The organism is uncultured Aquimarina sp. (assembly GCF_947492965.1).
GTDB lineage: Bacteria > Bacteroidota > Bacteroidia > Flavobacteriales > Flavobacteriaceae > Aquimarina.
The window spans coordinates 403,700-519,042 of the sequence record NZ_CANLOZ010000004.1; the positions used below are offsets into that span (position 1 = coordinate 403,700).

87 protein-coding genes (2 of these 87 running past the window's edge) are annotated in these 115,343 nt (G+C 33.4%); 47 read left to right on the forward strand and 40 right to left on the reverse strand.

Features of this window, described 5'->3' with window-relative positions; all coding sequences use genetic code 11:
- The 7 genes from Q1B37_RS12970 to Q1B37_RS13000 form a co-directional block, all read right to left on the reverse strand.
- Positions 1–1,259 carry the 5' portion of a DUF6734 family protein gene (locus Q1B37_RS12970; protein ID WP_299899157.1) on the reverse strand. The gene continues 40 nt to the left of window position 1, outside the view, so only the first 1,259 of its 1,299 coding nucleotides appear in the window; the start codon lies at positions 1,257–1,259; the stop codon falls past the left edge of the window.
- Between the two features lie 67 nt (positions 1,260–1,326).
- A complete protein-coding gene (locus Q1B37_RS12975) occupies positions 1,327–1,530 on the reverse strand; it encodes a hypothetical protein (RefSeq protein WP_299899158.1) in 204 nt (67 codons plus the stop codon).
- 365 nt (positions 1,531–1,895) lie between these two features.
- Positions 1,896–2,537, reverse strand: coding sequence for an acyltransferase (locus Q1B37_RS12980; RefSeq protein ID WP_299899160.1), 642 nt, complete (start codon positions 2,535–2,537; stop codon positions 1,896–1,898).
- A 92-nt stretch (positions 2,538–2,629) separates the two neighbouring features.
- Positions 2,630–5,446: an alpha-amylase family glycosyl hydrolase gene (locus tag Q1B37_RS12985; protein ID WP_299899162.1), complete on the reverse strand. Its 2,817-nt coding sequence runs from the start codon at positions 5,444–5,446 to the stop codon at positions 2,630–2,632.
- A 66-nt stretch (positions 5,447–5,512) separates the two neighbouring features.
- Positions 5,513–6,604 carry a SusE domain-containing protein gene (locus tag Q1B37_RS12990; RefSeq protein WP_299899165.1) on the reverse strand — a complete coding sequence of 364 codons (1,092 nt, stop codon included), beginning with the start codon at positions 6,602–6,604 and terminating at the stop codon, positions 5,513–5,515.
- A 15-nt stretch (positions 6,605–6,619) separates the two neighbouring features.
- Positions 6,620–8,467 (reverse strand): RagB/SusD family nutrient uptake outer membrane protein, encoded by a 1,848-nt coding sequence (locus tag Q1B37_RS12995; protein ID WP_299899167.1) that lies wholly within the window; start codon positions 8,465–8,467, stop codon positions 6,620–6,622.
- A gap of 12 nt (positions 8,468–8,479) precedes the next feature.
- Positions 8,480–11,446 carry a TonB-dependent receptor gene (locus Q1B37_RS13000; RefSeq protein ID WP_299899169.1) on the reverse strand — a complete coding sequence of 989 codons (2,967 nt, stop codon included), beginning with the start codon at positions 11,444–11,446 and terminating at the stop codon, positions 8,480–8,482.
- Positions 11,447–11,671: 225 nt separating this feature from the next.
- On the opposite strand from Q1B37_RS13000, the gene Q1B37_RS13005 reads away from it, so the two are divergent.
- The 10 genes from Q1B37_RS13005 to Q1B37_RS13050 all read left to right on the forward strand — a co-directional run bounded on the left by Q1B37_RS13005 (position 11,672) and on the right by Q1B37_RS13050 (position 24,925).
- Entirely contained in the window at positions 11,672–12,694 is a 1,023-nt protein-coding gene (locus Q1B37_RS13005) for a LacI family DNA-binding transcriptional regulator (protein WP_299607048.1), read from the forward strand.
- Between the two features lie 132 nt (positions 12,695–12,826).
- The gene (locus tag Q1B37_RS13010; RefSeq protein ID WP_299899171.1) at positions 12,827–14,176 is read left to right on the forward strand and encodes an MFS transporter; all 1,350 of its coding nucleotides are present in this window, start codon (positions 12,827–12,829) and stop codon (positions 14,174–14,176) included.
- Between the two features lie 5 nt (positions 14,177–14,181).
- On the forward strand, positions 14,182–14,844 hold the full coding sequence (pgmB, locus tag Q1B37_RS13015; protein WP_299607050.1) for a beta-phosphoglucomutase: 663 nt from the start codon (positions 14,182–14,184) through the stop codon (positions 14,842–14,844).
- Between the two features lie 82 nt (positions 14,845–14,926).
- Positions 14,927–17,233 carry a glycoside hydrolase family 65 protein gene (locus Q1B37_RS13020; protein ID WP_299899172.1) on the forward strand — a complete coding sequence of 769 codons (2,307 nt, stop codon included), beginning with the start codon at positions 14,927–14,929 and terminating at the stop codon, positions 17,231–17,233.
- Positions 17,234–17,351: 118 nt separating this feature from the next.
- Positions 17,352–19,214 (forward strand): glycoside hydrolase family 13 protein, encoded by a 1,863-nt coding sequence (locus Q1B37_RS13025; RefSeq protein ID WP_299899173.1) that lies wholly within the window; start codon positions 17,352–17,354, stop codon positions 19,212–19,214.
- Positions 19,215–19,238: 24 nt separating this feature from the next.
- A complete protein-coding gene (locus Q1B37_RS13030) occupies positions 19,239–20,624 on the forward strand; it encodes an alpha-amylase family glycosyl hydrolase (RefSeq protein WP_299899176.1) in 1,386 nt (461 codons plus the stop codon).
- Positions 20,625–20,923: 299 nt separating this feature from the next.
- Positions 20,924–21,670, forward strand: coding sequence for a T9SS type A sorting domain-containing protein (locus tag Q1B37_RS13035; RefSeq protein ID WP_299899178.1), 747 nt, complete (start codon positions 20,924–20,926; stop codon positions 21,668–21,670).
- Between the two features lie 266 nt (positions 21,671–21,936).
- Positions 21,937–22,923 carry a 6-phosphofructokinase gene (gene pfkA, locus Q1B37_RS13040; RefSeq protein WP_299607055.1) on the forward strand — a complete coding sequence of 329 codons (987 nt, stop codon included), beginning with the start codon at positions 21,937–21,939 and terminating at the stop codon, positions 22,921–22,923.
- A 42-nt stretch (positions 22,924–22,965) separates the two neighbouring features.
- The gene (gap, locus tag Q1B37_RS13045) at positions 22,966–23,967 is read left to right on the forward strand and encodes a type I glyceraldehyde-3-phosphate dehydrogenase (protein ID WP_299607056.1); all 1,002 of its coding nucleotides are present in this window, start codon (positions 22,966–22,968) and stop codon (positions 23,965–23,967) included.
- 88 nt (positions 23,968–24,055) lie between these two features.
- Positions 24,056–24,925 (forward strand): BadF/BadG/BcrA/BcrD ATPase family protein, encoded by an 870-nt coding sequence (locus tag Q1B37_RS13050; RefSeq protein ID WP_299607057.1) that lies wholly within the window; start codon positions 24,056–24,058, stop codon positions 24,923–24,925.
- A 42-nt stretch (positions 24,926–24,967) separates the two neighbouring features.
- Here Q1B37_RS13050 and Q1B37_RS13055 read toward each other — a convergent pair whose 3' ends face one another.
- From Q1B37_RS13055 to Q1B37_RS13080, 6 genes are all read right to left on the reverse strand, one after another.
- A complete protein-coding gene (locus tag Q1B37_RS13055; protein ID WP_299899180.1) occupies positions 24,968–25,342 on the reverse strand; it encodes a hypothetical protein in 375 nt (124 codons plus the stop codon).
- A gap of 41 nt (positions 25,343–25,383) precedes the next feature.
- Positions 25,384–27,201: an ATP-binding protein gene (locus tag Q1B37_RS13060; protein WP_299899182.1), complete on the reverse strand. Its 1,818-nt coding sequence runs from the start codon at positions 27,199–27,201 to the stop codon at positions 25,384–25,386.
- A gap of 10 nt (positions 27,202–27,211) precedes the next feature.
- Positions 27,212–27,796: a DUF4202 domain-containing protein gene (locus Q1B37_RS13065; protein ID WP_299899183.1), complete on the reverse strand. Its 585-nt coding sequence runs from the start codon at positions 27,794–27,796 to the stop codon at positions 27,212–27,214.
- 62 nt (positions 27,797–27,858) lie between these two features.
- Positions 27,859–28,236, reverse strand: coding sequence for a nitrite reductase small subunit NirD (nirD, locus tag Q1B37_RS13070; RefSeq protein WP_299607061.1), 378 nt, complete (start codon positions 28,234–28,236; stop codon positions 27,859–27,861).
- Positions 28,237–28,281: 45 nt separating this feature from the next.
- Entirely contained in the window at positions 28,282–30,798 is a 2,517-nt protein-coding gene (gene nirB / locus Q1B37_RS13075; protein ID WP_299899185.1) for a nitrite reductase large subunit NirB, read from the reverse strand.
- Between the two features lie 160 nt (positions 30,799–30,958).
- On the reverse strand, positions 30,959–32,266 hold the full coding sequence (locus Q1B37_RS13080) for a hypothetical protein (RefSeq protein WP_299899187.1): 1,308 nt from the start codon (positions 32,264–32,266) through the stop codon (positions 30,959–30,961).
- A gap of 270 nt (positions 32,267–32,536) precedes the next feature.
- Here Q1B37_RS13080 and Q1B37_RS13085 point away from each other — a divergent pair, with 270 nt between their 5' ends.
- Complete coding sequence (locus Q1B37_RS13085) at positions 32,537–33,223, forward strand: response regulator transcription factor (protein WP_299899189.1); 687 nt, start codon at positions 32,537–32,539, stop codon at positions 33,221–33,223.
- An 18-nt stretch (positions 33,224–33,241) separates the two neighbouring features.
- Here Q1B37_RS13085 and Q1B37_RS13090 read toward each other — a convergent pair whose 3' ends face one another.
- A complete protein-coding gene (locus Q1B37_RS13090; protein WP_299607065.1) occupies positions 33,242–34,075 on the reverse strand; it encodes a type IV pili methyl-accepting chemotaxis transducer N-terminal domain-containing protein in 834 nt (277 codons plus the stop codon).
- Between the two features lie 453 nt (positions 34,076–34,528).
- Between Q1B37_RS13090 and Q1B37_RS13095 the strand changes: the two genes are divergently transcribed.
- The 6 genes from Q1B37_RS13095 to Q1B37_RS13120 all read left to right on the forward strand — a co-directional run bounded on the left by Q1B37_RS13095 (position 34,529) and on the right by Q1B37_RS13120 (position 39,973).
- Complete coding sequence (locus tag Q1B37_RS13095; protein ID WP_299899191.1) at positions 34,529–35,935, forward strand: CmpA/NrtA family ABC transporter substrate-binding protein; 1,407 nt, start codon at positions 34,529–34,531, stop codon at positions 35,933–35,935.
- 128 nt (positions 35,936–36,063) lie between these two features.
- Positions 36,064–37,158 carry an ABC transporter permease gene (locus Q1B37_RS13100; protein ID WP_299899193.1) on the forward strand — a complete coding sequence of 365 codons (1,095 nt, stop codon included), beginning with the start codon at positions 36,064–36,066 and terminating at the stop codon, positions 37,156–37,158.
- Positions 37,159–37,168: 10 nt separating this feature from the next.
- Positions 37,169–38,032: an ABC transporter ATP-binding protein gene (locus Q1B37_RS13105; RefSeq protein ID WP_299899195.1), complete on the forward strand. Its 864-nt coding sequence runs from the start codon at positions 37,169–37,171 to the stop codon at positions 38,030–38,032.
- Positions 38,033–38,048: 16 nt separating this feature from the next.
- Positions 38,049–38,870: an ABC transporter ATP-binding protein gene (locus tag Q1B37_RS13110; protein WP_299607069.1), complete on the forward strand. Its 822-nt coding sequence runs from the start codon at positions 38,049–38,051 to the stop codon at positions 38,868–38,870.
- 373 nt (positions 38,871–39,243) lie between these two features.
- On the forward strand, positions 39,244–39,573 hold the full coding sequence (locus Q1B37_RS13115; protein WP_299607070.1) for a hypothetical protein: 330 nt from the start codon (positions 39,244–39,246) through the stop codon (positions 39,571–39,573).
- A 73-nt stretch (positions 39,574–39,646) separates the two neighbouring features.
- On the forward strand, positions 39,647–39,973 hold the full coding sequence (locus Q1B37_RS13120) for a hypothetical protein (RefSeq protein ID WP_299607071.1): 327 nt from the start codon (positions 39,647–39,649) through the stop codon (positions 39,971–39,973).
- 300 nt (positions 39,974–40,273) lie between these two features.
- On the opposite strand, the gene ccsA is transcribed toward Q1B37_RS13120, so the two are convergent.
- From ccsA to Q1B37_RS13160, 8 genes are all read right to left on the reverse strand, one after another.
- The gene (ccsA, locus tag Q1B37_RS13125; RefSeq protein WP_299899197.1) at positions 40,274–42,028 is read right to left on the reverse strand and encodes a cytochrome c biogenesis protein CcsA; all 1,755 of its coding nucleotides are present in this window, start codon (positions 42,026–42,028) and stop codon (positions 40,274–40,276) included.
- Positions 42,018–43,337 carry a cytochrome c biogenesis protein ResB gene (locus tag Q1B37_RS13130; RefSeq protein ID WP_299899199.1) on the reverse strand — a complete coding sequence of 440 codons (1,320 nt, stop codon included), beginning with the start codon at positions 43,335–43,337 and terminating at the stop codon, positions 42,018–42,020. The genes ccsA and Q1B37_RS13130 overlap by 11 nt, the downstream gene beginning before the upstream one ends.
- Before the next feature lie 137 nt (positions 43,338–43,474).
- The gene (locus Q1B37_RS13135) at positions 43,475–43,843 is read right to left on the reverse strand and encodes a hypothetical protein (protein ID WP_299899201.1); all 369 of its coding nucleotides are present in this window, start codon (positions 43,841–43,843) and stop codon (positions 43,475–43,477) included.
- 36 nt (positions 43,844–43,879) lie between these two features.
- Positions 43,880–44,599, reverse strand: a complete 720-nt coding sequence (locus tag Q1B37_RS13140; RefSeq protein ID WP_299899202.1) for a cytochrome c3 family protein — start codon at positions 44,597–44,599, stop codon at positions 43,880–43,882.
- Positions 44,600–44,606: 7 nt separating this feature from the next.
- Positions 44,607–45,647: a ferredoxin--NADP reductase gene (locus Q1B37_RS13145; protein ID WP_299607076.1), complete on the reverse strand. Its 1,041-nt coding sequence runs from the start codon at positions 45,645–45,647 to the stop codon at positions 44,607–44,609.
- 14 nt (positions 45,648–45,661) lie between these two features.
- Positions 45,662–46,141: a hypothetical protein gene (locus Q1B37_RS13150; protein ID WP_299607077.1), complete on the reverse strand. Its 480-nt coding sequence runs from the start codon at positions 46,139–46,141 to the stop codon at positions 45,662–45,664.
- 17 nt (positions 46,142–46,158) lie between these two features.
- Positions 46,159–47,028, reverse strand: coding sequence for a DUF3365 domain-containing protein (locus Q1B37_RS13155; RefSeq protein WP_299899204.1), 870 nt, complete (start codon positions 47,026–47,028; stop codon positions 46,159–46,161).
- 38 nt (positions 47,029–47,066) lie between these two features.
- Positions 47,067–47,495 (reverse strand): globin family protein, encoded by a 429-nt coding sequence (locus tag Q1B37_RS13160; RefSeq protein WP_299899206.1) that lies wholly within the window; start codon positions 47,493–47,495, stop codon positions 47,067–47,069.
- Between the two features lie 576 nt (positions 47,496–48,071).
- On the opposite strand from Q1B37_RS13160, the gene Q1B37_RS13165 reads away from it, so the two are divergent.
- Positions 48,072–51,590: a nitrate reductase gene (locus Q1B37_RS13165; protein ID WP_299899208.1), complete on the forward strand. Its 3,519-nt coding sequence runs from the start codon at positions 48,072–48,074 to the stop codon at positions 51,588–51,590.
- Position 51,591: 1 nt separating this feature from the next.
- The gene (locus Q1B37_RS13170; protein ID WP_299899210.1) at positions 51,592–53,028 is read left to right on the forward strand and encodes a rubredoxin; all 1,437 of its coding nucleotides are present in this window, start codon (positions 51,592–51,594) and stop codon (positions 53,026–53,028) included.
- Positions 53,029–53,045: 17 nt separating this feature from the next.
- Here Q1B37_RS13170 and Q1B37_RS13175 read toward each other — a convergent pair whose 3' ends face one another.
- Complete coding sequence (locus tag Q1B37_RS13175; protein ID WP_299899211.1) at positions 53,046–53,564, reverse strand: lipocalin family protein; 519 nt, start codon at positions 53,562–53,564, stop codon at positions 53,046–53,048.
- A gap of 142 nt (positions 53,565–53,706) precedes the next feature.
- Between Q1B37_RS13175 and Q1B37_RS13180 the strand changes: the two genes are divergently transcribed.
- Positions 53,707–54,189: a hypothetical protein gene (locus Q1B37_RS13180; protein ID WP_299607084.1), complete on the forward strand. Its 483-nt coding sequence runs from the start codon at positions 53,707–53,709 to the stop codon at positions 54,187–54,189.
- Positions 54,190–54,196: 7 nt separating this feature from the next.
- On the opposite strand, the gene Q1B37_RS13185 is transcribed toward Q1B37_RS13180, so the two are convergent.
- The 11 genes from Q1B37_RS13185 to Q1B37_RS13235 form a co-directional block, all read right to left on the reverse strand.
- Entirely contained in the window at positions 54,197–55,648 is a 1,452-nt protein-coding gene (locus Q1B37_RS13185; protein ID WP_299899213.1) for a S41 family peptidase, read from the reverse strand.
- Between the two features lie 172 nt (positions 55,649–55,820).
- A complete protein-coding gene (locus tag Q1B37_RS13190) occupies positions 55,821–57,128 on the reverse strand; it encodes a carboxypeptidase-like regulatory domain-containing protein (RefSeq protein ID WP_299899214.1) in 1,308 nt (435 codons plus the stop codon).
- 229 nt (positions 57,129–57,357) lie between these two features.
- Positions 57,358–58,761 (reverse strand): ATP-binding protein, encoded by a 1,404-nt coding sequence (locus Q1B37_RS13195; RefSeq protein WP_299899216.1) that lies wholly within the window; start codon positions 58,759–58,761, stop codon positions 57,358–57,360.
- Positions 58,762–58,890: 129 nt separating this feature from the next.
- Positions 58,891–59,919 carry a GTP 3',8-cyclase MoaA gene (gene moaA, locus Q1B37_RS13200; protein WP_299899218.1) on the reverse strand — a complete coding sequence of 343 codons (1,029 nt, stop codon included), beginning with the start codon at positions 59,917–59,919 and terminating at the stop codon, positions 58,891–58,893.
- Positions 59,909–60,823 carry a bifunctional molybdenum cofactor biosynthesis protein MoaC/MoaB gene (gene moaCB / locus Q1B37_RS13205; protein WP_299899220.1) on the reverse strand — a complete coding sequence of 305 codons (915 nt, stop codon included), beginning with the start codon at positions 60,821–60,823 and terminating at the stop codon, positions 59,909–59,911. The genes moaA and moaCB overlap by 11 nt, the downstream gene beginning before the upstream one ends.
- A 2-nt stretch (positions 60,824–60,825) precedes the next feature.
- Positions 60,826–61,263, reverse strand: coding sequence for a molybdenum cofactor biosynthesis protein MoaE (locus tag Q1B37_RS13210; RefSeq protein WP_299899222.1), 438 nt, complete (start codon positions 61,261–61,263; stop codon positions 60,826–60,828).
- Positions 61,264–61,333: 70 nt separating this feature from the next.
- Positions 61,334–61,573, reverse strand: a complete 240-nt coding sequence (locus Q1B37_RS13215; protein ID WP_299899223.1) for a MoaD/ThiS family protein — start codon at positions 61,571–61,573, stop codon at positions 61,334–61,336.
- Entirely contained in the window at positions 61,564–62,136 is a 573-nt protein-coding gene (locus Q1B37_RS13220) for a molybdenum cofactor guanylyltransferase (protein ID WP_299899225.1), read from the reverse strand. The genes Q1B37_RS13215 and Q1B37_RS13220 overlap by 10 nt, the downstream gene beginning before the upstream one ends.
- Positions 62,133–62,465, reverse strand: coding sequence for a LysR family transcriptional regulator (locus Q1B37_RS13225; protein ID WP_299607104.1), 333 nt, complete (start codon positions 62,463–62,465; stop codon positions 62,133–62,135). The genes Q1B37_RS13220 and Q1B37_RS13225 overlap by 4 nt, the downstream gene beginning before the upstream one ends.
- 144 nt (positions 62,466–62,609) lie before the next feature.
- Positions 62,610–63,785: a gephyrin-like molybdotransferase Glp gene (gene glp / locus Q1B37_RS13230; protein ID WP_299899227.1), complete on the reverse strand. Its 1,176-nt coding sequence runs from the start codon at positions 63,783–63,785 to the stop codon at positions 62,610–62,612.
- A gap of 130 nt (positions 63,786–63,915) precedes the next feature.
- Positions 63,916–64,449, reverse strand: coding sequence for a hypothetical protein (locus Q1B37_RS13235; protein ID WP_299607108.1), 534 nt, complete (start codon positions 64,447–64,449; stop codon positions 63,916–63,918).
- Between the two features lie 358 nt (positions 64,450–64,807).
- Between Q1B37_RS13235 and Q1B37_RS13240 the strand changes: the two genes are divergently transcribed.
- From Q1B37_RS13240 to Q1B37_RS13255, 4 genes are all read left to right on the forward strand, one after another.
- Complete coding sequence (locus tag Q1B37_RS13240) at positions 64,808–67,129, forward strand: hypothetical protein (RefSeq protein ID WP_299899229.1); 2,322 nt, start codon at positions 64,808–64,810, stop codon at positions 67,127–67,129.
- Positions 67,130–67,182: 53 nt separating this feature from the next.
- A complete protein-coding gene (locus tag Q1B37_RS13245) occupies positions 67,183–67,635 on the forward strand; it encodes an antitoxin Xre-like helix-turn-helix domain-containing protein (protein ID WP_299607110.1) in 453 nt (150 codons plus the stop codon).
- The gene (locus Q1B37_RS13250; protein ID WP_299607111.1) at positions 67,635–68,099 is read left to right on the forward strand and encodes an RES family NAD+ phosphorylase; all 465 of its coding nucleotides are present in this window, start codon (positions 67,635–67,637) and stop codon (positions 68,097–68,099) included. Before Q1B37_RS13245 ends, Q1B37_RS13250 begins: the two co-directional genes overlap by 1 nt.
- Positions 68,100–68,366: 267 nt before the next feature.
- On the forward strand, positions 68,367–70,439 hold the full coding sequence (locus Q1B37_RS13255; protein WP_299899231.1) for a M13 family metallopeptidase: 2,073 nt from the start codon (positions 68,367–68,369) through the stop codon (positions 70,437–70,439).
- A 76-nt stretch (positions 70,440–70,515) separates the two neighbouring features.
- On the opposite strand, the gene Q1B37_RS13260 is transcribed toward Q1B37_RS13255, so the two are convergent.
- From Q1B37_RS13260 to Q1B37_RS13275, 4 genes are all read right to left on the reverse strand, one after another.
- Complete coding sequence (locus tag Q1B37_RS13260) at positions 70,516–71,253, reverse strand: hypothetical protein (RefSeq protein WP_299607113.1); 738 nt, start codon at positions 71,251–71,253, stop codon at positions 70,516–70,518.
- A gap of 162 nt (positions 71,254–71,415) precedes the next feature.
- Entirely contained in the window at positions 71,416–72,585 is a 1,170-nt protein-coding gene (locus tag Q1B37_RS13265; protein ID WP_299899233.1) for a T9SS type A sorting domain-containing protein, read from the reverse strand.
- A 63-nt stretch (positions 72,586–72,648) separates the two neighbouring features.
- The gene (locus Q1B37_RS13270; RefSeq protein WP_299899235.1) at positions 72,649–74,478 is read right to left on the reverse strand and encodes a helix-turn-helix domain-containing protein; all 1,830 of its coding nucleotides are present in this window, start codon (positions 74,476–74,478) and stop codon (positions 72,649–72,651) included.
- A gap of 166 nt (positions 74,479–74,644) precedes the next feature.
- Positions 74,645–75,289 carry a hypothetical protein gene (locus Q1B37_RS13275; protein WP_299607118.1) on the reverse strand — a complete coding sequence of 215 codons (645 nt, stop codon included), beginning with the start codon at positions 75,287–75,289 and terminating at the stop codon, positions 74,645–74,647.
- A gap of 102 nt (positions 75,290–75,391) precedes the next feature.
- Between Q1B37_RS13275 and Q1B37_RS13280 the strand changes: the two genes are divergently transcribed.
- From Q1B37_RS13280 to Q1B37_RS13295, 4 genes are all read left to right on the forward strand, one after another.
- Positions 75,392–76,726 carry an aspartate kinase gene (locus tag Q1B37_RS13280; protein ID WP_299899236.1) on the forward strand — a complete coding sequence of 445 codons (1,335 nt, stop codon included), beginning with the start codon at positions 75,392–75,394 and terminating at the stop codon, positions 76,724–76,726.
- A 570-nt stretch (positions 76,727–77,296) separates the two neighbouring features.
- A complete protein-coding gene (locus Q1B37_RS13285; RefSeq protein WP_299899238.1) occupies positions 77,297–78,835 on the forward strand; it encodes a YifB family Mg chelatase-like AAA ATPase in 1,539 nt (512 codons plus the stop codon).
- 143 nt (positions 78,836–78,978) lie between these two features.
- Complete coding sequence (locus tag Q1B37_RS13290; RefSeq protein WP_299899240.1) at positions 78,979–82,749, forward strand: T9SS type A sorting domain-containing protein; 3,771 nt, start codon at positions 78,979–78,981, stop codon at positions 82,747–82,749.
- 269 nt (positions 82,750–83,018) lie between these two features.
- Positions 83,019–85,895, forward strand: coding sequence for a pitrilysin family protein (locus tag Q1B37_RS13295; RefSeq protein WP_299899242.1), 2,877 nt, complete (start codon positions 83,019–83,021; stop codon positions 85,893–85,895).
- A gap of 60 nt (positions 85,896–85,955) precedes the next feature.
- Here the strand turns inward: Q1B37_RS13295 and Q1B37_RS13300 are convergent, their stop codons facing one another.
- Positions 85,956–86,306, reverse strand: coding sequence for a hypothetical protein (locus Q1B37_RS13300; RefSeq protein ID WP_299607127.1), 351 nt, complete (start codon positions 86,304–86,306; stop codon positions 85,956–85,958).
- Positions 86,307–86,329: 23 nt separating this feature from the next.
- On the reverse strand, positions 86,330–86,899 hold the full coding sequence (locus tag Q1B37_RS13305) for a toxin-antitoxin system YwqK family antitoxin (protein ID WP_299899244.1): 570 nt from the start codon (positions 86,897–86,899) through the stop codon (positions 86,330–86,332).
- Between the two features lie 448 nt (positions 86,900–87,347).
- On the opposite strand from Q1B37_RS13305, the gene Q1B37_RS13310 reads away from it, so the two are divergent.
- The 19 genes from Q1B37_RS13310 to Q1B37_RS13400 all read left to right on the forward strand — a co-directional run.
- The gene (locus Q1B37_RS13310) at positions 87,348–87,938 is read left to right on the forward strand and encodes a DUF4255 domain-containing protein (protein WP_299899246.1); all 591 of its coding nucleotides are present in this window, start codon (positions 87,348–87,350) and stop codon (positions 87,936–87,938) included.
- Positions 87,939–88,949, forward strand: coding sequence for a hypothetical protein (locus tag Q1B37_RS13315; RefSeq protein WP_299899248.1), 1,011 nt, complete (start codon positions 87,939–87,941; stop codon positions 88,947–88,949).
- Between the two features lie 15 nt (positions 88,950–88,964).
- Positions 88,965–90,923: a phage tail sheath C-terminal domain-containing protein gene (locus Q1B37_RS13320; RefSeq protein WP_299899250.1), complete on the forward strand. Its 1,959-nt coding sequence runs from the start codon at positions 88,965–88,967 to the stop codon at positions 90,921–90,923.
- A gap of 39 nt (positions 90,924–90,962) precedes the next feature.
- Positions 90,963–91,409: a phage tail protein gene (locus Q1B37_RS13325; RefSeq protein WP_299607134.1), complete on the forward strand. Its 447-nt coding sequence runs from the start codon at positions 90,963–90,965 to the stop codon at positions 91,407–91,409.
- On the forward strand, positions 91,409–91,852 hold the full coding sequence (locus Q1B37_RS13330; RefSeq protein ID WP_299607136.1) for a phage tail protein: 444 nt from the start codon (positions 91,409–91,411) through the stop codon (positions 91,850–91,852). Before Q1B37_RS13325 ends, Q1B37_RS13330 begins: the two co-directional genes overlap by 1 nt.
- Before the next feature lie 6 nt (positions 91,853–91,858).
- Positions 91,859–92,026: a DUF5908 family protein gene (locus Q1B37_RS13335; protein ID WP_299899252.1), complete on the forward strand. Its 168-nt coding sequence runs from the start codon at positions 91,859–91,861 to the stop codon at positions 92,024–92,026.
- Positions 92,027–92,028: 2 nt separating this feature from the next.
- On the forward strand, positions 92,029–92,754 hold the full coding sequence (locus Q1B37_RS13340) for a LysM peptidoglycan-binding domain-containing protein (protein ID WP_299607140.1): 726 nt from the start codon (positions 92,029–92,031) through the stop codon (positions 92,752–92,754).
- Between the two features lie 2 nt (positions 92,755–92,756).
- A complete protein-coding gene (gene vgrG / locus Q1B37_RS13345) occupies positions 92,757–94,502 on the forward strand; it encodes a type VI secretion system tip protein VgrG (RefSeq protein WP_299899253.1) in 1,746 nt (581 codons plus the stop codon).
- A gap of 101 nt (positions 94,503–94,603) precedes the next feature.
- Complete coding sequence (locus tag Q1B37_RS13350) at positions 94,604–94,894, forward strand: PAAR domain-containing protein (protein ID WP_299607142.1); 291 nt, start codon at positions 94,604–94,606, stop codon at positions 94,892–94,894.
- 2 nt (positions 94,895–94,896) lie between these two features.
- The gene (locus tag Q1B37_RS13355; RefSeq protein ID WP_299607144.1) at positions 94,897–95,316 is read left to right on the forward strand and encodes a GPW/gp25 family protein; all 420 of its coding nucleotides are present in this window, start codon (positions 94,897–94,899) and stop codon (positions 95,314–95,316) included.
- A gap of 22 nt (positions 95,317–95,338) precedes the next feature.
- On the forward strand, positions 95,339–98,563 hold the full coding sequence (locus Q1B37_RS13360) for a baseplate J/gp47 family protein (protein ID WP_299899254.1): 3,225 nt from the start codon (positions 95,339–95,341) through the stop codon (positions 98,561–98,563).
- Between the two features lie 64 nt (positions 98,564–98,627).
- Entirely contained in the window at positions 98,628–101,441 is a 2,814-nt protein-coding gene (locus Q1B37_RS13365) for a hypothetical protein (RefSeq protein ID WP_299899255.1), read from the forward strand.
- A 15-nt stretch (positions 101,442–101,456) separates the two neighbouring features.
- Complete coding sequence (locus Q1B37_RS13370; RefSeq protein ID WP_299899256.1) at positions 101,457–105,260, forward strand: PKD domain-containing protein; 3,804 nt, start codon at positions 101,457–101,459, stop codon at positions 105,258–105,260.
- A 3-nt stretch (positions 105,261–105,263) separates the two neighbouring features.
- The gene (locus Q1B37_RS13375; RefSeq protein WP_299899257.1) at positions 105,264–106,913 is read left to right on the forward strand and encodes a contractile injection system tape measure protein; all 1,650 of its coding nucleotides are present in this window, start codon (positions 105,264–105,266) and stop codon (positions 106,911–106,913) included.
- Between the two features lie 147 nt (positions 106,914–107,060).
- A complete protein-coding gene (locus tag Q1B37_RS13380) occupies positions 107,061–108,797 on the forward strand; it encodes a DUF4157 domain-containing protein (protein ID WP_299899258.1) in 1,737 nt (578 codons plus the stop codon).
- Positions 108,798–108,827: 30 nt separating this feature from the next.
- On the forward strand, positions 108,828–109,505 hold the full coding sequence (locus Q1B37_RS13385; protein WP_299899259.1) for a hypothetical protein: 678 nt from the start codon (positions 108,828–108,830) through the stop codon (positions 109,503–109,505).
- Between the two features lie 37 nt (positions 109,506–109,542).
- Positions 109,543–113,403 (forward strand): DUF4157 domain-containing protein, encoded by a 3,861-nt coding sequence (locus Q1B37_RS13390; protein ID WP_299899260.1) that lies wholly within the window; start codon positions 109,543–109,545, stop codon positions 113,401–113,403.
- 283 nt (positions 113,404–113,686) lie between these two features.
- Positions 113,687–114,505: a peptidoglycan-binding protein gene (locus tag Q1B37_RS13395; protein WP_299899261.1), complete on the forward strand. Its 819-nt coding sequence runs from the start codon at positions 113,687–113,689 to the stop codon at positions 114,503–114,505.
- Between the two features lie 5 nt (positions 114,506–114,510).
- Positions 114,511–115,343: the 5' portion of an ATP-binding protein gene (locus Q1B37_RS13400; protein ID WP_299899262.1), read on the forward strand. Its footprint extends 511 nt past the window's final position; only the first 833 of its 1,344 coding nucleotides appear in the window; it begins with the start codon at positions 114,511–114,513; its stop codon lies off the right edge, out of view.

A 115,343-nucleotide genomic window follows, 5' to 3' on the forward strand; every position in this document is an offset into this window, starting at 1 on the left:
ATTTCAAGTAACAATGTTTTTTCTAGTACAAAAGAGAGCATTTTTGTCTTAAAGTCAACAAACCCTTCTCCAAATTGCTTAATAAAATCTTGGTCTTTATGCAGCTCATCATACAATTCCTGAACGGAAACGGGTTCCAGGAAATATAGTAAAATGCTATGCCAGCCCTCAAGATACTTTTTGTCTTTTTTCCCACTATACGGAATAGTAAATTCTATAGTCATAGGATCGGCATTAAAATCTATGATACAATCTTTGTTTAATGAAAACTTGGTATTTAGTAGTTCTTCTGGAGTTGTATTTTCTACAAAATCATAGAAATCAAAGATTTTTTGTAATCGTGATGCTTCGATTTCATTGTCAAAACCTTCATTTGGAAAAAGTTTATGAAGTTTATTTTTTAGATGCTTATAATATTCAGGGAAATGATATTGAAGTCTAGCTTCTATTTGTTCACAGGCAAAAACAGATTTTTTTGCAAAGCCAATACAATGAATAAATTTAGAGATCAATGGGATGGTACTAAAATCTATAATCTCTACAAAATTCGGTTGAACATCTTCAAATAAATATTGTACTTTTAAGTTATTCTTCTCAGCAATAGCGTAACCTAGTTGTTGCTCAAAAATAGTATTAAAAATTCCAACATCTATATTATTGAAATGGTGCTGATTACTTTCTATTAAAACTTTAGCTTTTTCATATAATTCTTTAAAGAACTGAAAGTTTTTACCACCGATAACGCCGGCATTATGAGCTAAGATCTTACCATTTTTATAGTATGTTTTAATTAGTTCATCAGGAATAGTCTCAAAATTAGAAAGCATATATCTGAATGTCTTTCCATATCCTGGGAAATTAGCTTCGACATTTTGAGTGATGATATCATATTGATCGTTATCATATGGAATTTTGTCCCAAATAAAAATATCATTGTCTAGATGAATAAAAGGTTCGTTTTGATCTGCACAAGTAACAAGTTTACCAAAAGCCCATAATTTTGGATGATGATGGTTGATTTTTTCTAGATTGGTATGAATGTCCGAGTAGGGAAGTTCTAACAGACCATTAAACAATTCTTTTCCTCTATTATCAGTAAACAGTTCATTTTTGTTATAAAACCTGTTGATGGTTAATGCACTCAGTGCAAAACTGTAAAAGGCATATTTTTGATTTGGCCAACCTCCATTAAATCTTGCATTGGCATCATCAGAGTTATGATAAGTGGGTTTGGTCCAGAAACTTTGAATTATTTTCATGATAGGTGTAAGTTTAAAAGGAGGGTGTTCTAGACACCCTCCATGAATAAAGTAAGATGATTAGATCTTAATAGTTAGGTTTACACCAGCTATTTAAATCAGAATCATAGTACAGATACTGTCCATTAATCCAAGATCCGTGAGGAGGATACATTTTACCAGATGGACAACTAGGTACAGACCAGTTATCGTAACCACCAGTAATCTGCTTAGCCTCTTTTCGACCTAGGATCTCACCTTTAATTTTCTTTAAAATTTCCGATTTTTTCATTTTTAAATGATTTTAAAATTAATAATGATTTGATAGTATACTATACCTATATAATACGTGTAAACTGAAAAATGTTACGGGGAGAAAATTTACTTAAACGTTGTAGTGTTAATAAGTTGTGAGATATGTTTGTTTTTTAACATAATTCCGATAAAAATCCTTGTTGTTAGGGTAGTATTTTGTGATTTTTAAATTATTAGAGTCACTATGTTGAATATATGTTCTTCTAATTAGAATTCAGTTTTTTAAATTAAAAATAGATAGCAGAAGGTGGGCATTAGAATATAGTAGCTGGATATAAGAGTATTGGTTTGTAAAATCTTTTAAGAGTTTTATATTGTAAAATTGTGGTTTTTTTACGTTCATTAGGTACTTTCCAGTTCTCTATTCCAATAAATATTTTCTTTAATCACTTTTGCAGGTATGCCAGCAGCGACACAATTTTTAGGAATGTCCTTGGTTACAATTGCACCTAAGCTAACTATACTATCATCCCCAATGGTTACTCCCTTAAGTATGGTAGCTTTGGCACCAACCCAAACATGATTACCGATAAAAATACTTTTAGCGTGATTTACTCTATTATTAGTTTGTAGATCAAATATGCCATGAGAATCACTAGTACGAATCGAAATGTTGTCAGAAAACATACATTCTTTTCCAATAATAACTTTTTGATTTGGTTCAGTAACTGCTATATGAGCTTGCTCTATTGTTGTGAAATTACCAATATTCAATATACAATCAGAGTGTTCCATCCATAATATAGCACTATTTATCCTGCAGTTTGCTCCAATTTCCAAGAAGTGATTATCTCCCTGAATTTTAATAAAAACGTTATAAATGATACTATTTTCTTTGATTACAATCGTATTGTTATTTCCGTTAATATTTATGTTATAGTTAAGAAGCTGACCTTTATTTTCAATTTTATTGTTTTCACCCTTAATAGCTCGTATAGTATGACTATTGTTTTTTTTACGACGTTTATTTAAAAAATGTAGCATTGTTTTGTTTTTTGTCTAAACTTCTAATCTTTTATCAAAAAAGGAGTACTCATAAAGCACTCCTTTTTAAAATACATGCGCGTTTTCACTAATTAGCGCAAACTCAACTTGGTGGTGGCAATTCCTTTTTCATTCTGGATTTGTACCAAATATAATCCTCTTGCTAGTTCTCCTATTTCAAAATTAGTTCCAGCCTCAAAGTCACCTTCAAACTTTTTAGCAAGTGCTCCGGTGATATTATATACAAATACTTTTTGTACAGATTCATTGATGCTAAAAGCTGTTTTTGCAGGATTCGGATATGCATTAAAACTAAGAATGTTGTCAATATCAGGAGTACTTAAACTTTTTTGTTCGTTAGCATATACTTTAAATTCTCCTGGTTGTAAACTGATGACTGCATTTACATCGGTAACTTCGATAGAGGCTCCGGTATCATCTAATAAATCATACCAAGTACCAGTTTCCTGAAAGCTCGGATTGATAGAAAGCGTATTTACTCCAAAGTTTCCAATAATCGTTACATATTTTATCTCATCACCCGTGGCCGTATCATCTGTTAAATGAATTTTCTTATCTGCAGTTGATGATCCCGATAAGGTAAAGTTATCGGTTTTAAATATTTTCTCATTCAGTTTTAGGTTAATTAACTTAGCGTATATGTCATATACGTCCGTTCTGTCTGTAACATTTAAGTAATCCCAACGAATAGGCTTAGGATTTGTTCTACATCCATTGTCGATGGATCCGTCCTCGCATCGATTGATACTAAACCCATATCCTAGTTCTCCAAATTGCCATATCATTTTTGGGCCGGGAACCGTAAAGTAAAATGCTCCTGCAAGCTCTACTCTGTCTAATGCAGTAGATAAGTCTGTAACATCATATGTAGGAGCATTGGTGTTATTACCAAATTGAACATTTTTATACATTAATCGCTCTTCATCATGGCTTTCCATATATGAAATTGCAGAAGGACCGTCGAACCCTTTTACCGCATAGGATACTCCTGAAAAATTGGATTTACCATTATCATGGTAACCCATTGTAGACTCGTTGTAAGGGTCGGTTTGTTTGTTCCAAAGTAATATACCCTTACCTTCATTAGCCCGATAATCAGCCCATTCCTTTTCCTCGGCAATACCTCCTAAATGTTCGAAAATTACATAAAAATCAGGATCAACAGCCCATTGATAATCGGCATATTCTTTTAGAATATCAACTCTATCTTGCTGAAAGGAATTAGTACAAGCATCGTTAGAAGCTGTACAGTTTTGAGTAAATCCTTTGGTAAGGTCCCATCTAAAACCATCTACATTATATTCTTCAATCCAATACTCAACAGTTCTTTTTACATAATCTTGTGTAGCTTGTTTACTATGATCAAAATCATTAAACACACTAAAAGAATGTGTTGCTGTCTGGTTGAAGAAAGGGCTATCTGCACTGGCTTGTCCTCCATAACCGCCACCAGATGTATTCCACATTCTATAATATGGATTTTGACCTGTAGCATGGTTATATACTACATCTAAAATTACAGCAATTCCTCTAGCGTGACACTCATCTACAAATTGTTTAAACGCTGTAGGAGTACCATAGTATTTATCCAAAGCCATATGAAAAGAAGGGTTATATCCCCAACTAATGTTTCCGTCAAATTCTGAAATAGGCATTAATTCTATGGCGTTGATACCTAAGTCTTGTAAATAGTCTAGTCTATTTTTTACGGCATCAAAAGTATGTAAATTGTCGAAGTCACGGATTAATAGTTCATAAATAACTAAATCTGTTACTTCTGGTTTTTGGAAATTTGTATTTTGCCATACATATTCAGCTTCACCCGTTTTAAACCATGAAACAGCGTCGTTTGTTTTTCCTGTTGGATATCCTGGTAAATCAGGGAAAGTAGCGTTGTCGATAAAAGCATCGTTAAATTCTGACAGTATCAGAGTAGAGTAGGGGTCTGCAACTGAAATGGATGCATCTACAACATACTGATAAAGTATATCCGAATTATCTGGCATATCTATCGTGATCCAAAATCTATCCTGCGCACTGTCTTTATTTAATAAATAGGTGTTGTCTAAACTCCAGTCATTACCATTAAAGTTACCTTTGATATGGACATAATCTTTTCCTGGTGCAAAAAATACAAACGTAGCAGAGGTACCATCTAAGTTTAATCCGTCCTCCATTCCGGCAGGAACTGCGGCTTCTGTAACTACAGGCGTTGTAATTGCTGAGAATGTTTCCGATAGTGAATTAGACGTTCCAGTTTCTGTAGCTACAAGTTCAAAATCAACACCTTCTGTGATTGTATAATTGTTTGTGTAATTTGTAATACCTGTTTGTGTATCTACAGATATTCCATTAGCAAATAGTTCAAAATCTGCATTTACAGTAGTAGTAGCAGAAATAGCCAAATTATTACCGCTATCAATAATACTAACAGCATCTGTTGGTGTATTTAAAGTAAGTTGAAAAATCCCAACTTCGACAAGATTATCCTGAGTTTTATTGTCTCCGGTTCCGTCCTGAGCTTTCGCTAACATTCCAATTCTTCCTATTCCTGTAGCTCCGTAAAACGTAGTAGGAGTTAAGGTGATAGAGTAGGTTCCGTCTCCATTAGCTGTAAATACTTGTGGAGTTGCAGTGTTTGATGAATCTGTCCAATCTCCATTGTTAGGAGCATTGCCAACAAAATTATCATTAAGATCAAAATACCATGCCCATAAGTAAAGATTGGTAGTTCCCCAAAGGCTAAGATCAATTCCGGAAACTGTAATAGTAATCTCATCATCTTCATTAAACGCTGCAGGATTTACAGTAAATGTGGCATTCTGTTGTTGCGCTTGAGTTGTTATCAGTCCCAGAAAGAAAATAAATAATAAAGTAAATTTTTTCATGACGTTATGTTTTTAAAGTAAAAAGGCTGTTATACAGATAACAGCCTTTTTATATTATTTGTTAAACTACTGCGGAGTTAACGTATATGTATAATTGTTAGGATTGCTTAGATCTAAAGTAACTAAATATGTTCCTGCAGTATCTACACTAAGATTTCCACCGTTAAACCCTAATTGACCATCTTCTGCTCCAGTACCAAAATTATCTTGTGGATCATCCCAGTTATCATTAGCTCTAAACTTAAATTCATCTGCGGTAAGATCGATAATAATACTCCAGGTTCTAGACGCAGCATCATAAGTTAAATCAGTATCACTTCCCCATCCAGTTGGAGTAGCAGCACCAATGATACCCCATACTTGTCTTCTTGCAGACCAAGTAATATTTTCAGGATCAGTAAAATCAGCATCTATTTTGTAATAACCAGCTTCAGCAGCTCTCATATTCGATTCTCCATCTTGTACTAAAATTCCAGAAGTACCACTTCCATCAGCATCTCCATAATCGCCATCAAAACTTGTATTTGTTGGCAAGATTTTAAACTCTGGACTAGGGTTGTTTAAGAAAACATATCCTTGAAATGCTGTAGCTCCAAATTCTGCAGCTTCGATCGTTGGTAAGGTTGCAGCTGGAGTCCAGTCATCTCCATAACCACCAGCGTTAAGAAAGTTACCGATTACAAAAAGCTTAGGAGCTTCCGTAGTAAATGGAGTTACTACCACAATTCTAGATTCAGAAACTTGAGATTCTCCAGCACCTACAGCAGCAACTACTCTTACTTCTACACTTGAAGGTTCCTGTGGAGGTAATCCTAGTGCTAATGCTGCGTTGTTAAAAGAATCAACAGATACAGGGATTTGTAAAGAGTTACCACTACCTAATTCTTGTGCATTGGCAAACTGATTTCCTTCCACATCTACTTCAATTGTATAGTTGGTTGCAGAATCAAAGTTGAAATCTGCATCTGTAAATGTGAACCTTTCTGCTAGCAGGTCTTTAGTTTCAAAAGTAAATACGTAAGAAGCACCAGCTTCTGGCGCTGTTATTACAGGCGCCTCGGCTAGTTCAAAAATTGGTCTATCTTCTATGTTATCGTCACTTGTACATCCTATAAATAGAGTACTTATTACAGCTAATGTTAAAAATATTTTTTTCATTTTTATTTAATTTTTTTAGTAACCAGGGTTTTGAGTTATGTTTGGATTTGCTACCAATTCTGTAGAAGGAATCGGGAAAAGACTAACGTGTGGAGGTAATGGAGAACCGTTATTAGCTCCATTTTTAAATGGCCATAAGAAAGTACCTCCAGTAAATTTATTAAAACGTATTAGGTCGGTTCTTCTTTGACCTTCCCAGTACAATTCTCTACCTCTTTCATCAAGAATAAAATCTAGAGTAAGGTCTCCTGTACTTACATTTCCAGCAGTACTACCGTAAGCTCTTTCCCTTAATTGATTAATGTATCCAACAGCTTCTGTAGGAGTACCTCCAGCTCCACCTCTAGTTACAGCTTCAGCATAATTTAAATATACTTCACCAAGTCTAAACATATGGAAGTCAGCGTCTACATGAGTTCCAGAGAGATCAGATCCAGGTTGTAAATCTACTCCTACGTTTCTCCATTTTTGGATAGCATATCCATCCGCATAACTGGAAAGTGTTGCAATATCAAGAGTTTGACCATTCGTGTAGAATTTACCTCTAGAATCGTTCCAAACTGGTTGTGTAGCGATTGATATCGCCATTGCAGGAGCAGGAACTACAGTTCCATTATTGGTGATAACACCAGTAAGGAAATCATATCTATATACTTCATTGGCATTAAAAGCTGGGTTTGTATTATTTTCATCAGATCCCAAATATTCAAAATCCCCATCGGCATCAAATGCTTTTAGCGTACCAGCATCGTCTGCTAATAGCCTAAGATCATTGTCATATTCGTAGATTTCGAAGGAACCACTGCTACTACCAAAAAGATCTACAAATACTGAAGTCGTTCTGATTCCAAACCATCCACCATCGATTCCGAAAGCTCTAGGAACAATATTTCCTCCAATCGGTGCATGAGTTAAAAATGTAGTTCCACCGAAGGATTGAGTGTTGATACCGTCAAACGCAACACTAAAAATGCTTTCACTTTGCGATCCGTTGGTATTATTATCCGCTAAGAATAATTTTTGATAATCGTCTACAAGACTGTAGCCGGCAGCTAGAATTCTATTCGTATATGTTAAGCTTTCTGTATATCTTTCTGTTCCAGTATATACTTCTGCGTTAAGATATAGTTTAGATAACAACATCCATACCGCTGCTTGATCGGCTCTTGGATACGAATTAGTCCCAGGAGCAGGCATTTCGGATTCGATAGCTAATAGTTCTGATTCTACAAAATCAAAAGCCTCTTGTCTCGTAATTTGTGGTGGAATATATCCAACAACAGGATCTGCCTCTGTAAAGAAAGCAATGTTTCCAAACATATCGATCAAATGATAATGACTTAAAGCTCTTAAAAATCTGGCTTCAGCTCTGAATTGTTGGATTTCAGCTCTTAATGAAGCGGAAACTCCTCTGGCATTTAGTTTGTCATCTGTAGTTTGTCTTAAAAATTCATTTACAGAAGAGACCTGAAAATTCGCTCTGTCATAAAATGCTCTAACAAAAGCATTACTAGAAGTCCACTGACCAAAGTTTAAAACTGGTAAATCTGGATCTCCCCACGCAATAACAGCCTCGTCAGTTGGTAATTCTTGTAATTGCCAGAACCCTCTTAAGTATTGACCAAAACCAGCGTCTATACCTTGGATATCACTATTTCCAGGTCCTAACTGACCACTAACAGCTAATCCTGAGTAAAGTTTTCCAAGTACTTGCAAATATGCTTCATCAGAACTAAAGAACTCATCAGTAGTTTGGTTCTGATCATCATTAACTTCTACATCTAGGTCATCGGTACAAGATCCCATAGACAACAGGAACGCGCAAATACCAATGTGTACTAAGTTTTTAAATTTTATCTTCATTGCATTCATTTTTTAAAAGTCTAAATTAACTCCGAATTGGTAAGTTCTAGGTCTTGGATAGATAGTACTGTCAAAACCACTACTGATTTCTGGATCAATACCTGTATAATCTGTAATGATAAGTACATTATTAACAGTTCCAAATAGCTTCATATCTATATTCTCGTAGTTCAAGAAATTTTTAAAAGTATATCCTAAAGAAATGTTATCTAATTTTAGGAAAGAAGCATCTTGAATATAATAATCAGAAGAAAATCTATCAACACCACCGTCAAAGAAGTTTGTCTGTAATAGATCTGTGGTGGTATTAGATAATGTATTTTGGAAATTCAATATTCTTCTACCATTACTTCCCGCATCTACAAAGTTGTAGTTGTAGTTACCAACACTTCCTCTCCAAAACATACTGAAATTCCAGTTTTTGTAATCCAGGATCGTATTAAACCCATAGAAGAAATCAGCCGCAGGTTTTCTGTAGATATACTTGTCTTTTTCATTAATGATATTATCATTATTTCTATCTACATAAGCTCCTTCTACTGGTACTCCGTTTGCATCATACACTTGTTCAAAAACCCAGTAGGAGTTAGGAGCAAAACCAACAGTCTGAATATTAATATTACTTCCTACAAAACCTGAACCTGTAAAACCTTCAAAATTTGGATTATCTACAGCAAATAATTCTGTGATCTCTCCTTGTTGGAAAGTAATGTTACCACCAATTTGCCATCTTAAGTTATCATTTTGTATTGGAACTAAGTTTAAAGAGAGCTCTAACCCTTCATTGGTTAGGTTTCCTAAATTCACATCATCCTGATTAGATAAACTACCACTAGGAAGTGCGGCTACGAATAAAAGATCATCAGTTTCTTTTCTATATAAATCAACTGATCCAGAAATTCTACCATCATATAATCCATAGTCTAAACCAACGTTATATTGTGTAGTAGTTTCCCATGTTAAATCAGGGTTGTACGGTAATGCTAACCCAGTAGATACAAAAATTGGAGTTCCATCAGCTTCTTGGCCAATTTGATATTGTGATTGTGGATCACTAGTTAAAATTCTTGCAAGAGAAGGTGTTGCATCACCAATACTCTGCTGTGGTGTTACCCCATAACTCACTCTAAATTTTAATTGAGATATTAAATTAGAGTCTTTTAAGAAATTTTCGTTATGTGCATTCCAAGAAAATGCTCCAGATGGGCTGTTGGTCCATTGATTTTGTAATCCAGAGAATCTAGAAGTAGCATCTCGTCTAAAACTTCCAGTAAATATATATTTGTCAGCTATAGAAATGGTTGCTCTACCAAAAAAACCAAGTAAAACTTCTCTTGGATTGTTAAACGGATTGTCGATTTCGATTAGATCAAAACCTCTGCTGAAATTACTACCGCTATCTAAAAATTTTTGGTAAGAATAACCAGCTGTTACATCAAAAATAGTATTTAAAGCTTCAGAGTCTTTACGGTAATTTAGATAGAAATCAAATAATAAATTTTCTCTTTTCTGTGAAGATCTGCTATAACTATCGTTATTCAATCCAGTAGTATTGCCAACTGATTGAGAAGAAATAATATTTTCAGTTTTTGCTGTGGCTATTTCGTAACCAACATTCATGTTAGCTCTTAGCTCTGGCAAAAAGTGAAATTTATAATCTAGTTCTAAATTTCCTAAACTTCTAAAAATAATACCTGTTAAATCACTTTGCTCCAGTAGGGCAACAGGATTTTGTCCTGCCAAAGCGATTGGATTTCCACTCCCATCTAACCATTGAAAATAATTTCCGAAGTCGTTGTCCTGGAAAACTGGTTGGGTAGGATCAAATCCAAGTGCGGCACCAATACTAGTTCCAGCTCCATCACGACCTGCATATGTATAGTCTTCTACTGCAGTCTTAATATTAGTATTAATTTTTAGATGGTTGTCAAAAAATTTGGTGCGAATATTAGCAGATAAAGATGTTCGATCTAATTGATCCTTTTTAATTAGCCCTTCTTCATTCAATAATCCTAAAGATATTCTATAATTGATCCAGTCATAACCACTTGACAGACTAATATTATGATTCGTAGATACCGCATTTTGAAGAATTTCGTCTTGCCAATCTGTATTTTCTGTTCCTAATAAGTCAATTTGTGCTTGTGATCCATTTGCAGTTACATACTCTCTGAATTGATCTCCATCTAACGCTTCAATTTTATCTACGATTTGGGAAAAAGTAACGTTACCGTTATAATTAAATTTTAATTTCCCATCTGTATTTGTTCCCTTCTTTGTAGTAATGATAATCACACCATTAGAAGCTCTAAATCCATAAATCGCTGTAGCCGAAGCATCTTTAAGTACCGTAAACGATTCAATATCATTAGGGTTAATAGAGTTTAAGTTGTTTCTTGTTCCACCTGGTCCAGGGTCTAAAGGAATACCATCAACAATGATTAGTGGATTATTAGAAGCATTTAAAGAGGAACCACCTCTAATTCTAATAGTAGATCCTTCTCCAGGGGCTCCACCATTATCAATCACAGTAACCCCTGCAGTACGACCCTTAATCAATTGATCAGGTGAAGCATTTACACCCTGATTAAAGTCATCTGCTGTTACTGTACTTACGGAACCAGTTAGATCTTTTTTACGTACCGAACCATAACCAATAACTACTACTTGTTCTAGTTCAGCAGCGTCTTCTTGTAAAACAACATCAATTCTATTGTTTCCAGAATATGTAAATTCTTGTGCAATGAAACCAACGTAAGAGAATTCAATAATATCTCCATTGTTTACACCTTTAAGGGAATAGTTACCATCAAAATCGGATGATGTCCCATTTGTTGTCCCCTTAATTATGATATTCACACCGGGAATCGGTTGACCATTTCCAGCATCAGTTACAGTACCGGTGACTGTCGACTGTGCAAAAAAGCTCATTGGTATCAACCACAATAAAAACAATGCGCTTTTAGTAAATGTTTTCATATAATATTAAATTAGTTTTTAATTGTTTTTAGCCTTATATTTTCACTTTCTGAGAACCAATGTATGTAAAATCTGTGTTAAATTTCAGGTACGGTGTAGCCGTAACCTTACGAAAACGTTTGCGTGTGGATAACTTTTAAAATTCTGTTAAAATTTTAAGGGTAATTGTGATCATATCGCATATTTTCGCATTAAAATTTAGCTTTTAATAAAAATTCAAGGGAAATGAAGCAAAAAGTTACGTTGAAACAAATAGCAAAAGAGCTCGATGTATCCATCTCTACAGTGTCAAAAGCATTAAAAGATAGCGTAGAAATTAGTCTCGATACTCGACAAAAGGTAAAAGCTTTCGCTAAGTTGTATAATTATAAACCTAACAACATTGCGCTGAGTCTTAAAAACCGAAAAACCAAGACTATAGGAGTGATTATTCCAGAGATTGTTCACCATTTTTTTACCACTGTTATTGGAGGAGTAGAAAAGGTTGCAAATGAAAAAGGGTATAATGTAATCATTTGTTCGTCTAATAATTCCTTTGACAAAGAGGTGATCAATTTAGAAATGCTAGCCAGTGGTAGTGCAGATGGATTTATCTTATCTGTGGCAAAGGAAACACAACAAAAGAAGGATTATCATCACATCGAGGAGACCATGAGTCAAGGAATGCCGGTGGTACTTTTTGATAGAATTATAGACGAACTCGTTTGTGATAAGGTGATTATTGATGATGGTAAGGGAGCACAAACGGCTACAAATCATCTACTTTCTTTGGGATGTAAAAAAATTGCAATTATTACAACGGTGGATTATATCAGTGTTGGAAAACTTAGAACTAACGGATATTTAAGAGCGCTTCGAGCATACGATATTACTGCTAGAGAGGATTATATCTTAAAGATAGAAGATATCGATAACTGCGAATCTGAAATATCTAGCTTTTTGAAAGATAAAGAGGTAGATGCTATTTTTGCTGTGAATGAATTATTTGCGGTTACAGCTGCAAGAGTTTTACACGAACAAGGTAAAAAAGTCCCGGATGACGTTTCTATAGTTGGATTCACCGATGGCATCTTGTCTAAACATTTTATTCCAAGTTTAACGACTATCAGTCAGCATGGAGAAGAGATGGGGATTAGAGCTGCGAAGTTGCTTATTGATAAGCTAGAAGGAGAAGAAGACGTTCCTGAAGAATATAAAACCGTTATTATAGATACTAGCTTAATCCAAAGACAATCAACAAAAAAATAACACACTAAAATTATTTTATTTAAAATAATATAATATATTTGACACCTATCAGAACTTATATTTTCACTTTCTACTAACATAAGTTTTGATAAGTGTACGCGCTTATCATAGTAATTATTAAAGATTTACTTAATGAACAAGCGTAAGCTAAGTTTCTGGGAAATATGGAACATGAGTTTCGGTTTCTTAGGAATACAAATGGGTTTTGCTTTACAAAATGCAAATGCCAGTAGGATACTTCAGATTTTCGGAGCTGATGTTCATGAATTATCATGGTTTTGGGTTGTAGCACCTTTAACAGGGTTGATCGTGCAACCTATCATCGGATATTACAGTGATAAAACATGGACGCGTTTAGGTCGAAGAAGGCCCTTTTTCCTTACAGGAGCAATTCTTGCGTCTATAGGGTTGCTGCTAATGCCTAATGCAGATATGTTCACCGCGTTCTTACCTTCATTATGGGTTGGTGCCGGGATGTTAATGGTCATGGATGCTTCTTTTAATGTTGCTATGGAGCCTTTCCGGGCTCTTGTTGCCGATAATCTTCCATCCGATCAGCGAACTCTTGGTTTTAGTGTTCAAACTATTTTAATTGGTATTGGCGCAGTTATAGGATCTTGGTTACCATATGTAATGGCAAACTGGTTAGGTATTTCCAATGAAGCACAAATCGGAGAAGTTCCTTTTCATCTACTTTTATCTTTTATTATTGGGGCAGCAGTATTAATAGGAAGTATACTATTAACTGTTTTTACTACAAAAGAATATTCTCCAGAAGAATTAGCAGCATTTGAAAATGATGAAGAAGGTTTAGAGGAAGAACAATCTTCCTTAATGAACATTTTTTCGGATTTTAGAAAAATGCCATTGACTATGAAACAATTGAGCGGTGTTCAGTTTTTTTCTTGGTTTGGTCTTTTTGGAATGTGGGTTTTTTCAACACCTGCTATAGCACATCATATCTATGATTTACCACTTAGTGATCATAGCAGTGAGCCTTATCAAAATGCTGGAGATTGGGTTGGAGTATTATTTGGGGTTTATAATGCTGTTTCCGCAGTGTTCGCATTCTTTTTACCATACATAGCGTTAAAAATAGGTAGAAAACTAACTCATGCTGTATCTTTGATAATCGGTGGCTTAGGTCTTATTTCCATTTATCTAGCACCAAACGAAGATTGGTTGATACTTTCTATGGTTGGTATTGGAATTGCTTGGGCAAGTATTCTGGCAATGCCTTATGCAATACTAGCGGGTTCTATTCCTGCGAAAAAAATGGGAGTTTATATGGGGATATTTAACTTCTTTATTGTACTGCCTCAGATTATAAACGCAATTATAGGAGGACCTGTAGTTAAATATTTTTATGGAGGAAATCCAATTTATGCTTTAGTAATTAGTGGTGTGTCTTTTATCATTGCAGCACTATTAGTTATCAGAGTAAAAGATGTTGACGATACTTTAATTAATACAAAAAGTTAAAAAGAATGACGAAAAAAGCATTCATATTTGATCTAGATGGTGTCATTGTAGACACTGCAAAATACCATTTTCTGGCATGGCAAAATTTAGCCAATACACTAGGTATATCTTTTTCTGAAGAACAGAATGAACAATTGAAAGGAGTTAGCCGAATAAAATCCTTAGAGAAAATTTTAGAATGGGGAAATAAAACAATTTCAGAAGAAGAGTTTACGACCTTAATGGCCAAAAAGAATGAGGAGTATCTAAATTATATCGAAACGATGGATACCTCTGAAATTCTGCCTGATGTTCCTAGAGTTTTAGAATATCTTTTAACCGAAGAACAAGCTATAGCTCTGGGTTCTGCCAGTAAAAATGCAAGAGTGATTCTTGATAAGGTATTATTAAAAGAGAAATTTCATGCTATTGTGGATGGTACCGATGTAACCAAAGCAAAGCCAGATCCTGAAGTATTTTTGATTGGGGCACAAAAGTTAGGAGTAGCACCTAAAAATTGTGTTGTTTTCGAAGATTCAGTTGCGGGTATTCAGGCGGCTAATATTGCCAATATGATAAGTATTGGTATTGGAGATCCAAAGGTGTTACACGAAGCAGATTATGTGTTTAAAGATTTTACTGAAATAAAAGAAGAATTCATTAACCAATTAGTTACAACCGAAAAATAATGAGAATAATTTGAGAAATTTCCTTGGGATCATAAATACTTGGGTAGTTTTTCAAACAACTAAAAATTAAAAAAGAGAACCGATGAATCAGGATTATATTAAACCAGATAACTGGTCGATAATTGAAGAAGGATTTGATGTAGAAAGAGTTAAATCCTCAGAAAGTCTTTTTAGTATTGGTAACGGAGCCATGGGGCAACGTGCAAATTTTGAAGAGACGTATACAGGCCCTACTTTTCAGGGAAGTTACATTGCAGGAGTATATTATCCTGATAAAACCCGAGTTGGTTGGTGGAAAAACGGATATCCAGAGTATTTTGCTAAAGTTTTAAATGCTCCGAATTGGATTGGAATTGATGTAGAAATCAATGGAGAGAAACTGGATCTTCATAGGTGTAAAGTAGTATCGGATTTCCGCAGAGAGTTAAATATGAAAGAAGGTTGGTACCAACGTTCTTTTAAAGCCATTCTTAGAAATAATACAGAAGTATCGGTAAAATCAACTCGTTTCCTTAGTCTTGATTTGGATGAAGTAGGAGCGATCAAGTATGAAGTTACACCGTTAAATGAGGAAGCTGTTGTAAGTTTTAAGCCCTATATAGATGCTGGAATTACTAATGAAGATAGTAACTGGGATGATAAGTTTTGGGATACTTATGAAGTATCACATAAAGGGAATGCTGCTTTTATTTCGTCTAAAACAATGAAAACTGAATTTCATGTGTGTACGGGAATGTTAAATCAGTTGTTTTTAGATGGAGAGTTACAGGATGTTTACCCAGTTGTAGAAACTAATAAAACCCTAGCTAGTTTAGGGTATGCAGTGACCGCTAAACAAGGAAAAACTGCTGTTTTATGTAAGTTTGGTGGGTATACGGTATCTCTGAATCATAAGAAAGAAGATATTGCTTCTGCTAGTGCAGCAGTACTTAAGCAAGCTTCAGAATCAGGGTTTGATGCACTTTTGGATTTACAAAAGAAAGCTTGGTCTCGTATATGGGAAATGGCAGATATTGTCATAGATGGAGATGTAAAAGCTCAGCAAGGAATACGTTTTAATATTTTTCAATTAAATCAAACGTATCTTGGAAAAGATGCTCGTTTAAATATTGGTCCAAAAGGATTTACTGGAGAGAAGTATGGAGGAAGTACCTACTGGGATACTGAAGCATACTGTATTCCGTTTTACATGGCTACAAAAAATCAGCAAGTTGCCCGTAGCTTACTAAAGTACAGATATAATCACCTAGAAAAAGCTATAGAAAATGCAGAAAAGTTAGGTTTCACTAATGGAGCTGCTTTGTATCCAATGGTTACTATGAATGGAGAAGAGTGCCATAACGAATGGGAGATCACTTTCGAAGAGATTCATAGAAATGGAGCGATGACATTTGCAATCTATAACTATCTTCGTTATACAGGTGATTACAGTTATATTCCCGAAATGGGACTGGAAGTGATGATCGGGGTAGCAAGATTTTGGCATCAGAGAGCAACATTTTCTACAGATAAAGAAAAATATGTCATTCTTGGAGTAACAGGACCAAATGAATATGAAAATAATATCAATAACAATTGGTATACGAATTACTTAGCGAAATGGTGTATTGAGTATTGTGTTGAAAATATCGAAAAGGTAAAGTCAGATTTTAAAGCTGATTACGATAGAATTATTGCCAAAACTAAGCTTGATCAAAAAGAAATTGATCAAATGCTAGAAGTGGCAGAAAAAATGTATTTCCCATATTCAGAAAAACATCAAGTATATCTTCAGCAAGATGGTTTCTTGGATAAAGAGTTAATTACCGTTGAAAATCTAGATAACTCTCAACGTCCTATTAACCAAAAATGGAGTTGGGATAGAATCTTAAGATCTCCTTATATCAAGCAGGCAGATACATTGCAAGGTTTTTATATGTTTGAAGATCATTTTACCAAAGAGGAGTTAGAACGTCATTTTGATTTCTACGAACCTTTTACAGTGCATGAATCTTCACTTTCACCTTGTGTTCATAGTATACAAGCAGCAGCTTTAGATAGAATGGATCAAGCTTATACATTTTATCTTAGAACATCAAGATTAGATCTTGATGACTACAATAAAGAAGTAGAAGAAGGATTACATATTACCAGTATGGCTGGTACCTGGATGAGTATCGTTGAAGGTTTTGGTGGTCTAAGAGTTAAAAATGATACATTATCTTTTGCGCCTAAAATTCCGAAAGAATGGAAAGGATATACTTTTAATGTTAATTTTAGAGGAAGCATCTTAAAAGTAAACGTTTCTCAAGACGGTACTACCTTTAATCTTGAAGGAGAAAAAGATCTGTTAATATATGTGGATGGTAAGGAGTTTACCATTTCTCCAAATAGTTTAATGAGTGTTTAACTCATTTTTTAAATGAATTAGTGATACCCCAAAAGCGAAAGTTTTTGGGGTATTTAATTCAATTCTTTATTAAGATTAGGATAAACCTAATTAAATATTACAAATCAAAATTTAAACCATGAAGAACATACTAACCATGCTCTTTGGGTTAATCGTTTCATTAACCTTCGGGCAAATAGAAAAAATAGAACCTCCATTTTGGTGGAGCGATATGAAATCTAGTCAATTACAGCTAATGTGCTATGGTAAAAATATAGCGGAGCATGATGTTGAGAGCAAAACAGTAACTATTACCGATGTTACCAAAACTGAGAATTCTAATTATCTTTTTGTTACCATAGAGACTAAAGGAGTCGAGCCAGGTGAAGTAATTTTAGATTTTACAAAAAACAAGAAGATTGTTTTCTCACAGCCGTATGAATTAAAACAAAGAAGAGAAGGTTCTGCTGACCGAAAAGGATTTGATAGTAGTGATGTTATGTATTTGATCATGCCAGATCGATTTGCAAATGGAAACCCGTCTAATGATTCACATAAAGATACCGTAGAAAAGGCAGATCGGTCTAAACCAGGTGGAAGACATGGAGGAGACATCCAAGGTATTATTGATCATTTGGATTACCTCAATGAGCTTGGTGCCACAGCGATTTGGAGTACACCTTTATTAGAAGATAATGAGCCTGTATATTCATATCACACCTATGCACAGAGTGATCTTTATAAAATTGACCCTAGATATGGTATAAATGAAGACTATAAAAGATTAGCAACCGAAATGCATAAATTAGATATGAAGCTAATTATGGATTATGTTACGAATCATTGGGGTTCAAAACATTGGATGATCAAAGATTTACCTACAAAAGATTGGATTCACCAGTGGCCAGAAGGGTTTAGAAGAAGTAACTATAGAATGACTACTCAATTCGATACAAATGCGTCTAAAGTAGATGCTAAAGGATGCATGGATGGATGGTTCGATACCACTATGCCAGATATGAATCAGAGTAATCCATTACTTCTTCAGTATATTACACAGAATGCCATTTGGTGGATAGAATATGCAGATTTAGATGGATTTAGAGTAGATACATATTCTTATAACGATAAAGAAGGAATTGCTAAATGGACGAAAGCAATTATGGATGAATATCCAAATTTTAATATTGTTGGTGAGGTATGGATGCATGATCAGGCACAAATGGCGTATTGGCAAAAGGATAGTAAAATAGGAGCTATCGACAACTTCAATTCTCACCTTCCATCAGTAATGGATTTTACTTTGCATGATGCCATTATGGTTATGTTTCACGAAGAAGGAAATTCTTGGGATAAAGGGATGATACGAGCATATGAAAATTTCACAAATGACTTTTTGTATCCCGATATTCATAACATTCTACTTTTTGCAGGTAATCATGATACGAATAGAATCAATGAAATATATCAGAGCGATATTAGCAAGTATAAGATGGCCATGAGTCTTATTTTTACTACCAGAGGTATCCCTCAGATCTATTATGGAGATGAGATAGGTATGTTGGGAAACCGAGATAAAAAAGGAGATGGTGATATTCGTAGAGACTTTCCTGGAGGTTGGCCAGATGATAAAAGAAGTGCTTTTGTGTCTGAAGGAGAAAAACAGAAGACGGCTGGTAGAACTAAGGATGAAGAAGCCTTTCATGCCTTCACAAAAAAGGTGTTGAATTGGAGAAAAAATAGCGAAGCTATACATAAAGGGGAACTCTTACAATATATCCCTTTTGACAACGTGTATGTTTATTTTAGGTATACCGAAAAGGAACGTGTTATGGTGATTATTAATAATAATTCTGAAGATCAAAAGCTAGATGTTACAAGATTTAAAGAAGGTTTAGAAAATCACAAAGTAGGGAAAGATATTATTACGGATAATACTATTGATTTGACGGAAACTATAGAGATACCTTCTAGAACATCCATGATACTTACATTACAATAATAAATCAAAATCAAACTAGAACAAATGAAAAGAATAATCTTAGGTCTTTTATTAGCGGGTATTGTAACTTCTTGCGGAAAGACAAAAAAGGAAGAAACCGTCGCAGAGGTCACGGAAACTATTACTGAGGAAGCAAAAGAGGAACTAGCACCAATAAGTAATGCAATGATGGAAAATGCTGTTATATATGAAGCTAACATACGACAGTATTCAGAAGAAGGATCTTTTAAAGCTTTTACTAAAGACATTCCAACATTAAAAAATCTTGGAGTAAAAGTATTATGGGTTATGCCAATATATCCAATATCAACAACTAAAAGTAAAGGTCCATTAGGAAGCTATTATGCTATTTCGGATTACACAAAAGTAAATCCTGAATTTGGAACTTTAGAAGATTTTAGAGATTTAGTAAAGACTGCTCATGATAATGGTATCTATGTAATATTGGATTGGGTTGCTAATCATACTGGTTGGGATCATGTTTGGTTAAAAGAACATCCAGAATTTTATACTAAAGATGATAAAGGTGAAATAACACATACGGTAGGAACCGATTGGACAGATGTAGCAGATCTTAATTATGATAATCAGGAGATGAGAGCAGAAATGTTAAAAGCTATGCAATATTGGTTAAAAGAAGAAGGAGTAGATGGTTTTCGTTGTGACGTAGCCGGAATGGTGCCTGTTGATTTTTGGGATGCTACTGTGGCTGAACTAAAGAAAATAAAACCAGTATTTATGTTAGCCGAAGGATGGGAACCAGAATTGATGGAGAACGCATTCGATATGGGATATGGATGGGATACACATCATGTAATGAATCATATCGCAAAGGGAGAGAATACTGTAGCGGCTTGGGATAAGAGAATGAAACAAGTAGATTCTATGTATGCTGTAGATGATATATTAATGAATTTTACTTCTAATCATGATGAAAACTCGTGGAATGGTACCGTACAGGAAAGAATGGGAGATGCTAAAGAACTATTTGCAGTATTATCCTATGTAGCACCGGGAATGCCATTAATATATTCTGGACAAGAATATGATATGGATAAACGTTTGTTATTCTTTGAAAAGGATACCATTATTAAAAAGAAAGGAGTGTTTTATCCATTATACGAAAAACTAGGTAAGCTAAAAAATGAGAATATAGCATTACACGGAGGAAAAAGTGCTGCTTCTTATGAAAGAATAAAAACTTCTGCTGATGATAAAGTTTTAGCGTTTAAACGTGAAAAGGAAAATAATAAAGTGATTTTTGTGGCGAACATGACAAAAGAACCTGTGAAATTTACCGCAGAATATGAAGGAGAGTTTAAAGAATATCTTTCTGGTGAATCTATAATGGGTACCAAAGGACAAGAATATGACTTAGATCCATGGCAATACTTAATTTTAATTGAGTAGTTAAGCTAGATAAAAGGAATTGTAAAAGCAGTGTTTCTAAAACACTGCTTTTTTGTTTTTTAAATTATGATGGCGTTAAAGTTTCTAAATTGTAATCTAGGATAGTTTGGAAAGATGAATTTGAAATAAAGATTATAAATTGATCTTTTTTATTGAGTTATGTTATTTTATAATTAATTAAGGGAATTTTCCCTTAATTAAAAGGTGTTTCCACAATAAAATGAAGCAGTATTTCCATAATTTAGAGATTCAGATTTAGCTAAATCAATTATTTCTAACCATTAAACTTCATTTTAATTATGAAAACTCTTAAAACACTTTTATTCATTTGCTTTTTCGCTTTTAATTTTTCGGTGATCAATGCGCAAATTAAAATTGGTCAAGGGGTAACATCTCCAAATGATTGGGTTGATTACAACACGACGGGAATCTATGTAGATGTAGATACGAAATCTTGTGGTTTTACTACGACACCTCATTATTTAGTAACCTTGGAATCCATAAGTAACAAAGGGTTTCATTGGTATATTTCTGGGGTTCCTTCAATTTATAATACAACACCAACTGGTTTTAGAGTATATCTGCGATGGACAGATGCTCCATCTGATTTGCCTACTGTCGGATCTCTTAATTTTCCTAATCCTTTAAGAGCAAGTACGGCTCAGGATAGAGATTGGGTGATTCGTTGGACTGCTATAGAAATGCAAGATTGCTCACCATCTAGATTAGATAGTAGTGCAGTAAATACTATTTTTTCTGGTGCTTTTGGAAAAGATGGTGATATCTTACCTAAAGATAATAATGGAGTTGCGGTAGATACTACTCCAGAGAATAACCTTAAAATATTTCCAAATCCTAGTAATAATATTCTTAATGTAGAATATAAAGGAAGAATTGAAAAACATGAAATTTATAATTTAAACTTTCAATTATTAGGAACATATCATTCTAATACAATTGATATTAAGAAGTTTCCAAAAGGGAATTACTTATTAAAAACCTATACCTCTCAAGATGGAATAGTTACTAAACAATTTGTGAAGTAAAAATTTTATAAAGTTTATAATTTTAAGTTTAAAATTTTAAGGAACGGTTTATGAATGTAAGCCGTTTTTTGATTTTGTATGAATTATAAAGGAAATATACTCATGTTTATACAATTTTGAAATTTTACTTATTCCTTAACATTTTAGATATAAATATGTTAAAACCGTACCTTTTTTGTCAGCAATTACTGAATTTATTAACCGAAAACGTTTTAGATTTTAGGCAAATTAGGTTATTGTGATCAATAACAATAGATTTGGCTTCAATGATGGAAAAAGTGAAAAATATTGCGGTTCTAACTTCTGGAGGAGATGCTCCAGGTATGAACGCTGCTATTAGAGCAGTTGTTCGTGCATGTAGTTATTATGAGGTTGAATGTTTTGGTGTGTATAAAGGTTATGAAGGTCTTATACATAACGAAATGGAAAAACTAAATGCGCGTTCAGTAAGAAATATTATAAATAAAGGAGGAACTTTTCTAAAATCAGCACGTTCCAATGACTTCAGGACAGAAGAAGGTAGAAAAAAAGCCCATGATAATCTTATCAAAAACAATATAGATGCTCTTATAGTAATAGGAGGTGATGGAAGTTTTACCGGAGCTTTAAAATTATCAGAAGAATTCAATTTTCCGGTAGTAGGTATTCCAGGTACTATAGATAATGATATTAATGGAACAGATTATACCATTGGATATGATACTGCACTAAATACGGTTGTAGAAGCAATTGATAAAATACGAGATACGGCAAGTTCGCATAACAGATTATTTTTGATCGAAGTTATGGGAAGAGATGCAGGAGATATTGCTCTAAATGCAGGAATTGGAGCAGGAGCAGAGGAAATACTAATTCCTGAAGAAGATATGGGGATTGATAGACTTATAGAGTCCCTTAGAAAAAGTAAAAAAACAGGAAAGACATCTAGTATCATAGTAGTTGCTGAAGGAGATAAGTCCGGAAAGAATATTTTCGAATTAGGAGAATATGTAGAAGAAAATTTGGAAGATTATGAAGTTAGAGTTTCAGTACTAGGTCATATACAAAGGGGTGGTGCACCAAGCTGTTATGATCGAGTTTTGGCAAGCAAATTAGGAGTAGGCGCCGTAGAAACTTTATTAGAGGGAAAAAGCCAGGTAATGATCGGAATTGTGCACAAACAGGTTACAATCGTACCGCTTACCACAGCTTTAGGGAAAAGAACACATAAACACGATAGATTAATAAAAGTAGCTGATATAACTTCAGTTTAAATATAACCACGTTTTAAATCAAAAACAACTAAATTATTAAGTATGAGTACGTTAAAAATTGGAATTAACGGTTTCGGTAGAATTGGAAGAATTGCCTTTAGAATTGCTTCTAAACGCGAGAATGTAGAAATAGTAGCTATTAACGATTTGTTAGATGTAAACCACCTGGCTTATTTGTTAGAGTACGATTCCGTTCACGGAAAGTATGATGGAACTATAGCAGTAGAAGATGGGAAGTTAGTGGTAGATGGCAAAGCAATTCGTGTTACTGCAGAAAGAAACCCTGAAGATTTAAAGTGGGACGAAGCTGGAGTAGAAGTAGTAATGGATTGTACAGGTATTTTCACCACTTTAGATAAAGCGGATGCTCATTTAAAAGCAGGAGCTAAAAAGGTAGTGATTTCTGCACCTTCTGCTGATGCACCAATGTTTGTAATGGGGGTAAATCATAAAGATGTTAAGCCAACAGATACTATTGTTTCTAATGCATCTTGTACAACAAATTGTTTAGCTCCTTTAGCTAAAGTAATCAATGATAATTTTGGTATAGAAGAAGGATTAATGACTACAGTGCATGCAGCTACAGCTACACAGGCGGTGGTAGATGCTCCATCTAAAAAGAACTTTAGATTAGGAAGATCTTCCCTAAATAACATTATTCCTTCATCAACAGGAGCTGCAAAAGCGGTAGGTAAAGTTATTCCAGAGTTAAATGGAAAGCTTACAGGAATGGCATTCAGAGTTCCAACGGCTGATGTTTCTGTGGTAGATCTTACTGTAAGAACTAAGAAATCTGTATCTTATGATGAACTTAAGGCAGTTGTGAAAAAGGCTTCAGAAAACGAATTGAAAGGTGTACTAGCATATACAGATGAAGATGTAGTATCACAAGATTTTGTTGGAGAAGATCATACTTCTACTTTCGATGCGGGAGCAGGAATTGCTTTAAACGACAATTTCTTTAAGTTGGTATCTTGGTATGATAATGAATATGGATACTCATCTAAATTAGTTGATCTTTCATCCTACGTAGGAAATCTATAAGGAGTAATATATGATATTGCCCTGATTTCGGAATGTTATTAGGGCTTTTTTCTTAGATATACATACACACACAACAAATTTTTTTTAAATGATTTTAATAGCTGACGGTGGTTCTACTAAGTGCGATTGGATTCTCCTTGATGATGTAGGGGAAATCGTGTTTAAAACGCGTACAGAAGGATTAAATCCTGCTGTATTTGAAAAGTCTTTGTTAGAAAAGCGAGTTCGAGCTAATGCCGAGTTAACCGAACATAGTACAACAATTGAGGCAGTTCACTTTTATGGAGCAGGATGTGGTACGGAGAAACCAGCTGCGATGCTAAAAAAAGTGTTTGAAAACTTTTTTGTCAATGCAGATGTTATTGTAAGAGAAGATATGGTAGCAGCAGTGTATGCTGCAACTACAGAACCTGGTATTGTGTGTATTTTAGGAACAGGTTCTAACAGCTGCTATTTCGATGGTGATAATATACACATGGCCGTAGATTCATTAGGGTATATTTTAATGGATGAAGCTAGTGGGAACTATTTTGGAAAACGGCTGATAAGAGATTATTATTATAAAAGGATGCCTCCAGAGGTGGCAGGAGAGTTTGAAAAACGTTTCGACCTTTCCTCTGATACTATAAAAGAAAATTTATATAAAAAGGAAAATCCTAATACCTATCTAGCATCATTTGCAGAGTTTATTTTTACAAGTGAACGTAACGGATACTTTTATAAAATTATTACAGAAGGAATTCAGGAATTTGTAGAAACTAGGGTTTTATGTTTCCCTGAAGCACAAAATGTACCAGTACACTTCATTGGATCTATTGCACATTTCAGTGAGGATATTATCCGAGCAGCGGTATGGCCTTATCATTTAACGGTTGGTAATATCGTAAGAAGACCAATTGACGGTATTATAGATTATTACCGCAATGATGTGATTCAGAAAAATCCAAATAACGTCTAGGTAAGATAAGGTTACCTTGAAGAAAATTAAAAGAAGGAGAAATTAATGGTAATGTTCTAAAATTATCAGATTTTCTCCTTTTTCCATTTTCCATAAGCTGGCTACAAAAAAATAAGACCCTTCAAAATCCTCGTAATCACAACCTACAAAATAATCATCATCATCTTTGATTATTTTTTCGCAGATATGTTTTTTCATTTCATTGTGCCAAAAACTGTCATTTTCTTCTTGATCAATCCAATCTATTACATCCCTTTCAGAAATAATTCCTAGTTGTGTTTTGTTGTCCGAAATTAGTTTTTCAACCTCTTTTTCCTTAAGATATTTAACAAACTTTTTGCTAATGGTCTCTTCCTTCCAAATTCTTTTGGAATCCCAGTTCATTAAATACTTTATGTTTTCCTTTGTTGTTTTCACTCTTCTTTTTTGGGGAATAATTCTGGGTAAAAGTATATATTTTATTTATTAAAATTGTAATTTAAGGTAATTCTTGTTCCTTTTTCGGGTGTACTACTTATAAATATTCGGCCATTTATATAGTTCATTCGCTCTTTCATAAAAAATAGCCCCATTCCACCTTCGGCATTGTTTTTTGGCTTATCCGGAATTTTACTTAGATCAAAACCTTTACCATTATCTTCAATACTAATACTTAAAACGGATTCTGAGCTATTTATTTTAATGAGTATGTACTCAGAATTAGCATATTTAATAGCATTATTTACGGCTTCTTGTGTAACCCTATATAAATTGGTTTCGACTAACGAATCAAAACGAATATCTGTGTCAGATGTGTCTTGGAGAATGATGTTTTTGCTGGTTAGTTTGGTTAATTCTTTTGCCATTTTCTGAAGGGCAATACTAATACCATAATCTTTTAATTCTGGAGGTGTAAGATTAAAGGTGGCAGTTCTAATCCCAAGAATCAAATCTTTGGATAATTTTTTTAATCCTTCAATTTTTTGATTTGTTTTCTCTACATTCTCCGTGTTAATCGATTCTATATTAAATTTTAATGCAGTAAGCATTTGGCCAATACTATCATGAATTTCTTTGGCAATTCGTTTTCTTTCCTCTTCTTGCGCTTCTACTATCTGACTGGCATTTGATTTTTGTAATTCCTCTTTTTGGCGATATTCTAAATCTGTTAACCTTTTAATTTCTAATTGAGCTTCTTTTCTTTTAGAAATATCAGAACAAAGAACCAACCTTTCACTATTACCAGATTCCTTAAATACATTAAGGATAGAAATGTCCAACCACATTTTTTGACCTTCACTTGTAGTAAATTCAAATTCTTCATTAAAAACACCACCTTTGTTTTGTGCAATAAGAAGCAAAAGTCTATTGGTTTGTAATTCGCTTAATTTCATAAGTTCAACAAGGTTTTTTTGATCTACTTTTTGATCTACATTTAGAACTTTTCGAAATCGTTCACCTAAATTTTTAATAAATCCTTGTTCATTTACTCTAGCGTAAAGCAATGTTTGATCTAATGCTTTGGTTAAAGAAATAAGTTCTTGTACATTTTCATTTTGAATTTTCCTCAGTTTCTCAGCATTTTTTGCCATATCAGTTGCATCTTTCTGTGAGATCAGAAGATCAAATATGGTCTTTTTAATACTTAGTGCTACAGGTCTAAATAATAGGAAAAACTCAAAGACTAAGATTAAAATAATCAATCCAAAGAGTAAATATTCTATCTGTTTAAGGCTTGAAATTTTTTCTTGTGCATCTTTTTCATACCTAAATACAATAGCATCCATTTGTTTCAGGAAAAGAGGTTCGTTGAAGATAACACTATTTAGATATGGGGTTAATATTTCATTGTTAATGGAATCATTTCGGGCTAATGAAACTATTTGCAAACTATTTTCATAAATAGTTTCGAAATAGGGTTGTAAAACCAGGAACATCCGCTTGATTTCGGTACTATCATTTTTACCTTTAGGAATCGAATCATTATAGCGTCTTAATCTCTCGTGGGATGTTTTCCAAAGACTAATGGTTGCTTCTAAGTCATTCAAATATCTTTTTTTGGATATAGAATTAGTAGCATTGCTAAGTAGTAATAGTTCCTTAGTAAGCTTTTGGCTTAACATTCTTTGTCTACCAGAAATATTTATGATTTTAGAATCATCAATCTGAGAATTAAGATATCGTTGAATAAAGAACTGACCTCCGATAGTGAAAATAGCAATAGCGCCTAGCGCAATAATATAAATTTTACTAAGGCGATTAAACGTTTGAAGATCTAGTGACTCTAATTTATTCAATTTAACAAAATTAACCGATCGCTTTTTGTATCAATTCCAGTCCTTTTTCAGTATACGATAATTGCAATGCCGCTTCCTGTCCTCGTTCAGACATTTTTCTCCATGTTTTTTGCAATATATCTATGACTTTTTCGTCAGAATGCTTTTCGAAAAAGTCGGTATAGTAGAACTCTAAAAAAACCAAACAAATTACATCTTCTAAGATTTGGGTTCCCTCATCTTTTTTAAGTTTCTTTTTCTGTATTAAAAATGAAACTCTATCTATCATTTCCTGATCATACCCAACTTCTGACATGATTTCAGAAGTCTTAGCTGCATGAAACTTTTTCAGTTCTTCTCTCCATTTTAAATAGCCAACACGGTCCATTGGATACTGGTTTCGTGGTATTTCCCAGCGACATATATGTTGAGCTCTAGCTGCTATTTCTAATGCTTCAGAAGGGGTCTTTTCGAACTTAGAAAGTGTAGCGCTCATTCTTTGTCCATAAATTAACTCTTTTGCTACATGTTCCTTATTAACATTTTCCGTATTCGGATCTTGAGCATTTAATTTATCGATAAGCGAAAAAACTTGGTCTAATTTTGTGGTTGGCATAAAAGTAAACTATGATTAGAATACTTGCTAATGTAAGGCTTTTATAAGGAATATAATATTGATTATTCTTCAAAACCGATAAATACGGTTCCGTCTTCTACCTTAACAGGGTATGTAGCAATAGCAGCTAAATCCCCATTTAAATTTTCACCACTTTCTAAAGAAAACGTTTTTTTATGCATCGGGCAAGCAACTTTCGGTATTCCTGAGTGATCTCCAATCATTCCTCTACTTAGAACCATTTCCATTTTGTGAGGACACACATTTTGACACGCGTACCATGCATTTTTTCTTTCAAAATTAAAGACAGCAATCTGTTTTCCTTTGTATTTAACGCAAGCACCTCCATTTTTTGGAAAATCTTCTACTTTAGCTGCTTCAAACCAAACTTTTACACTCTCTAAACTAGTAGTCTTGTATATTTCTAAAATTTCTTCCATACTCTTACTATTTTACATACTTGTTAGACTCATTTCCTGGATAGTCTACTTCCAATGTTGTGGCATTTTTTGATCTCTTAATGGAACGAACACCAAGTTATCATCGGTATCGTCACTATTTACAAAATGATTGAAACGTTTCATGATTTCTTCATCCTGTATGGCTTGAGTCCATTCACATTGGAAAGAATCAACAAGCTTTGCCATTTCATTTTCAAGCTCTTCCGCTAATTGTAGTTTATCGTTTACAACAACTTCTTTTAAATAATCAATCCCACCTTCTAAATTATCTAACCACTTTGCTGTTCTTTCAAGCGGAGCTGCAGTTCTGATGTAATACATCAAAAATCTGTCGATGTATTTGATTACAGTTTCATTATCTATTTGCTCTGCTAATAATTCTGCGTGTCTAGGATTCGCTCCACCGTTTCCACAAACGTATAAATTCCATCCTCCTTCTACTGCGATGACACCAAAATCTTTACATCTTGCTTCAGCACATTCTCTAATGCATCCAGATACACCTCCTTTTATTTTGTGAGGAGATCGTAATCCTTTATAACGTTCTTCTAATTCTATAGCGAAGCTCACACTTTCATCCATTCCATATCTGCACCATGTAGATCCAACACAACTTTTTACAGTTCGAAGAGATTTACCGTATGCATGCCCACTTTCAAAACCGTGGTCTATTAGATCTTTCCAAATTAACGGTAATTGATCCAATCTAGCCCCAAAAAAGTCCACTCGTTGACCACCCGTTATTTTTGTATACAAATCGTATTTTTTTCCTACTTCTCCAAGAACAATAAGTTTTTCTGGAGTAATTTCTCCTCCAGGAATTCTAGGTACTACAGAATATGTTCCATTTCGTTGAATATTTGCTAGAAAACGATCATTAGAGTCTTGAATTACTGTTTCTTCATTAGCTGTGTCGGCGTATAAACTCGCCATGATAGAGGCAATTACAGGTTTACATACTTCACATCCATCACCTTTACCATAGGTATCTAGTACTTCATCATAAGTTCTATAACCTTTTACTTTAATAATATCATAAAGTTCTTGTCTGTTATAATCAAAATGCTCGCAGATGTTGTCTTTTACTTCTTTTCCTAATGAAGTTAAAGTAGCATTTACTAAATCTTTTACCATTGGTTTACATCCACCACATCCTGTTCCAGCTTTTGTACATGAAATTACTTCTCCAAGATCATTAGCTTCACCACTTTCTATGGCACCACATATTTGTCCTTTGGTAACACTCTCACAGGAACAAATCTGTGCATCATCTGGTAGATCCATTACATCCCCTAAAAGAGCACCTCCATCAGCACCTCTGCTTCCTAGGATAAGATCTTCCGGCTCTTCAGGGAGTTTTAAGCCATTAATATAAATTTGGAAAAGTGAGTTGTAATCTGAAGAATCTCCAACTAAAATACCACCTAATAGTTTAGTGCCATCTTTAGAGACGTTGATTTTCTTGTAAACTCCTTTGCGTTTATTTTCATAAGTAATCTCATCTACTTCTTTTTTTGCTTCATTTAGTGCGTCTCCGAAACTAGCAACCTCGGTACCAATCAATTTTAATTGAGTAGACATATCGATATACTCGGGCATTTCACGAGTGCCGCCAGTAATTTGATCAACAGCAATTTCTGCCATGTCATAACCAGGAGCTACCAATCCATAAATCATACTATTTAATAAGGCACATTCTCCTATGGCATAAATAGATTCATCCGAAGTCTGCATTTGCTGGTTTACTACGATGCCTCCTCTAGTTCCTACTTCTAATCCAGCTTCTTTTGCAACTTCATCACGAGGTCTTATACCAGCAGAAACGACTAACATATCTACTTTTAATTCTGTATCATCTATATATTGTAGTCCTTCAATCGCTTTTGCACCTTGTATAAACTTTGTTTGTTTCGATAGATGTACTTGTAACCCTAAGCTTTCTATTTTAGCTTGTAGCATATCACTTGCTCCTTTATCCAATTGTCTTGGCATTAATCTAGGAGCAAATTCTACCACATGTGCATTTAGTCCAAGGTTTTTTACTGCATTGGCAGCTTCTAAGCCTAATAATCCTCCACCAAGAACTGCAGCTTCTGTTTTGCCTTGAGCCTTTAATTTTTTTGCGTACGCTTCTGTAGCTTCTAAATCTTCAATTGTTCGATATACAAAAACACCTTCTTTATCAACACCTTCAATCGGAGGAACGAAAGCAGAAGATCCAGTAGCTAATACAAGATAGTCATAGGAATAAGTGTCACCACGATGATTGGCTACTGTTTTTTGTTCTCTATTAATCTCAGTAATCATTTCTGAAATATGAAGATCTATGTTATTTTCCTCATACCAACTAGCTGTTGACATACTTAGGTCTTCAGCAGTTTTACCATCGTAAAATTCACTTAAATGTACTCTGTCATAAGCTCGTCTTGGTTCTTCCCCAAATACGATTAACTTATAATCATTAAACTTTTCTGAGGCTACAAACTTTTCGCAAAACTTATAACCTACCATTCCGTTACCTATTACTACAACCTTCTTCATTAGTTACGTATTTAAAATTCAAAATTAAGTATTAATACGTATTTAATTAATAAGAATTACGTAATTATATATGTTTGTCATTGAGAAATTCGAAATAATGCATAAAAAAACCTGCAAAATATAATTGCAGGTTTTCATAAATAAACTAAAATCGGTTGATTTATTCTTTTGATTTATTCCATTTAAATAAGTTTGGGTTTACTGTTAGCATTACCCATCCCCAATTTTGTATACTATCAGCTTCTCCACCAGCTCTTGCATTGGCAAAATCTTCATCAAGAAAAGACTGTGAGTACCCAATGTTTAATTTAGCGTATGAAGTAATTTTTTGCGTAAACACTAAATCTACTGATGTACCATATGAGCCAGCTTCATATGAAGCTCCATTAAATGCAGCATCTTCTAAACCTGAAAAATAATGTGCTTTGGTTAGTAATGTTGATTTTTCACCTAGTTTAAATACAGCTTTAACATTAAGATCTAATAATCCACCATTGTTTGCATGACGACCTACGTAGAAGAAGTCTTGAAAACCGTTAAACTTGTGATTTGTTCCGAAAAGCGGAAAAAATGCTTCCGTTTTATCTGCAGTATCAGGATCGTTACCACTTAGAATTTCGGCTCCTATTCCAAATAAAGTTTTACCCGGTTTATAGGTTAAATTTAACATCGCTTGGTAAGCGCCAATACTCACTGTTTCTGTAAAGTCTCCAAACTGATAATAAAAACTACCGTCTAAACCAAATGCACCTTTTTTATACTTACTGTAAACCCCAGTGGTATGTCGGGAAATAAATCGGTCTATAGCAGCTCCGGTTCCGTCAAGAGCTTGAAACTGATTGTTTAAGAAGAGAAAACTTCCTGAAAATGATTCACTGAATTTATTGTTTAAGTGTAAAAACTGTAATGATTTATACTGAAACACAGGTTGTCCAGCACCTGAAGGTTGGAAAACATTACCGAAATTACTAATTCCGTTTTGGTTAAACGCAAAACCAACATCTAGTTTTAAGCCAGAGTTTTTGTAACGTATCAAAGCTGCATCGTGAGTTCTTTGTTGATCAGCCCATCCAAGAGCTCCTAAAATTCTCTGATCGTCATAGCTTAAGAATTGACGTCCTACTTTTGTGGACCATCCGCCGCCGAGAGAAAGTAATGCCCAGGCACGGTTTACTCTAAATCCACCATTTCCTTGGTCATCAGCAGTAGAAAGTTGAGGTCTATCACCCCATACACTTGTACCTTGTAAATCTAAAAAAGTTGTGATTTTGGAATCACTATATTTAACCAATAAAGCAGAACGTTGTGATACGAAGGCAGATCCTTCCACATCTTCTGGTGCAACATCTTGAAAACCATGACGATATTCGAATCGAGGTCGAACCATAGCATCTACACTTAACTCTTGCGCTTCTCCCTTAAATACCATCACCGTGAATAGTATGGTAAAGAATAATTTGTTTTTCATCTCTTAAGTTTTTGTTTAATGTGTGTTATAAATTGTTCACACCATTGCTAAGTTTTTTCAATTAATCCTATTAGCTGATATATTAATTGAATTTTTCAAAACTAAGTATTAATACGTATATTCTTTGTGTTTTTTAGATAAAAATACTTATTTTTATTTCAAAGATTATCAATTTCTAGAAGCCTTTTTTGAATTATTCATATCTTTGACTCAGAGAAGGGCGTATTGATACGTAAATTATAGTAATCACAAATTAAGTATTGAGTTAAAATGGTAAGTATTGTATTAGTGGATGATCATTTTTTGGTTAGAGATGGAATTCGTTCTCTTTTAGAAGATGAAGAACAATATAAGGTTATCGGAGAGGCCTCTAATGGTAAGGATGCAATAGATTTGGTACAATCTCTAAATCCAGATATTGTAATTTGTGATATTAGAATGCCTGAAATGTCTGGGATAGAAACTGTAGAGAAGCTAACTGAATTATCTGTAGCTTCTAAATCCATTATGTTGTCTATGCATGACTCGGATGAGTATATTTTGCAATCGATCAATGCTGGTGCAGATGGTTATTTGCTAAAAGACGCAGGAAAAGAGGAGTTTTTGAAAGCCTTATCTACTGTTAGTAAAGGAAATAAGTATTTTAGCGGTGATGTTTCTTCTATATTAGTAAAGAACTTACTTAATAAAGGTAGTGCTAAAAAAGCAGATCAAATAGAGGAAAAGTCGGATGTAAAGGTGAAGCAAGTGAAGAACAACCCTTTTGATTTAACAAAAAGAGAAAATCAAATTTTGAAATTGGCTGTTTCTGGTATGACTAACAAGGATATCGCTTCGGAATTAGAAATTAGTAAACGAACAACAGAAGTTCATCGTTTTAATCTGATGAAAAAAATGGGGGTTAAAAATGTATTGGAACTTAGCAAAAAAGCCAGAGAATTTGATATGATTCCCTGACTTTAAGAAGCTAATCCACTAATTGTTTGCTATTCCTTCGTATAAACCTGTAATTTTATTAAAGGACTTTGTTAACTGGTTTGTGGTCGCAAACATTTCTTGTAAAGGGAATTCACCGTTAAGTAATCCTCTTTGATTTGTTTGAAACTTTTCCCAATACGACATTACAACTCCTAACTCTTCTTCGATCTCTGTGCTGTTATAGCTACTTATAAGTAATTCTCCAATGGTAGTATCGAATTTTTGGTAAGTTTCACTAAGTATTTTCTTAAATTCAGGACCTTCGCCTTTAAACATAGTTGCAGCAGTATAATAAAGACATAGTCTTTGTGATAACATACGTTGTCTTCCTGAAATATTGATAGTTTTTGCAAAATCCTTATTCTTATTTTGAAAAAACTGATTATTATAATTATAACTGTTTTCTATACTGATTACGACGTCATTACAGGCTTTTAGCAAAGCTGTGTTTGTTTTTACAATACGCAAAGAGTTTTGTACATCCGGCGGGCTCATAATAATAGCCTTAAAATCATTCCATAAAGTTTGTACTTTTTTTAGCGATAACTTTGTAGAGGAGCTTGTAGCATTTGTGGTAAGTATTTGAAGTTGTTTCTCAAATATAAATTTGCTCGAGTTTAATTCTTTTTTAATAGAAGGATCGCTAATTCCTTTGGCCATTAATAAGTATGCTTTCGAAATTTTCTGTGATAACATACGTTGTTTTCCTGATACATTAATCGCTTTGGCGTAAGTTATAGATCCAAAGCTATTAGATTGAGCATTTATTGTGACGCACGTTATTAAGAAAATAAAAATGACGGGCAAGGTTTTAATAGTTCTTTTTTTCATAAATAATTTTTTAAGAAATTATACTTTTTAGTGCTATAGTATGGTATGAACTTGGGTAAATTAATACTTACAAACTAAGAAGAAAATGTTTACGTTTTTGAAGTAATTTAGTACGAAAATACTTATTTTTTTTTGAGAATACCAAATATTTGGTACGTAGTTTTTTTTGTGTAAAACGGGATTCTTTCTAAATATGGATAAACCGTATTAAAAATACTGTAATACAGTTAATATATTGATATTCAAAACATTACAATTTTAATAGTTTTAAAGAGAGTTCATATTTCAATTTTTGACCTATTCAGATTATCAATTATTCAATCTACAACTACCTAATTTGAGAAATACGTAATTAACGCAATAAATACGTATTTTTTTTCCTTAAAACTTTTTTAGTAAGTATTAATACTTAATTTTGTTGTATTCTATTAGCTGAATTTCAAAAATCAAATTATGAAAACAATGAATTTTAAAATAGGGATCTTCTTAACTGCATTGGTTATGTTGTCCTGTGGAGGAGAAAAGAAGAAAGAAATCGCTTCAAGTGGGGAAGAGGCCAAAGAAGAATCATCTAAATTAACTATAGGGAAACCTCAATTAACTTTTGGTTTTATAAAGTTGACGGATATGGCGCCTTTAGCAATTGCAAAAGAAAAAGGTTTTTTCGAGGATGAAGGGCTTTTTGTATCAGTAGAGGCTCAGTCTAACTGGAAAAATGTATTAGATCGTGTGATCGACGGGCAATTAGATGGATCTCATATGTTAGCAGGTCAGCCAATTGCAGCTGGTGCTGGTTTTGGAAGACAAGCGGAGTTGGTGACACCTTTTTCCATGGATTTAAATGGAAATGGAATCACCGTTTCTAACGATGTTTGGTCTAAGATGAAACCAAATGTACCGAAGGGTGAAGATGGAAAACCAATACATCCTATTTCTGCGGAAGCTTTAAAACCTGTTATAGATTCTTATAAGAATGAAGGAAAAGCTTTTAAAATGGGGATGGTATTTCCAGTTTCTACTCATAATTATGAAATACGTTATTGGTTAGCTGCTGCTGGAATTAATCCAGGTATGTATTCGAAAGATAATATTCAGGGTCAGATAGATGCTGAAGTTCTTTTATCTGTAACACCACCACCACAAATGCCAGCTACTTTAGAGGCAGGTACAATATATGGGTATTGTGTAGGAGAGCCATGGAATCAGCAAGCGGTATTTAAAGGTATTGGAGTACCGGTAACTACAAATTACGATATCTGGAAAAATAATCCAGAAAAGGTGTTTGTAATGACTAAAAAATTCGTTGAACAGTATCCTAACACTGCGACAGCTGTAACAAAGGCTTTGATAAGAGCGGGTAAATGGTTAGATACTCCAGGTAATAGAAAAGAAGCGGTAAAAATATTGTCAATGCCAGAATATGTTGGTGCTGATGAGGCAGTTTTAGCAAATTCTATGACAGGAACATTTGAATTTGAAAAAGGTGATAAAAGAGAGATGCCAGATTTTAATGTGTTCTATAGATATGATGCAACGTATCCATTCTATTCTGATGGTATATGGTTTTTAACTCAAATGAGACGTTGGGGGCAAATTCCAGAAAGTAAGCCAGCAGAGTGGTATGATAAAACAATCAAAGATATTTATCGTCCTGACATTTGGACTAAAGCAGCTAATTTATTAGTAGCAGAAGGGCATTTAGAGGCTTCTGAATTACCAAAAACAGATGGGTATAAGCCAGCTACTACAGATTTTATAGATGGTAATAAGTTCGATGCGAAAGATCCTATTGGATACATTAATAGTTTCGGTATTGGAAATAAAGAAAATGTAGAAGGTGTTTCAAGCATAGAGAAATAAAAGAGTTTTCTCTTTTATTTCTCCTTCTCTCAGAAAAAGTAAGTTGAATAATAAGAAACAATCAAGTAATCTCTGACACAAAGCATAATCTGTGAAGATAGTGGTTGGGGAGCAATAAATTAAATGACATGAAAGATAGATCTATTCATATTCTGAATTTTGTAGGATTAGGGTTTTTTGAACCAGCTATTAGATTAGCGGCAGGAGAGGAGACCAAGAAGAATTTAATTGCTTTGTTAAAAAAAGTTTTCTTACCTGTTTTGTCGGTAGGATTGTTTTTGATTTTATGGCATGCCGGAGCTACTTATTTATATAATGTAGAAAAAGATTTTAAAATAGAAAGAGCTCAAGAAGCGTCTGGTGATGCTGGAGTTACTCTAGAGTTACAGAGAATTGAATCTGGAGAGTCTTCTATTAATTCCTTACCATCTCCAGGTGCGGTTTTGGATGCGTTTAAAACATTATTGGCAGATCATAGAAGTATAACAGCAAAGAAAGCAGCTTTTAAAGAAAAAGTAGCTGCTACGAACGCGAAGCGAGAAGAACAAGGATTAGATCCGATAAAATACACAGGAAGACCATCATTTGTAGATCAGATATTTACAAGTTTGAAAACAGTGTTTGCCGGATTCTTTTTAGCATTATTTTTAGCAGTTCCTGTAGGAATTATATTTGGGCTAAGTAGTACGTTAAGATCCTCGTTTAATTGGTTGATTCAGATATTTAAACCAGTTTCTCCGGTGGTTTGGTTCTTATTGGTGTATATGATCGTAAAAACTATGACTTTGAGTTATAATGGAGATGTATCTTTTATAATTTCTTTTATAGCGGTTGGCTTATGTGCCATGTGGGCAACATTAGTGAATACTACTTTAGGAGTTTCAACGGTGGATAAAGACTATATAAATGTTGCTAAGGTTTTAAACTTGGGAGTAGGGCAAAAAGTATTTAAAATTGTTTTGCCTTCATCTTTTCCTTTGATATTTACAGGTCTTAGAATAACTGTTTCTGTTGCGTGGATGGTATTAATTGCGATTGAATTACTTTCTCAAAGTCCTGGTTTAGGAACTTTTGTATGGGAAGAATTTCAGAACGGTGCAAATGATTCAAATGCTAAAATAATAGCAGCAATGTTTGTGATCGGAATCATTGGATTCTTATTAGATAGATTAATGTTTACAGTACAGAAATTTGTAACTTTTACAGAAGAAGCTGCTGCTTAAAAGATATAGTATGGCATACATAGAATTAAGAAATGTTTCTAAGTCATTTGGTACTGGAAAGGATCGTACAGAAGTATTGTCTAATATTAACTTAGAGATAGAAGAGGGTGAGTTTGTTGCTATTGTTGGTTTTACAGGCAGTGGAAAAACAACTTTAATAAATCTAATATCAGGTTTATTAATGCCGGATGAAGGAGAGGTGTTATTTAAAGGTAAGCCTGTGACAGGACCTAGTCATGAAAGAGGTGTTATTTTTCAGAATTATTCTTTATTACCTTGGTTGAACGTTAGAAATAATGTTGGGATGGCGGTAAAAGAGGCGTTTAAAAAAATGTCTAGAAAAGACCGAAATAAGCGTGTGGAAGATTATGTGGAAATGGTAAATCTTTCCCCAGCGATAGGCAAACTTCCAAAAGAACTTTCTGGGGGAATGCGACAAAGGGTTTCTGTTACTAGAGCGTTGTCCATGAGTCCAGAGGTAATACTAATGGATGAGCCATTGAGTGCTTTGGATGCTTTAACGAGAGGAAATCTTCAAAAAGAAATTTTGAATATCTGGAATAAGGACAAAAAAACAGCATTGTTAATTACTAATGATGTCGATGAAGGAATATTGATGGCAGATAGGATCATTCCCTTGAAACCTGGTCCAAAGGCAACGTTGGGGCCAGAATATAAAATAAATCTGGAGCGTCCAAGAGATAAAACGGCTCTTAATCATAATGAAGAGTACAAAAAGCTTCGTAATGGTATTATGGAATATTTGATTCAAATTGGAGAGCAAAGAGCTTCTAAGAAAAGTGCTGATTATGTGTTGCCAGATATAAAACCAGTAATCAAGCCAAAACCTTTTAGAAGATTAAGTTTTAGTTAATAAAAACAGATGAAGCATGGAGACAGTTGAAAAGTTAGGAATTAGAAGATCTGATAATGGGTTGTTTGAGGATAAGTATATGTTAGATATATCTCAATTAACTAAGATTTATCCTACTCCAAAAGGAGATTATGTTGTACTTGATGATCTGGATTTAAAAGTAAAACATGAAGAGTTTATTTCTATTATTGGTCATTCAGGTTGTGGAAAATCCACCTTATTGACAATGATAGCAGGTTTAAATCCTATTTCTAGAGGTACAATAATAGCTAATAATGAAACCGTAAGAGGGCCAGGTCCAGATAGAGGTGTTATTTTTCAATCGCCTAGTTTATTGCCATGGATGACAGCATATGATAATGTGATGCTAGGAGTTAAGCAGGTTTTTGCTCATGGCACTAAAAAGGATAGAGATGATATTGTAAAGTATTATCTGTCTAAGGTGGGATTAGAAGATGCTATGTACAAAAAGGCAAAAGAATTATCTCAGGGAATGCAACAGAGAGTCGGAATCGCTAGAGCTTTTGCTTTAAAGCCTAAGGTTTTACTATTAGATGAGCCCTTTGGAATGCTAGATTCTCTGACAAGAGGTGAGTTGCAGGATGTCCTTATAGAGGTTTGGAATCAAGAAAAAATAACTGCGATTATGATTACACATGATGTTGATGAATCTATATTTTTGGCGGATAGAGTAATTATGATGACCAGTGGGCCAAGAGCTAAAGTAGGAGATATCTTAGAAATTGATTTTGAACGTCCACGTTTAAGAAAAGATGTTTTAGAGCATCCAGATTATTATAAATATAGAGAGCATTTGATTGATTTCTTAGAGCATTAGAAGTTAGAAAATAGATACTATTTTTTAAACCTCGTACTATTCCTGATATATAGGAAATAGTACGAGGTTTTTTATTTTATGAGTATTTCGCAAACAATGAATAGGTTTTTTAGGATTATAATTAATACTATTCCATTAATTTTTTTGGATCTTAAATTATCAAAAAGATAATTTATCATGGTTTTTTTTTGTTAAAACATAATTATTTGTGTTTAACCCTATTTTTTTAGGGGTTAAATTGTTTTTATATATGTTTTATATATAGATTTGTATTGTTTTTAAGGGGGTATAAACATAAAAATATATTTAATTTTTAATTTAACCCTTAAAAAAAGGGGGCTAATTTAGATTTTTTTGAAAATAAAAGAAGAATATGAATATTGAAGAATTAATTACTGCGTCAATTACTGAATTTTTAGATGTAGAAGTGCATAGAGATACTGGGAATCTTGATTTTTCGTCTAAAATAGAAATAGTAAAGAAACGTATTACGAATAAGGTGAAAAATAGTCCAGATTCTTATGGTATGGTGAATGGATTGAAAGGATATGAGTATGAAATGTTTTTTAGTAGTAATCCTAATGATATGATTAAAATTGATGGATGGATTCCGATAGATACGGATAGAATTGAAAAAGCAGATAAAATAGAGGAGTATATAGAAATAGGTCTTCTTAGAAAGATAGGGAGTTCCTTAAGTTGATTCTGTTGTTATAAAGATATATTGCTGATTGGCTAGCTTTAAATAAATTATGAACCCAAAAACAAAATGAATTATGAATGTAAATGAATTAATCACAGAGGCTATTACAGAGTTTTTAGATGTGGAAGTAAATGGAGAAACAGAAAATTTGAATTTTGCGTCTAAGATCGAAATCGTTAAAAATAGAATTACCGATAAAGTAAAAAATAGTCCACATGTCTATGGTCTTGCAAAAGATGCAGAGGAGTATGAATATGAGATGTTTTTTAGTAGTAATCCTAATGATATGATTAAAATTGATGGTTGGATGCCAATTGATACTAAAAAGATAGAAATGGCAGACAAGATTACGGAATATATAGAAATCGGTTTGCTTAGAAGAATAGAAAAAGCTGCGTAAGCTTTAACGTTATAGTTCACAACTTTTTGTGAAAAAGTAGGATAAATAAACTTTGTTTAAGTAATATTGGGGTGTAAAACTAATGTTATTATAGGCAAAGTTTATTTTTTTAAGTATTTTTATAATACACTTTTAAAGCAGGGATACCATTATACATCTATATCAAAAAGATTACATTAAAAAATAATATTGATTGGACTTAATCCATAAAAATTTAGTGTTTGAAACCTTAAAGATCTAGTAGCTTTAAGTGTTTCTTGTGTTGCCGGTTATGAGGAGTCATGACCGGCTTTTTTTATTCTAATTAAATCGTTTCCTATAAATGGGTATTATGGAGATTAGCAATGCTATTGGGATGATAATATATATCCAATAAGGAATAGGGAATGGATCTCCTTTGGCGTAGGAATGAAGACCTGATAAATAATAATTTACCCCAAAGAATGTCATAATTAAGCTACTAAGTGCAAATAGGTTACAAACATTAAAAATGTAGATGTAATTTTTTTGGAAAATAATTCTAAGATGTAAGACGAAGGAGTAGATAATAATACTAATCAAAGCCCAAGTTTCTTTAGGGTCCCATCCCCAGTATCTTCCCCAGGATTCATTTGCCCAGATACCTCCTAAAAAAGTGCCTATAGTTAACATGTATAGACCAATTGTGCTAGTAAGTTGATTTGTGTTGGTGAGTCTGTGGATGGTTTTTTCTGCATTAGTGGTATTCCAAAAAACTTGAAAGCACATGATCAAAAGGGTGATTAATGAAAGTAATGATCCTAGTGCCAGAAAACCATAACTGGCGGTTATTACCGCAACGTGTATGAGTAGCCAATAAGATTTAAGTACAGGAACTAAGTTGGTGATTTCCGGGTTCATCAAGCTTCCGTGGGCTATTCCTATCAAACAAATCGCAAGGATAGAAGATGCTGCAGGTGCAAAAGAACTGTTTTTTTGAAAAATAAATCCAGCTAACATTCCAATCCATGCTATAAAAATAGTAGCTTCATAACCATTGCTCCAAGGAGCATGATTTGAGATGTACCATCTAATTATGATTCCCGAACCGTGTGTTATAAAAATTAAAAATATGGCAATCAATATAATTTTGATAAGTTTTTTAAGGAATTTGTTTTGATCTTTGAATATTTGCCAGAAACTTAAAATTATTAGTAGAGTCCCTAGTAAGGAATATCCTATAAGGCACCATAAAAATATTGGGTTGTTGTTAAACCAAATTTCAGTATTTATCTTGTTTTCTGACAGGATGATTGAATCTCCATTCTCTTTCTGAAATTTATTTATAAGTTCAATCGTTTCATCAGGTTTTGTCCAATCATTAGTTTTAATAGCATTAGAAAGATTTTCAAAGTAAGTAGGTATGATTTTATCAAAGAAAAGTTGATCTTCTTTTTGAAAGTTGCTATCTGTATCTATTGGGCAGAGCCATTTCTGATTTGAATCGTTTTTGTCTGGAAAAATTTTTAAGAATTGACCATTAAAAATTCCCCAGATGATGTTTACACGTTCGTCAATTTTGATAATGTCTTTATCAAAAGCAGAACGTTTTCCGGGTGCTTTGGAGTAAGCTTTGTTAACTAAATGTTTTAGTTTGTAGTTTCCTTGAAAATCAAAGAACTGAGAAACACTGCTGTGTCCCGAATTGTTGATTTCAATCAAATGGTTTAATTCATGTATCGCTTTTTTTTCAATTTTTATGAGTTCTAATAATTGCCATGAATCTGGTTTATATTGCATACCAATAAATACCTGAGTAGGGGAGAGCTTTTTTTTATTATGTTCCTTATCTAGATATGTAAACCTACTTTTGCCATAGATTTTTCTTAATAATTCTAGGGATAATGTGCTGATTGGCTTTATTCTGCCTTGGAAATCTTGGATTTGGATTTTGGCAATTTTTTCAGCGTGAATTTCATTGATAAGTTGTCTCTCAATCAGCTCGTATGTTGTTAGATTGTGCAGTTGCTGCCCAGATAGTGATGGTGTAGCGACAAATAAAAAAAGTATAATGCTATAGATAAACTTATTTTTCACGTAGTAGTTTTAATATAAATCCAAAGTATGATGTTCTCCAACATAAACTAAGTAGCATTCCTAATCCTAGTAGGCTATATCCGATATAGGTTATTAGTGTTCCCCAGTAGTCATGATTAACAGACAAAATGGTTCCGCTTTCATCAGGTAAGTAAGCAGATTGAAAAAATCTAAAACCTTTATGATTTAGAACATTATTCATGAAAATGGTATAGTCAAACATGTTATTTTTTTCTTGAATCTGTAGGTTGCTATAAAAGGCCGACGGGCTGTCTGATCCAGGATAGCGTTCCAAAATAAAATCTTTGAGGTATATAGAAAATGGAAGTTGTATGGGTTTGGATCCGTATCTAATATTTAGATGAATACCATTTATGAAAACAGTCTGGTGTGGATTCATATAGCCTGGACCGCCAAATATTGTAGTTTCTAGTTGTTTTTCATCTGATGTGATTAATAATTTAATAGCAGCTTCAGGATTTTTCTTGTCAGCAGTTCTTTCCTTGGACTCAACTGTTAGATATTTGTTTTCTATTACTTCGTTAAAGACTAAAGGAATTTTATTGATTTCGCTAAGTGCTTTAAATTGTAACGGGACTAAACTGTCTTTTGGATACGAACTTGCTTTGTTAAGTGTCATGGAGAAATAGTCAGTTTCTTTTGGGAAAGAAGCTTTCCAAATATCATTTTTCTTAGTAATAAAAATATCTTCAGGTTGTTTGTTCTCGTTTTCGAAAGAGATAGGGATCCCATAAATACTAGTACGATCACCTTTTTTTACATAAAAATCTTTCCGCTCTTCTTTGTCCGCAATTACGATATGCAAGTATGTTGCTCCTGAAGTACTGTCTTTAACTACATAATGCGCTCTGGGAATATATTCTTGAAGTTTTATATTCACTTTTTTATTATCAAAAACGTAATCATTATTAATGTTGTTGAAGCCAATTTCACTCATGTGTATTGGTTTGCTAATGTAGCTTTGATCAAAGGTATCGTTACTTGCTTTAATTTGTAAATGGCTATCAATCGAAATCATACGGTCGCTAGCGGTTTCTTCTTTAATTGTTATTAGAGCTTCGTAACCTCTATATCGAGTGACTCCTGCTCCTAAAATGATGATGATAAAAGCAATATGAAATATGAAAATTGGAGCTTTTTCTAGGCTAAAAAGATTGTATTTTGAAATATTTCCAATAAAGTTAATAGCAAGTAGTAAAACAAGAATTTCAAACCATTTTGCATTGTATACTAAGGCTTTAGCTGTTTCTGTACTGTAGTCATTTTCTATGAAGGTAGCTGTTGCCATCGAAATAGCAAATACAAGAAGTAGTAGCGCACTTGTGCGGTTCGAGAAAAGTATCTTTAAAAGATGGTTCAATATTTATTTTTCTTTAGATGTTTTTTAAGTGCTATTATTTGTTGGTAATAAAGGATAGTACTTTGTTATTCCTGCATTCCTAGGTTAACCCAAGCTTTGATAGTTTCTATAGTACAACTGTCGATTTTTGTTTCTTTTCTGTAGGGCATAGCGATATAACCTTGAGCATGAGTAATCGAACCAACAAGTTGTCCACTTTCTCCCATCTTTTTTAAACTTGGGTAATCAAAAATCTTCACTCTAGATGCTTTTTCTTTGTACACATCAGAGGCATGGCATTTAAAACATTGAATTTCGATTATGGAAGCGATATGTTCGTTATAGGTTAAATTTTCTGGAATATCGCATTCCTCTTTAGGTTCGCCTTTGCAAGAAATTAATGAAATTAATAATACTAAAATTGATACCTGTTTAATAAGATTGGAGAAGTTCATCTTCTGTGTTTTTATGGTTACTAGTACAATGTCAATTTATTTCGTTGTGTATTTCTTTTTCATTTTCAGCCATTCTTCTTCACTTAAAGGAAGATGTTTTTTCTTGTTAGAAAATGGATCTATTCCTCCTTTTAGGTAGGCTTGAATCTGATTTAGAGGTATGGTGTCTTTGATTTTTTCGGCAACCTTATAAATGTGATTTCCATGAAAGTCGTGGCATTGAAGACAAGTGCTCCATTCCTTATTAGCTATTAATTTGTCATGTGGTACATCAATAGGGTCGTTTTTTACTTCTAGGTCATAATGACAGTTTACGCAAAACGTAGCATCTGCAAGAACAACTCTTGTTTCGTTATGTTCTCTATGGCAGGTTTCACATTCAGTAGCATTAATATTTGCAATAGCTTCTTTAAATCGAGGTTCTAGAAATCTATGAGTTGGATGGCGATCATTTGGTCGATCATGACACTCCATGCATTTTTTGTTGTCTACATTTTCGGTGCCGAAGTCTGCCATGGTTTTGCGCATTCCAAAAGTGTAGGAGATGTTGGATTGTAACTGCTGTACTAGGTTTCCTTTTGCATCAGTATGACATGCATTACATGATAATCCTTCATGACCAGTATTCATAGGTCCTAAGCTCAGGTATTCTTCTGATTGTTTTAAGGGAAGAATAATGTAAATTATAATTCCGATTGCGATTCCTATTAAAGAGCCAATTCGTTGTCTTTTTCTTAATGGATTTTTTTTGAACATAAATTAATTAATCCTTTATGAAGCTGATGCTTACATTATTGCTTTTTGGAAAGCTTATGCAGGTTAGTATATCACCATTAGCGACTTCTTCATCTGATAACAAATGACCGTCGATCATCTTTACTTCTCCTTTGATACATTTTGCTTTACAGCTACTGCACATGCCTGATCTGCAGGAATAAGGGAGTAGTATGTTTTCTGATAAGGCTGCTTGTAATATGGTTTTGTCTCCAGCAACACTTATTTCGTGTTTCTTTTTTTCGTCATATATAATTACGTTGCTAATAAGGTCTTTTGCGTTACTCGATGTGATGAAATTGGCGTTAAAAGCTTCGAGTTTGATTTGATTTCTTTGGATTCCGTGTTGCGCTAATATTTCCTTGGCTTTATCCATAAAACCCTGAGGTCCACACATCATATATTTTCCTAAATTGTAAGTCAGGTCATGATTGTGAATAATTTCTGTAATTAGTTCTTCATTAAGAAGATCTTGATGGTAATTTGGTTGATCAGAAGTGCTTTTTTCTAGTATATGCTCAACCTTTAGACGTTTTGGATGATTCTCGCTAAGATCTTCTAATGCTTTTTTGAAAATGATAGACTCTTCATTTTTATTAGCGTAAATTAATAAGATATTCGATAAAGGTTCTTTTTCTATTACTGTTTTGATAATAGAGAAAATTGGAGTGATACCACTTCCTCCTGCAAAAAACACATAATGATGTTTTGCATTTTTGTCTGGTTCTATAAAAAAACTCCCAGCTGGTTTTTCGATCTCTATTTTTTGTCCTGCGGACAATTGTTCGCATATATAATTAGATACTAAACCCTTTTGAACTTTCTTAACAGTAATTCTCAGGAACTTGTCTGTAAATGGACTGCTACTAAAGGAATAGGCTCTTTTTTCAATTTTATTTTTAATGGGGATTTTGACAGTGAGAAATTGACCAGCTTTATATTTTATTTTATTGAAGAAACCTCCTTTGTTAAGGATCACACTTACTGCATCATCGGTTTCGTGAATTATTTCTTTTACGGTTAATTGCATAAGATCTTATTTTATTATTCATAATAGAATACAACGCCCACATGAAAAACTACTAAAAACGTAATAACGACGGATAAGAGAACATGTGTAACCATCCAGGATTTGAAAATCCACTCTTTTTGGCTTTTTATAATATCAAGGTTAATAGTGCCTAGTATCATATTTATGAAAAAAATATAAGAAAGTAAGGCAAGATATCCATAGCCAAATTCTAACGCGTGTATATAAAAGAATATCGGAGATAATACACCAATCCATTTATGTAATAAACTAAAACGGATGGAGTGTTTCATCAGTTTTTTTGATGTTCTGGTCAAGGTGAGTATCCATTGGAAAACTATAAAAGCTCCAACAAATACTCCGGACCAGCGTTTATATCGTTCATTTAGTTGAAGTTCATAAAGCCATTGCCACTTTATATCTAGCGCAAACTGAAGTATATAAAGAGCAAATAAAACAAACCCAATTAATACGAAGCTATATGATTTCTTCACTGTGTTTACGATATTTTTTAATTAGCAGCTAAACCTTTGGTTGTTTTATTTTTGTCTGTATCGGCTAATAATAGTTTTTCAAGACTATGATAAGAAGCTAATTTTCTTACACTATCGATGAAAACTTCTGCTGTAGGAAGGTAAAAACCTTTAGAAGGCCATTGGTTCCCAATTTGAGGTTTTGTGCTGTCAACTTTAAAGGCTGCTATTTCTTCTAAATATGCGTTATAAATCGCTTTTGTTCCATTTCTGTAAGCGTTAATAACTCCTATTGCTTCCTTGTAAGACAGAGAATCTGAAGGGTATTGCCAAGTCGTTGCTCCCATGACATCGCCTAATTTCCAATCCGTTTTTGTAGTACTTTTATGATCGTTATGACAGTTTACGCATGGTGCTGCTACCGCAAGATCAGCAAACATAGAAGTGTAAAGTTTTTGATCTTCTTCGTAAAAATGTTGTGGTTTTTGATTTGCTTTAATTTTTTTGAAAAGTTCTGCTTGTTTTCCCTGAAACTTATTAGATGCGTTGATCGGAAAATCAGAGCCTAGATATAACCCTAGAGGAACATCACTTTTTCTGATGTCTGAAGAGATTCCTCGTAAGAATAATGCAGGAAGAGGTCCAGCTTCAACTTCATCGTCTTGCCAATCCTCGTCAAATTTTAAACCTTGCTTTTTACCTGCACCTACAATTCCTTTAGTGTATAGTGTTCTGGTAATATCATTTTCTTCGGCAACCAGAGTAAGGATATCTGCGACTGCGAATACTTTATCTGAAGGTCCGTTTTCTGAAGAAGTCTCTTCAGGAACTCCACCGCATGATTGCGTTAAAAATATGATAGAGCTTATCATTGAGAAAAAGATTCCCTTTGTTTTTAGATGATTCATTGTGTTGTGTTTTAATGTTGGTAATTTCTATTGTAAGGCTACGCTACTTCTCCGTATGCTGCAGTTTTCATAACTGATGCCATAACTCCATATGTTTCTGCCCAAGCTGCTTCTACTTCTGGAGTAAAGTCATCTCCAAGACCAACAGATAGTGTGCTAAGTAGTGCTGCTCCTACAGTATCGTAATGAGAAGATTCTACTTTGTAGTCTACGTGTCTTTTTCCTAAATCTTGTAAAATAGGTATAAGTCTGTCTAAATTAGTTAATCCTGCTACAGCTGAAGATAGCATGGTCATGAGTTTGTTCCCTTGACCTTTCATCGCTTCTGTGTCATTCGCTGGGAATATCTTCTTTAGTTCAGGATCTAGTTCGAACAATTTATTGTAAAAAATTTCTGCAGCTGTCTCTGCTATTGGAGCGACTTTACTAAACGAGGTTTGTACCAATTCAATTGTGCTTTTTTCCATGATTACATTTTTTAAGTGAAATTTTAGACGATGTTATTAAGTATTAATACTTAATTATTTTTCAAATATATCTGAACTAAGGAATAAATGCAAATGAGTATAATTCAGTAAATTATATATTTAGGTATTTATTTTGTTTATAATTAGTTTAAAAGTAATTAATTATTAATATTTTAACTTATTTTATTAAGAATTATCTAATTTGTGTTTTGCAAAATGAGACTTGTATAAAAATAAGTGTTAATACGTATAAATCGTAGTTTTGTTATAATCGTAATATTCAGTGTTTTTTTTGTAAAATCGATAATTTATGATTTTAGAAATACAATATTTTTTCTTAGGTGATTTTTGTTTTTTTATGCTTTAACAACCTTTAAATGTTATGAAAACAAAGTTTTGTGTTGAAAATTGCTGAATCAATGAACCACTTTTTTTTAAATATCATTTTTTATCAGTCATCTTTTATGGATTCCATAATTAACAAGTGTATTCTTATATATAGATGTCAATTCTGATTTCAATTTAAGTAATTATACTTAATTTTGTGTTTCTATATAATTTTAACGAAAACTCTTTATGGCTTTTAAATCGTATAAAACTACTTGTTCGTATTGTGGTGTTGGTTGTGGAATAATAGCAAAGAAAGATGCGAAGGGTGTAATTACTGTAGAAGGAGATCCGGATCATCCGGTAAATAGAGGTATGTTATGCTCTAAAGGGATGAACCTACATCATGTAGTTCAGGATAAAAGCGACAGAATCTTATATCCTCAGATGCGATGGAGTAAAGGGCATGAACTTCAGCGAGTATCTTGGGATAAAGCTTTAGACAGAGCAGTGGCGGTTTTTAATACCATTATAGATAAATACGGGCCCGATAGTGTAGGCTTTTACGTTTCTGGACAATGTCTTACTGAAGAGTATTATTTGGTAAATAAACTGACCAAAGGGTTTATAGGAACCAATAATATTGATACGAATTCGAGGTTATGCATGAGCTCTGCAGTAGTTGGATATAAACAAGCACTTGGAGAAGATAGTGTACCTATTGCCTATGAAGATATAGAACTGGCAGATTGTTTTATGATAGCTGGAGCTAATCCCGCTTGGTGTCATCCAATTTTATTTAGAAGAATTGAAGCTCATAAAGAGAAGAATCCTAATACTAAAATTATAGTAGTAGATCCAAGAAAAACACAGTCTTGTGATATCGCTGATTTACACTTGCAAATTATCCCTGGTACCGATGTTGTCTTATATAATGCTATAGCTAAAAGATTAATCGATCGTAGAAAGATGGACAAAAGTTTTATAGCGAATCACACAGATAATTTTGATCAATTAAAAGAATCTTTGCAGTCAACTTCTTTAACGGAGGCTGCAAAAATATGCGGAGTAACGGTTGCCGATATTAAAAAAGCTGCTTCTTATATTAGTAATGCCAAGGGATTTATTACGCTATGGGCTATGGGATTAAATCAAAGCTCAATTGGTGTTAATAAGAATAACGCATTATTAAATCTGTCATTACTTACGGGGCATATCGGCAAACCAGGATCAGGGCCATTTTCACTAACTGGTCAACCTAATGCAATGGGTGGTAGAGAAGTAGGAGGTATGGCTAATTTACTTGCAGCACATAAGGATTTAGCTAATCAAGAACATAGAACAGAAGTTGCTAATTTTTGGGGAGGAAAAGAAATTTCTGGAAAACCTGGATTAACAGCTACAGAAATGTTTGATGCTTTAGAAAGCGGCAAATTGAAAGCAGTATGGGTAATCTGTACAAACCCATTGGTAAGTCTTCCTAATGTGAACAAAGTAGAAAAAGCACTAAAAAATGCAAAATTCGTCGTAGTTCAAGATATATCATATCGCTCTGAAACCTTAGAATATGCTGATCTTATTCTACCAGCAGCAGGTTGGGCAGAGAAAGAAGGTACCATGACTAATAGTGAACGTCGTATTACATATTTAAATAAAGTAGTAGATCCTCCTGGAGAAGCATTGCCTGATGCCGAAATTCTTTGGAAGTTTGCTCAACGAATGGGATATAGAGGGTTTGATTATACTTCTGCAGAAGAAGTGTTTAAAGAACACTGTCAGTTGACTAAGGGTACTAATATTGATATTACTGGGTTGAGCTATGAAAGATTAAAAAATGAAGGTAGTTTTCAATGGCCAGTACCAGAAAGTAATCACTCGGGAACTGCACGCCTTTTTGAAAATAAAAAGTTTTATACCGATACAGGAAATGCAAAATTTGTTGTACCAAGATTTACAAAACCGACTTCAGAATTGTTAACGGAAAGACATCCTTTAATATTAACAACAGGAAGAGTTCGTGATCAATGGCATACGAGGACTAAAACAGGAAAAGTAAATAGACTCTTAACGCATATTCCTCATCCTTTTTTAGAGATCAATCAGGTAGATGCTTTTCTTCGAAATATAAAGGATGGTGATATAGCAGTGGTTGAGAGCAAACGGGGTAAGGTTCAGGTAAAAGTAAAGGTAAGTGATACTATTGGAAAAGGAGTTGTATTTCTTCCTATGCATTGGGGGAAAGTATTAGGGAATGATTTTGGTAGAGCAAATAATTTGACTACCAGTATTATAGATCCCATCTCAAAGGAGCCAGATTTTAAATTTTCCGCAGTACAGGTGTCTAAATTTGTAAAGGAAAAGCAGAAAATTTGCATTATCGGAGCTGGTACTGCAGCATATCGTTTTATTCAAACATATAGAGAGCATAATAAAGAAGACGATATCATAGTTTTTTCCAAGGAACCATATCCTTTCTATAATCGTGTGTTACTTCCAGAATATGTAAGTGAAGAGTTGACATGGGAGCAATTACAAAAAATGAGAGAAGGGAGCATGGAATCTCTCAATGTAACCTTGTCTACAAGTAATCCAATTACCGAAATTAATAGAGAAGAGAAATACTTAATTGATAGTAAAGGTGATAAACACAATTATGATATCGTTTTGATGGCTACAGGAAGTAGAGCATTTGTACCTAAAGAAGTCCCAATTCACTTGCCGGGAAGGTTTACTATGAGGGATAGAGGAGATGCAGACAAATTAAAAAAATATCTAGATGATAGTGGATTGCCAGAAAATGAGCAACACGTTACCATTGTAGGAGGAGGTTTATTAGGACTTGAATTAGCTGCAGCCCTAAGAAAAAAGGATGTCAAAATTACAATTATACAGAGAGGTAGTAGATTAATGGAACGGCAGTTAGATATAATAGCCAGTCGTTTGCTAGCTGAAGATGTAAGAGAAAAAGGTATTCAAATTCATTTTGATAACGAAGTGGATACAGTCTTCAATCAGGATTCTGGAGCCTTATTGGTAAATCTGAAATCTGGTAAATCATTTAGTTGTAATGCAGTAGTATACTCTATAGGTACTATTCCGAATATAGATTTAGCCAAAGCTGTTGGAATAGATTGCAGACGCGGAATATTAGTAAATCAATATTTGCAATCAAATGATCCTAATATTTTTGCGGTTGGTGAGATTGCGGAATTCGAAGGGAATTTGTTCGGAATTACTGCGGCTGCGGAGCAGCAAGCAGATATTGTAGCTAAATACCTGTTAGGAGATTTTAGCGCAATTTACAGAGGATCCGTGTTTATGAATATTTTGAAGTTCGAAGATTTAGACTTGTGTAGTATTGGTAATATAGATATGCCAAAAGATGATCCATCGTATGAAGAAGTGATATTTATGGATGTTGGTAAAAGGTTTTATAAAAAATGTATTGTTAAAAATGACTGGTTAGTAGGAGCTATTTTGATGGGAGATAAAAGCGAGTTTGCTGATTTTAAAAGGCTCATCGAAGAAAAAATCGAACTCTCTGAAAAAAGAGAAGAGTTACTTCGATCTTCGCAACCAGATGAACCTGTACTAGGTAAATTGATCTGTTCTTGTAGTCAGGTTGGAGAAGGTAATTTAGAAGAGGCAATAAAAGGAGGATGTGAGGATTTTTCTGAATTATGTACGAAAACAGGAGCAGGATTAGGATGTGGTAGTTGTAAACCAGAAGTAAAAGAAGTATTGAATAATGTAATGCAATTAGCTTAGTATGGAAGATTTTATGCATAGAGTAAATATAAAAGGTGGAATTTTATCACCAAGTGAATTGCAACGAATTATCCTGTATGCAGAGGATTTAGGATTAGATACCTTTCATTTTGGATCTAGACAGGATATTATTTTCCCTTCCAAAGATCAAAATGGAAAATTAGTCGAGGAAAAAGAATCTTTTAAACCAGATTTTTTTGCACCAGAAGTAGAGCAAAATATAAGTTGCTCCTATGTGTCTATTGATATATTTAATTCTACCGTTTGGCTTCGAGGGACTACCTATCTCTATATTTTAGAGCAATTTAGATACAAACCAACACTAAAAATTAATATTTCGGATCCTCAGCAACAGATGGTTTCGTTGTTTTCTGGAGATCTTAACTTTATTGCTTCCACACATGAAGATTACTGGTATTTGTTTTTGAAATTACCAGGATGGGAAGAGGTTTATTATCCAGTATTGATCTATACCTGGGATATAGCGAAAGTAGCTGAAGAAATTGAAAAGATTTATAAAAAGGTCAATAATGTAGATGAGTTATTCCAGTTTTTAAATGAAAGTATTGATACTAATAATAGAACCATAGAAAAGCCTTTAGGTGTTGGTTTTAAGCCATTTCCTTATTATGAAGGGATGAATAAAATGGGGATCAATCAGTATTGGTTGGGATTGTATTGGAGAAACAATAAATATGATCTCAAGTTTTTGAAAGCGTTATGTGAATTTTGTATAGAATATCGCATCGGGAAAATATGTTTAACTCCGTGGAAGTCATTTATTATCAAAGGAATTCCAAAGGAATGTAAGTTGGCATTAGAAAAGCTTTTAGGACAATTTGGTATAAATGTAAGGCATTCTGCTCTAGAGTTAAATTGGCATTTACCAGTAGGAAGTCAGAAAGCATTAGATCTAAAGAAATTTTTGGTCATGAATTTTGATCAAAACGATATTAGTACCTACGGGATGACTTTTGCGATAAGTATACGTAGAAAACAAAAAAGATATTTTACTTCAGTTGTTATTGAAGAAAATAAAACTCCAGATGCTGTAAAAGATTTTGTGATTAGACCTACGTACAATGTTTTATATGCTAAGAACTTTGATCCTAATACCAGAAAGTATATTGTGTACGCACAAGATATAGATCAAATGGATCTACCAGGGATTTTATTAGAGCTAACCAAAACCTATTTTCAAAACTTAGGAGAAGGAGATGATGAAAGCTATACAGGAAGTCCTGCTAAAAAAGAAAAAACAGAAATAGAGGTTTATCAATGTAAGCATTGTCAGACTATATATGACCCATCTATCGGAGATATGGTATCAGGAATTTCGTCAGGTACGAATTTCTCAGAACTTCCTGAAACATATCAATGTCCGTTATGTGATGCTCCAAAAGAAGATTTTGAGAAAATGACCTTAGAGGTGGTTTAATAGTCTATTTCTTTTTCTTATTTATTATGGAAATCTCTATTAGGAACGTCAATATCTTCCTGAACATATAAATCTGTAATTGATCTTACCTGACCCGAAAATTGAGCATGTCTGTATTTAAGCTCTAAGCTGTCTTTAGAAAGGTATGTTATTTGAAAGAATTTATAATTTTTGTCTGTATTCAGGAGTTCTGGAAGTTGATCACTGGTTACCTTAATAAAGTAATGTCCTTTTTTATTTTGAATGATCTCCCAATCTGCCTTTAACGAAGGTCCACAGTCTTTTTGAGTGTCGTTATTATCTTTAACGGTCATATTAGGGAAATAAGTATTCCTGTAGGTTAGAAAACAACCAGCCATATTCATTCGAGTTCCATCATTATATCGTTTAGCAATTTTCCATGTTTTACCAGAGGTTCCGGAAACTAATTCTATGGCATTTTTTGGTATTTGATAAGGTGTTTTAGGTTCGTCAGCGCAAGAATTCAAGATCACTCCAAAAGAAAGTAATAGTACTATTAAGAAAAATTTATTCATGTTCTGTTGTTAAAGATTTTATAGTGATTTCATAGGTATGCTTTCATCAAATACTATTCCTGTTTTTTATAAATATCTATGCACCATTTATAAATATATCTAATTTTTATAACTAAGTTCGCAAATACCTTTTTTGTTACCCATGAAAGCAGCTACTGTAAGAGAACTTAAAATAGAATTAGAGAATTCTTCTCCACAAGAACTAGTAGCACTATGTTTACGTTTGTCCAAATTTAAAAAGGAAAACAAAGAACTATTGACTTATTTACTTTATGAAGCTTCAGATGAAAGAAATTACATTTTAGAAGTACAAAAAGAAATATCCAATGAATTCGATCTTATTAATACTAAGAATTATTATTACATTAAAAAAAGTGTACGTAAGATATTAAGGAACAGTAAGAAATATATAAGATATTCCGGTAAGAAAGATACAGAAGTTGAGATAATGATTCATTTCTGTACCGAGCTAAAACAAATTCAACCTTCTATTTTTAACAATAAAGTTCTTTCAGGTATTTTTAGTAGACAAATAGCAAGTATACGAAAGGTTATAACTACACTACATGAGGATTTACAATACGATTATAATCAATTATTAGATTCTTTACTTGATGAAGAATAGTGGTTCTCTAGCCTTTTATCAATCTCAAAATATAATCTAACTGAGCATCTTTCCCTTTTATTAAGTCATCTACAGAAATTGATATCGCTCTATCAGGTATTACTCCAGAACCATTAGGAACATTTTTATCTTTTACGTAATGTTTTATTTTTTCCATAGACATTATCATCATTATTTTGGAATTAGGTAGTTCATAATAAACTGGGAATTGACCAATATGGGAATAATAACCACCTCCTGTTTCTTCTCCAACCAAAAGTATATCGGGATCATTTTTAGCTAAAAGAGCTAACGCAGAACCAGCAGAAAAGGTAGTACCGCTTGCAAGAACATAGGTTTTACCTTTAAATCTATTTTTATCTGGTACCATTATAGTTTCTAGATCATCAAAATCTAATTTCCAACCATCTGAAGTAGGGTGATGATAAAACTTGTCTTTTAAGAATTCTTTTTCACCAAATGTTCTGGTAGCATAAGATTTTTCAGGTATTTCTAAAGAGGAAACAAACGTACTAGTTCTTTGTTTGAATAGTTTATTGGTAACTAAAGAAAATAGATGCACTGAATTAGGTCGGAAACCTCCATCATTCTGGCGTATGTCAATAATTAAATGCTTTATTTTTTTCTTATTGATCTCTTTAAAGAGTTTTATTAAACGAGATTTGAAAGCACTAATGTCTACTCCAAAAGAATTGACAACGAGAACAGCAGTTTTTAAATCTTTTTTGTAATAAACAAAAGGTTCTTTATTATTAATATGTTTAGAGAAAAAAGCTACTTTATCCTTAGCATCATGATAGTTAGAGAAATAAGAGCTTCTGTTAATATTTCTATGTTTCACATTTACAAAAGATTCTGCAGGAAGCGTGATAACTTTTTCAGTACCACTTGGTTCTATATATTTGATGGTATACTCTTTCTGTAATCCATATTCATAGATATAGAATAAGCCAAATTTTAATTCAATATCCCTATATTTTCTAGTTAGATTATGACCGTCACTAGGAGCATATTTTTTTAAATCGTCTAAAATTTTAACAGTAGAGATATCATTAATATGGGTTATTTTGGAACCTATAGGAATTCCAAAATCATCTGTGTCTACGTAAAAATCTGACTGAATAATTTTTATAATCACAGGAAAATAATACTGAGTGCTTTTTACCGTATTTGGTGCAAATAGCATTAAATGACCATCTTTTACCTGATCTGTTATATACTGCATCTTCTTAAATAATTCGATATCTGTAATCTCTTCAGAGAATGAATCTTGTGTGTTATCTACTAAAGAATCAAATGTTACTTCATCGATATAATCATACAAACTTGGATGACCTTTTTTAAGAATATTTTGGAATATTTTAAAGTCCTCTTTTGCTTTGGTTAATGTTATTTTTTTTTGAGCAAAAAGCGAGGTAGATATTAGAATAAAAGATACCATGTACCCAATATGATTCATATGATAAATTTTGTGTATACTACGTTTAAAGACACTTCTTTAAAAAAGATGTGACATTTTGTTTTCCTATCGTGTAAAAATAATAAATCTGTTTTGTGAATATTTATAGTACAGCATAAAAAAAACAGGTACTTTATTAGCACCTGTTTTTATTATAACTTTAAAGCGAAATTTAATTTAGCTTTCGTAGCTGCTTTTTGATTTTTTTGATAGCAGATTCAATTGACTTTTCTGGTTCAATCACGTTGTACTCTCCCCAAAATTCTGGATCCGAAAATCCGGAGGCTTCATCACTAATAACAACAGAAGATTTTAAACGATCCTTAAATTTAAGGTTTTCATTATCTGGGTTCTTTTTCCAATCTGTAACAGCCATTTCTATATTTAACTTATAGGTAGAGTTAAATAATCTCTTTTTCCAGTTTACCTTAAATACTAAATCAATTTTTCCATAACCGTAGTACCATTTACCGTTTTTCTCTCTATAATTCATATTATAAGTAGCAACTGTTGGGTATACTTTGGCTCTCGATGGTTTTTTTCTAACAAAAAGTTTACTGGCCTCTTCTCTGTCTTCAAGATTCAAGCTAAATTCAGCTTTGGTTAATGCCAAGGTTTCAGAATCAATATATAGCTTTCCATAATAGTAAAGATCTTTTATATAAGGCTTTTGTTTAAAGTCTAATACATAAATATAGCGATCATTGATATTGGTAGAATTTCCAAAAGTAAAATCATATATATTTAATATATCCTCTGTAAAAAGAAGATCAGGGTTTTTCATTACATCAATAAATAAAGTACTAGATGGTCCTCCTTGAAGCTTAAGGGTAAGTGTATCTAACTTTTTGTAATCCGCACTTTTTCTTGCTTTGTATAGTTTAATTACATCATTTTTATCCGAGGAATAGGGTTTTTTATAGACATCTACTACGGCTTCGGAAAGGGATACATACTTTCTACGTTTTTTGATGGTTTCTCTATAAAATGCGGTCATAATGGTATTATCATTTTGATAATTTGTACCACGCTTTTTCATAACTGCTTTTATAAGAGCTTCAGGATCTCTAGGATCAATGTTTACTGCTGTTAATTCTGTTATGGTAGCAGTTAACTTAATTTTAGCGTTATTTCCTTGTAATGAAGAAAGAGAAACTATTTTGTCTTTATAACCTAAAAACGAAACAGTAATATTTGTACTCGAGCTGTTCTTTGGAACTTTCAATAAAAATTCACCTTCAGCATTTGTAATTGTAGATATGTTAGTTCCATTTAATGAAATGGTAGCTGATACCAAAACATCATTAGATTGTTGGTCTACTACAATTCCTTTATATTCATCATAAGTATTACCCGCTTGAATCCCTGTATCTTGAAAAAAACTAAACGCTTGAAGCTGATGGGTATGTCCTACTATTAAAAATAAACTAAGCAAATAGAAAAGATGCTTTTTGCTTAAAAAAGTATTTTTTTTATTCATAACAAATTTATTCAGTTAATAATTTCATTCTTTAGTATTGGAGGTAGAATGCTAATTATACAATATACTAAAATTACCAATGAGATTTTGACTATAATAGTTAAAAATGAGCCAATTATATATTTTTAAGATCTTTATGAGCTTTTCGAAAACATTGATATTTTCGGGTTAGACGGAAACAGTTGGTTTTCATTTCAAAAAAAAGAATTAAAAAAATAAAATAAGAATTCTAGTGATATCCACTATGATCTCCGAACCAATTTTTGAGTTTTATATTTAATATTTCTGTAGTAAACGGTTTTGTGATATAATCATCCAAACCTTTTGCTATAAAGCGTTCGGCGTCTCCTGGCAAGGCATTAGAAGTAATAGCGATCACTGGTGGTACTTTTTTATATCCTTGTCTTATTAATTTACAGGTTTCTACCCCATCCAATTCAGGTAGATTAATATCCATTAATATAAGATCATAGGTGTCTTCTTCAAACATCTCCAAGGCTTTTCTTCCCGTTTTAGCAACATCAGCAGTACAACCGAGATATTTAAGTATTTGTTTGGATACAAGTATATTAGTGTCAGAATCCTCTACTAATAAAATATGAAGATTAAATTTTTGATCTTTACTCTTGTCAAAAGCCTTTTCTACATCTGGAATAATAGCTTCTGATACTTTTGTTTTAAAGGTGAACCAAAAATTACTTCCTTTTCCTAATTCGCTACTTACTCCAAGTTTTCCATTAAGTAAGTCAACAAGTTTTTTACTGATAGTAAGCCCTAAACCAGTTCCTTCTCCGACAAGTAGTTCATTATTATGTACTTGACTGAATCTTTTAAAAAGGGATGCCTGATCACGTTTACTAATTCCAATTCCAGAATCTATAACTTCTATCTTTATGGTAAGATCATCATTCTTTTTGTTTACCAAAGAAGATTTTACTCTAATCGTTCCTTCATTGGTGAATTTTACTGCATTACCTATTAAGTTGGAGATAACTTGCGTAAGTCTTTTATCATCTGCATAAATTTGCTCGGGTAGTTCATCCGAATATTCTGATACTATATTGATTCCTTTAGCCTTACTATTGGCTAAAAACAAATCAACATTTTGATTAACTAATTTTTTAAAGTTAATGGCTTTCGGTGAAAGGGTAAACTTTCCTGCTTCCATTTTGGATAGATCAAGAATCTGATTTAATATATCCAGAAGATTTAGAGAAGACTGGTGTATGGTAGTCACATATTCCTTTTGTAAATCATTTAATGAAGTGTTTTTAAAAAGCAAATCGATCATTCCAATAACTCCGACCATAGGAGTTCTGATTTCATGACTCATGTTTGCTAAAAAATCTTGTTTGAATTTAGAGGCTTGTAGAATCTGTTTATTTTTTTCTTTTAATTTATCTAAATTACGACCACCGAACATCGCAAATAGTCCAAGAAAAAATGGAGCCGTATCTATAATATAGTGAATAGGGTAATTTTTCTGTACAAAAATGATAGCTTCCCAAGAAAATTCTTGCCCCAATTTTACAATATCAATAGAAGTTGCAAGTATCGGAAATACGCATCCAAACAATACTCCGTAAAGAGCATATTTAGCTGCTTCAGATTTTAACCACGATTTTTGATTCATAGATGGTTTATTAACGACAATCTTATGTTAGTTAATCATCCGATAAGGATAGTTTGGGGCCTTAATGGGATATGTGGTTAAATATAGTGGTTTTTTTGTAAATGGATGAAAATATTGATTGATAGGGACTTAACCGCCAATACTAATCATACTTCTATTTTGGGTGTGTAATGCAGGGTTTTCTAGTTTTTCTGAGGTGTCCATTCCACCTCGAGACTTAAATTTATGTTGTAAAGCATTTTGAATTATTGGAGCTAGAGGCTTTTTATCTCTTAGGGGCTGTAATAAGGAGAATTCATTTCCAGAAAACAAGCAATTTTTCAATTTCCCATCTGCCGTGAGGCGAATACGATTACAAGTATCACAAAAAGGATTAGTTACAGAACTAATGATAGCAAATTGACCTTGGTAATTATTGATCTTATAATTTTTGGAAGTATCATTTGGAAGATCTTCTAATCTAGAGAGTTGTAATGGAAAGGTGTAATGTATTCTATCTAAAATTTCCTGAAGAGACACTAATTTCTCCATGTTCCATTGATTCCCATCAAACGGCATAAACTCTATAAAGCGTACAGTAATATTTTGATCTTTTGTAAGATTAATGAAATCTATAATCTCATCGTCATTGAAATTCTTAATAAGAACAACGTTTAGTTTTATTGCAAAGCCTTCGTTATGAAACAACTGTATGGTATTCCAGACTTTGTCAAATTCATTTCGTCTTGTTATTTTCTCAAATTTATTCTTTTGCAAAGAATCGATACTAATAGTTATAGTTTTAATATTATTTTCTTTCAAAAGAGGAATAAAACGATCTGCTAATACGCCATTTGTGGTAATTCCAATTTCTACAGGTAAACTTGCTAGGCGTTCTAATATGAGCGGAAAATCCTTTCTAACCATGGGTTCACCACCAGTTAATCTTATTTTCGTAACACCAAAATCAACAAACCCTTTTGCAATTTCATAAATCTCATCTGAGGTCATTAAATGTTTTTGGGGTGTTAGCGGAATTCCATTGGCAGGCATACAATAAGTGCATCTTAGATTACACTTTTCTGTTAGTGAAATTCTGAGGTATGTATGCTTACGCCCAAAATTATCTGTTAATATGTTCTTATTATTTGTATTCAAATCTTCTTTGTTAATTTCCATAGTGTTTAGCGCCTTTCAATACACGGAAAGTATGCAAAAGGGCAGGAAATATAGCTTCCATTGATTCTTTTGCTCCATTAGTAGAGCCTGGTAATGCTAGCACAATCGCTTCTCCAATAACTCCAGCAACACTTCTAGAAAGCATAGCGTAAGGCATACGATTTTGACCGTAGTTTCTAATCGCTTCTTCGATTCCTGGAATTCTTCTTTCTATTAACGGGCTGATAGCTTCAGGTGTAACATCTCTTGGAGATAATCCCGTGCCACCAGTAAAGATGATAAGGTCATTACCAGCATTGTGCAATTCTTTTACTTGTTTTTGTATTTCATCTTTTTCATCTGGGATGATAATATATTTTTCTACAGTCACTCCACATTCTTCTAGTTTCTGAATAATAGCTTTACCAGCTTTGTCTTCTTTTTCACCAGCAGAAATAGAATCCGAACATACTACAACTCCTGCAGTATAAGGTTCTCCATTATCCTTATAACTAGATTTTCCTCCTTTTTTACTAAGAAGCTTAATTTCTTTGATTTCTACGTTTTTATCTACCGGTTTAAGCATATCATACATAGTAAGAGCCACCACAGACGCACCATGCATTGTCTCAACTTCGACACCAGTTTTGTAGATAGTTTTAACTGTCATTTCAATAACAATCTCAAGGTTATTTACTTTGTAATCTACACCAGTATATTCAATAGGTAGTGGATGACAGTCAGGTATGATATCACTTGTTTTTTTTACCGCAAATAAACCAGCAGTTTTAGCCATTTCAAAAACATCTCCCTTAGGAATAGATTTGGATATAATCGCTTCTATTGTTTTTGTACTACCAACTTTTACAATAGCTTGGGCTGTTGCAATTCTTAGGGTGTTATTTTTATGTGTAATATCTACCATTTCTAATTATTAACTTTCCAGGTATGAGTTTCATCTTCAAAAATCTCTTTTCCAAATATTGGTACTTCTTTTTTTATAGTATCTACTAAGTATTCTAATGCTTGAAATGTTACTTTTCTATGTGGCGCCGAAACAAAAACGAAAAGACATATTTCTCCTGCTTTTACTTTTCCCAGACTATGGTAAATATGCATACAAGTAAGATCAAATTTATCAAAGGTAGCTTCTCTAATTTCGTGGAACTTGTTTTCTGCCATTTCTTGATAAGCAGTATAATCAATCGCTTGTACCACTTTACCTTCTATCTCATCGGCACGTACCTGACCCAGAAAAATATCGTGTGCACCAATAGTAGTTTTTGTTTGATGTTTTTCTATAGAATTAGCAATAAAACTGGGACTAATTGGTCCTTCTACAAATACAGTTTTTCTCTTTTTCATTAGTATTTTTGTTCTTTTTTTAATGGAATGTACCGTTAGTTTTAATCAATATTCTTATAATTTTATCAAATTAACCACCAGCAAAAGGAGGTAGTAATGCGATTTCGGAACTGGCATTAAGTAGTGTAGAATGATCTGAAATTTCTTTATCAATAGCTATATTGAAGGATAGATCCTTCAGCTTATCGTATTTGTTATTTAGCTTATGAATTAGTTGTTCCACAGTACTTCCCGATTGCAAAGAAATCTCTTCTTCATTACAATTCGTAGCTTCAGCGATCATTCCAAAATATAAAATTTTTAATTCCATTGTATAGCTTCTTGATATTGTTGTTGCGTATTTATATTTTCTAAAAATGGTCTTATATCATTCCTTATTGGTACGTTCTTAACCTTTAGTGCTGCCATGGTTCTAAACAGACTTAAACGGTTTTGCCGGATACTTTCTAAAAAAGTAGGTAATACGGTGGATTTATATAAGGACACCAAAGGTGTCTTTTCATAAGTAATGACATCATAATCCGAATCACTTTTTAAAACCAGCTCTTGTAAAACAGACGGAGTGATAAAAGGAATATCACAACTCAAAATGAGATTTTGAGAAGTTAAAGTATTCTTTAAACCTGTATAGATGCCTCCTACAGGTCCTAAATTAGGAAAGTCATCCGAAATACAAGGATATCCAAATACTTCATAATCCTCATTTTTAGTAATGATGAATATCTTATTGGTAATAGTTTCTAAGGCTTCGATGATGTAAGAAATGAAAGGTTTTCCTAAGTGAAGTTTCAAGCCTTTTTCTTCTCCCATTCGACTGCTTTTACCACCAGCTAATATAATTCCAGTGATATCTGTATCCTTGGACAAAGTCATAACTGTAATGATTTTAGTTGCTCATCTAGAAAATCCCAACAATTCTTATTAATGTTCTCAAAAGCAAGGATCATTTTTAATCCATACTCCGTAATTTCCGTTCCACCACCGCCACTACCGCCAGTATTGGTTTTGATAACTGGAGTTGAAGCATTTTTATTAATAGAATCTACTAAGTTCCAGGCCTTTTTATAAGACATGCCTAAAGATTTAGCAGCTTTAGAAACAGAACCTTCAGAAGCGATAGCTTTCAAGATTTTTATTCTTCCTTCTCCAAGGAAAACTCCTTCTTTACCTTCTATCCAGATTCTACTTTTTATTTGATACATCTCCACCGTTGTTTCCTGCAAGATATAACGAAAAAAATGAAGAAAAGATACTTTCAGAAATTTTTATGATTTTCTCAAAATAGATAGGATTTCAGTCAAACTATTGAATAATAACAGCTTTTTATCCCAAAAACGATAAGAATTCTATTTAGGTAAAATAATTGTTTCCACTAAATCACCTTTAGAAATTGTATTCATATTTTCAGGAATATAGACTAACGCATTGGCTATTGCATATGTTAATAGCATAGCGGAACTCTGCCCTTCAAGAATTTCGACAGCTTTACCAGAGACTTTGGCTTTTAGAAATTGTGCTCTGTCTCCTTTCTTACTAAAATCCTTTGTAATGGATTTGTTTGTTCTTTTTAATCCTTCAGATGCTATCCCCATTATTTTTCTAATTGTAGGGAGAACATATATGTAGAAGCAGGTTAGGGAAGAAGCAGGATTACCAGGTAGTGCATATACTAAAGTATCCGAATTACGACCAAAAAATAGAGGCTTACCAGGTTTTTGTTTAATCTTGTAAAATAATTCGTCTATTTGTAACTCGGCTAATACATCTTTTACAAAGTCATAATCCCCTACAGAAATTCCTCCACTTATTAGAACTATTTCATGATTTGTGATCGCCTCTTTTACGGTGTTTTTCGTACTATCATAATCATCCTGTACAGTGTAGTTCTGAATTTTTTTGACATTCAACCGTTTCAGTGCTACTTCTAATTGCACAGAATTACTTTCATAGATTTGACCTTCTTGTAAGGGAAGTCCAGGAGTGACTAATTCATTACCGGTTGTTATTATAGCGATACTTGGTGGATTAAAAACTTGTACTTCGGTGATACCTAATCCTGCTAGATAACCGATACCAGCAGGAGTTAATTGTGTCCCCTTTTTTAAAGCAACTTCTCCTTCTTTGATTTGTTCTCCGATAGGTCTTATATTGCTATTACTTGGCACCTGATCTTCGATCGAAATATGATTCTCGGATCTGTGTACTTTTTCCTGCATTATTACGGTTTCAGCATCATTAGGTACTCTGGCTCCAGTAAAAATCCGTACTCCTTGTCCAGGAGATAAAGAGTAATCAATACTACTGCCAGCGGGTACTTCACCTACTACTTCATATGAGTTGTTATCATGCAATGATAAGGCATATCCATCCATTGCTGATTGTCGAAAAGGAGGCATGTTTATAGGAGAAACAACATCATCACTAAGAACAAGACCATCAGCATCTTTTAAAAAAACAGTAGTTTTTTTTGGAGTATAACTTACATTAGAAACTATAGATAGTGCTTCAGTTACAGAAATCATGTGCAAATATTTTTTGTAAAAGTATTGCTTTGTGTGTAGTAAACCTAAATTTTAAATAATAGAGATAAAATAAAAAAAGCACGGCCCAAAGGACCGTGCTATCATAAAACCTTACTTTTTTATGATTGATTTAACCTTTAAAAACTATTTTTCTTAGTTTATATCCTTCCACCTTAATAAAATAGGTTTTTGGATCTCTATAGTTATGGATGTATTCATCTATTATTCCGTTATCCAATAGCCTTCCTGTTAAAGTGTAAAGACTGTAAGTAAGACCAAGAGGTACATCTTTAATATCTTTAAATGTTTCTAGACCTGTACTCTGCTGACAAGTAGAATCGGCTAGAAATCTATCTATGAAAGTGATTCTTCCTTTCTTTTCTCCTTCTAAGGTTACAGTTGCTGATTCATCAACATCTAATATTCCGTTTCCTGAAATGTCTCCTAATATAATTAAGCACGCATTTCTAATTTTAATTCGTACACCATTTTCAATATGTAAACTCTCTGTAATAAAGATTACACCTTCTTCTGTGTTTTCGTCTAATCCGTTGATAACGGTGTTCTCTGTAACTGACATTAATTTGTACGAAATGTCAATTTTTACATTTGCAAATGCCACACTTGCAAAAAGTAGGGTAACTAGGGGTAATATTCTTTTCATAAGGTTCAGTTTTTTGGGTTAAACTGCAATTAAAAAAGTAAGAATTATCTCACTTATTACGTGTTTTTATCGTTGTAAAACACTTATTTAACGACAAGATACAACTTTTTATGTGAAAACCGTAATTTTTATAACTAAAATATTGATTTCGGAAGCCTAGTTTTTATAAAAAATCTCATTTAGCCTGTAAACACAGGTGTTTTAACAAATGTTAAAATTTATATTTTTATTAACATATTGAGTGTTAGTTTATTACTTTTTTAGCTATTTAGGAAAGTGAAGAGGTGATTTTAAAATTTAAAGGTAATTTTTAAGATAAGGGGAAATTTCAGAATTTTTAGTTCTACATTTGAATAAGATGAAAAACCAACTTTTGTTATATTTCCAAGCTTTTAGTATCTGGTTTAAAAGCCTAATTAGAGAATCAGCAAATAATATCATTAGTATTATTTTTATAGGATTTCTATACCTTGCGTTATGGCATTTTCCTCAAACGGTAGATCTGTTGCTGATTTTAAACCAAACAGAAACCTTTTTGCTAGAAGTTCCTTTATATTTTAGTTTACTCTCAATTTCGGCATTTATTATATGGAATATTCCTAAATATTTTTACTACCATAATTATAAGGATATTTCTATCCGTAATCTTATAGGTTTTATTCCTAATCAGCATTATAAATTTCAGGATAGGAGTGAATCTGCTAGTTACTCTTATACTACAAGAATTCATATGAGAAAAACATTGCCTAGGATTCTTGGGATTTTATTATTGGCGATATCGGCATTAAGTATTCTTAATGCGATGGAATTATTTGGATTAGAAAATACATATACCAAGTTTTTGGATTCAACAAGTATGTTGCTATCAGTAATTTTCCTATTGTTATTATTATCAGAACCGAGGTTATATACTTTATTGAAGAATTTTCTCAATAAAATAGCAAATACGACAATTGTATTTTTTTGTATTTCTATTGGACTAATGATTTTAATTATTTCTTTAGGGACTCTAAATACTCAGGCAGAAAAGGATCTGGGGAAATTATTTCTTGCTAATTCTGCCTTGACTTTATTGTTTTTTTCTTTGTCTTTTAATAGTTATAAATTCCTTAAAAGTTTTCCAAAGAAGTTATTCTATGGAACTATCTTAGTAGGTGGCTTTTTGATATTAATCTCTTTCTTTATTTTCAATTTTTATCCAAAATGGGCTACCGGAGTAAATCCTTTATCGATAATGGTTTTATCGCTTTTGAGTCTTTTTATGATTTGTTTTATTTTAATTTTAGTTGGAAAAAAGATTAGATTACCTCTTTTATCTATTATTACTATTATCTGTATTTTTTCTTCAAGGTTTTTTACAGATAACTCGGATCATTATCAACTAGAAATAAAGAAAACCACTGTAGATAGGGTTTCGTTAGATACGTATATTTATCATTGGCTAGAAAGTAGGAAGGGTGATATTTTAAATACCGATAATAAGTTTCCTATTATCATGGTATCAGCAGAAGGAGGAGGTTCGAGAGCTGGACTTTGGTCATTTCTAACCCACAGTTATTTATACGAGAAATCAGAAGGTGCTTATTTTGATCGAAATTTACTTTCGTTAACTGGGGCTTCTGGAGGAAGTGTTGGGAATGCTATGTTTTTTGCTGAAGCTCGTAACGCTAGTATATCAAATCGTAAGGCGGATTTTAAAATTCAATCTGATATTGAGAATCCTAATTTGAATTATAAAGCAAGTGTGATATATAAGGATAATTACCTCTCTACCGCATTATTGTCATTATTAGGAAGAGATTTGTTTAAAGAGGTAACTAGCTTATTTAATTTTAAAAATAGAGGACAATTATTAGAAGATCAATGGATTCGAGCTCATGGGCAATTTTTTTCAGATGAAAAAGGGGACCTAATTCTTAACAAAGAATTTTTATCTTTTTATAAAGGTGTAATTTCTAAAAATAGGAAAATATCAGATCCTAAGATTCCACCTTTACTATTGATTAATACAACACATACGCAAACTGGAAATTATAATATAATTAGTCCAGTAACGTATGCTCATCTAAGATCATTAGAGGGGATGAATGATTTTATTAATACTGTACAATCTAGTTATCCAAATGGATCTATAGATCTTTCAACGGCTATGAGGATTAATGCAAGTTTTCCTTTTGTTACTCCAGTAGGTGAGGTAAGAAAAAAAGACCGAACGGATATAATAACATCTGATCAGTATGCAGATGCTGGATATTATGATAATATAGGTGGTAGAGTATCAAAAGGTATTGAAGAAGTGCTTGCCAAAGTCTTAAGAGATTCTTTTCCAGAGTTGATTGAAAAAGTAAAAATGAAGCATGTCTTAATTACTAATAGCGAAGAGCGTAAAATAGCAAAAACAAGTAGTCAGTTAACAGCACCTTTAACGACCTTACAGAATGTAAGATATGGTCATACGCGTGAAATAATGGAAAAATTAGGAGATGATCATATTGTAGAGTTGAAGCCAACGGAAATAATACCATCTACAAATTTGGAAGATTCTATTTCTAAACGTAAAAATGAAGAAAAGATAAAACCCGTGTTGCCTTTAGGAAGGTACTTATCCAAAATAGCAATTAGATCTATGGAGGCTAGATTAGATACAATTAAATCGGATTTGGATATAATTTTAAAATAAACAAGTCATTTGTCATTTTTTTTTGTACTTTTGTCATGTAAAAAATGTAATGTATGAGCGCGGTATCACCTTTAGATTATGATAGTCTAGAAAGTCAGGGGTTGTTAAGATATTTAAATATTAATATCCCTTTACGAAATGTATATGATTTTATAGAATTATCTCGAAACGGAATAGATAAAAGAGCATTGTTACATCTTGCTAAAACTATAGATTTTGATCTTAGTGAGCTTGCGCATGTCCTACATGTTTCTGAACGTACCATACAACGATACGAATTAAAAAAGAAACTTAGCACAGAAGCTAGTGCAAAAGCATTACAATTGGCAAAACTTTATGCAAGAGGAGAGAGTATCTTTGGAGATTTAGAACGTTTTAAAAGATGGATGGAACTCCCGAATGTTGCATTAGCTACTAAAAGACCAAAAGAATTGCTTGATACTACATTTGGATTTCAGTTATTAAACGAAGAATTAATTCGTATTGAGCATGGAATTTTTGCATAATGTTAGTATATAGAATTGCGAAACAAAAATACATTCGTGACCTTACCGGAATAGGAGCTAAAACAGTTGGAGGTAGATGGAATCCTAAAGGTGTTGCAGTTTTGTATACGAGTACAAGCTCTTCACTTTCTGTCTTAGAAGTATTGGCTCACCTTCCTGCTGCTTACTTTCCAGATAATATGTCTTTAGCCACTATAGAGGTACCTGACGAGTTGGTGTCTACTATCGATATAAAGGAGTTACCAAAGGATTGGAATAAAATACCGCCATCTACAGGTATTCAACATTTTGCTATGAATTGGATATCAGAGAATAAATATTTGGGCCTAAAAGTACCAAGTATCATTGTACCAAGAGAGCAAAATCTATTGATTAATCCATTACATCCAAACTTTGATCTAGTAAAATTAATAGAAATCGAACCTTTCGATTTTGATTCTAGATTATTAAAATCTGTTTTCTAACGGGAGATCAGTTAATTTGAGAATGAAAGATAAATTACTAAAATGTTAATATAAAGTTAATGCTTTGGTAATGTTTAATTGTTTTTTATTGTAAATCAGTGTCTTGTGTTTTTTGGTGTTTGTTATAGTTCGTTAAATTTTGTAAAGAATTTCCTTCATTTTTGCAATTTATCTAACTTGCCAGATTCAAAATAAGTAACAAATCCTCAATTTTTACGTCATATTTTGAATAACTAAACTTAATTCGCTAATAAAATGTATACAAAAATGAGAAAAGTGTATTTTTTGGTTGCACTCTCAATTGCTTTCGTCAGTTGCAAGAATGAATCCAAAAAAGAAGAAGAAGGGCAAAAAGAAACTACTGCAAAAGTAGAAAAGATTCCAGGGATTGTCTTAGATAACATGGATACTTCTGTGAGCCCAAAAGAAGATTTCTATAATTATGTAAATGGAAATTGGATGAAGAATACCGAAATCCCTGAAGATAGAACCAGATGGGGAGGTTTTGGAGTTTTAAGGAAAAAAACTGATTACGATGTATTGGATATTTTAGCTAAAGCGAAAGCTAGCGGAAAATATGCGGCAGGGACAGATCAATACAAAGCAATATTGATTTATGAATCTATTATGGATACAATTGCAAGAGATAAAGCTGGTATCACCCCATTGAAACCCACTTTAGATAAAATTGCAGCAATTAAGAATTTAAAAGATCTGCAAACAGTATTAGCTTCAGAAACTGCTGTTTCAGCGCCGTTCGCTGGTTTAGTGTCGTTTCCAAATTTGAGTAATAGTACCGTTAATGCTCCTTATATATCTACAGGAGGTTTAGGGCTTCCTGATCGCGATTATTATCTAGATCAAGATGAAAAATCTAAAGAAATAAGAGGACAATATTTAGATCATATCACCAGAATGTTACAATATATTGGTGAAACTGAAAAGCAAGCACGTAAAAATGCTGAAACGATATTATTAATTGAAACCAAATTGGCAGAACCTCGTTTGGATAAAGTGGAAAGTAGAGATACAAGAAACTTTAACAATCCTAGATCTATGGAGCAATTAACAGAAATGACTCCTGCTATCGATTGGAATAAATTAATGAAGGATTTAGAGGTAAAAAAAGACTTAGATTCTGTGATCGTTATGCAGCCTAAGTATATGGTAGCATTGCAAGATGTTCTTGCTAACACTAGCATCGAAGATCTTAAGACTGTGATGCGTTGGTCTACTTTTAATAACGCTACAGGTTCTCTTTCTACAGAGATTGAAAAGGCAAATTGGGACTTTTATAGTAAAACGTTAAATGGAGCAATAAAACAAAGACCATTAGAAGAAAGAGCTTTGGCCAGAGTAAATGGTTCAGTAGGGGAGGCTATAGGTCAATTATATGTAGATGAAAAGTTCCCGCCAGAGGCAAAAGCTAAGGCCGAAAAAATGATCACTAATGTTATTAAAGCGTATCAAAAAAGAATTGAAGTTCTAGACTGGATGAGTGACAGCACAAAAACAAAAGCTATTCAGAAATTGGATAAGTTTACAGTTAAAATAGGATATCCAGATGAGTGGGAAGACTACTCTACTTTAGATGTAAAAGATGGAAATTCTTATTTCGAAAATATGATTGCAGTTTCTAAATGGAGTTTCAAAAAGAATATTGAAGAAATTGGAGAGCCTGTAGATAAATCAGAATGGGGAATGTCTCCGCAAACAGTAAATGCTTATTTCAATCCATTGTTTAATGAAATTGTTTTCCCAGCAGCAATATTACAACCACCTTTTTATAATTATACAGCTGATGAAGCGGTAAATTATGGAGGGATCGGAGCTGTGATTGGTCATGAGATATCACATGCCTTTGACGATTCTGGTGCTCGCTTTGATGCCGAAGGAAACCTTTCAAATTGGTGGACAGACGGTGACCTTAAAAAGTTTACAGAGCGAGGATCTGCTCTAGCGGAACAATATAGCGCTATCGAAGTTTTAGATAGTGTTTTTATCAATGGTAAATTTACACTTGGTGAGAATATTGGTGATTTAGGAGGTGTTTTAGGTGCTTATGATGGTTTACAAATGCACTTAGAAGAAAATGGAAGACCCGAAGATATTGATGGGTTTACTCCAGAACAAAGATTCTTTATGTCTTGGGCTACTGTATGGAGAACAAAGATTAGAGAAGATGCTCTAAGAACTCAAATTAAAACAGACCCTCATTCACCAGGAACTACTAGAGCAATACAACCTTTATTAAATGTACAAGCGTTTTATGATGCTTTTGATATTAAAGAAGGAGATAGTATGTATTTAGCTCCAGAAAAAAGAGTGAGTATTTGGTAACATACCAAAAGAAAATATTAATAAAAGCCCTGAGAAATCAGGGCTTTTGTTTTTTGTAGAATGTTATGGATTTAGTTTATTGTTCTTCAAACCAACCAGCATAACCATTGTAACTGGAAGATGCAATAGCGAATTCATTATTGCTACCACCAGAAATGGCGAATCGACTTAGACGAATACTTCCTCCAGAGAAAGTACTATTTGGATTGGACGGTGGTGTAAAACGATATAATGCACTATGCTTTTCTATATTATTTTGTTTTATTCGTATCCACATCCATCCAAATTCATTTGCATGCACGGTTAACTGCATAGGACCATCTTCAGCATAAATATTTTGACTTGATACTACATTAGAATGAAATCTAGCGGAGGTAAAAGGAGTAACTTTTGTTTTACCAAAAATCCCTTGTTTACGATATAAAAGACTTAATCCTTGTCCAACGCCATCTAATCGAATATCAGATCTTCCCGTGGCAACAATATTAGAATTTCGTTCAGATCTGTCTAAACTTTCAATATTTACCGTTGTAGAAATTGTTAAATCAACCCATTGTGTGGTATGTGCAACGGTTCTGCTAGAAAAATCTAAGGTTCTTTGTAATCCATTACTAAAGAGTGTACCTGAATTAAATTCGAATCCCCGGAAGTTTTTCGATTGACTTTCTTCAGAATCTAACACTCCTTTTGTTGTAATCATAACATCGTGATCCAATTCAAGGAGTTGTAGATCCTCTGCGGTTTCGTTTTCCTCACAAGAAAATAAAAGACCAGCGACGATCACCATTAAAATTTTAATTTTTAATTTTTTCATATTGTAAAATGATTTAAGATGAATTAAAAAAGAATCGACGTCGTTTCGATTGCTAAACTATAAGGGTATTTACTAATTACGAAAGACAGTATACGCAGATTTATAAATTTACATCTCTTGTGTTATCATTTGTTCTTATGAAAATATTTCAAATAGTTTACTTTATTTTTTAACTAAAGTTTTGTGTATAACGTTCTTACCTATTTGAAAACGATAGTGATATAAACCTCTGGATAGATTAGGATTTTCTGACCTATAGATGTTTTTCTCTTTCTCAGAATGAAAAGGTAGTAAAGTAGAATTGTATATTAAAATTCCTTTGGTGTTATAAACTTCTAACGTAATTACCTCGTTTATATCTGTACTTTTGCTTTCTACATATACATAAGATTCTATCGGATTGGGATATACTAGTATTTGATTTCCATGATAGTCATCACTTTCAGAGCACAAATGAAAAGAATCGATATTGTTAGTTTCATCTTTTTCCAGTATTAAATTTTCAGGGTCTATAAAGGCTATGAGATAACAAAAATTATTAGGTATATCATCATAGTATGGAGGAATAAAAATTTGTTGCCCAATGCTTACTGTAATTTCTTGATTACCCTTCATTTCGGGAATTTGTCTTTTAGTAAGTAATATGTCGGAAGGATCAAAAACAGCATCTTTTGAAGCATAATAATTAATGATACTTGTTTCATTAGTAGAAACTTTACTAGTGTTTTTTATTAGGGTTGTAGCACTCAATTTTATATTATTACTGGATGCTCCCGAAGTGATATGAGCGTATTTTTGTGTTGCTTTTAGGTCGGGAGGGATCGGTAATACTTGGAACAATTCAATTTTCTGTGCTACTGTTATAAATTGTGATTTTCTTTGGTCGAAATAAGAAAGATTTAATTGTAAATCGTTAAAACCTAATTGTTTTAAGTTTAGAGTTTCTCCTCGAAAAAGGTGGTGATGATATGAATCGCATTCGTCATCTCCACTTAGAATAACTACTTCGTCACAAGGTTCTATGATAATCGGACGTAATGAGCCACCTCTTCTTTGATCGCATTCATAACAAGGTGCGTATTCAATCTTCAAACGAGGTCTTGGATATGAAGATAGATTGTAGATGTTTAAATCAAAGGTAACGATATCATCGGTAAAAAATGTTTCGGGAATTTCTTCTTCAAATGACAATTGGAAAATCTGTTTTTGAGAATCTAAAAGATCTGGATTATCTGAGATAGTAATTGCTATTGGAATATAATAATCAATTTCCTGAGAAATAATAGTTTTCGAAAAAAGTAAACATAATAGGAGGTAAAAGATTTTTTGCATGAGATAGTTTTAATGCAAAAATAGTTTATGAAAAGAGCTATTATATAGCTTAGCACCTCAAATTTATGAATTTGAGGTATCCATACCTTCCTCTTTATTAAATTGTTTAATATAATAGGAAGGTGTAAGATTGGTTTTTTTTCTAAAGGCTTTGGTAAATGTATTTGGACTTTTATATCCTATTTCTTCCGAAATAGCAGTAATCGTATAGGCTCTAAATTTAGAATCATTTTTTAGTCGTTTTAGCACGTAGTCAATCCGTAAATTATTTAAGTATTCTACAAAAGATTGTTTTTTGTATTCATTAAGAGCTTTCGATAGATAAGAAGTATTAGTACCAATTTTTTTTGCGGTACTATATAAATTGCAATCTTTTTGTATAAAAAAGTCAGAGTTTTCTAATTTCTCTAGTTTTTGCAATATTTCGATTACCTGATCATCTTTTATAGATAATTCTGGTTCTAGGACTTTAGATTTGGTTTTCTCTTCTTTTCGTATTTCAGTTTCATGAAGTTTCAATAAAATTTCTTCGAACCTTTTTTTATTTGAAATTGCATTTTTTCGATATAACAGAAAAGAAATAACTAAGATTATAACTAGAACAACACTAATGGAAATAAAGAAATTTTTTACAGTAGTGTTTTGTTTGTTTTTAGTTTTAAATGTATTTATCTGGTTCTTATGTGTTTGAAAATCGTTTTTTTGAATTATATCACGAGCTTTTAGTTGATCATTCGTCTTTATTTTCTGGATCTTATTTAGATTCTTTCTGAGCATTAATTGTTTTATGGTGTCGTTTGAGTTTTCCGCTATATGAATAGCAAGCTCATACATCTTATCTATATTATGAACATTAGAAATACCATTAACTTGTTCAAAATTACTCTCTAAAAGTTTTAATGCTTCTTTTTCTTTTTTTAGGTCGAAAAGACATTTAGCTAAATTGTAGTTTGCCATGAGGTAGTTAGAGAACTTTTTGCTCTCATAGGTATTGAAAATAGATAAGCCTTTTTCAAAATATTGCTTTGCCTTTTCTAATTCATCTTTCTTATAATATAAAAGACCTTTGTTGACATAGAAGTCTCCTATAAAACTTTTAAACTTATATTGTTTAGCTAAGTTTATGCCTTCTTCAATAGTTTTCTCGGAGGTGTCGAACTGATCTAATTCAAGTTCACAGAAACTTTTATTAAGTAACATAGACAAATGAGCGTTTTTATATTTTCCCATTTTTTCTTTACTTAATTTAGCCAATAAAACCTTAGCGTTTTCTATTTCAAATAAAGCTTCTTCATAACGCTTTAATCTGGTTTTTACATTAGCAATGTTTAAAACTAAAGTTAATTGTTTCTCTGTCTTTTTCGCCGGGCTATATAAAGTATCTGATTTTTTTATCAATTCTTTAGCGTTTGTATAAAAAATTGATGCATTATCAAGATCTCCTAAATCAAAAAATATACTACCTAATTGGCTGTTATTGTTGATGATGTTTTTTGTATGCCTTTGGTTTTTTGCAGTTTTAAGTGCTTGATAATAATAAGAAATCGATTGTTGATATTCTGATAGATTGTAATAAATAAAGCCAAGTCTTGAATGACAAGAATGCTGAATTTTTAGATTATTCTCGCTAATGCCACGTTTCAAGAAAAGTTGATATCCTTTTATTGCGCAAAGAGTGTCTTGGTTTATCTTATAAGTATTTCTTATAAACTTAGATACAAGTGCTAATGAATCTTCTTCCAGAATAAATTGTTGAATCTCTAAAGGTAATACAACATCGTTTTGCTGATTATAGATTGATGCTTCTGAAAAAGAATCAATTTGTTGTGCAATACTTCCAAAACAGCATAATAATACCCAGAAAACAATGTTTTTCTTAATTTTTCTTAACATCTAGCACCCCAAATTAAATAATATGTAAAAATCCGTTAAATATATTCAATTAACCAAATTTAGGATACGATTTAATATAATATTAAAAAAGAAAAATGCCCCAATGTTCGTATGTTAGGAGAGAATCAAATATGATTTTCTTTTATTCTTGAAGTCCATATAGAGATTACCTTTCTTTTATTTCATTCATTAATAAAAAGGCATCATTTACAAATTCTTTTTCGAGGAATAATGTAAAATAGTTTGAGGTAGATATGATTTCAAAAATTGGAATACCCTCATATGCTAAAAGCTTAAATATATAGAAATAAAGACCGATAGATTTGGAACTGTCATCCGGAAGAGCAATCGACATTGATGATAAATCATCTTTTACAGAAATGCAAGTTTCATCTTTAAAGTGATCTTCTACAATTTCTTTTAGAGAAGATGAAACTAAAATATTACTTTCTTGAAAATTGCTGGAATAGGTAAAATATGTTTTGGTCATATCTTTTACAGTATTCAAAAGATTTGATTGACTGGTAAGTATCGTATTGGAATTCAGAAAAGCATACTCAGTAATACCAGATCTTACAACAATATCACCTAGATTTCCAAGGTTTTCCGAGTTTTTAATTCTTTTGGGATGATATCTACGCAAGGCCATTACGATAGATCCTGCTTTTACTGGTTTTCTCATTTCTTTTTCTACTTGCGGTAGTAAGTCAGTAGCTAAAGAACTAAAATTAATAATATCTCTGGAGAGAGCATCTTCTAAAAAAGGTTGATGTCTAAGAATATTATGTACACAATCTGTTATTGTTTTCATTTTGTTAGATATTTAACACAATGTGTAAATATAGACTTTTTTTATTAAAATATTTATTCTGTATGAACTATTGTTTAATTATGCAATGAAAAATTATATGCAATGAAGATTTTAAAGTTTGGAGGAACATCTGTTGGATCTGTAGAGAACTTACATAGAGTAAAGCAAATTCTTTCTAGAGACAATGATAAGAAGATCGTAGTATGTTCAGCAATGTCTGGTGTAACGGATCAATTGGTGAATTTAGTTTCTTATATAAAATTAAAAGATGCTGAAGCAGTTACCCGAAACTTACACAGATTAGAAAACAAGCATTTAGATGTTATTGATGCATTAATTGAAGATGCTGGTTTAAGAAGTGAGATGAAGGATAGGATTTCTTTAATGATTACTGAAATGTTAGAGTTATCTAATCAGGAATATACAGAAGTTTTAAACGCAAAAGTTTTGACTTTTGGAGAAACTTTATTGACCTATATTTTTTCAAACTTTCTTTCTACAAAAGGAGTTGCAAATAGACTGATAGCAGCAAAGGAATTTATGTATGTGGATAACGTAGATAATCCTAATATTACTAAAGTTGCTCAAAAATTAGAACAAGTGTTAAGTTCCGAAGAGTCTCATGAAATTTATATTACACAAGGTTTTGTATGTAGAGATCATTTAGGGCAAATAGGTACACTAAAACGTGGAGGTAGTGATTACACGGCTACGATTATTGGAGCTGCACTAAATGCCGAAGAAGTTCAGATTTGGACAGACATAGACGGACTACATAATAATGATCCAAGGTACGTAGAAGGAACAAATCCAATTTCGCATCTTACTTATAATGAAGCGGCAGAATTGGCTTACTTCGGTGCTAAAATATTACATCCTCAAACTGTCTCACCTGTAGTAGATAAGAACATTCCTGTTTTACTTAAGAACACTTTTGATCCAGAAGCTTCAGGAACTGTAATATCCAATAAAACTTACAGAAAAGGCTTAAAAGCGATTTCTGCAAAAGATGGTATTACTGCGATTAAGATCAAATCCAACCGAATGTTAATGGCTCATGGATACTTAAGAAGAATATTCGAAGTATTTGACAATTACCATACTTCTATAGACATGATTACAACTTCGGAGATAGCAATTTCTTTAACTATTGATGATACTACATACATAGACGAGATTGTAAAAGAAATAGAAAACTATGCCGAAATAACAGTAGAACAAAATCACAGTATTATTTGTGTAGTTGGAGAGTCTGTTATAAATGATAAAAATTCTCACAAGCTTTTTGAAATATTAAATTATATACCCGTAAGAATGATTTCTTATGGTGGTAGTAATAATAATATTTCAATTCTTGTAGAAACCAAAGATAAAATACCAACCCTTAGGTTTTTAAATGAAAAATTGTTTCTGTCTCATCAGGAAGCAATGATTTAAATTGTTTGTTATGTTATTTGATGAGTATTAGTGAAAAGATAGTTGGATATATAAGAATATTGACTATTAATAATTTGCTACAATCAAAATTATTGTTTTTGATAAATCCCAATAACTAACCAAGATTGGGATTTTTTTGTTATTAATTTTAGGGTAATTGGTATGCTAACTGTTTTATATATGAACTTAACTAAGAATGTAAACCAAACCGAGATGCTAAAGAGAATAATAGAAAAATACCGCCTAGAAATAGTCCTATTTGTTTTTTATACAATCGTCACTTTTACTTTCGTGAAAGTATTTTTAATACGTTAATTAATCCTTGTCCAAATAAGATTTTGGTTTTAGAGAATTTTGCTATATCCTTTTCGTGTAGGAATCAAAAGTGTAATATTTTCTCTTTTGATAACTCTCCTAAAAGATGAATTAGATATATTAAATCTTTTTACTTTCCCAGAATATTTTTTTAAAAAAAATCATGTTCTAGGGTAACATTTATTACACTAAAGACACAAACTAATAAGAATTGTACTCTATGGGAGGCTATAACTCCCATTAAAATAAGAGAATATGCTTATTAAGGTTTTCGGAAGCGCTGTTTTTGGTGTAGAAGCAACAACTATTACAGTAGAAGTTAATATAGACAAAGGAATTGGTTATCATTTAGTAGGACTCCCAGATAATGCAATTAAAGAAAGTAGTTTTCGTATTGCAGCTGCACTTCAGAATAATCAATATAAACTCCCTGGGAAAAAAATTACGATTAATATGGCTCCTGCCGACTTACGAAAAGAAGGATCTGCATATGATCTAACATTAGCTATTGGGATTTTAGCTGCTAGTTCTCAAATTAAAGGGATTGATATATCCGAATATCTTATCATGGGAGAGCTTTCTTTGGATGGAAGTCTTCAACCCATAAAAGGAGCATTGCCTATCGCAATAAAAGCCAGAGAGGAAGGCTTTAAAGGGTTTATTTTACCCAAACAAAATGCTAAGGAAGCAGCTATTGTAGATAATCTACAGGTTTTTGGTGTAGAAAATATTAAAGAAGTTATTGATTTTTTTGATGGAGCTGGAACATTAGAGCAAACATTTGTAGATACCCGAACAGAATTTTATAAAGAATTGGATAACCCAGAGTACGATTTTGCAGATGTTAAAGGACAAGAAAGTATAAAAAGATGTATGGAAATTGCTGCTGCTGGTGGTCATAATATTATTTTGGTAGGACCTCCAGGAAGCGGAAAAACAATGCTTAGTAAAAGATTACCTAGTATTTTACCTCCGATGTCACTTCAGGAAGCGTTGGAAACCACAAAAATTCATAGCGTAGTCGGAAGAATAAAAGATAATGTTGGTTTAATGGCGCAAAGGCCTTTTCGTAGCCCGCATCATACGATATCCAATGTCGCTCTGGTAGGAGGAGGTAGTTATCCACAACCGGGAGAAATTTCATTATCCCATAATGGAGTTTTGTTTTTAGATGAACTCCCAGAATTTAAAAGAGAAGTTTTGGAAGTGATGCGTCAACCCTTAGAAGATAGAGAAGTGACCATTTCTAGAGCCAAATTTACAGTTACCTACCCATCAAGTTTTATGTTAGTGGCAAGCATGAATCCTAGTCCTGGTGGATATTTTAATGACCCTGACGCACCTGTAACCTCATCTCCTGCCGAGATGCAAAGATATCTCAGTAAGATATCTGGACCCTTATTAGATCGTATCGATATACATATAGAAGTTACTCCTGTACCTTTTGATAAGTTAAGTGAAGATAGAAAAGGTGAGAGTAGTGTGGAGATAAGAAAAAGAGTAATAAAAGCAAGAGATATTCAAACCAGACGCTTTAGAGACCAGAAAAACATTCATTATAATGCCCAGATGAATGTAAAACAATTACGATTGTATTGTCAATTAGATACTGCATCTAAAGAATTACTCAAAACAGCTATGGAACGATTGAATCTATCGGCAAGAGCCTATGATAGAATTCTTAAGGTCTCTAGAACCATAGCAGATTTAGAAGGTTCAGAATGTATTAAAGGGTCTCATATTTCTGAAGCGATCCAATATAGAAGTTTGGATAGAGAAGGATGGTTAGGATAAAAAACAAATATAGATGTATATGTTATTTATAACTTGTATGAGTAGGGTAATCATAAATATATCTGTTAATATAAAAGGAACTTTATTTTTTACACAATTATAATATGTATCATTTTAATCAATCACTAAAATTTTAATCAACAATGAAGTATTTTTATCTCCTTTTCGCGTTATTATCAGCAGGGGTTTTAACGGCACAATATAATGCAGATGCTCCCTGGATGAGTACTTTGAACCAAAGTAAAAAAAGTAAAGATGTTAAGCCAACTTTTCAAGAAATTCAACGATCTTTTAATGAGTATTGGAAAACTCACGACAAGAATAAAAAAGGAAGTGGTTATAAACCCTTCAAGAGATGGGAATATATATGGGAAGATATTGTAGACCAAGAAGGATATTTACCGACGGCAAAAGATAAATGGATTGCATGGGAGCATAGAAACGAAATAGAAAATAAGTTTGCTTCGGTAGACTTAAGTAATTGGGAAGCAATTGGGCCGTTTACTCATACAAATACAGGTTCTTGGTCATCTGGACAAGCAAGAACTAATGTAATCGTTGTGGATCCTAACGATACAAATACATGGTATGTAGGAACCCCAGCCGGTGGTTTATGGAAATCTACTAACTCAGGTGGAACGTGGGTTCCTTTAACTGATAACTTACCACAAATAGGAGTTTCTGGAATAGCAGTTGATTACTCTAATTCTGATATCATCTATATCGCAACAGGAGATGATGATGGTAATGATACTCAAAGTGCAGGGGTTTTTAAATCTACAGATGGAGGGCAAACATGGAACCCAACGGGTTTAGGGCCGGATAATACTCCAAGTTCTATGAATGAAATTTATATGCACCCGACAAATTCTTCTATTTTATGGGTAGCCACAAATCAAGGGGTTTACAAGACAAATGATTCAGGTGTTTCATGGAATAGAACACTTTCGGGAAACATAAAGGATGTAAAATTAAAACCGGGAGACCCTGATACTATCTATGCGGTAACGACAAATGAATATTACAAATCTACAGATGGGGGAAACTCTTTTAACCAGATAACAAGTGGAGTTCCAACATCGAATGGTAGATTAGTAATAGAAGTAACACCTGCAAATAATACTTATGTATATATTTTAAGTGTTAATGAAGATTTGACATTTAAAGGAGTTTACCGTTCTGAAGATAGTGGAGAATCATTTGTAGAAAGAAATACGACAACAGATGTTATCGAAAGTAGCCAAGCTTGGTTTGATTTGGCATTGGGAGTGTCTCAAACGAATGCTGAAGAAGTATTTGTTGGTTGTTTAAATGTTTGGAGATCGAATGATGGAGGCACCAATTTTTCAAAATTAAATGAATGGTTTCTTCCAGGTGATCCGTCATATACTCATGCAGATATTCATATGATTAGATCTTTTGGAGGAACGGTATTCGTATGTTCCGATGGAGGAATCTATTCATCGACAAATGGAGGTGATAATTTTACAGATCACACCGGAGGTATTCAAGCAAGTCAATTTTATAAGGTTGCAATCTCTCAAAATGACCCTAATAAAATGGTTGGAGGACTTCAAGATAATGGAGGACATGCATACAATAATGGGAATGGTAACTGGTTGAATTATTACGGAGCAGATGGAATGGATACTGCTATAGATCCAACCAATGATGATAAGTATTATGGTTTTATCCAAAACGGAGGTGGTCTTTATATGTCTAATAATGCAGGGAGTAGTAGTTCAGGAAGTGTAGCTCAACCTGACGGATCTAGTGGAAATTGGGTTACACCTTTGGCAATGAATAGTAATGGAGAGTTATTTGCAGGTTATGATAATCTATATAGATTAAATGCTACAGAGAACGGATGGGTGCAGCTAGCAAGTCTGGGAAGTTCTGCGGATCAAATGGAAATAGCACCTTCCGATAACACTATTATGTATATAGCAGTCGGAAGTACACTTAAAAAAACTGAAGATTCTGGAACAACTGTTACAGATGTGTTTACTTTTGGGAGTAATATCAGAGGAATTGCAATTCATAATACCAACCCTAATATCGTATGGATTACTACAGCTTCTGGAGTACAAAAATCAATAGATGGAGGTGTTAATTTTAGTAATATATCCTCTAATTTACCAGTTACTGATAGATATTTTTTCATAAATGATATTGTACATCAAGCCGGAGAATCTCAAGATGCTATTTATGTAGCTACTAGTATTGGGGTTTTTAGAAGTGTTACTAATGGTTCTTGGACACCTTTTATGAATAATCTTCCAACTACAATAGTTAATGATTTAGAAATAAATATTTCTGATAATTCTATTACTGCAGCAACTTACGGTCGAGGGATTTGGAGGTCTTCACTTCCTAGCTGTTTAACAATTACTGCAGAACAAGGGCTTTCTGTAGATAACGGAGCATTTGAACAAGGATCCACACAAGGATTATGCACCGGACAATCAGTCGCACTAAATTTAGAAGTATTAACAGGTGATAATCCTACATTTAGTTGGGTAGGACCAAATGGTTACTCAAGTACAGATTCTTCGATTACGTTTAACGATATTTCATTAAATCAAGCAGGAGAGTATATCGTAACAATTAACTCTACAAATACTTGTGGAGCTATTGATTATTCATTTACATTGGATATAGAGGAAGCATTAGAGCCAATTGCATCAGATGTGAATGTTTGTGCAGATGATACAGCAGTGCTCACTGCATCGGGAAGTTCAGATTTTAAATGGTATACTTCTGCCACAGGAGGAACTGAAATTGCTACAGGTAGTTCTTTTACTACTTCTCCAATTACAGCCACTACAACATATTATGTTTCTGGAGTTTCTGGTAAGATCGTAACCGAACAAACTACATCTCCAGGCGTAAATACAGCGACTGATTATACAAATTCTCCAGGAATTATTTTTAATACTTCGGATGATGTTATCATCGAGTCTTTTACGGTATCTGCAATGCAGGCAGGAGAAAGAACTATCCAGGTGGCGAATAGTTCTGGTGATTTGGTGGCATCGGCTACAGTTGATATACCAGAAGGCGAATCACTTGTAACTGTTAATCTAAATGTACCCAAAGGAGACAATAATGTGATATCTGTTTCTAGCGATTTGGTATTGCTTAGAAGAACTCCAACAGGAAACGGAGTTAACTATCCCTATACTTCTCCTTCTAATATTGTTTCGATAATAGGAAACTCATTTAATGCATTAGATTTTTATTACTTTTTTTACGAATGGAATTTTACCTCAAAAGGAGGAAGATGTGAATCTATAAGAACACCAGTGGCGGTAAATGTTACGTCCGAAGTACCAGATTTAACGGATGGTGATAGTCAGTATACTATTGATGGAGGAACTGTTACATCTTTTAGCGATGGAGACACGGTATCTGTTATCGAAACTTTAGACATAGAATTAACGATACCAGCGTCTAGTAATAATGCTTCTGTGATATGGACAGCTCCAGGAGGACAGACGTATAATACCGATACTATTAATTTTGCTAACATCGAGTTAGATGGAAATGAGGATGGTGATTGGACCGTAGAGGTTACTTTTGGTGCGAACTGTGGTACTCCAAATCAATTAATTAATTTTACTCTAGATGTGCAGCCTGCAACACTTAGTGTAGAAGATATAAATATTGATACCATCCAAATGTATCCGAATCCAGTAGATGGGAAATTGTTTATAGATAATTCTTTTGATTTCGTAAATCCAGTCATTAATATCGTTGATATTAGAGGAAGAAGATTAAATGACTATGTAAATATTCAAAATATAACATCAAAAAGAATCGAAATTACCACTTCTTCATTAGCTTCTGGAGCATACTTTGTTATGATTGAGAATAATCAGAAAAAAGTGATTAAGAAAATGATCAAAAGATAACCTTGATATACTAGTTATACCAGAACTTAAACTGGCAAAAGACCTCTTACTATTTTTAAATGGTTAGAGGTCTTTTTTTAAGATAAAGATGAGAACATCCTAAAGATTAAACCAATTTTTGGCTATATCTTGAAGAATTCATAAAAAACATCTCATTTAAGAGTTCTAATTATAAGGAATACAGCCTTTTTAACTTTTTTTTAATAATCCAACAAAGGGAATACTCACTTGCTTAAAGTACTTTTAAAGCTTAATCTAAATAATACATCATGAAAACTCGAATATCTAGGACTTTTATTGTGGTAATGTCCTTTTTATTTGTTTCCGTTATTTCTTGTAAAAAAGAAACAACTGAAACTCAATCAGAAAGCGAAGAAGTTGGTAAATTATCTATCGATTTCGAAAAGTACGAATTAGAAAACGGTCTTCAAATCGTTTTGCATCAGGATAAATCAGATCCTATTGTTTCCGTAGCCATTCAATATGGTGTAGGATCTAATCGTGAAAAGAAAGGAAGAACAGGTTTTGCTCACTTGTTTGAGCATATGTTATTCCAGGAATCAGAAAACGTTCCGCAAGATCAATTTTTTAAAAAAATCCAAGATGTAGGAGGAACCCTTAATGGTGGTACTTGGCAAGATGGTACAATTTATTACGAAGTCGTACCAAAAAATGCTATGGAAACAGTAATGTGGTTAGAGTCTGATAGAATGGGGTTCTTAATTAATACAGTTACCGAAAGTGCTTTTAATAATCAGCAGGAAGTAGTACAGAACGAGAAAAGACAACGTGTAGATAACAATCCTTATGGACATACAAACTGGGTAATTGACAAGAATATTTTTCCAGAAGGCCATCCTTACAACTGGCAGGTAATTGGTGAATTGGTAGATCTTCAAAATGCAACTGTAGAGGATGTAAAAGAATTCTATGATAAGTATTACGGACCGAATAATGCAACGTTAGTATTGGCAGGAGATTTTGAGACTGCAGAGGCTAAAGCAATGATCGAAAAGTACTTCGGAGAAATTAAAAAAAGACAGCCAGTAGAAAAATTAAAAGTTCAGAATGTTACGTTATCCGAAACAAAAAGATTTATGCATGAGGATAACTTTGCAACTACGGCCCAGCTTAATATGGTTTGGCCAACGGTAGAGCAGTATACAAAAGATGCATATGCGTTGGACTTTTTAGGAGAGCTATTATCAGAAGGAAAAAAAGCACCATTGTATAAAGTGCTTGTAAAAGAAAAAGAATTAACATCTGATACAAATGCTTGGAATAGATCCATGGAAATTGCAGGTAAATTTAGAGTGAATATTACTGCAAATGATGGAAAAAGCCTTGCGGATATTGAAGCTGGAGTTTTTGAAGCTTTCAAGAAATTTGAAGAAGAGGGAATTACAGAAACAGATATCGAAAGAATTAAAGCAGGTTTAGAAACGCAATTCTATAATGGGATCAGTAGTGTACTTGGTAAGTCTTTTCAATTAGCACAGTATAATGTGTTTGCAGGAGATCCAGGGTTTATTACCCAAGATATCGAAAACATAAAAGCGGTTACTAAAGAAGATGTGCTTAGAGTATATAATACCTATATTAAAGATAAGCCTTATGTAATTACTAGTTTTGTTCCTAAAGGTAAAACAGATTTAGCAGCAAAAGATTCTGAAGTAGCTGCAGTGGTCGAAGAAGAGATCAAAGAAAATGTTGAAACAGCTGTAGTAGATTCGAAAGAGGAGATACAAAAAACACCTTCTGCTTTTGATAGATCTGTGGCACCAAAAGAAGGAGATTCTCCAAAACTAAATATCCCTTCTTCTTGGAATACAACTTTATCTAATGGGATGAAAGTATATGGTATCGAGCAAAACGAATTGCCATTGGTTAATTTCAGTTTGGTAATTTCTGGAGGACATTTGCTTGATTCTTTTGATAAGGTAGGAGTGGCGAATTTAATGACAGATATTATGATGGAAGGAACCGCTACTAAAACTCCAGAACAATTAGAGGAAGAAATCGAATTGTTAGGAGCTTCAATCAATATGTATACAACACGAGAAGCAATAGTTGTTAGCGGAAATACGTTGGTAAGAAATCTAGATAAAACAATGAATCTTGTAGAAGAGATTCTACTACAACCAAGATGGGATGAAGAGGAATTTGCAAGAATCAAGACTAAAACTATTAATGATATTAAAAGGTCTTCAGCTAACCCTAACGTGGTGGCAAGAAATGTATACAATAGAGTATTGTATGGAGATAAGCATATGTTTGCCTATCCAACAAGCGGAACTGTAGCATCTGTAGAATCTATTACTATTGATGATTTAAAACAGTTTTATAACAATAATTTCTCACCTTCTGTGAGTAAGTTTCAGATAGTTGGTGATTTAGGTCAAGGCAAAGCTCTTGAAGCACTTAAAAATTTAGAAAGCAAATGGGCAAGTAAAGAAGTAACAATTCCAGAATATGAGATTGTAAACAATAGAGATAAAGCATCATTGTACTTTGTAGATATACCTAATGCAAAACAGTCTGTTATTAACATTGGAAATTTATCAATGGCTCGTACGGATGAGGATTATTTCCCAGCAACTGTTATGAATTATAAATTAGGAGGATCTTTTTCTGGAAATGTAAATCTTATTCTAAGAGAAGAAAAAGGATATACATACGGAGCTAGGTCTGGGTTTAGAGGAAGTAAAATTCCAGGTACTTTTACAGCATCTTCTAGTGTTCGTACCAATACTACTTTTGAATCGGTAAAAATCTTTAAGGATGAAATCGAAAAATACAAAAAAGGTATTTCCGAAGAAGATCTTGCTTTTACTAAAAACGCATTGATTAAATCAAATGCACGTAGGTTTGAAACTCAAGGAGCTTTATTAGGAATGTTACAGGAAATGGGAAGATATGATCTTGCTCCTGATTACATTGCTAAAGAAGAAGCTATTATCGAAGGAATGACACTAGAACAGCATAAGGCATTAGCAAATAAGTATTTAGATGAATCTAAAATGGCATATTTGGTTATTGGAGATGCAGCAACGCAGTTTGAACAATTCAAAAATGCAGGTTTTGATGAAGTAATCATGTTAGATAAAGAAGCTAAAGAAGTAAAACTATCTGATGTGAAAATGTAGTTTTAGACTATAAGAATTAATTGAATAAGGGGTGAAATTTATTTTATCCCTTATTTTATTTTATACCGTATTGTGTTTAATTTTTATCTTCTGTATCAGTTTACATACATACTTTTTAAATTCCATATTTCTCATCCCATACCCATCAAGTCCAATAAGCTCAACATTCTTAGAATCCAAAGAAACTAACTGAATATAAAACAGTGAATACCCATCGTTTTTAAACCAGATTTGATTCTCTTTTTTTAAGATCTCGTAGTTACTACATTCCTCAGAGAAAGGAGATTCTTTGATCAATGCATAGTTTTCATAGTTGATACATTCATAATGTTTCTGAATTTTTGACCAGTATGACTTATAATATCCAACAATAATGATCGATAGCATGAATAGTAAAGTAAGTGTAAACATAATGTGTTAATTTTAAATTGGACTTAATAATTTCCAATAGATTGTTGAACCGAAAAGAAGTTTAAATCCTTAGACGGATCATTCAATTCAATTTCACCTTTTTCAATATCATCTTCAAAAGTTATCAGTTTTTTAAGTACTCCATTTTCTGTATAAACTTTCCAAGGCCCTTGTCTTTTGCCAGAAACAAATTCTCCTTCTATTTTTACATTTCCGTTAGGGAAAAATGCTTTCCAAGTTCCATGCTCATTTCCGTTTTTATAGTTTTCAATAAAAATTAATTGTCCTCTCTTATTGTAAATTTTCCAGGTACCTATAGATTTGCCTTGAGAAAAAGCACCTTCTTTTTTTAACTCCCCATTACTAAAGAAAAACTTCCAAAGTCCATGTAATACATCATTTTTGGTCTCTCGTATTTCTTTAATAGTACCATTACTATAGTGTAATGTCTTCTTTGTGTTTCCTTTAGTGCCTATATTTTCTGATATGTTAGAAGTGTTTGTAGTAGAGGAAAGAACTAATTCTTGTGACTGTGTTTTTGAGATGAAAATAATAGTAACAATGAATGTGTATTTTAAAAATGCAGTTCTCATGATAAAAGAGTTTTAATTTTTACAATACAAAGATTTATAAATACTATGTGCTTAGCTACACCTCATTTAGTGAAAATGTTCTCACTGAATTCAGGGGATAGAGCTTTGCGTTCTTGCTTAGCACCGATATATATTAAAAATACTGCTAGTCAAAAGAATACTCGCGAATTATATGATGTAACTAAATGTCATGCTTTGGGGTATTTACCCCTATGTTTTAAAGTTGTTTTCCTATGTAGAATCCGTGTTTTAGCTATGTGAATTAATGTTTCTAAAACATAATTTTATATCATCTTAATCAGACACATATTTCCCTTTTACAGATTAAGAATTACTACCCCCATTTATCATTGATTACCTGATTTATGTAAAGTTTAAAAACATCCCTGAGTTGTAGGTGAATAGCTTAAGCTTTAAAACCATATTACTAATAGACTAATATAAACCTATGATATTCGAGGTACTACAGATAATTACTGAAGAAATCAATAATTTCTTTAATGTAGAGATTGATGAAAAACCAGTTTCTCTAGAGAACATTGCTTTTATAGATTCAGAAGCAAATGAGAATTCCAGTACCAATAATAATGTAATTCTATCATTACTTCATACCGAAGAAGAAGCAACACTTAAGAATATACTAAATCACCAGATAGAAGGGGCGAAAGTTGTTTATAAAAATAACAAAGTCCATTTGAATCTATACACCATGTTCTCGGCAAATAGAAGTGACTACACAGAGTCATTAAAGAGTCTATCAAAAGTTATAGAATTCTTTCAGTCTAAAAGGATTTTTACTCAAAGTAATACAAATTTTGATAGAGCATTAGATGGAATGGATCAGATCAAGGATTTCAAATTCACTGTAGAACTTTTTAGCCCATCTTTTGAAGAGATGAATTTCATTTGGGGAACACTGGGAGGAAAACAGTACCCTTCGGTGATATATAAAATAAGTGTACTCGAAATAGAAAGAGATGTTACTCAGGCTAAAGGCGCATTGATAACGGAAATTAATGGAAGTTTAAATCATAATTAGATGGCGTTTAGAATTTTATACGATACTCTCTTTTCTGTAGAGCTACTTCATTCCTATTTTCTGGATGATGGAGATGTTACATTTCAGTCCATGAATGATGATGAGAAGGAACAGCAATTGAAAAAGTATAACTTTTTGGATGCTATTGATGTGATTCCATCTCTTGCTACTTATAGAATAATGAAGAATCATAAACTGATTTTAATTAGAGAGTCCAGAGGTTTTAAGGTGTTAAGCAATGTTTTAGAAGATACTAATAAATTAAAATCAAGTAGTTTCCTGAATAGTGAACTTACACTAACATTTTTCTTATACAAAAAGGACTATTTATTTGATAATTATACAGAATTAATTGAAGAGAATAACCAGCTCTATTATTTCTCCAATAGAAAACCAGTAACAGAAGCGAATCCCTTCTCTTATATCCCAACGAATATTTCCAATGATTTAGTTACAGAAGATTTTTTGATAACTGAAGAAAGTACACAACAGTTATGGTTTGATATCCAGCAGGCAAATATAAATGCTGAAATCAATAAGCGATTGGACTTAATTGCCGAATTAGATCAAGATGACCTAATAACTGATGAAGGCAAACTAATTATTGAGCAATCTATACAAAAAGAGACAGGGAAAGGTTTATTGGGAATTATAGAGTTAAAAATGATTGGAGATAATACTATGGATGTAGTAGAAATCGATACGAGTGATCCTAACGAGAGTAAAAGTTTTTTATTGGATCCCTTCCCAGCATTTAAAATTCATTTCGATAATAGAAAAACAATCTGGAAGTATATCAAAAAATCAGATGAGAATGAATTGGAAACTTCTTCGGTAAAACCATTGACTAAAAATGGCTTTATAGAAATTGATCCCAATACTGACTTTTCTGGAGTATTACCAGTGGATATTGACAAATATATGTTTCCAAATCCAACCGCAAATATGATAAAACAAGTCACAGACGAAAATACAAATATAACAACAACATATTCTGAAATTTTTATTTAATAAACAATTAAAATTATGGCAACTACGTACAAAACACCAGGGGTCTATATAGAGGAAATTGTAAAGTTTCCTCCTTCGGTAGCCCAAGTAGAAACAGCTATTCCAGCTTTTATAGGGTATACTGAGAAAGCAAAAGAGAAGGAAGAAGATCTTACAGAGACGCTGCATATGGATCCAAAGAGAATTACCTCTATGTTGGAATACGAGGTGCACTTTGGGTTTCCACAAAAAGAGACCGCTTTAGGAATTACAATTACCGAAGTCGATGGAGAAAAATCCATTACAGTTACAGAACCTGTAGAAGATGAAAAATCACCTTTTTTAATGTATTATGCCATGCAAATGTATTTTGCTAATGGAGGAGGACCGTGTTATGTGGTTTCTGTAAATACGTATGCAGATGCAATTGCAAATAATTCATCAACTCCAGTACAGTTTAATGACCTTACTGACGGTTTAAATACACTAGAAAAAGAAGATGAACCAACATTATTATTGTTTCCAGATGCAACTTCACTTGCTAATGAAGCGGATTTCTATAACCTGTATAATAATGCATTAGCACAGTGTAAAAAAATGCAGGATAGATTTAGCATCATAGACACCTATACGGATGATGAAGATGTTGAAATGAATGAACCAGAAGGAGTGAGAAATTTAATCACTTCGGATATTGATGAAAAGAAATATGGAGCAGTGTATTTTCCTTATTTAAAAACAATTTTGGATTATCATTATGATGAAGATGCTTTAGAAATCACTCATAATACCAATCAACCAGTACTTTTAAGTGGTACCAACGATTTATTGACGAATATTGCTAATGCGCAAGCTGCAATGACAGGTTTGGTAACAACTCTTACTACAGAAGATACAGCTTTACAAGCAATGACAGCTGGTGATGCGCTAGCAAATTCATCAACGATAACGAATGCACTCACGCCGATCATAGAAAGTTTATCCGCTATTGTAGAAGACACAAATACCATAGTTAGTAATGCTCGTACGGCTGCAGCCAACTCTAACGAAGACGCTGTCGTTTCCGCTGCCGCAACCGCCGCTGCAGATGCTTTAGCAGTAGTTGTAGAAGATAGTTCAACGATAGCGACATTGATCACTTCCTTAGGTACTCATCTAACTACTATTCAAGAGGCTGCAAACGGAACAGCAGTAAAAACAGAATCTGCTAATGCCGTTTTAGCCTTAGCTACAGTAGATGCAACCATAGACGCTGTGGAAGCCTTAATAACACCTCCAGTAATAACTGCAATTACAAATGCACAAGCCGTGGATCCAGATAGTGGAAACTTAGATGGTTTTAAGTTGAGTGCTATAAAAGATATGGATAGTGCCACATATAATAATATTAAAACAGCTATCAATAACCTTCCGTTAGAATTACCACCATCATCTGCAATGGCTGGAATATATGCAAGAGTGGATAATGATCGTGGAGTATGGAAAGCACCAGCAAATGTTTCTGTAAAATATACAGTGAAGCCTAGTCAAAAAATCACCAATGATATCCAAGATAGACTTAATGTTGATACTACTGCAGGAAAATCAATAAATGCAATTAGAACATTTACAGGAAAAGGAACCTTAGTTTGGGGATCAAGAACACTGGCAGGAAATGATAAAGAATGGAGATATGTGCCTGTAAGAAGGTTTTTTAACATGGCAGAAGAATCCATTAAGAAAGCTACAGAGCAATTTGTTTTTGAACCAAATGACAGAAATACATGGGTTCGCGTAAAAGCAATGATAAATAATTTCTTAACACTGCAATGGAGAGCAGGAGCTCTTGCAGGACCTACTCCTGATAAAGCATTCTACGTAAATGTTGGTTTAGGAGAAACCATGACTGCTAATGATGTTTTAGATGGTAAAATGATCATAGAAATTGGAATGGCAGTAGTACGACCAGCAGAATTTATTATTCTTAGATTCTCTCACAAAATGCAAGAAGCATAATAACTCTTAACTAATATAAAATTTTAAAACATAGAAATCATGGCAGAATATCCATTACCAAAGTTCCATTTTAAAGTAACTATCGGTGGAGACACCGAACTGAATTGTACAGAAGTATCTGGTTTAGATTTTGAAACTGAAGTTATAGAATATAGAGGAGGAGCGGACAATGATTATTTCAAGAAGAAACAACCTGGAATGACCAAGTTTGCAAATATCGCTATCAAGAGAGGAACTTTCGCCTCCACTAAAGGACAGTTCTATGAAATGTGGAAGAAAAACGTCTTTTTCCAAGAAGGAGAAGAGAAGTTTAGAAGCGATCTTACCATTAGCATGTTAGATGAAAAACATGAGCCAATACTCACTTGGGAAGCTGCAGATGCATGGTTGTCTAAACTGCAATCTACGGACCTAAAAGCAGATGGAAATGAGATCGCAATAGAGTCTGCAGAGTTTGTAATTAATAGTCTTAAACTAGCATCCTAATGGCTACCTATTATCCACCAGTAGGCTTTCATTTTAGTGTAGAATTCACCGGTTTGTCTACCGGTGAAAAAGACTATCATTTTCAGTCTGTCTCTGGATTAACAGTAGATATAGAAACTGAAGAAGTTACTGAAGGTGGAGAAAATAGGTTTAAGCATAAAATTCCAGTAAGAACTAAATACCCTAATCTGGTTTTAAAAAGAGGACTTCTAGTAAACTCAGAGGTGGTGAATTGGTGTAAAAAAGCTGTGGAGAACTTTGATTTTGAGCCAATAGATCTAATCGTCAAGTTACTTAATGAAAAACACGAACCGCTGATATCCTGGAATATAGTGCATGCATATCCTATAAAATGGTCCATCGGAGATTTTAATGCCGAAGAAAGTAAAGTGGTTATCGAGACGATTGAACTAGTATATAACTATTACAATACCATAACATAAATACAAATGGGAGCAATAGAAATTAAAGAATTGCATATTAAGATCAATGTTGATAATGATGCAAAAAAATCTGAAGGCAAAGTAGCTAAAAGTTCTAAAGCTGATAAGGATGCCATTATTGCTGAGTGTGTTGAACAAATTATGGAAATAATTGCTAAACAAATAGATCGTTAGTCATGAGTACAGGAGAATTAACAAAACTTAGGGTAAAAGCGTATAGCGATCCTCAGTTTAACGATGAGGTAGCTGATGGAGAATTTACAACACTGATTAATCCAGAGAAGTATACGTTTAATTATAAGATCGAACAAAATGAAGATCAAGCGGCAGGTACCAGTGATCTTTCTCCAAGATTCAATAAAAAACTTCCAGAAGATCTAGAGTTAGAGTTTTTATTTGATAGAACAGGTGTCATTGTTCATTATGGTAATAACCCTAATGAAAGCTCTGGTAATACTGTTTTTAAGGACAATGGAGAAGGGGTTATTGATGATATTGAAAAGTTTAAAAAAGTAATCCTAGATTATAATGGCGAAGAACATGCTCCTAATTACGTAATGATATATTGGGGAACCCTTTTGTTTAAAGGGAAACTCACTGAAATGAGTATAGAGTTCAAGCTTTTTAAATCAGACGGAACTCCAATTCGAGCGGTTGCCAAAGCAAAATTTCAAGGATTTGTAGAAGACGACTTAAGAGTGGCAAGAGAAAATAATCAGTCTCCTGATCTAACGCATGTGCGCTTAGTAAAGGAAGGGGATACATTGCCACTGATGTCGCATCGTATTTATGGAGATTCTAGATATTATCTCGAAGTAGCGAAGGTAAATGAACTAACATCTTTTAGAAAACTGGAAGTAGGAACAGAACTCTTTTTTCCACCAATAGAAAAAATTTCATAATCATGGCGCAAGGAAGTGTAATACAAACCTCTAAAAGTGCGGATCTGATCACTCATAAACTTTTGGTGGGAGGAAATGAACTGTCTAAAAAATATCAGGTAAAGACGATTTCTATTGAAAAGGAAGTGAATAGAATCCCTACGGCTAAAATTATTTTGATCGACGGAGAACCTGCAAAACAGGATTTTGAACTAAGTAATGAGGAACTACTAATTCCAGGTGCAGAAATCGAAATTACTGCTGGGTATCATTCAGATGAAGAAACAGTTTTTAAAGGAATCATCATTAAACATAATATCAAAATAAGGGCAAATGGTTCTTATTTGATTGTAGAATGTAAAGACGAAGCGGTTAAGCTAACGATTGGTAGAAAAAGCAATTATTTCTATGACAATAAAGATAGTGATATTATCGAAGAAATTATTGGAGCATATGGTATTGATAAAGAGGTAGAAGCTACAAATTATGAGCATAAAGAATTGGTGCAATATCATACTTCTGACTGGGATTTTATCGTAAGCAGAGCACAAGCAAATGGCAAGTTGTGTTTTGTCGATGATGGCAGGCTAAGCATTAAAAAACCGGATTTTACTTCTGGAGAAATCGAAACGATAACTTTTGGAGCTACAATGCTCGATCTAGATGCAGAGATTGATGCCAGACATCAGATAGATAAGGTTACTTCGTATAGCTGGAATTATGCCGATCAGGAGGTTATAGAGATTGAGGCTGCAGATCCATCAGTTTCTCTTAATGGAAATTTAGAACCGTCAGATCTTTCATCAATAATAGGATTGGAAAATCTAGAATTGAGACATGGAGGATCACTTTCTACAACCGAAATGCAAGATTGGAGTGATGCAAAGTGGATGTTTCAGCAATTATCTAAGATAAGAGGAAGAGTCAAATTTCAAGGAATCCCATCGGTTAAGCCAGGTACTATTTTAAAACTTCAGGGAGTTGGTGATCGATTTAATGGCAACGTGTATGTTACAGGAATAAGTCATCATATTTCCGAAGGTAATTGGACCGTAGATGCGCAATTTGGAATAAACCCTAAATGGTTTTCTGAAACTTATGATATTAATCCATTACCCGCTTCTGGATTATTATCAGGAATCTGTGGACTCCAAATAGGAATTGTGAGTCAGTTAGAAGAAGATCCTGATGGAGAAAATAGAATATTAGTACAGTTACCCATTATAAATAATGAAGAACAAGGAATATGGTGTCGTGTTGCATCTTTAGATGCAGGAGAAAATAGAGGAGCATTCTTTCTTCCTGAAATCTCGGATGAGGTCATTGTAGGTTTTATCAATGATGATCCTAATGATGGAGTAGTATTAGGAATGCTTAATAGCAGTGCAAAACCTGCTCCTATAACTGCCAGTGATGATAATCATGAAAAAGGATTTATTACTAGAAGTGAAATGAAAGTACTTTTTGATGATGATAAAAAATCCATAAGTATTGAAACTCCGGCAGGTAAAAAAATAGTGCTAGACGAAGATGCGGGATCCATAGTAGTGGAGGATGATAATTCTAACATTATTACGGTCGATAGCTCTGGTATCGCGATTGAAAGTTCGAGCGATATCAATCTTACAGCTTCTGGAGATGTAAATATCGAAGGAACCAATGTAAATATTAAAGCCAACGCACAATTTAAAGCGGAAGGGTCGGCAGGAGTAGAAATGTCGTCGAGTGCTACCGCAACCTTAAAAGGTTCTTTAGTGCAGATAAATTAGAGAATTATTGAGTAGTGAGTATCCTTTAGCATAAATATTAAACTAACAGCCAATAGCTAATGACTAACAGCTAGCAGCTAACAACTATAAACAAAAAGACTATGCCACCAGCAGCAAGAATAACAGATATGCATGTATGTCCTATGGTAACCGGAGTAGTTCCCCATGTGGGAGGTCCAATACTTCCAGCAGGAGAACCAACAGTGCTCATTGGAGGTTTACCAGCTGCAAGAGTGGGAGATATGGCAACTTGTGTAGGCCCGCCAGATACAATCATTATGGGATCTGGAACCGTAATGATAGGAGGAATGCCAGCAGCAAGAATGGGCGATAGTACAGCTCATGGAGGAACCATAGTCATGGGATTGCCAACAGTAATAATAGGAGGATGATTATGGATACAAATACATCATTTTTAGGAACAGGATGGGGATTTCCACCAGAATTTGTAAAGGAAGGTAACGAGTCCGGAAAAGTAGCAATGCTTTCTGATGAAAGTGATATTAAAAGTAGTCTAGAAGTTTTACTATCTACCCGTTTAGGAGAACGCGTAATGGTTCCGAATTATGGATGCAATCTCGATGAACTTTTATTTAAACCTCTAAATCTCACATTAAAAACTTTTGTAAGAGAGTTGATAAAAAATGCCATTCTCTACTACGAACCAAGAATAGATGCAGAGAAGATACAGATTGATCAAACCAACGAATTGGATGGAGAATTATTAATCAATATCGATTACCGAATTAGAGCAACCAATGCTAGAAATAATTTGGTGTTTCCATTCTATAAACAAGAGGGTACTAATATTTAAGCAAAAATAAAAAGACAATACAATGAGCAGCAGTTGCGAACATAACGATCTATTATTGATGAGGAATGGTACTTCTCAAAGTCAACGTTGTATTGATGCATTAGATCCAGAAAGTATACAATTACACGATTTGAGTATCGATGATTGGATGCGATTTGCATATAGGTTCTCACAAAAAGTACAATATTTTGATACAGAAAGTAATACCATTTCAGGTGACTGGAGTAACTTTTTTGTAAAAGAAGAAGAAATAGCAAGTTTCGTAGAAAGACTTACAAAACTAGAAGAAGCTGAAATCTCAATTGAGAAAAGTATTCAACCACATCTCTCTTTATTTGCAGCTTTTTTGAAGCTCACAAGCTTTTCGCAAGAACGACTTAATAGTTTGTCTAAAAAACATCTTGATTTTTATTATAAAGAAGTTCTAAAATTAAGTAATAAGGCAGCTGTAGAAGATAAAGTGCACGTATTGTTTGAACTAGCTAAAAATGCAACTGAGGTTAAAATAGATAAAGACACTAAGTTAGATGGAGGAAAAGATGAAGATGGTATAAAGCGCGAATATTATACGCAAGAAGAAATTGTGGTCAATGAAGCATCCGTTTCTTCATTACGTAATGTATACTATGAAGAAGGAGTTGGTGTTAGAAATGCTTTGATTGCAAATTCATACGATGGATTAGGAGAAGATTTTCCAGATGATCAGATACGATGGTGGCCTTTTGGATATCCCACAGATACATTAGGACCAACACAAGATGCTGCAACTTATCCGAATCTTCCCTTTGCAAAAACTGGTTTTGGAGTCGCGTCTCCTGTTTTATTACTAAAAGAAGGAAAAAGGACAATAACGTTTACTATAAGTTTAGGTGCGTTTAGCACAATAGGAATAAATACTTCAGATATTCCAGAGGCACTAGCCGTTTTTTTTAGTGGAGAAAAAGAATGGATCGAAGGAGAAATTAGCACTGCCGAATCTACTATAACTTCTGGAGAACTAAAACTAGTGGTTATACTTAATGAAGGACTAGATCCTATTGTTGGGTATGACCAGGAAGTACTTTTGGAACCATATACAACTACAGATCCTGTAGCTAGATTTTTAATAAAAAATACTACCACGAATACAATTGGAAATACCTTTCAAAATATATTTTCTACTACTAAGGTAAATAGTATCTCCATTGATGTCTCTATAGATTCCATTCAGGATATAACCATTGAAAATGATTTAGGGATTTTGGATGCCTCCAAACCTTTTTATCCTTTTGGTTCACAACCCAAAAAAGGATCTAATTTTTTTATTGGTCTTCCCGAAGCATTAGATAAAAATTGGACAGAAATAAATATTGATTTCTCTTGGAAAGATAAACCCAATTTGGTCGAAAATTATATAGCTTACAGAACAGAGTTTATTGAAAGAATCAGTAAAGAAAGATACACATTAACATTAGATCCTGATGGTGTATTAGAGAATCCGAAAAACCTAAAACCCATCGTAGCTACTGAGGACTATTTCACTTCAAAAATACAAGTTTTAGAGAATGGAGTATGGGAATTAAAAGACCCATTTCATTTGCTTTTTAGCGAAGCAGATCCTGATAAAAGTACTATTGCCATTACCCGTACTGCAGAAGCGGGAAGTGAAAAAGGTGGTTTTTTGGATTTTCTTATGGAGCCACTCCCAAAGCTTCAAAAAGGAGGATTTCCATTTCAATCAAAGATACCTACCAAAGAAAAATTTTCAGCTTCCATAAAAAAAGGTTTTGTCAAACTTATTCTTAATCAATCATTTCTGCATGATCTGTTCCCTAAGATTTTTTCTGTGGCATTATCCAAAGAAAATGCTACTGACACATTAATACCAAATGCACCGTATACTCCACAGATAGAAACAATAAAAGTCGGATATGCCGCACAAGCAAGTACGACGGATGCAAATGTTCAGCTATTCCATGAACATCCTTTTGGTATATCGGAAGAAAGTGAAGATTTAAAAAAAGCATCTGTACTAGCTATTGCCAATCCAGAAATCAAATTATTACCAGCTTATAAAAAAGGATGCTTGTTTATAGGGATTGAAAATGCAAAAAACCTACAAAACGTGTCCCTATTGGTACAAACCTTAGAAGGTAGTGAAAACCCTGAAACGGCAAATGATTTTGCTGATGGAGAAAAACTAGCATGGTCCATATTATGTAACAATGAATGGCTTTCTTTAAATACAGATTACATAATATCTAACAATACGGATAATTTTCTAAAATCAGGAATAGTAAAGTTTTCGATTCCAAAAGAAGCTACAAAAGAAAATACAAAATTACCAACAGGATTATTCTGGGTTAAAGTAGAGAATCCAAGAGATTTTGATACCGTAAGTCAGCTTATAGATATTAAGGCGCAAGCTGTTTTAGCACAATTTCAGAATAACAATAATAATCTGAATCATTTACAATATGGTATTCCTGAAGGAATAATTTCTAAGTTAGTAGAACGGCTAGCAAATGTAAAAGGAGTTACCCAGAATTATGGTTCTTTTGATGGTAAACCACAAGAAACTGATAAAGATTTTTATCGCAGAATTAGTGAACGCCTTAGACATAAACAAAGAGCTATTACTATCTGGGATTACGAAAACCTGATATTACAAGAATTTCCAGACATCTATAAGGTTAATTGTTTAAATCATACCTCTTTAACTTCTTTTTTATCTCCTGGAGATGTAACCTTGGTGGTCATACCGAATATCATTAACCAAAATGTATATGATCCTTATAAACCAAGAATCAGTAAAGCAAAACGTAATGCTATTCAGGGATTTATAAATAATCTGAATACGCTCCATGTTGCGGCTCAGGTAATTAATCCAGTATACGAAGAAGTTAAGGTCAATTTAAAAGCTAAGTTTTACGAAGGTAAAGATGAGAGTTTTTATAGTATCCAATTACAAAAAGATATTACTAAGCTTTTGGCTCCTTGGGCTTTTGAGGAAACTTCGGTAATTGATTTTGGGATTACCTTACATCAAAGCATGGTAATTAATTATATCGAGAAGTTATCATATGTAGACTACATAACCGACTTTCAACTATTGCATGAAACAGGGATTGAAGCGTTTACCGGAAAAAAAATATTTAATCAAACAAAGAAAGTAGTACCATCAAGTGCAAAAGTGATTCTCACTTCTGTAGAATATACAAAGCACGTTGTAAGTGTAGTGAGTCCTTCAGAAGAATGTAAAGTATAAAGATGATGATTTTTAGAATACAGTAAAAGTAGGAGAAAGAATTAATTATTAAAAAGTAAAACTCGTGAAAGAAACGATATCCATACCCAAAAATGTAAGCACCAAAAATGATTTGGATTATGAATACTTGCGAGAAATTGGAGTAGACTATATAGAGAAAATCGGGAGTAAGCTATGGACAGATTATAATGTACATGATCCTGGGATTACTATTTTAGAAATGCTGTCGTATGCTATAACAGATTTGTCGCAACGTATCGAAATGCCTATAGAAAATCTTTTAGCATCTAAGGAGAATAATATGGCAAAAATGCACGAACAGTTCTTGTCTGCTATACACATTTTACCTACAAAATCAGTTACAGCTTTAGATTATCGCAATCTTTTTATTCATATTGATGGTGTAAAAAATGCATGGATAAAACAGCACGAAGAATTTATACACGTCAACTGTAAAGAACATCCGGCTCAATTATCCTATACTCCTTTTGATGAAAACCAAACTTTTCCAGCACCATTTAAATTAAAAGGTCTTAATGATGTAATTATTGATCTGGAAGAAGAAGTTGAAGATCCAACTACCATTATTTCTTTAGTAAAAGACATATATCATCAGAACAGAAATCTTTGCGAAGATGTAGTAGATGTTTCTATTGTAAAAGAACATCCTATTGCGATCTGTGCATATATAGATTTGGATCCAGGTGCTGATGAAGAATATATACTAGCACTCATTTATCAAGCCATAGACCTCTATTTTTCTCCAACCGTTAATTTTTATTCTTTACAGCAAATGTTTGATAAAGGATATACAACAGATCAAATTTTTGAAGGACCAATTCCCTTTTCAAGTGGCTGTGTCCCTTTAGAAAGTGATAAAGGTGGTTTTATTGATAGAGAAGAACTGATCAAAGCAGATCTTCGAAAGGATGTTCGATTATCTGATATCATTCAGCTCATCATGAATATCGAAGGGGTTCATGTAATTAAGGATATCTCAATTAGTAATTGTGGAGAAACTTTGGGGTTAGAAGGTACATGGAATATTTGTATTAAGGATTGGCATAAACCAGTACGATGCAATAAAAGTACTTTTAATTTCACCAAGGGACTATTACCAATAGGAATTAATAAAGAAAAAGTAGCGACCCACTTAGCTAAACTAAAAGCACAGGAAAAAGCCAAATATGAAGATGTTGAGATAGAAGATGTAGCAATGCCATTAGGGAAATACATGGCGCCAGAAAGTTACACAACTATTCAGAATGATTTTCCTGATGCCTATGGGATTTCTTCTTTTGGACTTCCAGGAAATGCTAAAAAACCAAGAAAGGCCAAAGCAAATCAATTAAAAGCATATTTGTTGTTCTTTGATCAGGTATTGGCCAATTATTTTCAGCATCTATCCAAAGTAAAAGATTTGTTATCAGTAGATGAACATCTGAAAAAACTATATGTGGATAATGTAATACTTACCGAGGCAGAAGAACTCAAGAATAGGCAAACCTATTATGCACAAAAAGTTGAAGATGTTACTGATATTAAAATGATAGTAGGGGATTATTCGAATTATGAATCTGATCTTCTGGAGATCATAAATGATCTGCACGAAGAAAAAACTGGAAAAGAAGTATTCTATGAACGAAGGAACCAGTTATTAGATCATTTGATTAGTCGATTTGCTGAACGATTTGGTGACTACGCTTTTATGATGAAATTAATTTATGGCGATAATGATATTGCCAATGATGAAATTTTGAGGGCAAAGCTTAGTTTTTTACAAAATTATAAAGAAATCAGTTGCGCAAGAGGACTGGGATTTAACTACTGTAATCCAGAATCTAGCTTAAACGATAATGGTATTTGGGATACGGTGAATGTTTCAGGTGTTCAACAAAGAATAGCAAAATTACTTGGAATTGTAGATCATAGTAGAAGAGATTTAGCTTCCGAATTTTTAGAAGTTTATGAAGAACTCGATGATGATGGTGTAACAGAATACAGATGGAGAATTAAGAATGAAAGTCAGGTGTTGCTTTCCTCCAGTAAGCATTATCATAGTTTAGAGGATGCTTTTAAAGAGCTTTTCTTAGCATATCACTATGCTAAAAATCCAGATAATTATGATTTTAAGTTAACCGAAGATGGTACTCAGACATATTTCAACCTAATTAATCCTGATATCAATGATCCAGAGAACGAAGATTGGATTATCGCAAGAAGAATAGCTTTTACAGACACTAAAGAAGAAGGAATAGCTGCGAGAGATGCTCTAATTGCATTAATAAAAGAGGTAACCGCAGATGAAGGAATATATATTATAGAACATATCTTGCTTAGACCAGATAAGAATAATTTAGATCAATTCGATGTTGAAGATCCTTCGGGATTAGAACCCGATGCCAGTCCAGAAAATTTTATGCCAGTATGTATTGATACAGATTGCAAGTCATGCAGCCCTTTCGATCCATACTCCTTTAGGGTTTCGATCATACTTCCAGGATGGACCAAGAGATTTGGGAATAAGGATTTTAGAAGATTTGCCGAGCAATTGATTAGAGAAGAGTTACCTGCTCATGTTTTAGCAAAAATATGTTGGATTGGACATCCCTTAGGATTAGTGCCAGATGAAGAAAATGATATGCTACATCTTCAAACCAAATACAAGAGCTTTTTAGAGCAATTACATTGCGAAACCACTATAGAAAGCAAATCAGATATCGAGAATTATAGAGCCACTTTGAATGAATTGATAAAAGCTATGAATAAGGCCAATACAATTTATCAAACAGGAAGATTACACGATTGTGATAATGATGATACAGAAGAAACAGGAAACAAAATAATATTAGGAAGAACCAATATTGGGAATCTTTAAAAAAGAAGAAAAATCATGGCAACAATACGATTAGAAGAAATTACAACACAATATCGATCTTTTGTTGATGATCAGGTATTGACAGCAGAACAATTAAATACTATAATAGAATATTTTGAAGATCAAAATCGACTTATTCGTATTTGTTTAAGTGGAGTCGGAATTGTCTGTGGTTTAGATGTTTTGTATGAAGAAAATAGTTCTATAATCATTTCGGATGGATGTGCAGTAACCACAGATGGAGATTTGGTAAAGTATCTTTCTAAGACATATACACATATCAAAGTTTTTGAGGATAGCGAAGCCAATTATAGCAAATTTGATACTATCAATACCATCCATGAACTGATTACCACAGAAGAATCAGAAACTACGGAATCCCTTGCCTTGAGTGAATTAGAAGATATAAACGATAAAGTAGTTGTGCTGTATCTAGAAAATTTTGCAAAAGAAGAAACGCCATGTACTTCTACCGATTGCGATACTCAAGGCCAAGAACAAGTTGCCAACATTAGAATCTTATTAGTATCTAAAAATGATGCAAAAACAATTAGTAATCAATCTAATGATCCAATCTTTAGCAAACATAGTACTACAAAGAAGTTTATAAATCTTCCAGAATTAGCGGTAAAACGTATTATCCTAACAAACCAATACATAGTAGACAATTCTGGTAATACTGTTATTTCTCAAAACTCTAATACAACAAATTATTACCGATTAAAGAAAAGCTATTACGATGTAATTAAAAGTACTTCTATCATAACAGATTTAAAAAAAGCCATTACTCGTCTATTTACGGATTTTAGAACTTTATTAGATACAGATTCTTTAGAAGTAAATAGCATCAAAGGTATTATTGATAATATAGATGGTTTATTTGATTTTAGTATAAATGATATTCCTATAGATATTCAATATAGATATGACCTTTTAAAAGATTTGATAAGTACCTATACAGAAATTAAATGTTTATTATTCGATTTAAGATGGGTTTGTTGTCCGAATAGAAACGCATTTCCGAAGCATCTTTTATTAGGTGAATTAGTTCCTGAAGAAAGTTATCTCGAATGTAGGCATAGTTTTTATCCTTCATCAATTATTACCGATGGTAAAGAAAAATGGTTAGAAATACGAAACCTAATTCTGCGTATGCACTATATGTTAGAAGAGTATCGAATTACACCATCTGCTTTTACTGCAATAAAAGTGACACCATCAAGAGACTATGATGAAGATTTAAGCAAAAGATCAATACCTTATTATTTCAGTACTTCTAAAAACCTTATTCAGAATTGGAATTATACAAAAACCAAGAAGTTTCAGGAGGATCAGAATTTAGGATATCGGAGTTCGAATCTATCCAGTAATGATACTATTCAAAACCCTTTAGATTATAATATTGACACAAACGATTTCTATAGAATTGAAGGTCATTTGGGAAAGGACTATCGTACTGCAATAAAAGATCTGGATACTATAAAAACCGAAAAGGGGTTAGCGTTTGATATAAAAGTGTTAAGTATTGACGAGGCCTTAGAAAGTTTGGATTTATCGGATTATAAATGTCAATTCGAAGATCTTAATGCAGTATTAAAAGCCTGGAGAGCAGAACAAAATTGTTTGAATGCAAGTGTAGCTAGATTTTTCTCAGGTTTTAGTTTACAAGATAAAGGAAAACACAAATATTACAGAGTAAATAGTTTTGAAACCAATAATACTGGACTTGTAGCTGAAGAGCGTTCTTTTTTAGCTCCGATCGCTCTTGATACTAGTAGAACTGCTTCTATAAACATATTGGCTCTGGAGACTAATTTTGCAAATATAGGAGGTTTTGAAACAGTATATAATGTAGATACAGTAGTAGAAGAAAATATTATCAAAGAAGAAGATGTTTTAGGAAAATTTATAGATAAAGCATTTAAAGAAAAACCAGAAGGCTCTGCAGAGGATATTATCGCAGTAATTAAAAAAGATATAGCGGAGGATCCTGTTATTTCTGCGTGGGAAACAGAAATAAAAGAAGTAGCAATAGATCAGCCAGCAGAGATATTAGCACATACAAAAGTAGCTACTCGATATATTCCTAACAGTGTAGAGGAAATGGAACCGCAGCGAATTAATGATTACAAGATCACGATTGAGAGTCTATGCGAAAAAGTAGAAGCCTATAAAAAGCGAACTACAGGATTATTATACTCGCAAGCATCAAACTATCAAAGAACAGGTTTTGAACAGCAATATGCATTGTTGTTAAATCAATTGTCGATTAATTGTTGTGCAGCAGAGAAAATAGAAATACTACTAGATGAAATTCAAAAGCGCAAAGAAGAAGTTCTTTCCCAAAAACTATTGTCAAAATTTGTAGAAAAAAATTCTGGATTAGAGCATAAAGCAGGTGTAAGACCAGGAGGAACTTTTGTAATGGTATACAGAGGGAGAACCAAAACACAAGGATTATCAATAGCCAATAATGCGTTTTTATCATTAGCACCTGTGACAAATGCAGTTACACCACTTAGTTTTTCTGCTATAAATAATCCTATCACGTTAAACCCGCTTACGAATATAAATACCAATAGTTTAGCACTAAATCCAATACTTCCAGAACTAAGTGTAGCTAATCTCACAGGACTAAACGACCTTTTTTCCGTTCCAATTTCTAATGTTACAGAAAATACAGTGGTAGCAGATTTTTCATTACCGTATATGTGTTGTTCTGATTGTGCTCCAACAGCATTTATTATTCCTAAACAACCTGTTTCACTTCGATTACCTGTGGATCATATTTGTCTACATAATGAAACTGCTCCAATTCCTTTCGAAGTAGTTCCAGTAGATGGAATTGTGGCTGCAAGCGTTGATGAAAGCCAAAATGGAGGAGTTGTACAGATAGATGGTCGATTCTTCTTTGATGCTAGTCAAGTGACAGAAGAATTGTTAGGTAATGAAATAGCGTTTACAGTAAATGATCAAATTACAGATGCTAAAATCACAGTTTTTAAAAGACCAGAGTTTGATTTTGAAAATTCTGAACCACGTTATTCTAATGATAATACGATAGCCTCAGTAAACTTTACTGTGCAAGGAGTTAACCTTCCTACGGGTGTTACTTATTTCTGGGATTTTGGAGACAATACATTGCCGGATAACCGAACAGATGAAAACCCAAGGCATGAGTTTAAACTTCCTGTAAATGATGATAATTTAGTAACTGTTACTTTAACAATTACTAATGGAAAATGTAGTCATGATGTTTCTCATGATATTCAGTTTGAAGTAGAAGTAATCGATACAGATTGTGTAATTGATGCAAAAGGAACTATCCAAAAAGGATTTGAAGAATTACCACAGTTTAGTGATTTATCCGAAGAAATAAGAGTCAACATTTTTGAGCCTACATCGACACTTTACAAAACTGTAGTAGAGGATATGGATGCATTTATTGCAGGTAAGTTCAATGATCAACTAGGGAACGGTTTTGGCCCTCTAATTACGACAACCGCAGAAGCAATTTTAAAAAGAATTCAAGAACAAGATAGTTTCGAATTTAACGCTTTAACCAACATTTTCAGACTACAAATACAATTGTTCTATGCTATTTTATGCTGTCAGTCCAATGATCAAATCGAAGAATTCAGAGGAGAATTAGAAGAGGTATTGGCATCTATTACAAGGGCATTAGAAGAGTTTAGAAATAATCAAATGATTGTGGATACTGATGGAAGATTAAAAGAATTTTTAGAAATCACATTCGAAAAAGTATCGGACAAACCTCTTTTAGAAGAGAGAATCAAAGAACAATTAGAACTTTTATAAGTAATGGGTAATAGCAAGCATATCATAAATAAAGTACTCTTTGAGGTAAATACGGCCGATACTAAAACGGCATATTACCTCAAAGATCATCTAGATGTGTTTTTAAAAGATAGTTTATTGCCTACGATTACCTCTTATTTTAATAGTGTACAAACATTTGGGGATCAAATCTTACGATTCGATACACTTAGACTAGATATTGATTGTACTAATGTAAAAGATCAAGTACAACTCCAGTTGGATGTCGTCAAGGCATTTCAAAAGAAATTGGGGAATATGGATGATAAAGCGTTTTTAAATACAAAAGATGCTCCATTCTTACGAACTACCAAAGAGAAAAGTGATGTAGATGCATTTTTCCATTTTTTAAAAACAGGAAGAAATCCTTGGTGGGATTCAGAAAAGAAATTAGAAGATCCATTATTGATAAATACAATTATATCCAGGAAGAATTTTAAGAAGGAACTTTTAGAAAAGATAGGAAATTCAAATGTTCGAAAAAGATTGATATATCAATTTTCGGATGAGGTTTTGATTAGTATTTTCAGTAGTAGGAAAAATAATATTTCTTTTCCGAAAGCACTAACAAACCAAAATAAGCGAGAACAATTCTGGGATTCAATCATAAGGTTTCAGAGGCATAAAAATAAAGAAATACTTCATGAAGAGTTTAATAAATTAGATCACTTTGGTACAAAAAATACTATTCAAAAAGAGGTTTCTCAATTTTTCAAAGAACACTTAAGATTAAAAGATTTTACAAAAAAGGATCTACTTCCTGAAGAAATCAAACTATCAGAACTGCAAAGCATAATTGAGAAAGTATGTACTAAACAAATCAAATTAGCACTAGAAGCAAATAAGGTATTTAAACTTTCACCTAAGAACATTGAAAAGCACATTGATGATAAATTCAAAAAGAATATAAACAACAAGGTGCTAAAGAAATTAATCGTCGAAATTACGAAGGAATTATCAACCTTTGTGAAAGAAAAACAAGCTGGTTCACGAAAAGCAATACAATCTTTTGTCGAAGAATTATTAGATGAACAACTAGCCGTCGAGGTAGATAATAATTTACAAAATATTGATATCGCCGAAGATCAAATATTTCAGTATACAGAAGAAGAAATAGATGAAATAGAAGATCTTGCTATTTACATACATAATGCAGGTTTGGTCTTGCTTCATCCTTATCTGAACATCTTGTTTGGTGCTTTGGGACTTTTAGATAAAGAAGGAGCAATAATTCCAGAAAAAGTAGAATTGGCAATCCATTTATTGCACTATCTGGCTACCAAAGAAGAAGAACCGATGGAAACAGACTTAACATTAGAAAAGTTCCTATGTGGTTACCCATTAGATAAACCAATTCGGAAGCATATAAAGCTCTCAAAAAGTTTTAAAGAAGAAAGTGAAAAATTACTGAATTCAGTTATCCAAAATTGGCAGGTGCTAAAGAACACTTCTGCAGATGGGTTGAGAGAAAACTTTATTAAAAGGGATGGTAAGTTGCTATTAGATCAAGAGTCTGGTAAACATCGAATCATTATTGAGCGTAAAACTCAAGACCTACTATTAGAAAAACTTCCATGGAATCTAAATATGATTAAACTACCATGGTTCGATCAACTGATTTTTGTGGAATGGTGAAAAAGGGAATGTAAGATTTAAATAATATAAATGTCACACTGAGCTTGTCGAAGTGAATTTAATAGCAAAAAGAACTAAAGGTCGAACGATTTTATAAGTTTTCGAATAGAATACACAATTAGATATAAAATAATAAATAGATACGGCATGAGATTACAGCGAAAGAAAAAACCAGGAGTTCAGCATCAGGGATCACAAGCTTTTATTCAGCCAAAACTAACGGTAGGACAGCCAGGTGATAAGTACGAAGTAGAAGCAGATAAAATGGCAGATCAGGTAGTAAATAAACCTTCTTCCAAAACAGAAGGGGCTATTCAGAAAATGGGCTCTGAAGAAGAAGTGCAGCAAAAACCTTTAGCCAGTACAATAACTCCTTTGGTTCAGACAAGTATGTTTAAAGATAGAAATGAAGGAACCGTTCAGAAGATGGAAGAGGAAGAAGCAGTGCAACAAAAAGAGGAGGAGGAATCTGTTCAGAAGATGGAAGAAGAGGAAACCGTACAGTCCAAATGTGATGATTGTGAAAGTGAAGAAAGTGTACAAAAGATGGAAGAGGAAGAATCCGTACAAGCGAAGTCAAATCCGAATGCTGTTTCTTCAGGTGTAAAGACCAACGCTTCGATAGAATCAAGATTGAAATCTAGTAAAGGCAGAGGAAATAAAATGTCTGGAGATACCAAAAATGAAATGGAAGCAGGTTTTGGTGCGGATTTTAGTAATGTAACTATTCATACAGATACAAATGCAGTTCAGCTCAGTCAGGAATTGGGAGCACAAGCATTTACGCATGGGAATGATGTGTATTTTAATAAAGGTAAATACAATCCCGATTCTAAAGCAGGAAAGCACTTATTAGCGCATGAATTAACACATACGGTTCAGCAAAGTGGGATGGTCAATAAGAAAATTCAAAAGAAGCATAAATTACAGAATGATCCTAAAGATGCACCATCAGGAATGGGGTGTGGTGTTCCTAATGATAGTGCGTTTGGAATGCAAATGAGTATTAATCATGGTGTCGGAAGCAGTAATTTAACAGAATCAGATAAAGCGATGTTATCAAACCTGGCAATGAATTGGCACGCTTCTGGAGGTAAAGATATTATTCGAATTGATGGTTTTGCTAGTATCGATGGGAAACCAACATTTAATTGGGGACTTTCCTGCGATAGAGCAGAAAAGGTTGCAGAAGAGTTGATGAATCCGTCAGATGGATCCCAAGGAATTCCAATGGTAAATATCAAAACTTTTGCCAATGGTGAGACCAATCAATTTTCAAAATCTCTCAGTCCTAACAGAAGAGCAGTAGTCACGATTCCAAGTACTGTTCCACCACCAACTCCAAAGAAAAAGAAACCTAAACAAAAGACTTTAACGCTGAATGTGGTTCATGTAAAAGGTAGTAGTGGAAACGTTTCAAGCGCTATTAATTATGCAAATAATGAGGTCTATCATCAAGCCAATATTAAAGTAAAGAAAGGAAAAGAAATTAGTTTACCAACTTTTATATCAAAACTGATTATTGGTAATGATTTGGTTTTAGATGAATATCCCAACCCTACGAGTCCTACCAATGAAGAAAAAGCATTGTTGCCTTTAAATCAAAAATCTGGAGAAATCACCTTGTTTTTTGTGAAAGAATTGAGTGCAGGTAGTTTAGGAGAAGCTTTTTGGCCAGCCACAGGAACAGGACTTTTAGGAGTAGTAGTTAGTAATGTAGGAACAAATAATACTGTATCTCATGAAATGGGACATGTACTGCTAAACAGAGGAACACATGTCGTTCCGGATAATACATATTTAATGCATTCTACAGCTTCAAATCCCAAAAAACTTACTCCAGAGGAAATTAAAACCATGAGATCAAGCTCTTTCGTAAAGTAACTTTTTTAATAATAATTGAAACTAACCATCATGAAAGCATTATTAAATGATTTATATCTCTATGAACTGGTACTGTTGCTACTAGGTGTCTTTTTGTTTCTAATTCTCAGTTCTGGATTGGTGTATTATATTATTAAGAAGGAAGAGATTAAAAAACTACTATTGTTTTTTCCAATTCCTATTTTAATGATAGGATATCCAAGTGTAAAAGAAATAACGATCTCATCAGATAAAATTGCATTTTCGAAGTATCAGGAAGAATACATTAATAATCCTGAAGATACTATTGCAAAACAAAACTTAGAAAAGCTCACTGAAAAACTCGAAGAGCGAGCTCATTCTCCAGAAGATATTATAGAGATTAGCAAAGCAAAATTGTTGTTAGGGAACAGCAAAGAAGCTGTGCAATATGCTAATAAAGCTATTAAAATAGAGAAAGAGAGAAAGGAGAGAACCGATTCAGAAAGTACGTCAATAACTAAAGATCCATCGGTCAATGCTTCAGTTAATTCTTCTCAAAAATCAAAAATTACTGCTCAGGCAAAGCAGTTAAAACAGTTAGCACGAATTCAGAATATGAAAAGCAATGATATAGATACCAATACTTTAAATGCTAAGATAAATGAGTTAAAAGTTGATAAAGAACTAGTAGGAACCAAAGAAATCATAAAAAGAAAAGCTTTGGGGAATTTAAAGGTCAAAAGCTAAAACACCGATATAACAGTAGATATCTGTATAGAGTAACATGTTTACAACGGCAACTAGAAATACTACCAGCGCTAAATCTAGCAATACTTCTCTTTTCCAAAAGGATAAGGCGAATAATGCTTTTATTCAACCAAAGTTGAATATTGGTAAGCCTGGTGATAAGTATGAAATAGAAGCAGATAGAGTTGCTGATACAGTTGTTGCTAAAGGGAATGATCAAAGTAGTTCTTTTTTTAGTCCAGTTCCGCAAGTACAAAAACAACAAGAAGAGGATGTTCAAAAACAAGAACTGACTAATAATGATTTTCAACAGAAACCTTTAGGGGATACCATAACTCATTTGGTTCAACGACAATCAGAAGAAGAAATCCAAAGCAGAGAACTGCCAGAAAATCAGATACAGCCGAAAGTAGAAAGTACCAGTGCCGTAACAGAACTTCAGAAACAGGAAGAGGAGATTCAGGAAAAAGAGGAGGAAGAAGAAGATGTACAATTGGTACAGCTGAAATCCCAAGCTGCATCAGTAACAGATAGCTCAATAGAATCTCGATTACATAGCTCCAAAGGAAGTGGGGCACCATTGCCAAAAGATACCAAGACCCAAATGGAGTCAGGTTTTGGTAGAGATTTCAGTAATGTACGAGTGCATACTGATTCGAATGCAAAACAAATGAGTCAGGATTTGGGAGCGCAAGCTTTTACACATGGTAATGATATTTATTTCAATGAAGGTAAATTTGATACTTCTTCCAATTCTGGAAAGCATTTACTTGCGCACGAATTGACGCATACGGTACAACAAGGAGCATCTACGGTTAGAAAAAAAACAGTAGAAGTAACATCTGCTCCCAAAATGGTTCAAGGATCATTCTTAGATTGGATACCAGATTGGATACTTGATAATGCACGCAACCTACCTGGTTATTTGTTGTTTACGGTAATTATACAATACGACCCTTTACGAGGAGAGCGAGTAGAACCCACTCCGACAAACCTATTAAGAGGTTTAATAGGTTTAGTACCATTTGGAGTAGCAATTTTCGATAAACTACAGGAGTATTCAATTCTTCAGAGAGTTTTTGATTGGGTGACAGGAAAGTTAAGTGAATTAAACCTCACTACACGAGCACTTTTAGATCTGGTAGAGGAAACTTGGGAGAATAATTCTGCAACTTCATTTATTGGTGCATTACGAGAAGAATTTAATGATCTAGTGGATAGGGTCACCACATTTGCTAGTTCGCTAGTCGATCAAATTATTGATTGGATTAAAGAAGCTTTGATTGATGTGGCTGAACCTATTTTAGCAGAAAACCAAGCTTGGTCTCTGATAAAAAAGATTATTCATTATGATCCATTACGAGATGAAGAGGTAACCGCAACTACTGTAGAAATTTTAGAAGACTTTCTAATGCTCATTGGTAAGGAAACGGAGCTAGAGCAAATGCGAGAGCGAGGCACCTTACAAGAAACTGCCGATTGGTTAGATACGCAGGTAGGAACTTTTATGTCTTTGTTAGGAGAGTTAAGAGGATTGATCAATGCTGCTTGGGAGGCTATTCGTCCTGCAAACCTGACAGAGATTTCGGCAAACCTTACTGCTTTATCAGGAAGAGTTACAGGATTCTTGGAAAAAGTATGGGCATTCGCATCTACAGTAGCAATCGAAGTATTAAAGCTTATTAAGAAAGCATTGTTGAGTTGGCTTTCTTCTGTAGCCAATGAAACCAGAGGATTCTCATTGGTAAAAGTTATTATTGGGAAGGATCCTTTTACTGATGAACATGTTCCTAGAACAGTTCCAAACCTTATCCGTGGTTTTATGAGTTTGATGGAAGGAGGCGAGGCACAGTACGCTCAGATGGAAGAAACAGGAGCTATTGCAAGAATTGTCGGAGAAATCCAAGCAGCAGTAGATACCCTAAACATGACTCCACAATATATCGTTCAACTATTTACGGATCTTTGGAATTCTTTTACAATCGATGATCTGTTAAATCCTATAGATGCGTTTGTTAGGATTATAGAACGATTCGGAGAACCTATAGGTAGATTGATTGCCTTTGTGGCAGAGATCGTCCGAATTGTAATCGTAGGGATTTTGGAAATCATGAATTTCCCGTTCGATTTAATTGGAAATATCATTACCAGATCTTTACAAGCTATCGAAGATATTAAAAGAGACCCAATTGGATTCCTTAAGAATATATTGCGAGCGATTAAAGAAGGATTCGTAAAATTCTTTGATAACATCGTTACTCATTTGATCAATGGAGTAATGGGATGGTTAATGCGAGAATTAAGAGATGCTGGAATACCGGAATTGACAGATTTTTCATTACAAGGTGTCATTAGTTGGGTATTGGAGGTTTTAGGACTTTCTATGGAACGTATTTGGGAAAAACTAGCTGAACATCCACGTATCGGACCAGAACGTGTAGCCCGAATACGTGGAGCGATTAATACACTGGAAGGAATTTGGACCTTTATTAAAGATGTACAAGAACGCGGAATCGCAGCAATTTGGGATAAGATTCAGGAACAGTTGAGTAATCTGTGGAACGTAGTAATTGATGCCGTGAAAAACTTTGTGATGACCAGAATCATCACTCAGGTCACTACCAGATTATTAAGTATGCTGGATCCAACAGGAATTATGGCAGTGGTAAACGGAGCTATTGCATTTTTTAACGCAGTGCAAAGTTTTATTCAGTATTTAAGAGAAATGCTAGAGGTGATCAATTCTTTTGTCAATGGAGTGGCAGATATCGCACGAGGAAATGTAGCTACAGCTGCAGATTATTTGGAGCGTACTATGGGACAGTCCATGCCTGTAGTAATAGGATTTTTGGCAAATCAAGTTGGTTTGGGAGGTATAGGAGCTAGAATAGCAGAAATCATAGGGTCGGTTAGAGCATTGATTGATCAAGCGTTAACCTGGCTGGTAAACAAAGCGGTTGATACAGGCATGGCCTTGTTGGATAGGGTGATGGGAAGACAAGGAGATGATGATTTAGCTTTGGTTAAACAAAATTTGCATCAAGAAGAAAGAGCTTATTTAACTAATGGTGCAATAAACAACGAAGAAGCGCAAACAGTTGCTCAAAATGTAGCTAATAGGAATAGTAACTTAGTGAGTTCAATTGAGGTTATAGATGGTCAGGATACTTGGGATTATAATATAATTCAGAGAACAGAAGAAGAAGGACCTAGAAAAGAAGAAATTGTAATAGAAGAAGATGTTATATTGGAGGTCATATATGAAGGTGGAAGGATTCGACTAAATTTTATAGATCAAGAAACAACAGCTGTTATATCGCCTGAAGTTAGTGATAGAAGGTTATTACAAGTATTACAAGAACTGGAAATGGAAGATTATCAAGCAGGATTGTTTTACAATGAGTTAAGATCCCGAAATATTATCAATACGGATAGTTTTAGACAATTACTTATTGCACATGCGAGACCATCTTCTGCTGGACAGGATCCTGTTACATTTTTAACAAATAAACTTACGATGAATGAATCTACTGCAGCAGCATGGAGCAGTCCCCAAAGCAATACGATGAGAAACAGAGGTGTTAATTTAGGCACTGATCAGGATGGAAACCAAAGAGAAACTCTTTCAAGATTTGCGCAAATTTTTTATGAAAAAGAGGTAGGAGATTGGCAAAGTAGACCTTTGGAACGCGATCATGGACCGGGTGAGCCTCGAATTTTGGAATATATTTATCAAAAACAAGGTAATCCTCAAGTAATTTCTTTAGGTGTTGTGGAGCTTAATGATAATGGAGAAATCGTACAAATTATTGAAGTTAATTCTAATAATATCCGTGGAGGTAGAAGTGGATTGATTCAATTATTAGAAAGAAAAGGTTGGAGAATGAATCTAAGTTAATTGCTTTTGGATTAATAACACAGAATAATTACATATAAATCAATTGCTTTAAAAGCCAAAGTGTATGCAAGAGCAATAAGTGTTCTAGGCAATGATAAATGTTCTGACAAAGAGTAACAACTTGTAGATAAAGGTTCTGGCATAAAGAGCACAGGCAAAAAACCCTTTAAAGATTAGTTTTTAACCCTATTTAAAATCAGTTAATTAAGAGTAAATTTAGAATCTAAATTACCAAGCCAAATCTGAATGTTTAAATCTCAATTATTCACTAAAGTGTGTTACAATGAAAAAAACAGCATATCAAAAAGAATTGGTTATTAAAACAACTCAGAAAAGAAGAGGAGTTGACAATAGTAGGAAAGAAGTAAGAAAGATTCAATCTTGGTTAACGCTGTTTTCTATTCCTAATCCAGGAAGTGGAACCGCTACAGAAATCGATGGAGATTTTGGCCCAGCAACAGAAAGAGCAGTGAAGAATTTCCAGAGATTCCATAATCTCGAAACTACTGGAATTGTAGACCAAGAATTGTTTAGCAAGTTGTGTTTTGGGTTAAAAGAAGCTTTTGAAAAACCATTACTAAGCACGAACCTACGAGATTTAATGGTAGAAGTTGCAGAAAACCATCTACATCAACATCCTTTTGAGTTAACGATTAATGGAGAATCTAATAGTGGTCCTTGGGTACGTAGTTATATGGATGGAAATGATGGTTCCTTATGGTTTTGGTGTATGGGATTTGCACAGGCAATTTTGGATCAGGCTGCAAGCGCTTTGGGCAAAAACTTTAAAACCTTAATGCCATTAACATACAGTTGCGATACTGTGGGAAATACAGGATTGGAAAAAGACTTGTTATCCAGATATCAAAGGGTTCGACAGGATCCAATGATTATAAAGCCAGGAGATATTTTCTTAATTCAGAAATCGAGATTGGATTGGACGCATACTGGAGTGATCATTAATGTAGATAATGATGTAATTGAAACCATAGAAGGGAATACAAATCATCAAGGTTCTAGGAATGGCGTTGCAGTAATGAAAAGAACAAGAAGCTTTAGAAGATCCAAAATAGATGTGTTTTCAATAGAACCTTTAGTGTAAAAAACATGACAAAAACATTAATTCAAAACACTGCGCATTTCGATAGTAAGTTGTCCTACTTACGTGAAGTAATAGCATATCGTTTAAAAGATAGCTATACTAATGAAGCTCCTGTTTTTCCTAGGTTTCACGAGATCATTTCAGATGATTCGTTATTTTCAGAGTTTGCCAGAGTTAAGCAATTGTCACAGGATGAGGTAATCACGTTGTTACTAGCAATTGTTCCTCACCTCATGCCTAATTTTTTTACGTCTATCATATCTGATTTTTTACCAAATGGAGGAGAATTACCAGAATTTGGTGGAGTAAAAGGTAAAAACCATAGAGGTATCATCCCTACAGGAGAAACAGTACAGTTTATTTTAGGAGGTAATAATATTCAAAAGAGGATGGCATTGACTGAAATGTTTCACGAAGATCATCTTTTTAAACAAGAAGGAGTTCTTTATTTAGATTCCATTCCAATGGGAGAACCCAGAATGAGCGGGCGTTTAATTTTAGATGAAGAATATATAGCACTATTTACAACAGGAAGTATATTGAAACCTGCAATGAGCAGAGATTTTCCTGCCGAAAGAATAGAAACCCAATTAGAATGGACGGATTTAGTTTTACAATCTAAAACTTTACAGCAAATAAAAGAGATTGAATCTTGGCTTAATTTTAATGAGATGGTGTTAAATGAATGGAATATGAAATCCAGAATTAAACCTGGTTATCGTATTTTGTTTTCGGGACCTCCAGGAACAGGAAAGACGCTTACAGCAACCTTGTTAGGAAAGTATACTGGATCAGATGTATATCGTGTGGACCTTTCTATGATAGTCTCTAAATATAT

Coding starts and splice junctions, on each gene's coding strand:
- Q1B37_RS12975 (WP_299899158.1), bottom strand. CDS start 1,530: ATGAAAAAATCGGAAATTTTAAAGAAAATTAAAGGTGAGATCCTAGGT.
- Q1B37_RS12980 (WP_299899160.1), bottom strand. CDS start 2,537: ATGCTACATTTTTTAAATAAACGTCGTAAAAAAAACAATAGTCATACT.
- Q1B37_RS12985 (WP_299899162.1), bottom strand. CDS start 5,446: ATGAAAAAATTTACTTTATTATTTATTTTCTTTCTGGGACTGATAACA.
- Q1B37_RS12990 (WP_299899165.1), bottom strand. CDS start 6,604: ATGAAAAAAATATTTTTAACATTAGCTGTAATAAGTACTCTATTTATA.
- Q1B37_RS12995 (WP_299899167.1), bottom strand. CDS start 8,467: ATGAAGATAAAATTTAAAAACTTAGTACACATTGGTATTTGCGCGTTC.
- Q1B37_RS13000 (WP_299899169.1), bottom strand. CDS start 11,446: ATGAAAACATTTACTAAAAGCGCATTGTTTTTATTGTGGTTGATACCA.
- Q1B37_RS13005 (WP_299607048.1), top strand. CDS start 11,672: ATGAAGCAAAAAGTTACGTTGAAACAAATAGCAAAAGAGCTCGATGTA.
- Q1B37_RS13010 (WP_299899171.1), top strand. CDS start 12,827: ATGAACAAGCGTAAGCTAAGTTTCTGGGAAATATGGAACATGAGTTTC.
- pgmB (WP_299607050.1), top strand. CDS start 14,182: ATGACGAAAAAAGCATTCATATTTGATCTAGATGGTGTCATTGTAGAC.
- Q1B37_RS13020 (WP_299899172.1), top strand. CDS start 14,927: ATGAATCAGGATTATATTAAACCAGATAACTGGTCGATAATTGAAGAA.
- Q1B37_RS13025 (WP_299899173.1), top strand. CDS start 17,352: ATGAAGAACATACTAACCATGCTCTTTGGGTTAATCGTTTCATTAACC.
- Q1B37_RS13030 (WP_299899176.1), top strand. CDS start 19,239: ATGAAAAGAATAATCTTAGGTCTTTTATTAGCGGGTATTGTAACTTCT.
- Q1B37_RS13035 (WP_299899178.1), top strand. CDS start 20,924: ATGAAAACTCTTAAAACACTTTTATTCATTTGCTTTTTCGCTTTTAAT.
- pfkA (WP_299607055.1), top strand. CDS start 21,937: ATGATGGAAAAAGTGAAAAATATTGCGGTTCTAACTTCTGGAGGAGAT.
- gap (WP_299607056.1), top strand. CDS start 22,966: ATGAGTACGTTAAAAATTGGAATTAACGGTTTCGGTAGAATTGGAAGA.
- Q1B37_RS13050 (WP_299607057.1), top strand. CDS start 24,056: ATGATTTTAATAGCTGACGGTGGTTCTACTAAGTGCGATTGGATTCTC.
- Q1B37_RS13065 (WP_299899183.1), bottom strand. CDS start 27,796: ATGCCAACCACAAAATTAGACCAAGTTTTTTCGCTTATCGATAAATTA.
- nirD (WP_299607061.1), bottom strand. CDS start 28,236: ATGGAAGAAATTTTAGAAATATACAAGACTACTAGTTTAGAGAGTGTA.
- nirB (WP_299899185.1), bottom strand. CDS start 30,798: ATGAAGAAGGTTGTAGTAATAGGTAACGGAATGGTAGGTTATAAGTTT.
- Q1B37_RS13080 (WP_299899187.1), bottom strand. CDS start 32,266: ATGAAAAACAAATTATTCTTTACCATACTATTCACGGTGATGGTATTT.
- Q1B37_RS13085 (WP_299899189.1), top strand. CDS start 32,537: ATGGTAAGTATTGTATTAGTGGATGATCATTTTTTGGTTAGAGATGGA.
- Q1B37_RS13090 (WP_299607065.1), bottom strand. CDS start 34,075: ATGAAAAAAAGAACTATTAAAACCTTGCCCGTCATTTTTATTTTCTTA.
- Q1B37_RS13095 (WP_299899191.1), top strand. CDS start 34,529: ATGAAAACAATGAATTTTAAAATAGGGATCTTCTTAACTGCATTGGTT.
- Q1B37_RS13100 (WP_299899193.1), top strand. CDS start 36,064: ATGAAAGATAGATCTATTCATATTCTGAATTTTGTAGGATTAGGGTTT.
- Q1B37_RS13105 (WP_299899195.1), top strand. CDS start 37,169: ATGGCATACATAGAATTAAGAAATGTTTCTAAGTCATTTGGTACTGGA.
- Q1B37_RS13110 (WP_299607069.1), top strand. CDS start 38,049: ATGGAGACAGTTGAAAAGTTAGGAATTAGAAGATCTGATAATGGGTTG.
- Q1B37_RS13115 (WP_299607070.1), top strand. CDS start 39,244: ATGAATATTGAAGAATTAATTACTGCGTCAATTACTGAATTTTTAGAT.
- Q1B37_RS13120 (WP_299607071.1), top strand. CDS start 39,647: ATGAATGTAAATGAATTAATCACAGAGGCTATTACAGAGTTTTTAGAT.
- Q1B37_RS13130 (WP_299899199.1), bottom strand. CDS start 43,337: ATGGCAACAGCTACCTTCATAGAAAATGACTACAGTACAGAAACAGCT.
- Q1B37_RS13135 (WP_299899201.1), bottom strand. CDS start 43,843: ATGAACTTCTCCAATCTTATTAAACAGGTATCAATTTTAGTATTATTA.
- Q1B37_RS13140 (WP_299899202.1), bottom strand. CDS start 44,599: ATGTTCAAAAAAAATCCATTAAGAAAAAGACAACGAATTGGCTCTTTA.
- Q1B37_RS13145 (WP_299607076.1), bottom strand. CDS start 45,647: ATGCAATTAACCGTAAAAGAAATAATTCACGAAACCGATGATGCAGTA.
- Q1B37_RS13155 (WP_299899204.1), bottom strand. CDS start 47,028: ATGAATCATCTAAAAACAAAGGGAATCTTTTTCTCAATGATAAGCTCT.
- Q1B37_RS13160 (WP_299899206.1), bottom strand. CDS start 47,495: ATGGAAAAAAGCACAATTGAATTGGTACAAACCTCGTTTAGTAAAGTC.
- Q1B37_RS13165 (WP_299899208.1), top strand. CDS start 48,072: ATGGCTTTTAAATCGTATAAAACTACTTGTTCGTATTGTGGTGTTGGT.
- Q1B37_RS13170 (WP_299899210.1), top strand. CDS start 51,592: ATGGAAGATTTTATGCATAGAGTAAATATAAAAGGTGGAATTTTATCA.
- Q1B37_RS13175 (WP_299899211.1), bottom strand. CDS start 53,564: ATGAATAAATTTTTCTTAATAGTACTATTACTTTCTTTTGGAGTGATC.
- Q1B37_RS13180 (WP_299607084.1), top strand. CDS start 53,707: ATGAAAGCAGCTACTGTAAGAGAACTTAAAATAGAATTAGAGAATTCT.
- Q1B37_RS13185 (WP_299899213.1), bottom strand. CDS start 55,648: ATGAATCATATTGGGTACATGGTATCTTTTATTCTAATATCTACCTCG.
- Q1B37_RS13190 (WP_299899214.1), bottom strand. CDS start 57,128: ATGAATAAAAAAAATACTTTTTTAAGCAAAAAGCATCTTTTCTATTTG.
- Q1B37_RS13195 (WP_299899216.1), bottom strand. CDS start 58,761: ATGAATCAAAAATCGTGGTTAAAATCTGAAGCAGCTAAATATGCTCTT.
- moaA (WP_299899218.1), bottom strand. CDS start 59,919: ATGGAAATTAACAAAGAAGATTTGAATACAAATAATAAGAACATATTA.
- moaCB (WP_299899220.1), bottom strand. CDS start 60,823: ATGGTAGATATTACACATAAAAATAACACCCTAAGAATTGCAACAGCC.
- Q1B37_RS13210 (WP_299899222.1), bottom strand. CDS start 61,263: ATGAAAAAGAGAAAAACTGTATTTGTAGAAGGACCAATTAGTCCCAGT.
- Q1B37_RS13215 (WP_299899223.1), bottom strand. CDS start 61,573: ATGGAATTAAAAATTTTATATTTTGGAATGATCGCTGAAGCTACGAAT.
- Q1B37_RS13220 (WP_299899225.1), bottom strand. CDS start 62,136: ATGACTTTGTCCAAGGATACAGATATCACTGGAATTATATTAGCTGGT.
- Q1B37_RS13225 (WP_299607104.1), bottom strand. CDS start 62,465: ATGTATCAAATAAAAAGTAGAATCTGGATAGAAGGTAAAGAAGGAGTT.
- glp (WP_299899227.1), bottom strand. CDS start 63,785: ATGATTTCTGTAACTGAAGCACTATCTATAGTTTCTAATGTAAGTTAT.
- Q1B37_RS13235 (WP_299607108.1), bottom strand. CDS start 64,449: ATGAAAAGAATATTACCCCTAGTTACCCTACTTTTTGCAAGTGTGGCA.
- Q1B37_RS13240 (WP_299899229.1), top strand. CDS start 64,808: ATGAAAAACCAACTTTTGTTATATTTCCAAGCTTTTAGTATCTGGTTT.
- Q1B37_RS13245 (WP_299607110.1), top strand. CDS start 67,183: ATGAGCGCGGTATCACCTTTAGATTATGATAGTCTAGAAAGTCAGGGG.
- Q1B37_RS13250 (WP_299607111.1), top strand. CDS start 67,635: ATGTTAGTATATAGAATTGCGAAACAAAAATACATTCGTGACCTTACC.
- Q1B37_RS13255 (WP_299899231.1), top strand. CDS start 68,367: ATGAGAAAAGTGTATTTTTTGGTTGCACTCTCAATTGCTTTCGTCAGT.
- Q1B37_RS13260 (WP_299607113.1), bottom strand. CDS start 71,253: ATGAAAAAATTAAAAATTAAAATTTTAATGGTGATCGTCGCTGGTCTT.
- Q1B37_RS13265 (WP_299899233.1), bottom strand. CDS start 72,585: ATGCAAAAAATCTTTTACCTCCTATTATGTTTACTTTTTTCGAAAACT.
- Q1B37_RS13270 (WP_299899235.1), bottom strand. CDS start 74,478: ATGTTAAGAAAAATTAAGAAAAACATTGTTTTCTGGGTATTATTATGC.
- Q1B37_RS13275 (WP_299607118.1), bottom strand. CDS start 75,289: ATGAAAACAATAACAGATTGTGTACATAATATTCTTAGACATCAACCT.
- Q1B37_RS13280 (WP_299899236.1), top strand. CDS start 75,392: ATGAAGATTTTAAAGTTTGGAGGAACATCTGTTGGATCTGTAGAGAAC.
- Q1B37_RS13285 (WP_299899238.1), top strand. CDS start 77,297: ATGCTTATTAAGGTTTTCGGAAGCGCTGTTTTTGGTGTAGAAGCAACA.
- Q1B37_RS13290 (WP_299899240.1), top strand. CDS start 78,979: ATGAAGTATTTTTATCTCCTTTTCGCGTTATTATCAGCAGGGGTTTTA.
- Q1B37_RS13295 (WP_299899242.1), top strand. CDS start 83,019: ATGAAAACTCGAATATCTAGGACTTTTATTGTGGTAATGTCCTTTTTA.
- Q1B37_RS13300 (WP_299607127.1), bottom strand. CDS start 86,306: ATGTTTACACTTACTTTACTATTCATGCTATCGATCATTATTGTTGGA.
- Q1B37_RS13305 (WP_299899244.1), bottom strand. CDS start 86,899: ATGAGAACTGCATTTTTAAAATACACATTCATTGTTACTATTATTTTC.
- Q1B37_RS13310 (WP_299899246.1), top strand. CDS start 87,348: ATGATATTCGAGGTACTACAGATAATTACTGAAGAAATCAATAATTTC.
- Q1B37_RS13315 (WP_299899248.1), top strand. CDS start 87,939: ATGGCGTTTAGAATTTTATACGATACTCTCTTTTCTGTAGAGCTACTT.
- Q1B37_RS13320 (WP_299899250.1), top strand. CDS start 88,965: ATGGCAACTACGTACAAAACACCAGGGGTCTATATAGAGGAAATTGTA.
- Q1B37_RS13325 (WP_299607134.1), top strand. CDS start 90,963: ATGGCAGAATATCCATTACCAAAGTTCCATTTTAAAGTAACTATCGGT.
- Q1B37_RS13330 (WP_299607136.1), top strand. CDS start 91,409: ATGGCTACCTATTATCCACCAGTAGGCTTTCATTTTAGTGTAGAATTC.
- Q1B37_RS13335 (WP_299899252.1), top strand. CDS start 91,859: ATGGGAGCAATAGAAATTAAAGAATTGCATATTAAGATCAATGTTGAT.
- Q1B37_RS13340 (WP_299607140.1), top strand. CDS start 92,029: ATGAGTACAGGAGAATTAACAAAACTTAGGGTAAAAGCGTATAGCGAT.
- vgrG (WP_299899253.1), top strand. CDS start 92,757: ATGGCGCAAGGAAGTGTAATACAAACCTCTAAAAGTGCGGATCTGATC.
- Q1B37_RS13350 (WP_299607142.1), top strand. CDS start 94,604: ATGCCACCAGCAGCAAGAATAACAGATATGCATGTATGTCCTATGGTA.
- Q1B37_RS13355 (WP_299607144.1), top strand. CDS start 94,897: ATGGATACAAATACATCATTTTTAGGAACAGGATGGGGATTTCCACCA.
- Q1B37_RS13360 (WP_299899254.1), top strand. CDS start 95,339: ATGAGCAGCAGTTGCGAACATAACGATCTATTATTGATGAGGAATGGT.
- Q1B37_RS13370 (WP_299899256.1), top strand. CDS start 101,457: ATGGCAACAATACGATTAGAAGAAATTACAACACAATATCGATCTTTT.
- Q1B37_RS13375 (WP_299899257.1), top strand. CDS start 105,264: ATGGGTAATAGCAAGCATATCATAAATAAAGTACTCTTTGAGGTAAAT.
- Q1B37_RS13380 (WP_299899258.1), top strand. CDS start 107,061: ATGAGATTACAGCGAAAGAAAAAACCAGGAGTTCAGCATCAGGGATCA.
- Q1B37_RS13385 (WP_299899259.1), top strand. CDS start 108,828: ATGAAAGCATTATTAAATGATTTATATCTCTATGAACTGGTACTGTTG.
- Q1B37_RS13390 (WP_299899260.1), top strand. CDS start 109,543: ATGTTTACAACGGCAACTAGAAATACTACCAGCGCTAAATCTAGCAAT.
- Q1B37_RS13395 (WP_299899261.1), top strand. CDS start 113,687: ATGAAAAAAACAGCATATCAAAAAGAATTGGTTATTAAAACAACTCAG.